Here is a 115,343-nt window from a genome sequence, read left to right as displayed (position 1 = left end):
ATCGTAAATAAAATGGCTTACTCAGAAAAGGTAATCGATCATTATACTAATCCAAGAAACGTTGGAACCTTGGATAAAAGCAGTTCTAAAGTTGGGACTGGCTTGGTGGGAGCGCCGGAATGTGGCGATGTAATGCGTCTGCAGATTGAAGTTGATGAAAATCATGTGATCACCGACGCAAAATTTAAAACTTTTGGATGCGGTTCTGCAATCGCTTCGTCATCATTAGCTACAGAATGGCTTAAAGGTAAAACGATAGATGATGCCGTAAAAATTGACAACATGGATATCGTAGAAGAGCTGGCTTTGCCGCCGGTAAAAATCCACTGCTCTGTTTTGGCAGAAGACGCTATAAAAGCAGCAATTAACGACTACCGTGTAAAAAACGGATTAGAAGCGTTAGTTGAAGAAAAAGCGCATCACTGATAGAAGATGTCAGATATGAGATTTGAGATATCAGGCAGATAGCGCCCATTTCAAATCTAAATTCTAAATCTCAAATCTAATTATGGTAACAGTTACAGATAAAGCGAAAAGTAAAATTGAAGACCTGATACAAAATGCAGGCCTGGATTCATCATACTTTTTACGCGTATCAGTTAAAGGCGGCGGTTGTTCAGGATTGTCTTACAATCTCGACTTCGACAACGAAGAAAAGCCCGGCGACCAGTTTTTTGATGATAAAGGTGTAAGGATGGCGCTAGATATGAAGTCATTTTTGTACCTCGCAGGAACCGAACTCGATTTTTCAGATGGATTGAACGGCAAGGGCTTTAACTTCCACAATCCAAATGCCTCACGCACGTGTGGCTGTGGTGAAAGCTTTTCGGTTTAATAAATTAAATTATTACAATGTGTTTTAAAAGGCTGTTATTTAACGGCCTTTTGTTTTATAACAGTATTGTTTAATATTGTTCAGAATTACTGGCTATAAAATGAACCTGATTAACGAATTCACAACGATCCCGAAACTATTAAGGAATGTTGTTGAAACCATTCACCCTGAATCTCATCCGTTTTTATTAGAAAAATCCGGGCAATCGTGGAAGGAAATTTCCTACAAAACGGCACTTGAAAATGCTGACGCCCTTTCTTCATATTTTCTTGAAATAGGCATTCAAAAGGGCGACCGGCTTGCGCTGCTTATTGAAAACTCGCCGGAGTATGTTTACTATGACCAGGGGCTACAACAAATAGGTGCAATTAACGTGTCTATCTACCCTACTCTTTCTGAATCAGAAATCGAATACATTTTAAATGATTCGGGCTCGCGATGTATCCTGGTAGGCAGTCCGTTTCTATTTAAAAAAATTCTGAAAATCGCTAATAATTGCCCGGAACTTGAACGTATCATTCCATCCTTTGACGATTATGAAAAGCATTGCAAAGGAATTTCAATAAACGCCGGAGTAATCAGTTTCAGCGATCTGTTAACGGAAGGCAAACGTACTGTTTCGGGTTATAAGGCACAGATCGATGCAACTCGCGAAGCAATTATGCGATCTGATGTATCGTCATTGATCTACACATCCGGCACAACAGGCATCCCGAAGGGTGTTATGCTTACGCACGCCAACTTTGTAGAAAATGTGAAAGTTTGCCTCGAGCAAATCCCGGTAATTGAAAAAACCGACTTGTTTTTATCCTTCCTGCCATTATCACACGTTTTCGAACGTACCGCAACTTATTACGTTTGCTGCGCACAGGGGTGTCAGATCGCTTTCGCGGAAAGCCTGGAACTTCTTGCCCGTAATATGGCTGAAGTACGGCCTACAGTGATGAATGTAGTTCCGCGTTTGCTGGAACGTATTCATGACAAAGCTATTAAAAACGCTACAGCGAACGGTGGCATCAAGGCCGATATCTTCAACTGGGCGATGCAAACCGGAAAAGCCTACAGGGAAAGTAAAGAGTCTGGAAAAAAACCGGGTATCCTTTTGAATATCAAGCATAACCTGGCCGACCGATTGGTTTTCAGCAAGATAAAAGAAAAAACCGGTGGCCGGTTGAAATTTATGATTTCAGGAGGTGCGGCTTTACCTAAGAACATCGGAGAGTTTTTCGGAAACCTGGGAATCATTATCCTCGAAGGATTCGGCTTGACTGAAACATCACCTGTTATGTCGGTAACTGAATTTGACCGGCAGGTTTATGGCACCGTTGGCCGCGTTATACCCGGTATTGAAGTTGGCATACAAGACGTAGAAACTAAAGAATTCGTTTCTATACAAACCCACCATACATTTGATCCCGAACTTATTACCGGAGAAGGAGAAATAATTGTCCGCGGACACTGTGTAATGAAAGGCTATTGGAACAAGCCGCAGGAAACAGAATTAGTGATTGACAAAGACGGTTGGTTCCATACCGGCGATATCGGAAGATTTTACCAGGGAAACCTTCAAATCACTGACCGGATAAAAAATATGCTTGTAAACGCGTTTGGGAAAAATATCTATCCAACGCCGGTTGAAAACACTTATCTCAAAAGTCAGCGCATTGAGCAGATCTTTTTGGTTGGAGATAAACGTGATTACATAACAGCGATTGTTGCGCCTTCAAAGGAAGCGCTTCAGGAAACTTTTGGCCTGAAAGAGGAATTTTTCCAGCGCTCTGAAATGTTTATTGACGAGCCGGAAATAATCGACTGGATTGGCCAGGACATTAAACGTCTATCCGCTGAGCTTGCAAAATTCGAGCGTATCAAACACTTTAAGGTAAAACGAAATCCATTTACGATTGAAGACGGAGAAATTACGCCAACACTTAAAGCCAAACGTAAAGTCATAGAAAACAAGTATTCCGACGTCATTAACGAAATGTACGAACAGGAAGAAGCTGTTGATTAATTAGACTTCTATCGAAAACCTTTATTAAAGCGCCCAACTTTGGGCGTTAAATTTTATTTTTGCAAAAATTTTTTAGATGAGTATAGCATTATCCGAACAGGAGTTATTACGCCGTAACGCTTTACAGGAATTAAGAAACCTGGGTATTGATCCGTATCCTGCAGAAGCATTTGAAGTGAATGTTACGGCTGACGACATTAAAGCAAACTACGAGCGCGATAAAACCTCCTATAAAAATATCAGTATCGCCGGACGTATTATGAGCCGACGAATTATGGGGAATGCTTCCTTTGCCGAATTACAGGATGGAACTGGCAGGATCCAGGTTTATATTAAACGCGACGAAATTTGTCCGGATGAAGATAAAACTCTCTATAATACAGTGTTTAAAAAACTGCTTGACATCGGCGACTTCGTTGGTATCAAAGGCTACGTGTTTACAACTCAAACCGGAGAAATTTCTATTCATGCCAGCCAGTTAACCGTTTTATCAAAATCTTTAAAACCGCTTCCCGTCGTAAAAGAAGCTGATGGAAAGGTTTACGATGCAGTTACTGATCCTGAATTCCGGTATCGACAACGATATGTCGACCTGGTAGTAAACCCTGGAGTAAAAGACACATTTAAAAAGATAACCATATTAAAAAACACCATCCGCGACTTTTTGAACGAGCGTGGCGCACTTGAGGTTGATACGCCCGTTTTACAAAGCATTCCGGGCGGCGCCACTGCGAGGCCATTTATTTCACATCATAATGCATTGGACATTCCTCTATATATGCGAATTGCCAACGAATTGTATTTGAAAAGGCTGATCGTGGGTGGTTTTGATTGGGTATATGAATTTAGCCGGAACTTCCGGAATGAAGGGATGGACCGCACACATAATCCCGAGTTTACCGTGCTTGAGTTTTACGTAGCTTACCAGGATTATATCTGGATGATGGAAACTACCGAGCAATTACTTGAACAAGTTGCCATTGCTACCAACGGCACAACTAAAGTAAAAGTTGGCGACAAGGAAATCGACTTTCAGGCTCCTTACAAACGTATCAGCATGTTCGATGCAATTAAGGAATATACAGGTTTTGATGTAAGCGAAATGGATGAAGCTGGCCTGCGTGATGTTTGCAAACAACTGAACATTCCAGTGAATGATACGATGGGTAAAGGCAAGCTGATCGACGAAATCTTTGGAGAAAAGTGCGAAGGGAACTACATCCAGCCTACTTTTATTATCGATTATCCGGTAGAGATGAGTCCGCTGACTAAAAAGCACCGAAGCAAAAAAGGCTTGGTTGAACGCTTCGAATTGATGGTGAACGGAAAAGAAATAGCAAACGCCTACAGCGAGTTAAACGATCCCCTCGATCAGCGTGAGCGGTTTGAGGAGCAGGTGAAATTAATGGAACGCGGAGATGATGAAGCGATGTTTATTGACTATGATTTCTTACGCTCATTAGAATACGGCATGCCTCCAACTGCCGGCATCGGCATCGGCATTGACCGCCTGGCTATGTTGATGACTAACCAGACAAGCATACAGGACGTATTGTTCTTTCCGCAAATGCGACCTGAAAAACAAGCCAAAGTGCCGGTTCCCGAAGATTTCGTGGAAGTAGGCGTACCACTCGAGTGGGTCCCGGTACTAAATAAGATGGGAATAAATACCGTCGATGATCTGAAAAATGCAAACCCTAATAAAGTTTTTAATGATTTAGGCGGAATGCGCAAAAAGCTCAAACTGGAAATCCCTTCTTTATCAAAAGACCTGGTGATGAGCTGGTTTAGCTAATAAAAACTTAACAAAAAGATAAAAGCCGGTAAACATTCATGTTACCGGCTTTTTCTATTTTAGAAGTCGCTAAAACTGTTTTATGAAAACATCAAGTCTTGAAATTACGGAACACGAATACCTGATTAAACTACGTAAAGACGATTTTGATCTGGGATTTATCAATCAACTGCTAAAGCGAATTCAAACAGAGCAAAGCTTTTTCAGCTTCAAAAGTCTCAACACCGAAGATGACTTGATCGCGAAAATATCTGAATCAGATAATTTCAGCAGGTTTGACCATCTGAACGACAAGTAAGAGACTTACCTGTAGCCGCCCTTTATTATCGTTCTATCCATCTGGGTCATCTGGCCCTGCATCATTTTTATCTGATCTGCCAGCAACTTATTTTTGTCAGCTTTCTTAGCTTCCTGTAAATACATTGTGGCTTCGCGTTTATTTCGTTTTGCCATCGCAATTCCAGCGAGGCTAAGCTTAGCAAGAGCTACGTTGTGATCCATTGTCATTCCAAGCGAAAGCGCGCGTTTGAAATATTTCTCAGATTGCATCGGAGCTTTACGCGATTCAATTAACCCAATAAGCAGGTTGTAGTATCCGTGTTGTGCACGAATTAATTGCTTCTCGTAATTTTTGATGTTATCGAGCCACTGCTGCGCTTTCTCCATATTTTCTTTTCTTAAAAAATACTGCGCAATAAGCATATTTTCATTAAAGAAAAACGTAACGAAAACAATAATCGCCAACAAAAATGCCGGGATTCCCCACCCCCAGTGTCCAAATATAAAAAGTGCGACACTCGCTCCGAGAAGCGCAAACGATATGATTAACCGAACAAAATTAGGCATGTGAATATTTGTTAAATAGTATAATTTTAGAGCGCAAATATCCGCATTTTAATCGTTAAATAAATAGCAATTATAAATTATGGCATCGCAATTAGAAGAGAGCTGGAAGAAGGTACTGGATCAGGAATTTGAAAAAGATTACATGCTGAAACTGAAGCTATTTCTTCAAAACGAAAAGGCTGAAGGCAAAACTATTTACCCTCCGAATAACCTTATTTTTAACGCGTTTAATCACACACCATTCGACAAAGTAAAAGTTGTCATCATCGGCCAGGATCCCTACCACGGGAAGAACCAGGCGCATGGTTTGTCGTTCTCGGTTCAAAAAGGAGTTACGATACCTCCCTCCCTAAGAAGTATTTACAAAGAGCTTAGCGAAGACATTACGGATTTCAAGCAACCGAAATCAGGTGATTTGACAAAGTGGGCCGATCAGGGCGTTTTACTTTTAAACGCAACGTTAACCGTTAATGCTGGTGAGCCTGGGTCACATCAAAAAAAGGGATGGGAAGAGTTTACCGACGAGGCGATCAAGCAACTATCGGAAAAGCGTGAAGGTATCGTCTTCCTTCTTTGGGGAAAGTTTGCTCAGTCGAAAGCCGAATTGATCGACGAGAAAAAACACTACATTTTAAAAGCCGCGCATCCCTCTCCATACTCAGCAAGTTTTGGTTTCTTTGGTTGCAAACACTTTTCAAAAACAAATAAAATCCTTCAGGAAAACGGCAAAGAGCCAATCGACTGGCAGGTAGAATAAGTTGTCTCATTCTTCTGATTTACCTGCCTCTTTTTAGGGTTCAATATTCCAAAGGCACCGCTGGTTCCTTCTTGCTGGTTGACATGATCATCATCGTCTGGAATGTTTTAACTACGCTGATCTTACTGATCTTATCCATAATCAAACGTTCGTACGCTTTAATGTCTTTTACATAAACTTTTAAAAGGAAGTCGCATTGCCCTGTAACGTGGTGGCATTCTGTAATCTCTTTTATGCTCTTCACCTCGTCTACAAAGGTTTGTATCGTGTTATTTTTATGAAAGTCCAGCTGGATCTGGATAAACGTTTTAATTCCTAAACCTAACAGTTCTTCGTCTACCAATGCGTGATAACTTTTAATAAAACCGGCGTTTTCCAGCTTCCTCACCCTTTCCAATGTTGGTGCCGGCGATAAGCCAATTTCGGTTGATAACTGGAGATTGGTGATACGTCCATTCTCCTGTAATATTTTCAGTATCTGGAAGTCGATTCTGTCTAGTTCTAATGCCATTTATAAGTTTATGATTGATTTTCCAAATATAATTCTTTGAATCATATTTTTATTTATTTAAAATTTTTAGACAAGTCTAAAAATTTTATTAGATTTGCTTAAATATGAACTCGCAGTCTGAAGAAAATTACTTAAAAGCCGTTTATCACCTGAGCGGAGAAACAGGTAAAGCTGTGTCAACCAACAGCATCGCCGAAGTAATTTGCACTAAAGCGTCGTCGGTTACAGACATGCTACGGAAGCTGGCAAAAAAGGGCCTGATTAATTACATCAAATACCAGGGAGTTACATTAACAGACAAGGGGCGTAACACTGCTGTCGATATTGTGAGACGACACCGGCTTTGGGAAGTCTTCCTGGTAGAGAAACTGGGCTTCAAATGGGACGAAGTACATGATATCGCCGAAGACCTCGAACACATAGAATCAGAAATCCTCGTGACCCGTCTCGATGAATTTCTTGGCTTCCCAAAAACCGACCCGCATGGAGATCCTATTCCGGATAAAAACGGGAAAGTTAAAGTCGCCGAACTGGTTAAAACTTCTATAATGAAAGTTGGACAAAGCGGTGTTATCTCAGGTGTCAGCGAACATTCGTCTGTCTTTCTACAATATTTGGATAAAGCGGGACTCACACTTGGAAGCAAAATTAAAATAAAAGAGATTCTGGAATATGACGGCTCGGTTTTGCTGATTTTAAACGACAAAAAAGATATCACTATTAGCCGTGAGGCTGCTAAAAGCATTTTAATAGCATTATGAGCACAGAATCATTAAGCGAAGTTCATGCAAGCGTTGGAACCAATACCCGAACTGGCTGGAGAAGAATCTTATCCTTTCTTGGGCCGGCTTACCTTGTAAGCGTAGGATATATGGATCCCGGAAATTGGGCTACAGACCTTGCTGGTGGAAGCCAGTTTGGCTATAAACTTATTTGGGTTTTACTGATGTCCAACCTGATCGCACTCTTACTGCAATCACTTAGCGCACGACTTGGCATTGTACGTGGGATGGATTTGGCTCAAGCATCAAGGCATTTTTATCCAAAATCAGTTAATATTCCACTGTACATTTTGGCGCAGATCGCAATTATAGCCTGCGATCTCGCAGAAGTAATAGGAATGGCTATCGGTTTGCAATTGTTGTTTAACCTGCCATTGATTTGGGGTATTTCTATAACCGTTTTTGATACGTTTTTACTGCTTTTTCTGATGAATCGCGGCATGCAAACTATGGAGCGCTTTATTGTGTCGATGGTTTTCGTAGTCGGCGTTTCTTTTCTGGTAGAAATGTTTATCATTAAACCAGACCTGATTGAGGTAGCTGCCGGATTTAAACCTACTGCCTTGTCCGGAAGCGCTTTATACATCGCCATCGGGATAATTGGTGCAACAGTTATGCCGCATAATTTGTATCTCCACTCGTCCCTTGTTCAAACCAGAAAAATAGAGCGGAACGAACCGAGCATTCGAGAAGCAATTAAATTCAATCTATTTGACACGACTATCGCGTTGAACTTGGCGTTCTTGGTCAACGCCGCAATTTTAGTATTAGCCGCTGGCGCATTTTTCAAAAATGGATATTATGAAGTTGCCGAGATAACCGACGCGCATAAACTGCTAACAAACATTTTCGGTTCACTGGCTCCTGCCCTCTTCGCTATCGCGCTGATAGCTTCAGGACAAAGTTCGACCATTACGGGCACGCTGGCCGGACAGATCATTATGGAAGGCCATCTCAATCTGCGAATCCAACCTTGGCTGAGAAGACTAATCACTCGTTTGCTTGCAATTTTCCCTGCGTTAATGACTATAATTTACTTTGGGGATGACGCGCTTGGCGAACTGCTTGTATTGAGCCAGGTTGTATTGAGCCTGCAGCTCGGATTTGCCATAATTCCACTGATCCATTTCGTGTCTAATAAATATGAAATGAAACAGTTCGCGATAAAAACATGGGCAAAGGTATTTGCATGGATAAGTGCGATAGTCATTATTTCGCTGAATGTAAAACTTGTGTATGAGGAATTACATACGTGGCTAACTACGACAGCACATGACTGGTGGATTTTTTTAGTAATTTTTCCAATGATCCTGGGAATCGTTTTCTTATTGCTGTATGTTTTTATTTTCCCATTAATCCGCACACCTAAAACGGAGGTTGTTCGTGTTCCGCATGGCAAAGCGTTGCAAATAACAGATATTGATCACTTTAAGCACGGAAGGATCGGAATTACAGTCGATTTTTCGAAAAACGATATAAACACGATCAGGAAAGCGCTCGCCCAGGGCGGCACAGATGCTGAATATTTTCTCATACACGTTGTAGAAACAGCCGGAGCAAATTATCATGGCGGCAATGTAATGGATTTAGAAACAGTGAATGACGAAGAAAATCTGGAAAAGTATCGCGAGAATCTGGTGGCGCTTGATTATAAAGCCAATGCATTAATTGGGTACGGGAAGCGGTCTAAATCAATCGCTAAACTGGTTATCGCTAACAACCTGGATTTACTGGTAATGGGGGCGCATGGGCACAAAGGGTTAAGCGACTGGATTTTTGGAACGACTCTTGACTCTGTACGTCACCAGGTAAACATACCTGTATTGATCATACGATGAAATATTTCTTGGTTATTACGCTTTCAATATTCGGGCTCGGCGCAAACTGCCAGGAAAACACGCATTACACCCTCTTCAATCCTGTTCCTAAACAGTTAATGGGTGATATGGAGACCGATCGGCCGGATGTGACAGAGAGCGCTTACAGTGTGCCGGCAGGCCATTTCCAGGTAGAAAGCGACCTTTTTAAATCAACCACCAATAAAGATGGTGACCTAAAATCGGTAGAGAACGACTTTAATAAAATGAATGTAAAGTTAGGTTTGACAAAAAGTGTAGATATACAGCTGGTCGTTTCACCTTTTAACGATTATAAAGTAAAATCGACGACAAGCGGACAGGTTTACGAATCAAGTTCTGGTTTCGGCGATATGACTTTCCGCGTGAAGAAAAACCTGTGGGGAAACGATGGCGGAAAAACCGCATTAAGTATGATGCCTTATGTGAATTTTCCGACATCAAAGACCAGCGAAGGAGTCGACGGAGGTATAGTTTTTCCTTTCGCGCTAAAATTACCTGACGACTGGAGCTTTGGCGCCCAAACACAATTCGACCTTGTTCGAAACGAAATGAACAAAAACTATCATGCTGAAATACTAAATTCATTTACCTTTGGAAAGGAATTTTCAAAAAGCTTTTCTTCGTTCGTCGAATCATTTTATACCTATGATTTTCTGAACAATAAAGCTGACTTGTACGTTGACGGAGGAATAATTTATTCCTTTTCAGATAACTTCAATATCGATGCCGGCCTTAATTATGGAATAACAAAAGCATCTGATAAAGTCTATTTTGTGGGATGTTCCTTCAGATATTAGAGAAAAAATGGCTAATGATTTAAACATTCGAAATAAAAAAGCGCATTTCGAATATCACATACTTGACACTTATACTGCCGGGATTAAGCTTTTAGGTACAGAAATAAAATCTATCCGCGAAAGTAAAGCAAACATAAACGACGCATTCTGTTCATTTATTGATGAGCAGTTATATGTAAGAAATATGCATATCGCTGAATACTCGCATGGTTCGTTTTATAATCATGAACAAAAACGCGACAGGATTTTACTGCTGAGTAAGAAAGAGCTCAAGAAACTTCGGGAAAAAGGTGAAGAGCGGGGCTACACGATCGTTCCATTACGACTATTTATCAGTGAGCGTGGGTTTGCAAAGCTTGAAATTGCACTGGCACAGGGAAAAAAATCTTTTGACAAGCGCGACACGATCAAAGAACGTGAGTCGAAAATTGAGCTTGACCGGGTAATGAAAAGATAAATACCGGGCCTGAAATAAGGCCCGGTATTCATTTATGCCAGTCCGAGCGTATCGGTAAATGTCTCGCCAAAACGATCGGTTGCATTAACCTTCAATGATTTTGTGCCGGCCGGAACCTTGATAAAAAACAAGTGGTCGGTTAAAAGTGGTTCAACCCAGCCGCGAGGTTTGGGTATATCCGCTCCTAATAATGTTTCAGCAGCCAATGGATCATAAGCAGTTTTTTGGATCGGCGCACCTATAGAATTTCCGTCTGCAAAGCATTCTATCTTCCAGTTCTTATCATAATTCCATACGTTAATACATGCTTCGTCCGGATATTCCTTGTGCTTCCCGGGACTATAAATTTTCAACTGATAATTTTTTGGATGGCCGGTCGCTTTGTAATACCATTTAACGTCGTTCCCGCTAACCTCGTAAACACCATAACCGTTAGGCGTTCCGTCGCCACAAATTTGTCCGGTCCACCAGGCGCCGCAAACGGTTCCGTGAACGTGCTCGGTTATATTACCATCTTCCCACTTTTCATTAAAATGGGTGTGCCCCGACATTAAGTGTACACGATACGGTTTTAAAAGATTATAAAGATGCTGACGGTTGATCACAGTGCCGCCCATTTGATCAACCTTCTCTTTATCCCTGCGCAGCTGACCTGTGTTCGTTGGTATGTGCAAACTTACAACGACTGTGGAGCCCTCCTTAACATTTTTCAAATCCTGCTCAAGCCACTGTAACTGGCTCTCTGTAAGATATCCGATATACTTTTTCGCCACTCCTAAAAAGAACACATCATCCAATACGACATAATGTATTTTACCGCGATTATACGAGTAATATGTTGGCCCAAAATGATCTTTGAATGTATCAGATGATCCCTCATCCGTCCGCGCCTCAAGGTCCATATCATGATTACCAATTACGTTGAAAAATGGCAGGCCGCTCATTGCAATCGCTTTTTGATAGTCGGGAAACAAATTAAAATTGTCCCACACCAGATCTCCGCATCCTATACCATGAAGAAGCTGCCCGCGGTAATTTTCAACCAGGGCCTTTAAATCGGGAGCCGAATTGGCCAGCAGCAGCTCGGCATCGTGTTTTGACTGGATTTGCGGATCGGCCCAAACCACGAATGTATGCTTCTCGTCGGATTGAGATAATTCTGTTAAATTAAAATTTGCGATGAATGTACTTTTTGACGGATCGATTTTTTGATAAAACTTCGCGACACTGTTCTCATGAGGAAACTCATATCCCGATGGCAGCGAGATGTAAACAAAACGACAGCTTTTATTGCTGGTTAACTCATAACTGCCATTGCTATTCGTCAAAACTACGTTGACGCCATCAGTAACGGCTACTCCGGAAATACCTTTGGCTCCGCTCGCCACGCGGCCTTTTATTAAAAGTTGTCCTAAGCCGTAAACAAATTGTGGCTCAGCGGCTTTAATTACTGTCGCGGGAATTGTTGTCGCCGCGCTTAACAAACCAAGGTTTCTTAAAAAATGTCTTCTTAACATGCTATAAAATTCAGTGTATCGTCTATGGAGGCGAAACTATAATGGCAATGTTAAGCTGATAATAAATCGTTGTTAAGAGATTTTTAAGAAACTGGCAATGTTAAATATTTTCGTCAATGTCAACAAATGCGTAGCATGCATGGTTGTTTTAAAAGCTAAAGAAGTTTATGGACCGATTTCATTTAAGTATCACTCATCAGGACAGCCGTACGGAGAATTTTGAGGTAGCAGAATATTTGCATCACTCTGACACGCACTGCAAATTTGAGATATTCCAAAACGGCAAACTGATTGCAAGTCTTGAACCTGACAAAAACGAATACCTCCACGTTTGTAAAAATCCGGGGGGCATTGACTATGAGACATTACATCTCATCATCCATAAACTTGAATCCTATAACCTTTAACCAAGGCGTTTAATCACTTCAATACAGGCTCTGCTGTTGTGATAAGGGCATTTCCAAATACCAACTTTATCCTGACAGGGCATTGTAGAATGGTCAGGAAGAATTCCCCACAGCCATTCGCCATGTTTATGATCTATAATGTAATTCCGGGTGAATTGCCAGACTTTCAAAAATCGACTAAAAAACTTGTCGTCATTGCTGATCTGGGAAGCGTTTAGAAATCCTACGATTGCCTCGGCCTGAACCCACCAATGTTTTTCCTGAATCAGGTGTTTGCTACCAAAATCCATTTCATAAAACATAGAACCATCTTTATCAAGCCCTTCTGCTGCAGCCTCCGCTACATTAATTGACAATTCTTGAAAATTTTGAATGATCACTTCATCTTCAAGAACTTCAGCGGCCTCCAATAATAGCCACGAAGCTTCGATGTCGTGTCCATAAGAAATAATATCAGACTTGATTGACCAGTTCTCATCAAAGAAAAGATTCAAATGATAATCTTCATTGAAAATATGTTTGCCAAAAACTTTAAGCAGTTCAACGATTTTAATTTTTAACGAGAGATCTGGCCAAACCCGAAAAAGATTTGTATAGGCTTCCAGAATATGCAAATGGGTATTCATGGTTTTCTTCTCATTTGCATCTTTTTCACTGAGCCTCAAATCATCGATTAAGCGCCAGTCGCGTGTGAACGCTTCAAAGTAACCTCCACGTTCGTTGTCAAAACTATATTTTTCGATGGTTTGATATAACTCAATAGCAGTATCTAGCACTGCCTCGTTCCGATCAGCTTTATAATATTCCGTGAGGCCGTATATAGCAAAAGCAAGTGCGTAAATTTGTTTTTTTGCATCAAGTGGATCGCCATTCGCCTTTATTGACCAGTAGACTCCACCATAAAGTTTATCCACAAAATTTTTCAGAAAGTAATCCGCGCTTCTTCTGGCAAAGAGTAAGTATTCATAATTGCTTGTCAGGTTATAAGCCGCAGAAAATGACCATAAAATACGAGCATTTAAAACCGAGCCCTTTGGCGCATCATCTATTACTTGATTATTTTCATCAATCTGCCCGTAGAATCCGCCATTTTCTTCATCTACTGTATTATCAATCCAATAACGAAGGATATTTTTTAGCTCGGAAGAAAATTCGTCTTTTAAATAACTGACATTCGCAGCAAAGTTCTCTGACATGATATGATAAAGCCTGATTAAAGGTGCCAAATCTATGGTTTAAGTTTAAAAGTCATAAATATATTTTATACATGTTATTATGAAGTTTTATCTTTTACTTTATCAGCATGAAAAACGAATTCCTAACTCTCCAGCTCATAAATAACGAAGCCGAAAGATCGTTTGAATTATATTTTAATGGTTATCGGGCATTTATGGATTATCTTATTAAAGACGGTAAATTTTATTTGATCCACACGGAGGTTCCTCGGGAGATTCAAAACCTGGGAGTAGCGAATGCCCTGGTCGAAAAAGTTTTCGACTATCTTGATAAAGAAAATGCCAAAATTATTCCCCGCTGTGCATTTGTACTGTCGTACCTGAAGCGTAACCCGCAATGGAATAAACTGGTTGATCATTATTAACTCGTTTTAGCGTCCCTAAAAAGATTGGGTCTAAAATGCATTTTCCTCGCCTTTAAACACGTTGATTATGGTCATAAATATAATTTGAACGTCAAGCATTGACGACCATGATTCCATATACCAAATATCGTGTTCTACCCTTTTTTGCATTTGATACCGTTCTTTCGTTTCGCCCCTGTACCCGTTTACCTGCGCCCATCCGGTAATTCCAGGCTTTAAAAACTGGCGCACCATATATTCTTTTATTACCTCGCTGTACTCTTTGGTATGAAGCAACATATGTGGACGGGGCCCGACGATACTCATGTTTCCCATCAGCACGTTGAAAAACTGTGGAAGTTCATCCAGACTGGTTTTTCTCATGATCTTACCGATAGCGGTTACCCTATCATCGTTAACACTTGCCTGCTTCTTATCGCTGTCTTTATTTACCTTCATGCTTCGGAACTTGTAACACCAGAAAGGCTTATTATCACGACCGCTTCTTAATTGCTTGAAAAGAACCGGGCCCGGGCTTTGCCATTTTATAAACAACGCGATAACGGGATACAGCCAGCTCAGTATGAATAAAATTACTGCAAGGCTGAACACGATGTCAAAAAGCCGTTTTTTGAAACGGTTATGCATGTATTCCAGGGGCTCGCGACGGACGCTGATCACGGGAAAAGTATCCATGTAGTTCAGGCTAAATGGCAATGAAAGGGTTCCGCTAAGATCAGGAACGAATTTTAAACGGACACATTGTTTTTCTGCTTCACCCAAAAGCTTCGGTGCTTCATGCATTCGGTCTGGTGTTAACGGCACATAAATTTCTTTTACGCCTTGTTCGGCAGCATAACGCAACTGATCGCTTATTGTGGAGAGAACTTCGCCCGACGCATCTGTATGAACGGAAGTAGAATCACCCAAGAACCCATGAAAATTGAAGTTTTTATCATCTCTTAGATATTCTGCAAGTCTTATCCCCGCTCCCGTTGCATCCATAATTGCAACTGGCTTCCTGATTTTGTAACGGTCAATCAGCACCTGCTCGAATACAGTTCCGATAAAACGGCTCAGCAAAAATCCACCACCCATTATATGGTAAAATATTACGAGGAATAGTGTGGATATCTGAGTATCGTTCGATAAAAGCTGATAAATGAGGAATACGAAACCGTGTAAAACTATACTCCGAAAAGTTGAACGGTATATTTTTTCGAGCTTTTGGATTGTCTGCTCTTTGTAAAGACCAAAGGTGCTGCTGCTAAAGAGCCACAACAAATTAGCGACAGCAAGATAACGCCTGTATAAAACGGGATCAAGTGGAGAATCATAGCTACTTACGACATAATAGGTTATTACGAAACAAATATTCACAAGCAGAATATCCGTGACGGCAAGAACAAATCGCAATAAGTAGACGTAGCGTGTTTTCATAGGTAAGATATGACGTAAACTTATTTTGTACTTATATTAAAATTAACTCGGTTTTGTTACATTTATTTTAAAATAAATAATTAATAATTTTAAATCCATTAATGAAATATACTAATATGTAATGTAGAACGTTGAAAATTAAACTGTTTAAATCATCTACCGTAAAAACGTACTGTGGAATTTAATCAAACCATCTTCTCACTTAAACGTAATTTTTTCACAAATAATTTGCTTCACATCGCCCGCGCCTATGAAAAATCACTTAAAGAAGCTCCTTTTTTCACTCAATATACTGACAGTCAGCTACTCGGTATCATTTGCCCAGAACCAAATAAAATTCAATGTTGGAACGGAAGCTGTCATCACCGGCGACCATGTTCCTTTCTGGATGCGTTCAAATAAATATGGCAGCGTTCCAATTGATGGACTCTCTGCTGGCTTCACCGGAAGCGCCATAAAAGATTACGACACAACCAAAACCAGCATTTTTGACTGGGGCGCGGGCTTCGAGGGCCGTGCAAACGTGGGTGGAAATTCCAATCTCACTTTAATTCAGGGGTACGCAAAAGCTAAACTCTGGATTTTTCAGTTAAAGGCCGGAAGAACAACCGATGTAATGGGTTTAAACGGTGACACTACGCTCAGTTCCGGCAATTTCTCAATGTCCGGCAATGCTTTGGGGATTCCAAAAGTCGAGATTTCGATCCCAGAGTATTACGCTATCCCTATTTTCGGGAAGCTTTTCTCAGTAAAAGGCAATCTTGCGCACGGCTGGTTTGGCCGTGTGAATATCCCTCGCGAAGTAAGCGGTGTTCCGATGGGGACCTCAGATCCGAAGACATACCTGAACCAGTTATCCTTTTATATGCGTCTCGGCAAGCCCAACTGGCGTTTACAGTTATACGGGGGTGTAAACCATCAAGCCATGTGGGGCAGTGAAGCTGAAACCTGGGGAAAAGCTTTCAAGCTTTCGCCGATAGAAACTTTTTATTATGCAACACTTGGGAAGTCATACGGCGGGCGCGGTGTTCCCAAATCTAAAATTGGCAACCAGTTAGGGTCTATCGACTTAGGTTTTGATTATAATTTTAATGCCGTTAAGCTTTCTGCTTATCGCCAGAGTATTTATGATGTTGGCGCACTTTCAAGACTGGCGAACATCGCAGATGGTTTAAATGGAATCGCTTTGCATAACAGGCGCTATGAGCAGGAAAATTCTTCGTTCCAATGGAAAAGCTTTTTATTCGAGTTATTATACACGAAAGACCAGGCGGGTGAGTTCGGCTCAAAACACACCTTATCCGGTGACGAGGATTACTATAATAATTTCTTTTACCAAGACGGATGGACATATAAGGGCGCCGGAATAGGGACTCCTCTTATTACCCGCAAAGAAGATGCACGCCAGGATTTACCTTCCGTTCCAGGCGACGCGTTTATTAACAATCGTGTAGTTGCTTTTCACACAGGATTCATCTGTTCGATAGCAGACTGGTCATTTTTAACAAAGTTATCTTATTCGATGAACTACGGAACATTCGGAACAAGTCCGGAAGGACATACAACCGGTGTAATTAAACCAAGGCCGCTTCCACCGGCTGATATTCTCTTTGGACAAGTTAACCAGTTTTCGGGTTACCTGGAGGCTAATAAATCGTTAAAAAACAATTTCAATGTGGGTGCAGCTCTTGCTGTCGACCAGGGAAAGCTTTTGTATAACTCGACGGGAATTATCCTGAAAGTTTCAAAATCATTTAGCTATAGCAGCAAGCCCGCGGGGTCGGCAACCAGAAATGACTAATCAAAATGTAATATCAATAGAGCTGTTTGTGCCCTATTGATATCCATATGAAATTGATTGATTAAATTTTGCTTTGTAGATTTCTTCGAAGTGATTCGCGTACTGATAGGTGATTATATCCCAATCATACAAATTTGATATTTTGTTCCTGTTGTTCGCGATCATTATCTCTGCCTTTTTATCTCCTTTTGAAAAGTTATCTAACACCATTGTGACATCGTCAGCGGTACTAAAATATAAGGAATCGTCTTCCAGGATATAATGATTAAAAGGATTTTCATTGGCACAAATAAAACTATCGGATGCCATAGCTTCTAGAAGTGAGGGATTCGTGCCGCCCACCGTGTGTCCGTGAAAATAAATATTTGAATAATACCTGAGATTATTTAATCTGCCCATACTATAAACACCCCCGATAAAACGAATATGAGCGTGTTTTGCAAACTTATTTTTCAAAAAGTCGCCATACTCTGTTTCATGCTTCCCAATGACTAAAAACTCTTTCTTTTTATCGGCCTTAGCTACTCCGTCCAGTATTATTTCGATGCTGTTTTCGGGTTCAAGCCTGGCGATGAGCATGTTATATTCAAATGGTTTTACTTTATAGTCTAGTAGCTGGCTCTCGTCCGGTTCATTAAACAAGTGAGCTCCGTAAGGGATAAAATCAGATTCGGCGTTGTATTTTTCCTTCAGGTAGTTTTTAATACCAACTGAATCTGCTATGAGATGCTTACTATATTTTACTCCCAGCTTCTCAGCATACAATAAAAATCGGCGTACGTTGTCAGAATATTTTGTTCGTTTCCACTCGAGACCATCCATATTTGTGGTCACGATTGAACTTTTGGGCATCAACCATCCCCATATAGAGCTGCTTGTATAACCCAGCTGCAAGATGATGTCGAAATTTCTGCGGCGCGCATCACGTACACAATTCAGATCGTAAATAAACTGGCCTGCCGTTCCAAGTTTGTCTTCCGGATCGTAACAATGAATAATTTCCGCACCTGACCAGGCTTTTTCCTGGTATGGATGATTGTGAGAATTATAAACTGCTACACGATAACCTTTTTCAACAAGACCTTTCGCCAGGTATTCCGCACATTGTTCAAAACCTCCATAATTGTTCGGAATACCACGGGTACCCAAAATGGCTATATACATAAAGACAATTTTTTCTTAGATGGACAAATAAATAACTAATAGAACGTACCCATGCAATTATTATTTCGAAAACTAAAAATGAAAATTTGCTAACGAAGAGATAGGTATATAACTATTATTTTAATGATACTTCTTTTTACAGAATAGAAAATCAAAATGTTACGCTTTTATTGAAAAATTGTCAGAAACGAAACTGACCTAAAAATCGGTTATTTACTAACTTTATCTTACTGACTTATTATTTAAAATATTAGAGCAATCAGCGGTCAATTAGCCGCGTATCTTAGCGTTAACTGAAAAAGATCAATCACATGGCAAAAGACGATGAAACTGACGAAAAAACGGTTGACGAATTTCTCGCTGGTAAAAGTGAACACACAAGAATGTTGTTCGATCATTTTGTAGCTGAATTTAAGAAGATTGGAAACATAACGTTACATCCTGCTAAAACTATGATCGGTGTTGCCGGGTCGCATAAACGCATAGCCTGGATAACTCAGCTGGGAAAAAATTTTGTTCACGTCGTTTTTCCGTTTAAAGAGCCTTATATCGATAATTTATGTTTTCAAAAAATAGCACAGGTTCCGGGTGATGATCAATACAATCATCATTTCAGGATGCTGTATATTGAAGACCTGAATGATGAAGTGAAAAAATTCATGCGGTTGGCTTATGATTCGTAAGGTTAAAACATTGTTGCTTCACTTTCCAAATTATAAACAAGCAAGCTTTTACGGTTTTATACTTGCGTTGCTATTGATTGTTTTAAGACAGCTAGAGTTACATTTTCTCCTGATAAATCATCTTTTTGAACTTTATACCGCCGGTATAGCCGTCATCTTTACTGGTTTAGGAATATGGCTTGCAGTTAAGTTGACAAAACCAGCTAAAGAGATAGTGACAATAGAAAAAGAGAGATTCGTCGATCCTGATCCTTTTGAAATAGACCAAAATGAACTCGCCCGACTAGGCATAAGCAAAAGAGAAATTGAAGTACTGCAACTTATCGCGCAAGGTTTGAGCAATGAGGAGATCGCCGACAAGCTATTTATCTCAGTTAGTACCGTAAAAACACATTCAGTCAAGCTATTTGACAAAATGGATGTGCGGCGCAGGACACAAGCTATCGAAAAAGCAAAACGACTTAAAATCATAGCCTAGTTATTTCCTCGACGCTGTTTTTTTTAAAAAATCAAACTAAAGTATGATGGAAAAATTAAACTGATCCGGCATTTTTGCTTGATAAAACGAATAAAATGAAAAAAATTGTAATTGTTTTTGGACTGATATCGGGACTAATTGTCTCTGCAATGGTGATCTATTCAACAACCATGTGTTACCTGCAAGGCAATTTTGAAGGCAGCATGCTTTTGGGCTATGCGTCCATGATCCTCGCATTCTCTCTCATTTTTGTCGCCGTTAAAAACTACCGTGATAAGTATAATAGCGGCGTTATCTCATTTGGAAAAGCTTTTAGAATCGGTCTCTACATTACGCTTATCTCTTCCACGGTATACGTATTGGTTTGGATGGTCGACTATTATGTCTTTATACCCGACTTTATGGAAAGATATACTTCGCACGTGCTTAATGAAGCCCGGGCCAAGGGTGCAACAAGTGCTGAGCTTGCGGCAAAAACGGCCGAGCTGAAGCAATATTCAGAAATGTATAAAAGTCCGCTTGGGGTGATGCTTATGACATACCTGGAAATTTTTCCGGTTGGCCTGATTGTTTCGGTTATATGCGCGCTGATTTTAAAACGCAAAAATCATTCAGCAACGACTGCGGTTCCGGTCTAATTACATAATTGTTATAAGGTCATCGTCTACGTCAGCAACTTCATCTTTGCTTCTGGTAATGGTATAGTTGATCTTGTTGGTGTCCAGAATAGCACGAATCATCGCGATATTGACCTGGTCGGTATGAATTACATCGTCTTTATCCAGGTTCTCTCTGATTGATTTTTGCTCGTCGAATAGAATTATGTGAGCTGTTTGATAAGTTGCCATAAAAATTAAGTATTGGGTGAGTATGTTTTTAAACCTTCCAAATTGCATTCCAGCGTCTCCCTGTCCCATTTCGCTGTGTTAGCTGCCGCCTCATAGGTTGAGTTTAGAAAATCGAGGAGCATCGATCGCGGGTTGTCCGATCGTTGTACGGCTTCATAGGTTAGCATAAATTCGCCCATTTCTTTACTAAAAAAGGCTTGATCTGGCTTTACAGGCTGTTGGCTGAAGTTTTCCGGAGTGGGATAACAATAGGAATAAAATACAGGATGAGGAAACTGGTCGCTTCCCGGCCAGAAGCCGGCAGAACTTACTTCCTGCGAATACGCCTCTTGCATAATTTCAACCGGAATGTTAGGCGCGCCTCCGGGATGTTTCGGGGCTTCTTTACCGGAGAAACGTGTTACCGCCAGATCAAATGCTCCCCAAAATAAATGAACAGGACTGCACTTTCCTCTGAATCCGGCTCTAAATTCCGTGAATACATTATTGATCTGCACCATCGCCTTCCATAACGTATGAATTGCTGGGGCATCGTATGACCGAACTTCCACATCGTTTTCAAAAGGGATTGCCGTTTCGAGTTCGTTAGGAACCGGGTAGATTATCGGTTCAATCCCCGACGACCTTAAAGCCGACATTATCTGTTCATAAAAGCCGGCAACAGACCCCGACTGCAATATGAGACTTTTGTTTTGCGCGGTACTTGTTATTATTTCAAGCCGATGACTAATAAAATTAAAGTCGATCTGGAAAATACCTTTATCGAATGGTATACCGGCTGTTGTAAATCCGGTCGCGCTAATATATAACGGAACATGCCATGAATGATTAATCCATGGCGTTTGCGTTAACCTGATCTTACCGACAATCTGGGTCAGCAAGTGTACAAGGCTTAGTGTTTCCTTTAACTTCTCGAATTCTAGCTCTGGCCAGTGGCGGTGCGGACGGTTATTGCTCATTTCAATACAATTAACATCTTAACGATGCAATTGATTGAAAAACGTTAAAACTTAATGACCTAGATTTGCGCCATCTGTTTTACCACGCTGCACCGCATATTCCCCAACCTTTTTTCCGGTTGCCAGCCCGGCTTCACAATCAACCCGATAGTGAATCCCGCCATATAAGCGTGACATAGCTGCTTCGTTAGCCAGATCAGTAAACTTCGAACCTCTGTCTGGCAAAAGATAACTTAAAACAGTGGCCGCAGCAGCGCTGAAGTTTGAGTGGCCGGATGTATAAGCGGGAAAGTTCGGAACGCCGGTTAATGTTTTAATTTTGGGATCGATCTGCGATGGCCTTGCATTGAAGTAAAAATATTTAGTATCCCAGCATACTATACCAGCATCCATCAGCGCCATATTTAACAGAGCAAAATTGCGTGCCCAACGAACTTCACTATATTTTTCTTTAACAAACTCATCAGCTGCGATTGCGTTCCAGTGTCCCGCCGGAGTGTAAGTCGCTACTCCGTCTGCCCAAAAAGCAACCTGGGCATTATGTTCGCGGGTTACATTTTTTGAATACTTTAACACTTCTTCAGTTTCTTTCCTGAACTCTTCTGAATTGACAGATGGTGGCGGAGAAGGACGCAATGCGATGACTGTAAGTGAATCGAATAAAAAAGGTTTAACCTTACTAAACATTGGTAACATGGGAGGCCGCTTAGGTGTTTCCAGGCTAAGCCATGCCGTCTCGCCCGTTGCAGTAGTCTTATCGTAAAGCTGCTGCCATATTGCTGGCGTTCCTATTGCAGCTCCAGCGCGATCACCCCTGGCACGAACCACAAATTTTGCGGCCACTTGTTTGCCTAAAGATTCTCCTGCCTCCCAGTCGCTGCGCGTATTGGCACCCGACATTAAACGGGCAAGCTTTTGTTCGTTCTCCTTTTCTTCGATATATGAAATTTCTGTAGGAAAGAGCAGTTTAATCATTTCCACAACAGTTCCCGCTACAACGGCATCCTCACTTGGGTAAGCCGGCAAATCAGTTTGAGGAACAAGCGACTGTACTGACACATCGTTTTTATAAGGTGCCTTCCGGGCAAACTTCTTCTTAAAGTACCATGCAGCTATCAAAGCGTCATACTGAGCAGCGCTTACATAAGCATAAGAGCGTGCAGCATATGGCGGATTAGAAAAAGGAAACTGCGGATAAGCAAATGGATTAGCTGCACTTGGCGCCGGATAAACACCATCTGGCCCCTGGTATGGCGGTAAATTATGTTTCGCAACAAGCCCCCGCATAATTTCGTTCCATCGTAATACGGCACCAGCGCTCCAATATTTAATTTTCTCACGTTGTTCACTCGTCAGATTGTTTTGGAATCCTTTTATCTCGTTTAAATCTGCGAGATAAGCATTGGAATTAATTGCATCGGGGTTTGCTACTGCCAAATCGGTAAATCCGTTTAACAAAACCGGCTTCCAGGTGTCGGCGTCTACGTCAAGGTTTGACGGAGCTAATGGTTCGTAATTTTCAACCCTCTCTTCTATTTTTTTACAGGCCGCCAGAGCTAAGCCACAAAATAGTAAACCAATATATTTAAAGTGTAAACGTTTTTTCATAATCAATTTTCGCTTTCTTCTTTTTTCGTCTCCTTAGTTTTCTTGCCGATGTCAAACAAATAGTAAACTCCGGCATGCACCATACTGCTTTGGCCGACGTTCCTTCCGGCAACAACATAGTTGGCTCCTCCCGTAAATTCCAAACCAAAATCCATGGAGTATTTAAAATTGACGCCGGCTGTAGTAGAATTCATTTTATTACTTGGGAATGGCATGTCATTCTTGCGGATATCAAATCCACCCAATGTAGTGCCGCTCTCTAAAATTGCTTCTGCAATAAGCTTTTGACTTCTGTAGCCTGTTCTGAAGTTAAATACAGCCCCGTCAGGCATAGCAACTTCATTACTATAAATAAGTCTTGTGGTGTAGTAAGTATTCCTGTCTATTGTAATGTTACTACGATTAATATACTGGCCAGAACCTGTGAAGAACAACGAATTTAATTGATAGTCAACCATAGCCCTTGCCATAAAACTTTTGCAATGCAGACCGATCGACATCGGTAAAAAATCTGCGACGTAATCATTTAAAGGCAATACGATCGATCCAATTCCATAGAAAGAAAAAAGTCCTTTGCCTAATTTCGTTTCTACCGGCATCCATTTTACTGAAGCGGTCAGATCCTGAAATCCATTCATACCAGCTAACGTCCCTGCCGTGGCGCGGGTTGTAACGTATGGCAATCCAGCTATGACATTAAGGCGATCGTTTATTCCATAATTTGCCATCACCCCAGCTGTTTGAACCGATAGCGTGCCGATGTTCTGGTTGTCACGCTTAAAAGTGCCCTCCCAGTATTCGTTCCAACTGCTGTAGCTGTACATACCGCCTACGCAGAAATAGTTTTTCGGTATCATGATGGCGTCGGCCTCTGTTTGAGCTTTTGCATTAATTGAAAATGCAGCAAAACAAATACATAAAAGACCCTTAAGTTTAATCCGCTTAGGTAAAATTTTACTCACAAATGAAATGGTTTTATTTTGGTTGCAACAATTGTGTTACGTGTCAAATGTATCTAAAAAAAATAAAAATGCAAATATGATTAATTGGCTATCGGCGGGCTGTCTATACTGCCTCTAAACATATCGAAAGACACTTTTAAGGCGGGTGAAGTCAAGTATAAGCAGATAAGCAACGCGTAACTTCCGCCGCGCTCTACCCATTCTACTGGCATAAAATGAGGATAAAAAAGTTCAGTACCAACTTTCCAAATTAGAATAATTATCAATAGCGGTTTAACCGGAAATAGTAACACAATAAATGAAAATAACAGCTCGGTTAAACCGGCTATTCGTGCAACATATTCGACATTGTTAAAGCCCAGGTAGTGATATTGAGCTAATAAGCCCGGTTTATCAATTAGATTTAGCCACGCGTGCCCTGCCAGTAATAAAAAGGCGCCTACCCGTAAACACAAATAAAACCGTTTATCGTATCTGTTCGTATCTGGTATTTTTATAGGCTTAAACCATTCTCCGGGCGAACGAAATATTTTCCCGCTCATTAATAGTAAGGCTAATGGGGCACCGTAATTTCCAGCACGTTCTATAAATTCAGCGAAGGGTTCACCGGATAAAGGCCGGAGTAAAGCAGTAAACAATCCCCATAAAATCAGCCAACCAGCAATTGCATTAACCGGATAAAACAACATTATGACGCCGAGTAGTATATCAAAAGAACCAATTATGGGCATCCAGATAGCAGCTGAATGGTGGCCGATATTAAATACCTCAAAGTAATTAAACCATATCGGCTTGGTTAAAAGGCCAAATATTCCGTGACCAATAAAACACATGGCAACAGCGACACGTAAAACATAATGTAGCGTTACTGAAGTTTTATTTTGCATTTTGAACAATTGGTTAAGAATCGCTAATGTCACAGATTAAATTATAAATATCAAATTTGCTATATTTATTCGACGGTATTTTTAACAGCTAGCTGATTAAAAATATTTTTCCTTTTTATTAAAATTTATTCAATCTTATAAAACAATTTATCATTAAATTCGCTTACACTTTTTTAGTCCCACAAAATGAACATTTTTATTGGAGGTTTGCCGTTTCAGATGACGCAAGCAGACCTGGAAGAAACATTCCGTGAATACGGATCAGTTGAAACTGCCAAATTAATTTTAGACAAGGAAACAGGCAAGAGTAAAGGTTATGGCTTTGTAGAAATGCCTAACGATGAAGAAGCTGAAAAAGCCATCCAGGAACTTGACGGAATTGAAATTTATGGCCGTAAAATAGGCGTGAAAAAATCAGATCCAAAAGCCGACAACCGCAGCAAACCGGGCGGCAGATTCGACAACAACAGACGTCCGTCAAGTGGAGGAGGTTATAACCGCCGCCCCGACAATGATGATTACAAAAAGCGCTATTAAGCCTTAGACCATCAAGAGGTATATGCTTTCATGACTTGTTCATAGGGCTCTTTACTAAAATATATTATCGGTTCCTCCTCGCTATGGGAAGCCTGTAAAATAATTTTAGTGCCATTAAACGACGGCTCGATAGCTATTACCCTGTTTTTTTCAAAAGTTACAGGTTCATCATCTATTAATAAGGAAAAATAGCCCGCCATTATTTCCAATCGTTTAGAAGCCTGCGTAAAATAATAATTTCACCAGTGTGATAAGCATTGTGGTCTGAAATCAGCATGGCTTCACGCAACAGATTTTGCCCGTTTCCATGATTAAAAGGCTTATAGAGATGGTTGTTCAGGTCAGCTAAGTACTCAAGAAAGTCGTTACGATCCTGGCGTATCGTATTTAAAGTATTATTCCACTGCTCATCTGTCGGTTCCAAATTATCGACCCAATACTCCTTTGGCCATTCCGGCGATTGATGGTCGGGATTTTTGCAGAATTCAATGATATCCCATTGGGCAATGCGAATATGTTCGATGAGCTGCCAGAGGGAATAAGGAAGTTTTTCAGGAACTTTTGTTCGGTTTTCTTTTGAAATGTTTTTTACGGCATCTTCAAACGTGGCGTGAGCATTGCCCTTATTGATCATGTCAGCTAATTCTTTACGGATTATTTGCTCGTTTTCCATGAATCGACAACATTATTCCGGCCTGCTGGTTTTAAACGATTTTGTTTATATTGATCCCAATATTTTTCAGCAATAACGACGCGTTAAAAGTTTTGCAGATTCCGTGCTTCAACTTGTAATCAAAATACATATCGTCATTATCAACCTGGATGTCGAAGTAATAGTTACGCACATAACCTTCATGCGTAGCCTCAAGTCTTGAAATTTCCAGGTCGTGAGTAGCCACCATCCCTATCCCCTGCATACTGATAAGTTTTTCAATTATAGCTTTTGAGCCCCTGTATTTATCCGCCGAGTTGGTGCCGCGCAGCATTTCATCTATCAAAAAATATACATGCTGATTTTCGCTTATGTATTGAAACAGATATTTCAAACGGTTGAGTTCTGCCTTAAACGTAGAAATGTCATCGTTTACCGAATCCTTAATTCGCATGTAAGTGAATACTTGGAATGAGCTAAGTTGCATCGAACGCGCACAAACGGGCGCACCAGCTAACGCCAAAACCGCATTAATTCCAATGGTTCGGAGAAATGTACTTTTACCCGCCATATTCGAGCCGGTAATGATGTCGATATGGCCAGTATCTCCAAGCGAAAAATCGTTATAAACACGTACATTATCTCTAATGAGCGGATGGCCTAACTGCACAGCAGTCATAGCGGGAGATTGAGACACCACCGTTGGAAAAACCCAATCGGGGTGGTTTCTATATAAAACACTAAGGCTTAACAATGCCTCTGTTTCCGCTAATACCGCGAAAGCTTCCGGAAGCAATCCCTTATTTTCTTCCACCCATTTTGCCAGTGTAGAAAAGTGGCGAACATTCCAGGCCATGAAAATATTAAGGAGCGGCCCGATTAAAGGAATAGCGCCAACATCAAGCCTCGCAGAAATGGCAGCAAGTCTTTTTACTTCTTTTGAAACTGTTACTGAGTCAGCACCGGAGCCTTCCAGCCCTTTTGCAAGCAATGCTGCGATAGCTGGATTTGATTCCATCAGCATAAAGGCGCCCGAATAGCGATACATATCCGAACTTATCTTGCCGGTAATTCTGGAAGCCTTTGCGATTCTCGGCAAAAAATAAACTACCAGAAAAATATTGGATAATCCTGTAATGAAAAGAACTATCAGGGCCTGGTAGAAGAAAAAAGAAAGTGCCGCAGAAATGAAAAATATTAATGGCGACAACTTTACAAAGATTGCGGTACAGGAGTCCAGTCCAGCCGGAAATGCTTTAAGAGAAGAAAATAAGCGGTTAAGATCAACCTCCGCTTCATCGGAAATCAGTGTAGCTTGAAATTTCTGAATCCATTCTCCGTCTGAAGCTAATACCTTGACGAGTTCTTGTCTTTTTTCAACCTCATTTACTTCAGCCGGATTCCTTAACCAGCTCGCCAATAAAAGATTAGCGCCCCTTGTAGAACACCGGTTTAACAGAGCGAATAACGATTTCTTACCAAAAATATCCAGATCAGATGTGTATGGATGCAAATCATTTGCAAACTCTGCACCGCATGAATAGCTGTTTGCTTTTCCCGCTAAACAGTTCAACTCATTTTCATTAACCTGTCTGAAAGTAGTGTGATAATCACGTAGTTTAATATGCGTAACCTGAACACGAACGACAATTGCAAACGCAATAAAAGTTGCAATTATTGCCAATTCGGTAAGCAAAATATTCTCATGCTTTATAGCCAAACCGGTTAACGCTATGCCGGCAAGGATCATAAAAAGCCTAAGGAATGAATAGCCGTTAACAAACTTCCGCTCCTTTTTAATTTTATCCTCCGCTAAGGCAATACGCTCCCGGTAGTATTTTTCAGTAGAAGCGTCCATTAATTACTAGTATGCCCGTGCAAACAACACGCGTTGCGATGAAGGTTTTCCCGAATAAATACACACTCCTTCTTCTTTTTTGTTATTTAACGGAATGCAGCGTATAGTGGCTTTTGTTTCCTCCTTTATTTTTTGTTCGGTTTCCGGTGTTCCGTCCCAGTGCGCGGAGATAAATCCAGGTGTTTCATCCAAAGCCTTTTTAAATTCCTCGTAAGAGTTTGCTTCACGGGTATTTTGGGTTCTGAACTCAAGCGCTTTGTTATATATGTTCTGTTGTATTTCTGTTAGTAGATTTTCGATATATAGATCGAGTCCCTCCTGTGATATCGTTTGTTTTTCGCGGGTATCCCGACGGGCGATTTCTACTGTATTGTTTTCCAGGTCGCGTGCACCCAAAGCTATGCGCACTGGCACACCTTTCATCTCGTATTCGGCAAACTTAAATCCCGGCCGCTGTGTGTCGCGGTCGTCATATTTTACAGAGATATTCTTCGATTTTAGTTTTGCAATCAGACCGTCAGCAAATTGACCGATACGCGCAAGATCGTCGTCTGTTTTATGAATTGGAACGATTACTACTTGTATAGGTGCCAGTTTAGGAGGCAAAACAAGGCCCTGGTCATCCGAATGCGACATAATCAACGCACCGACCAACCGGGTGGAAACGCCCCATGAAGTCGCCCAAACATGTTCAAGCTTTCCCTCTTTGCTCGTAAACTTTACATCAAACGCTTTTGCAAAATTTTGTCCGAGAAAGTGGGAGGTTCCAGCCTGGAGCGCTTTTCCATCCTGCATCAACGCTTCAATACAATATGTTTCAACAGCGCCTGCAAAACGTTCATTAGGCGTTTTTATTCCCCGTATTACAGGCACGGCAAGCCAGTTCTCAGCGAAATCGGCATAAACTTCCAGCATGCGCTCCGCTTCTTCAATAGCTTCCCCGGAGGTTGCATGAGCTGTGTGTCCTTCCTGCCAAAGAAATTCGGCAGTACGCAAAAACAGGCGCGTACGCATTTCCCATCTTACTACGTTAGCCCATTGATTGACCAAAATCGGCAGATCGCGATAAGATTGCACCCAACCCCGGTAAGTGTTCCAAATGATCGTTTCTGAAGTCGGCCTTACTATCAGTTCTTCTTCCAATTTGGCGTCTTCATCAACTATTATGTTGCCGTTTCCATCATTTTTAAGACGATAGTGTGTAACAACTGCACATTCTGTAGCAAAACCCTCAACATGTGAGGCTTCTTTAGTAAAGAATGATTTAGGTATAAACAGCGGAAAATAAGCATTGGTATGGCCTGTGTCCTTAAACATTTTGTCGAGAGCTGCCTGCATTTTCTCCCAGATTGAATAGCCGTATGGCTTAATTACCATACATCCCCGCACTGCCGAGTGTTCAGCCAGATCGGCCTTGGCTACCAGTTCATTATACCATTGTGAATAATCTTCGGCTCTGCTAGTTATACCTTTGCTCATATGATATTTTGGAATATTTTTTGTACTTTTATATGAAATTTGTTCAGGCGACAAAGTTATAAAACTAGCTGATGTATTCGAATTTATTAAAAGGTCGATGCAACCATTGCAACTTTCCGTCGTCTAACATTTAATTCTCTTAAACATACCCATCATGTTGAAAAAATTACTGATATATGAAGCCGCCGTTATCATATTAATGATGGCTTCCTGCTCAACCGGTAAATTAGCTCAAACAGCTACTTCTACACCGGATGACGACGTTTATTACACATCCACGAAAGCGAAAGAGCAAAAAGAGTACATCGCAAAACAAGAAAAAAGCTATCGTACAGACGAGCAGCTTTATGGTGATGACCGTAATGACGATGATTACTATTCGGAAGACGGAACTTACGCTCAGCGTTTCAGCCGTTTTTATGGAAACAGCTATTGGAGAACTCCTTATTATGGTTCTTATGCATACGATCCATGGCTGGGATTTAATGGCGGATATAATCCTTACTATTATGGATCGGGCTTGTCTTTAAGCTTCGGCATTGGTTTTGGCTCAGGCCTTGGTTACGGTTACAGCCCATATTACGGATATAATCCTTATTACGGTTACAATTCGTATGGTGCCGGCTTCTGGGGACCTTACTCTTATTATAACTATTATCCCGGCTATTATGGCGGTGGATATGGTTATGGCTACGGTGGCGGCGGATATTATCGCCCGATTTATGCGTCACCTAATTATCGGGCAAGGCCAAACACCGGTAACGGTACTCCATCTGGAAGTTATGGCAATTATGGTCGTCCAAGAGCCACCGGAACTACTGTTGACAGAAACGGAAACGCCGTTTCAGGAACCCGTCAACGGCCAACCCGCCAGGATGTAAATGATAATCAACCGAATAATTCCGGCAGACAGGGCGATCGTCCAAGCCGTGATATAGACAGACCGGTTAGCAGACCAGATGCTGGAGTTAGCAGACCGAGCCCTTCGTATGACAGCGGCAGAAGCAGCGGTGGTAGTAGCAGCGGCGGCGGAAGCAGTAGTGGTTCATCAAGACCAGCACGCGGAGGAAGATAATTATCAGTTCAACATCCTTTATGAAAGTTAAATTTTTGCCCATTGCAATCGCAATAGTTGCGTTTGCTCAAACTTCCTATGCTCAATACAGTCAGGATGCTTTTCGTTTCTCAACTTTTGAACCCGGTTCTTCAGCGCGTATAAAAGCCATTGGTAACGCAGGTACAGCTGTTGGCGGTGATGTCAGTTCTGTAGGATTTAATCCAGCTGGACTTGGATTTTTTACCAAATCTGAATTCAGTTTAACTCCTGAGGTAAACTCATCAAAAGTTAATTCAAATTATTTTAATGTTAATAATAGTGACACCAAAAATCAATTTAATCTAAATAACGTTTCGCTGGTATTTGCTGGAAAAGCTTCTAAAAGAAAAGGCTCAGACCTTACCAAAGGTTTTGTAGGTTTTAATTTCGGCGTTTCTTATGGCCGCACAAATGATTTTTATCAAAATACTTATTATAGTGGTGTTAATCCCAATAACAATCTGGCCGACTATCTGGTCGAGCAAGCCCGGAATTTCGGGGTTGACGGAGTACCTCAATCTTTTGGCTATAGTGAATATTTATTTGACAATATCGCCGCAGCCAATCAACCACCGGTTTACGAGGCAAACACAGATTTAAATTCTACGCAGATTAACCAGCGAACTACCACCGGTGGACAAAATGAATTTAATTTAGCGTTAGGTGCTAATTACAGCAATAAGCTTTATTTAGGTGTTGGCCTTTCCTTTAATAGTCTTCGTTACAGATCAACTAATGTTTTTTCAGAATCTGGCCATCAGTTCGTAGACGATGTTGATTATAACACCGACTACACTGTAGACCAGGACACAAGAGGATCAGGCTTTAGTGCAAAATTTGGCGTAATATACAAACCGGTTGAATTTGTCAGGATTGGCGCATCGATTAACACTCCTACCTGGTACAGCATTGATGACGTTACTTCTTACAGAATGCGTACCGCTTACGTTCAGAGCAACACTTACACCGACGGGCCGGAAGATTACGAATTTAACTATGATCTGACGACTCCATTTCGCGCAAGCGGAGGACTCGCTTTCTTCCTTGGAAATTACGGTTTTATTACCGGCGACATTGAGTATGTTGATTACGCTTCGATGAAAATCAGTGGCAACGGAGATGCCGGCTACGATGAATCGGCAGATAATCGCGATCTAAGAGATCTTTATAAATCGACTGTTAATACACGAGTAGGTATTGAAGGCAAGCTTGACGATTTTTTCATTCGCGGAGGTTATAATTATCGCCCGAATCCTGAAAAATTTAATGGCAGTGCAATCGAAACATACAGTGCAGGTTTAGGATATCGTAAAAATAATCTATCGTTAGACTTTACGTACACTAATGTGTTTTCTAAAAGAACCGATTATCCTTACACTTTAGATCCGACGTATGATATTTCGCCAGCGAATGCTATTAGTCCTGCAGCAGCCCTGGAGAATAAAACAAACAATTTTTATCTGACGCTTGGTGTCAGATTTTAATAATATTTAAATGAGTTGAAGGCCATTCTTGATCAAGAATGGCCTTTTTTATTCGAGCCTATAAGCTTCCACGCTCTTCCGGTTAAAAGTTGGCACATACAAAGTACCGGTTTCCTGGTTATAGCCAATATCTGCCGTATTCTTTTTCTCGTTGTGAGTGTCCAGCAGCAATTGGAATCTGCCATCTGCGTCGACATAATAAATGTAACCGCTCCAGGAGCTGAACAAGAAATCTCCATTTCCTATTGGCTCTATCCCATCACCGTCCTGTGGCAGCTTCGCCACCAAAGTCATTTGTTTTTCGCTGTTTACTTTCAATAAATTTTGTCCGGCCGCTATGTAAAGATAATTGCCAACTACCCTTACGCCATTCGCCTTATTGATATTTTCGAGATAGGTAGAAACAACGCCATTTTCAAGTTTGTGAATTTTATTTGTCCGTGTATCAGAAACATAAACAATACCATTGCCCGAAACAGTTACGTCATTCAAAAAAACCGCTCCCTCTACGGCGTGCTTCTTCAGTAGTTTCCCGGATTTAAGATCAATCTCAACGATTTGATCGAGATCAGCAACGTAAAATTTATTGCCGAATATCGCCTGTCCTTTTGGCGCGTTCAGGCCAGACACGAAATCTTTTTTAATGATCTGTCCTTTCGTATCCATTTTAATAACGCCTCCGATCCCGTCTTTCTCGGTAGCGCTATTTCCTAATTCGGAAACGTACAGGAACTTCCCGTAAGGCAAAACTGATTCCGGCATATTAATAATGCTGTCGGGCGTTTCCCAGATTTTAGTCAGCTTGTGTTGCGACCAGCCACTCACTGTAAACGCAAGGCTAAAACAGCTCAGCAATAAAAACTTCCTTTTCATAATAAGTTTATCATTTAGTTATTACCACTAATTTATCATTTGTTCCGTTACTGGTAATAAAATAAATTTTCCCATCGGGTGAGATGCATAGGTCACGCAGTCTGCCAAATTCATCTTTGAAGAACTCTTTTGTTTCCGTGATCTTATTTTTTGAATCATCGAGCTTTAGCTGAATTAACACGCGATTTTTAAGAACACACAATAACAGCGAATTTTTAAGCCGGGGAAGGTAATCACTATTGTAATAATCTAATCCAGATGGAGCGATGGTTGGCGACCAGGCATAAATCGGTTCTTTAACATTGTTAGATGTACAGAAACTTTGCTCGGCAGACGTATTACAAAAACCTTCTACATTTGGCCAGCCGAAATTCCTGTTCCTTTCAATAATATTGATTTCATCGTCGGTTGAGTTACCGTGTTCAGAGCTGAACAATTTATCGCCGACGAAAACCAAGCCTTGCGGATTTCTATGTCCGTATGACCATACCGGGCTTCCCGAAACGGGGTTATCTGCGGGAATGCTACCGTCTGGATTGATTCTGAATATTTTTCCCGATAAGGAATTTTTATCTTGCGCTCTTGCGGAATTCGATGCATCACCCGTACTGATATACAGCTTTTTATCCGGGGAAAACGCTAGCCGGCAACCGTCGTGAATGCTGGCTGCGGGAATATTATCCAACAGAATTAATGGATTATTCAACGAGCCGTTTGTGTAGTCATACCGGACAATCTTTTCCGTATACGTTCCATTTTTATCGTAATTATAAGCCAGGAATACCTGTGGACTTTTTGAAAAATCAGGGTGAAGAACCATGCCGAGCAGTCCACCCTCGCCCATTGATTTGACATCGGGAATTTGAAGCAAAGTTGTTTGTACACCGGTAACCGGGTCTACTCTGCTAACTTTGCCGCCTCGCTCTGTGAGCCAAAGCATATTATCGGGACCCCACAAAACTTCCCAGGGATAGCTGAGCTTCTCATTTAAAACTTTTGTTGACAGAGAATCGGAAGTATTGCCTTCACTGCTGGTACCTGAGCCGGATTTTCTGCAGGCGGTCGCGATAGCCAGCAACAGTACCAGTTTTATTAAAACTTTCATAATCGTAAGAATTAGGTGTACGATTGACCTAAATGATAACAATTTGAGGCAGATTTAGTTATAACGACCTTACAAACAGTTTTGCCGAAGTATTGTAGTAATTAAAGGAGATTATTATGAAGATCAGTTACATTACGTTGGTACTTATTGCGTTGAGCACAAGTGCCGCCTTCGCGCAAACCAAAAAGCCAAAAACTAATACGACCGAAGCAAACAGAAGAAAAAATGCGTTGAAAATTACCGACACCACTGGTATGACAGCAGACACTGCCAAAAAACTAATTGATCTTAAACCGGCCTCTCCGACTTCACCAAGCCCAAATAATCCTAACCCGCATGACCCGCGTCCAAATCCGGTTAATCCGACTGCCCCGGTAGACAACCGGCCGCAACAACCGGCAAAAGAAGGAACGCCACCTACGAAATAGGTTATTGCTCTTCCTTAAAGAAAACTTTATAATAATTCATTGAACGGTTGTCATCAAAACCTTTTTCAATGAGTTCCTTATTCCCGTGAATATAGATATGGAAGTTCTTGTCAAGTTTTAAGACACTTTTATAGACTCTGCTTTGCTTCTTCACAGCTGCTTCTGAAATTTGAAAACTATCTGGAATTTCCGTGTCAAACTCCTTTTCATAACTACTTTTAAAGTTTTTGAATGATTCAATTCCTTGTTCGTTACCGATAACCTCGTTGGAAAACTCATTCATATCGAAGGTTTCGTTCTCCTTGAAATACTTCATTGAACGGTTTAATAAATCGATCTTATCGGCTTTGGAAATCTCAAAATCCTCATCGAGCTTTTTCGTGACGAAATTTTTGTAGATACTTAATGTATTTTGTGTTTGATTGTACTGATCATTCCGTATTTTAAGTTTTAAAAAATCATCCTTCCAGTAAACTGCTTCTGAGCTTCGGTTCGTCTGATCGATTACGGAAATCTTGTACCCTTCTTCTTTTTCGATATTGAAGATCAAAGCGCCTTTATCAAGTTTCTGGATGTTTATCGCTTCCTGCTCATAGGAGATCTGGAAGCCTTCGTTTTCCGGGTAAATTTTAAGATAGGTCTCTTTCGTTTCTGATTTAAAAATTCCAAGCGCATCGGTCAGCTCGCCTTCAATCTGAATATTTTTAAAATAAGCAATATAAAGTTCGCCGCCTTTGATTTTAGGGTGCGATGATACGTCATACAGATATTTGGTGATCTGCTGGCTGGTTTCATGAAACCTGGCGGGATTAGAAAACACATCGCTGGCAAAATGATAGATTTCATTTAGTTCAAGATCGTCAGCACTATGAAAGAAACGGTAAATCTCGTTCTGCTTCTCAAAAGCCTGTAAAAAGTATTGTTTCAATAAACCGGGAAGTATTTCATCGCTTATCTGTAACGGCGAATCGGACAATACATAAAACTCATCCTGTAATTTATTGCCAACCCGGTGTACCGACAACTGCGTCAGTTCTGCTTCGAAAGAAAATATCATGGCCGGCAAAGATAAATTCTCCGGACTTAAAAAGCAGTATTCCGCCGCTGTTTTAATTCAGCAGCCATAACCAGTTTAATCATCCGGTTATAAGTTTTCAATCCTTCTTTCTGATTATTAGCTTTCAGAAAATGGTCGTAAAATATTCCCGAAAAACGTGTAACATCCCCCTGATAGCGTGTCCAGTAGTCGTAATCCGTTTTAAAATCCGCCATTACTGCCGGCGATATCCTGTTGCGTAAATCCTTGTATACCAGCGTATCGCGTCGCCTAATTTCAAACATAAATTCCTGCACGCCAACATAGTAAGATGAGTATTTGAGCAAACGATCATCCGAATGAATTCCGGCGACGAATCCTGCAAAATTCGCTTCGTCCTCCCGGTTAAAGCCTGACTGGTGCGACATTTCGTGGCAGGCTACAAAAGGTTTCAAAAACACGGGCATCTCGAAATTCAGCTGTGCCTCACCAGTGAAAGGGTTAAAATACCCGGAAGTCGCCATATAATTAAGCAGCGGCGTAAATAGTGACTTTTTTATTGCCGGGTGATAAATCTTATAAACCGGCGATTTCCTGGACAATTCGTTAACTGCCATTTTCGCGACCGAAAACATCTCCTCATCAGATTTATCAAAATCAGCCTTTTTTAACTTTGAACGATATAAGTTGGTACTGTCGATAAGTTTGCCTGTTACAAGTTCCAGGTCATTTTGTGTATAAGCTGTGTCAGTTAAATTTAGCCGCACTGACGCAGGTTCGCGGAAATAGTTAAAGCCCCAGGAAAAATAAAACAGCAAAATCAAGGTCTCGAATGTCAGCAGGCAATTAAGCAGTAGCTTTAACCCCCTCTTCCATTGCTTTTTAAAAAGCATTATGAGTAGACGGACCAATGTCAGAATGAAAGCCAAAACCAGCAAAGCGTAAAAAATATCGCCGATGCTGAATGGAATCCAGCCGAGAGCATACTGGAAAAAATAAGCTGGAACCAGGTAAATTATCTGCGAATAGATGTCTTCAACAATATCAGGTATAAAGCGAAGAAAAGGGATGACAATTATCAGTATTAAAAAAGTCAGTGCAAAGATTCCTTTTTTTTTGGTTGACATCATGCGAATATAACGTAATGCAGATAATTAATTACTCGAGCTATGGGTCCATAAAAAAAGCTGCTTCCGTGTAATGCAGAAGCAGCTTTCAGAATGTGAGTGTTAACTATTTCTTTGTGAAAGAATAAATCACATAACCTGTACTTCCGTTATTGTCAACAGGTGATTTAAGTGTCATTGAACTTCCATCGGCATTTGCGACAACCAGCTTATAACCGCTGGCTACGTCTGCCGCTTTATCACCTTCAAATATTTTTTTGAACTGAAACACAGGCGAACCCGTAGAGTTGTCAAACGACCAGTAAATTTTCTGGGTGGTTCCGTTAGCCAAAGCATAAGTTCCGTTACCGCTGTTTGTAAGTGTCCAGGTGCTGCCTTCAAAATCTTTCGGTTTAGCCTGATCAAACGCTGACTGAACAGCATTTTCTAACAGCCCGTCGAAAGTTACAGAACTTACCGTCCAGGTTCCCACGATTTTGCCCCGGCTTACGCTTGTGCCAGTGGCTGTTTTAGTTGATGAGCATGCCGAAAAAATAACGGCAATTGAACCTATTGCTAATAAGGAAAAAATTAATCTCTTCATGGTTTATTGTTTAATATACCGTTAAACACCAAACACGAATTTTTGATTTGAATACTTTAACAATTATCCCGCAAGCGCTTCTTGCCTCGTCTGCGGGCGGCCGTTTTTAAAAGCTTCGCGTGGCTTTAATCCCAGTAATTCAAACATCTGCATATCCTCGGTAAACGCCGGATTAGGTGTAGTCAGCAATTTATCACCGGCAAATATTGAATTCGCACCGGCCATAAAGCATAACGCCTGATCTGTTATGCTCATCTCTGTACGGCCAGCAGACAACCTGACAACGGTTTTCGGCATAATGATTCGTGCTGTAGCAATCATGCGCACCATATCCCAAACCGGAACACGCGGCTGATCTGCAAGCGGTGTTCCCTTCACCGGAACCAATGCGTTTATTGGGACCGACTCGGGATGCTTTGGCATATTTGAAAGTGTTTTAAGCATGGAGATGCGATCTTCCACTGTTTCACCCAAGCCAATGATACCACCACTGCAAACTGTCAGCTTTGCTTTTCGAGCATTTTCAATTGTTTTTAAACGATCGTCGTAAGTGCGCGTCGTGATAATTCGTTTATAATCATCTTCTGATGTGTCGAGATTATGATTATATGCATACAAACCTGCATCTGCCAGGCGTTGTGCCTGCGATTCTGTAAGCATGCCCAGCGTGCAGCACACTTCCATATCGAGTTCATTCACTGCCCTTACCATGTCTATCACCTTATCAAAATCACGGTTATCACGAACTTCCCGCCATGCGGCACCCATACATAAACGGGATGCACCGCCATTTTTAGCCTTAACCGCGGCATCGGTAACCTGCGCAACCGACATCATTCCATGAACATCGACACCTGTGTTATAACGAGCAGCCTGTGGGCAATACGCGCAATCTTCCGGACAGCCGCCTGTTTTAATTGAAATCAGGCTGCTGATCTGCACTTCCGAATAATCTGCGTTCTCGCGATGTACCGTGGCGGCGCGATAAATTAAGTCAAGTAAAGGGCCGTAATATATTTCTGAAATTTCTTCTTTTGTCCAATTTGTTCTTATTTCAGTCATGGTTTTGATTGCTGTTTGATCAGCAAATATAAACGTAACGAAGAAATTAGCGGCAATAGAAATAATCGGGCAAAATTATTTCACGTAATTACTGAACAATCTTCTTTATTCTCTTTCTTTTTCCTGATCGGCATCGTCGGCAAGTTCTTCCGTTTTAGAAGTTTCCTGTATTTGCAAAGGCTCTGCTTCGATAATTGAATCAGTATTTTTCCTGCCCCCAAAAAATCGTTTAACGGCACCAACAGCGGCTGCGATCCCTACCAGCAATAACTTCCAAAATTTAAGTAGCAAAACAAAAAAACCGGCTTTTGCTAAAACCTTGCCCGCAACCAGCCCACCAACCGTCCAGGCGGCCACATTATCAACTTCGGGAACAAAATCAGCATAACGGTGGCCTTTATCAAACTCCACACTTTGGATAACTTTGTCAATATTCTGTTTAACGAGAGGTAACTGATCCATACCGGCGACGGCGTTCAGCAAAAAAATTCCTTTTCTCCCTAAAATACGGATGTTGTAATTCAGGGTGTTCGTTGAATCTGTTCCAAACTTTATTTCCTTCGCCCAATGCAGTGTATTTGCATTTTTATCGTAAAAAGGTGCAGATGCCCAACCAACTAATTGAATTTTTTCGTACCCGTTAGCAATCCGATAGGAATTAGCATCCTCTGTGTTCTTCTGCTGTTCTTTTAACAGATCGTCATAATTAATGCTCTCAGCATCGTCATCTTTCACATAACCCATTTTGTCAAAGCTCAGGACAAATGCCCAACTATCAGGACTTGTAACGCCTGTTTTGGCAGGAACCAACAAACCTAGTATGGTACTGTCTGGTGGGTTATTCCATATATCTGACAAAACAACCATGCCTTCTTTTTTATTCAGGAATTTAAATCCCTGTGGCACGTTAAGTGTTGCATTGTTCGTTTCCAGCTTAACTGTTCCGGTTTGATAATGGAAGCTTTTTTCGATCTGGGTTCTTTTGATCTGGATAGAATCAACGTCTTTTGCGAGGGCTTGGCAAGCAACGCTAATTAACGTTGTTGCGAAAATCAGGCTAATTTTCATTTTGATAAGTAATTTAGGTTAGTCAATAATACTATTTTTACCATCAATTAAAAATTCAAATTTGAAAAGCAAAAAACGTCGTGGCCAGTTAACCAATGTTTTTAAAAATATCAGATCAGCAACATCTTAAAAACTTATTATCCAGGCTTAAATTTGACGCCACACCGCTATGGGGAAATATGACGGCGCAGCAAATGATTGAACATTTGATTGACCAGATTCAGTACTCAAACAGAAAAAAGGTGCCGTTTTGCGAACGATCCCCAGAACAAGCAGAAACAATGGGGAATTTATACGGATGAGGAAATCCCGAAAAATGTCAGTCTCGTGCCTTTGCTGAAGAACAATTTATACCCAGATCTGCAGACCGCGATAGTACAGTTATTACGGGATGAAGATTTCATTCATTTTTTAAAACGTCGGATGCGATGGTAATTCACGGTGGTTTCGGACCAATGAACTACCAGGAATGGCCTACCTGGCACGGCAAATATTTTACTCACCATTTTAAGCAATTCGGCCTTTATCACTATGAGCGATGCTAATTTTTCACAAAAGTATAAGGGTCATATTCCAGGAAATCATTTACTTTGATATCCGTCGAAACAACTTTATCATTCTGTATTTTAAATTTTAACGGAAAAATCCCGAAAGCAGGATTACTGTAAGATAAAAGCCATTCCCCGTTATCCATATATTGAAGGCTGGCAGTCAGATCTCTATGCCCCTTAAATTGAACAACAAGGTTTTTTCCTTTGGCTTCAACGGAGATAGCGCCATATAATGTATTTGAGTAATTTCCAATGTAAGCATTAAGCGGGAGCTCTGGTTTGTTTGCTTTAACTCTGGCTTTTAGTGACTTTACAGTGTTTAGCACTTCGTCATTTTCAGCAGTAAAAAATTTCAATTGCTCCTGGCTGCGGTCAATGAAAGGCCGGTTTAAATAAGCATCCAAAACCTGGTAACGCAATGCTTCGAAAAAATTCTGATTATCATTATTGGTAAGAATTGTAATTGCCAGCTTCTCTTCGGGAACAAAGCATGTATTGGTTACGAATCCATCGGCGCCGCCTGTATGCCAGAAGATCTGCCTTCCGCTATAGTCTGTTTCAAAAACTCCCAGTCCATAGGTTGTAAAGTGGCTCGGGTACAACCTGTTTTTGCGGGTACTTATCAGGGTATTGGCGTCTCTTGTCCGTTGTATCACACTCCATGGCAAAACCTGCCGGCCTTCAAATTTACCGCTGTCAAGTTGCATGCTCAGCCATTTAGCAACATCCTTAACACTACTTACGATACTTCCTGCCGGAGCCAGATTATCCACCTGATCATACGGAAGCTCTGTTAATGTACCGCTGAAAGCTGTTGTATAAGGTTTTGAGACATTTGTTCTTTGCGAAATGCCTGCGCTTAAAGGGTAAGTGTTTGTCATATTTAACGGCGAAAGAATGTTTTGTTGAATATACTCCTCCCAACTGATGCCGCTTACAACAGGAATAACCTCGCCAGCGGTTAAAAAGCAGCTGTTACAATAGCCGTAGCTCTGACGGAAGGAACCTGCCGGTTTAAGGAGTTTCATCTTTTCCATAATTTGCTGCCGCGATAAAGAAGCGTTCCAAAAAGTAAAATCTCCCTGGAAGGTTTTAGTACCCAGGTGATGTCCCAGCATATCCTTAATCGTAAGCAGGTTTGTCGTGGCAGAATCGTATACTGAATAGCCAGGAAAATATTTTGTGATCTTGTCGTCGAGCGATAGTTTTTTGTCAAATTCCAGTTTCGCTAAAGCCGTTCCTGTAAAAAGCTTGCTGTTGCTGGCAATCATAAACAAGGTATTTTCATCCACCGGCTGTTTAGTCTTTACATCGCGATATCCATACCCTTTCATAACAACCGTTTTGCCGTCTTTAATTATGGCAATAGCTAAGCCCGGAATGTTCCACTGTTTCAACCCTTCGTTGATATAGGCGTCAAGGCTGTCTTTAACAAATGCCGGCTGTGCGCTAGACTGCAGGACGACTGCAACCAGGAAAATAAGTAGCAACTTTTTCTTCATTACGATGGTATAAGCTGTAAATTTAATTGATACAAGCGGTATAAAAACCGTCAGTGTTTCCGAAATTAATATTACGAATAAAGATGAAAATAAAGATTCTTTTCGCTATCGCGATAATGACTATTTGCACAGGCAATTTGCGTGGACAAGGAAAAGTGCTAGCATATACGGAGGGTTCGGCAAAACTGAACGGCTTTTATGCAGCTCCAACCGGTAAAAGCAATTCGGCGGGAATTCTCATTTTGCCAGCATGGATGGGAATCACGGCTCATGAAAAAACAACGGCCCAACGTTTATCTAAATTAGGTTACCATGTGCTGGCTGCAGATATTTATGGTGATGGAAATCAACCTAAAAACCCACAGGAAGCCGGAAAGCTTGCTGGTTATTATAAAAGCAATATTGAAAAATATCATGAGCGAATTAAAGCCGCGCTGAACACACTTATAAAACAGGGTGCAAGTCCGAGCCAAATTGCCGTTATGGGCTACTGTTTCGGCGGAACCGGCGCTATCGAATGTGCCAGGGAGAACTTTCCGGTTAAAGCCGTTATTTCTTTTCATGGAGGGCTAGGCAGAGATTCTTCCAGGACAATTAATCCGATAAAACCAAAGCTCCTGATCCTTCATGGAGCTAACGACCCTTATGAATCAGAACAAGAAATCAAGGCCTTCCAGCAGGAAATGAAAACGGCTAAGGCTGACTGGCAGATGATTTATCTGCCAAACGCTGTTCACGCGTTTACAGATCCGGCCGCGGGAACTGATCCTTCAAAAGGCGCAGCTTATAACGAGCAGGCTGACAAACGATCATGGGAATATATGCTGGTTTTCTTGAAAGAAATATTCTAGCGATCTAAGTATTTATCATTCTGAAAGTCAAGTTAATCCGATGCTTCATAGGCCTGATTGATTTTGGCACACGGTGTTCCCAGTTTTTCTGCATATCCCCCTTCATTACCAGCAACGAGCCATTTTCCAGCTCAATTGAAAACTTGTGTTGATGATCACTCTTATTGCGGATATCAAATCGCCTTGGCTGACCAAAACTTACTGAAGCAATTACCGGATTCGTACCCAGCTCGGGTTCATCATCACTATGCCAGGAAACGGAATCGTTGCCATCGCGATAAAAGTTCAACAACACACTGTTGAATTTTTCACCGGCCTTTTGTTCTACTTTTTCTTTAAGTGACAATAAATCCGGAGTCCATTTTAAAGGGTGATATTTGTTACCTGAAAATTGGTAAATACTTTCCTCATCTCCGTACCAGGCTGTTAACCTGGGCGTCTTTAACATTTTGCCATACATATGAATAGTCTCCTGATTCCAGGGAGTGACCGTTGTAAGTCTGTCTAAGTAACCCATACTTTCCGCGGTGCTGAAGAACGCATTATGATAAGATGCAAGTTCGTCGGGGATCGACAAAGCTTTATTTTCAAAAAAAGTTAACTGGTTCATAAGGGTTAATCCTGCTTGATTGTATGATGATACAGGCCACGGCGAGCATCGCATTAAGCACGAAATTACCAATAAGGCGCCAGTAAACCGATTTAACCTTTGAAATCTTAAGACAAGCTTGATACTTTAATGACAGGATACTTTGCAGCAATCGCTTATCTTTCCCAAAGATTTAAAGTTCATGTATCAACATTTACAACGGCGCTTAGGTTTACTACAGGCTACCGCGATCAACATGACCGATATGGTTGGAATCGGGCCATTTATTACGTTACCGATGGTGATTGGAATGATGAACGGCCCCTACTTTTTATATGCCTGGGTAGCCGGAGCAATTCTGTCATTTGTTGATGCAATGATCTGGAGTGAGCTTGGTGCCGCTTTTCCCGAAGCCGGCGGAAGTTATAACTTTCTGAAAGCAGCTTACGGCGAAAAAGGTGCGGGCAAAATGATGAGTTTTCTGTTTGTATGGCAAACGATGATCCAGGCTCCCCTGGTTATCGCTTCAGCCGCCATCGGATTTGCAGCTTATTTCTCGTACCTGGTTCCACTGACAACCATTGAATCAAAAGCCGTAAGCGGCGCTGTCGTAGTTCTGATTGTCGTTCTACTTTACCGGAAAACTGAGGCTATCGGCAAAATAAGCGTCTTTCTCTGGGCCGGCGTATTGCTTACAATGGCGATCATAATTGGTTCGGGACTCGCTCATGGCAATTTTTCAAAACCGATAGAACATATCAATGACGGATTGCAGCTCAATTATGCGTTTGTTACTGCTCTGGGTTTCGCCAGCGTCAAATCGGTATACAGCTATCTGGGTTATTATAATGTGTGTCACTTAGGCGGCGAAATCAAAAATCCTTCTATAAATATTCCCAAAAGCATGTTTTTATCCATTGCTGGAATAGCCTTACTGTATCTCATGATGAACGTCAGCATCGTAAGTGTCATTCCCTGGGAGCACGCGAAGAATAGCCAGTTTGTAGTAAGCTTATTTATGAAAGAGCTCGCGGGAGAAAAGGCAGCCATTGTTATTACCTGCCTGATTTTGTGGGTGGCCTTCGCTTCAGTATTTTCAGCAACATTAGGGTATAGCCGTATCCCCTATGCCGCCGCTAAGGATGGCGCTTTTTTCAAAATGTTTGCAAAGGTGCACCCTACCAAAAATTTTCCGCATGTTTCCTTATTGGTATTGGGTGGTGTGGCTTTCGTATTCAGTCTGCTTTTTCGATTGGGCGATGTTATTAGTGCAATTCTCGCCATGCGCATTTTAGTGCAATTTATTGGTCAGGCTATAGGGTTGATTTTGTTGAGAAAGAAACGATCGGCGAATATGTTTCCGTACAAAATGCCCTTGTTCCCTATCTTCGTTTACATAGCAATCATTCTATGGATTTGCATTTTAATCTCAACAGGCTTTACACTTATGCTTTCCGGATTAACGGTAACAGCGATCGGGCTGACTGTCTATTTTATAAAAGCAAAAATTAACAGCGACTGGCCGTTTAAACGCCCGGAAACAAATAACGATCTAAAGCAAACGGCCTGAAGCAAAAATGGCATACTATGAAGCATCTATTAGACAATCCGATATGGAACGCATTGATTTCCGGAAACCAAAACCTCGCACATGGAAGTGAGCAGGCAAAATTTTTCGACGTCTCCGTTGCAGGCTTCGCCGGACTGAAAGATAACAGTGAAAACGACCTGCTTAATTTGCGCGATCAGGTTGCCGCACAACGAGTGGTTGTATTGTTCACCCCAGGCGAAATAAAAATCCCCGAAGGCTGGCTGGTAAAGGCAAAAAAAGATCTCGTACAAATGGTATTTAACGAGCAAGAACTGCCTGGAACTGAATTTAGCAAGGAAGTAGTTCCTTTAACGGATGTTCATATTCCTGCAATGCTTGATTTAACGGCGCTCACCAATCCAGGCCCGTTTTTTTCACGAACTATCGACTTCGGCAACTACGAAGGTATTTTTGAAGGATCACAATTAGTTGCTATGACCGGCCAACGAATGCAGCCTGACCCTTACACGGAAGTCAGCGCGGTATGTACCCATCCTGATCACCTGGGTAAAGGCTACGCGGGAATCCTCATTCAGCGCCAGATCCGGAATATAGTTGATAATTCACGCATACCTTTCTTACATACCTTCTCGACAAATACCCGTGCTATCGCTCTTTATGAAAGATTAGGATTTCGGCTAAGAAAAAATATGCTGGTTTACATCCTTGAAAAAGCCGACTTATAAACAAAAAGGGCCGGTTAAAACCAGCCCTTCGTTTATCAAAGAAAAAAGCTAACTATTTTGCCTGGGCAATTACCGACTCGTTCAAACGAACATATTCATCTGTTTTTGCATCTTTTGCCAGCTGAACACCTTCTTGCGCTGTAGCAATGGCGCCTTGTTTATCACCATTTTTCAGCAAGATCCTTGCCTTCCAGTATTTAATATAGAATTCTTTAGGATTGGCTTTATCCGCCTCGTTTACCCATTCAAGGGCCTTTTTCATATCCTTATTATTGTCGTAATAATACATCGCTGCCTGCATATAAGGTTTTTTCTCACCTTTCATCGCCTCTTCGATGTTTGCCATCACTTTTACGTCAATATCCGTTGAGAGAGGTACGCTTACTTTTGTTTTATCCCAGCAAATATCCATGTTCGCCGTTTTTTCCTTTACGTCTGAAAACTGGATAGTGAATGTCTCGACAGCAGGACTCACAGTTGAAGCCTTGACGGTAAAACGCAGTACATCGTCTTCCTTTTTGTATTCATAAGCGCCCCATTGTTTTGCTGTCTTGTTCAGTATAATTGTCCATTCGCTTTTTCCGGGAATAGTAAACAATCCATAAGTACCCGGAGCAACCGCATGGCCTGCCAGAGAAACGTTATCTGTAAACTCGATAGTGGTGGCCGAATTCGCACCTGTACGCCATACTTCTCCATAAGGAACCAGGCCGCCAAATACTGTTCTGCCCTTGACATTCGGTCGGGCATAAGTAATGTTAACTTTTCCTAATCCTAAATCCTGACTAATGGTTTGTCCTGAACTTGGTTGTGGAAGTTTGAGTTGCGCCAATGATGGCAAAGTCGCCGCTGCAAAGACCAGCGGCAGCATGTTTTTAATAAAAGTTTTCATGAGAATTTAGTTTGTTTTGGTTTAGAAGCCGTTTTCAGAATTCGGTGACAGTGTAATCGAATTTTGTAACGACGACCTAATCTGGTATTAACGCACTAAGATAAAGAAAGGATGGAATAAACTGTCAACATCAGTAACGAGAGCGCAGGTATTGAAACAAAACGAACATTACCAGTATTGTTTTTTTAAATATGAGCTATCATGAAACCTAATTTAACTGCTGAAACCAGCACAACAATCAATGCATCGCCACAAAAAGTATGGAAAGCATTAACTGATCCGGAACAGATTAAACAGTATCTTTTCGGAACAACTGCAACCAGCGACTGGAAGAAGAGAAGCAAAATTACTTATACCGGTGAATGGCAGGGAAAATCCTATGAAGACAAAGGAGAAATTGTTGACATCATTCCGGAAAAGAAGCTGCATACCACCTACTTAAGTGGAATGAGCGGCAAAGAAGATATTCCCGAAAATTATAACAACGTTATTTATACGCTAACGGCCGATGGCGCGCAAACCATCGTAACAATCCAGCAGGACAACATCGCCACCAAAAAGGAAATTGATCATATGAAAGAGAACTGGGCTTTAGTGCTGCAAAACATGAAGAAATTACTTGAGAGCTAGCACTCCGTTTGAATAAAGTTGTGTAGCGCGGTTAATCTTTTATTTATTATACTTGTCTAACTAACACATTATAACGATAATCTATCTTAAACGCTACTCTTATGCAGGACAGGCGCAATTTTTTAAAGTTGACAGGCGGATTGGCCCTTGGATCCCTGATACTTCCGTATATCGCTGAAAGCAAGACAAACGAAGACAAGCCCAATTTTAAAACCGGGATTCAACTTTATTCGGTTCGCGAAAACATGCTTAAGGACGCCGCAGGAACTTTGAAACAACTGGCGGCAATTGGTTATAAGGAAATTGAATCGGCGAGAAGTGATAAAGGGAATTATTACGGACTTACACCAAAAGAAATAAAAAAAATCTGCTCCGACCTGGGAATGACTCTGAGAAGCGGCCACGTCCAGATCGACGGGAAATGGCAGCAATCGATTGACATGGCTGCCGAGGCGGGACAAACCTACCTGGTATGCTCAGTCTTGCCAGTGGAAATTCAAGGAATTGATAATTATAAACGAGCGGCCGAGCGTTTCAACAAAGCAGGCGAAGAATGTAAAAAGGCCGGACTCATTTTCGGTTATCACAATCACGAATATGAGTTCGAAAAAGAAAACGGGCAAACGCTGTATGATATCTTATTAGACAATACTGATCCGAAGCTTGTACAAATGGAGCTTGACCTGGGCTGGCTCATTGTTACGGGAAATGATCCTGCAACCTATTTTAAAAAATATCCGGGACGTTTTCCGTTATGGCATCTCAAAGATATGAACAAAGCTAAAAAGCACAGTACTGAATTTGGCAAAGGTGACGTTGATATCAAAGGTTTACTTGACATGAAAGCAGCCTCGGGTATGAAATATTTTTTTGTGGAACAGGAAGAATACAGCACACAGCCGCTGGAAAGTCTCAAATACGATTACGATTATATTAACAAATAAAAAACCAATTATAACATTATGACTACAAGAAGATCTTTTATCAAGTCAACAGCGTTGTTCTCTGCAGGGATGCTGGTTGCACCTTCCCTCTTTGCCGAAAGCAAAAAAGGAAAACTGATCGGGCTGCAGCTTTATACAGTTCGTGATGCAATGGCGAAAGACCCGGCAGGAACATTGGCGAAAGTTGCGCAGATAGGCTATAATTCCGTTGAAGGAGCAACTTATACCGGCACTCAAACCTTTTATGGAATGACTCCTGTAAAATTTGCCGCTGAGCTGAAAAAAAACGGGTTGATCATACCGAGCAGCCACTACATTCTGGGGCAAGCAAAAATGAACGGCAACGATTTAAAAGGAACTTTGCTGCATGAATGGGATAAAGCCGTTGATGATGCAGCAGCGGTCGGCATCAAATACATGGTTTGCGCTTACCTGATGCCGGATGAGCGCGGCAACCTTGATAACTACAAAAAACTGGCAGAAAACTTTAACAAGGCGGGAGAAACCTGTAAAAAAGCAGGAATCCAATTCTGCTATCACAATCATGATTTTGAATTCCAGGCTGAAGATGGCAAGCTTCCTTATGACGTTTTGTTAAATAATACCGATGCAAACCTGGTAAAAATGGAGCTGGATTTATATTGGGCAACCAAAGCCGGCCATGATCCTGTCGAACTGTTTAACAAGCATCCGGGAAGATTCCCGCTATGGCATGTGAAGGACATGGATAAAACACCTGAACACAGTTTCGCGGAAGTAGGCAGCGGTTCGATCGACTTCAAAAAGATATTTGCTAATGCCGGTAAATCAGGAATGAAATACTTCTTCGTGGAGCAGGATAAAACTCCTGGATCACCGTTCGACAGTATTACCAAGAGTATTGGTTATATCAAGAGCAATCTGGTGTAATAACACGTATTGATTTGAAACCCGCTTAATTCAGGCGGGTTTTTTTATGACTTTATCCCAATATATTGATTCGCGGGTTACAAAAGCTTTTCCAGCACCGGCCAAACTTTTTCAGCGATCACCTTGTACCCGTTAGCGGAAGGATGAAAGCCATCCTGAAGATTCAAATGACGTATTCCTAAAACTCCATCCAAAAGAAAGGGTATAAATTCCATTCGGTTGTCTGTCGCTACTTTCTTAAACATCGAACGAAAAGCGTTGACCATGCCGCCGCCGATAAACGGAGGAAGGTCCATTCCAAGCAGCATGAGTTTTGCGCCGGGGTATTTAATCGTCACTTTTGCTATGATCTTTTGCAGGTTTGATTCAGTAACAAAGGGCTGGATACCACGTAGAATGTCGTTAGCGCCAAGTTCAAGAATAAATATTTCCACCGGCTGGTAGAGAAACAAGTCAACCCGGTTTAAACCGCCCGCCGATGTATCGCCGCTTACGCCGGCATTTATGATCTTGTAATCCAGTTTCTGCTCATTAATTTTTGATTGCAGCAGAGCGGGTAGCGATTCCAGCGAAGGATTGGATAAGCCATAACCTGCAGTCAGGCTGTCGCCAAAGAACAAAATATTTTTCATGAAAAGGGATTAGTCGTGCAGCCGAAGCCGTGTTTGCAGATTTTCAATTTCCCTTTGCAGCGATTTGATCTTATCGAGTAAGTTACTTACAGCTTCAATGCCTTCCACATTGATGTTCAGATCCTGGTGCAATCGCGTGTATTTTTCAATCAGGTAAAGTTCATCTTCGGCAATGAATTGCTGTTCGTCAACTCTGGTAATATGAATAAGTTCATAATCCGATAGTGCATTAACAAAACCACTATCCAACTGATAATGGCTGCAAAATTCTGTTATAGTGATCAATCTTCCACTCATCTTACTGTTTTTGCTAAGTCTCTGAATAATTGCTTTTGCTGTTCGTTCAATCCTGTTGGAATTTTAACGGTGAAGGTCACAAACATATCACCAAAGCTGTCTTCCTTTTTGTAAACCGGGAAACCTTTGCCTTTAAGCCGCACTTTCGTTCCGTTTTGTGTCTCAGGTTTTACCGGAAGTTTCACTTTTCCATCCATCGTTTCAATAGTGAGGTCGCCACCTAAAACCGCCGTAAATAAATCGATTTCCTTATTAACATACAGGTCGGCATCCAGGCGCTTGAACTGCGGATCGTCGGCGATAACAAACCTAATATATAAATCGCCTTTCGGGCCACCGTTTACCCCCTCACCTCCCTGTTCCTTCAGCTTAATTACCTGCCCGTTGGCGATACCGGCCGGCACGGTAATACGAATATTTTTTCCGTTCACAGACAGCGTTTGCTTATGGGTTTGATAAGCGTCAAGTAAGCTGATATGTAGTTCGGCGTTAAAATCCTGTCCGCGATACCTGGCAGCCCGGCCCGATCTGAAGCTACCGCCTCCGCCACCAAACATCGACTCAAAGAAATCTGAAAAATCAGACTCGTTAAACTGCTGGCCATAGTCCTGTGCCGAGCCTTGGTATCCGCGTCCGCCCTGCGACTGCCTGGCTTGCTCAAACTGATCCGCATTCTTCCAATTCTCTCCATACTCGTCGTACTTCTTTCTTTTATCGGGATCACTCAGCACTTCATTCGCCTCGTTGATTTGCTGAAATTGTTTGTGTGCTTCCTTGTCGTTTGGATTCAAATCCGGGTGATGCTTTCGCGCCAGTTTCCTATAAGCTTTTTTGATCTCATCGGAGCTGGCTTTCTTATCTACGCCGAGTATTTTATAGTAATCAACATATGCCATGTAAAATGTATTTGTTGGTTTAACATCTTATACGACAAGCGGTTTAGCTGAAGCCTTAAAAAAATGGAATTATCAAATTCGCAAAAGCAAACCAATGATTTCTTTTAAAGAAAATTAGTTTCTACCTTTAGATATAAAACCTTAATATTCTATTTGTTATTTAAATCATATAAACATTTAAATCATCAGACGCCGATCCTGATTTTGCGTCGTTCTAACCAGCCGGCTATCCATATTGTAATAAAAGAAATTGAAAATGACCGGATTATTCCGCCGGCCCCATTGTTTAGAAAAGCCGGATATTGAAAGTGAATCAGCATAAAAAAGCCAACCATAAGGTACGGAATCAGGTAACAGGTAAGCGTGCTTGTTCCAGCGGGTTTGATAATTTTAAACCAGTCCTTCTTCCCTTTTTTATCTACCAGAAAAGCGATTAATGTAAAAACCAAAATGCTTATTCCGCTGCAAATAAAAACCCAGGCAGGTGTTGAATGAATCTTGGATATCCCGCCGGCGAACGGACGTATATACCATCCGGCGAAGAAGAAGGCCATCGCAGCGGCTGGAAAATAAAGCCATACTTTTTGCCATTGATTTTTCCCAACCCACTGCAGATAAACAACCGTCAATACCATGCCGCCCATAGTTAGCGTTGCCGATGACGCATCGCCCAACACCCACAAATACGAGGCGTTGATATAACCCAGATGCGAGAAACAATTGATTGATGCAAGGATGGCATAGCATATGAACAAAGCCAGTAAGCGTCCTCCGGTAAACAGGAATATTAGCGCACAGATGAGATATGACCACCCGATAATACCTAAAATACCCCACCAGGAAGTATGCATCCAATGTATGTCATTACCCTCGCCGCCCTTGTACATCGCAGCCAATGCCAGCAGGATCAGGCAGCCTGATACGATCAATACATTCTTTAATTTCTTGGAAAAATCACGCGGATAATTCATCCAGATCATGAAAAAAGCGATCGTCATTAAAAGCATCCAGACGGATTTGGGTAGGACTGCTGAAGGATTATATTCCTCAAGATTGACATGATATAAACCCATTACAACTAATGCAAATGAGCGGGTTAAAATATAAAATGTTAATTCTTTCAGGCTATCCCCTTTTTTAATCCGGTTATTTATGGCTAAGGGCAGCGATAGGCCGACAATAAAAAGAAACGCGGGAAAGATCGTGTCTGCGAATCCCATTCCGTCATCGTCTGCACCAACATGATCGATCCATTTCGGAATTTGATGAACGCCGCCAACATCATTTACAAAGATCATGAAAAACATCGTCACGGCCCGAAAGACGTCAATTGAAGCGATCCTTATCGGGTCGGTTTTATGGTCATTTACTTGCATATTTATTGATTCATATTTGTTAAAGCAATTAAAAACCAGGCCGCATGCGGGAGCCATTGTTCCGTCCAGCGCCATTCATTTCCTTCGGCTTCTTTCTTAAAATCGATTCCGCTTCCGTCGGCGATGCCGTCCTTTCCGGTAATGCCATTTGATATACCGCCTTTTTCAGAGCCATGACCGAAGCTTGAATGCATATACGGCACATTGTTTTTACCAAAGCCATACATAAAACACATGGAATATGGATTACAGCCCAGGATCCAGGACAATTGCTGACATGCAAAAACCGATAATGAATCAGACAGGCCATTGTCCGCTTTTCTTCCGGTGATTAACTTTTGACCGGCCAGAGCTGCAGCAGCCAACGAACCCAATCTGGCATTTTCACCCTGCCACCACCAGCCGGTTTCGTTTTCATGCGGAATAAAAAATCCATCACTCAGCTTACCGCCTACGCTAATCGTCTGCCGGGCATAGCCAAAAGGATTAGCGGTATTCGACGTAACTGTTAACTGGTATTTTAAATTGGATGTAATCGCGTCAACAACTTTTTTGCGATAAACCGGATCCGTTTCCTTATCCAGGTAACGGACAAGCGCGATCACAGGCAGGCCCGCATCAGAGGCATGCCAAAACGGTCGACCAGAATTGTTAGCTATGAAAAACCCTCTATTGTCTAACCTTCGTAACAGTTGATTTGCTCGTTTCCGGGCCTCCTGGCGATACATGACGCCTCCCGTTGCAATCCAAAGCTCTGAGGCGGCTAAAAGCGCGCAATAATCGTCGATAATATTTTCCTTACCATCATCATCGTACCTGGTATTGTTTTTCTGCAAATGGTTAAAAGCTTTTTTTGCTCCTGCCAGGTATTGAGCAGAGGTATATTTTCCGTGTCTTTTAAGCCGCGATGCCCTGGCCAAAGCCGCGATAGCCATTCCTCCACCCTCTCTGAAAGCCGCCTGGTAATCCGCGGTGGTTACGCTATTAGCCAGTAAACCTACAACTCGCCGGGCATTCGGATCTTTATTGAAGTAGCTAAACACGATCATATAAAAATAGCCTTCATCTGAAAGCGAGCGCATGAGATAGTCAGCGCCGTAAAGCGCCTCGCTTTCGAGCGAATCCTGTATCGCCGACGATTTCAGCAAGGCCGGCATTTCCTGGGAGGCCTTTACCATGGCCCATGTTACCAATGGAATCTGCTGGGGGGACATGTAGTTAGCGTAAGCGAGGTGTGAAAAGTACTTACTTATATCACCTGAGGCATCGCACCAGCCGCCGCGCAGATCAACAGTTTTGTCGCTGCCGAATAACCGGACATGACTGTCGGCCTCCAGCTCTTCCTTTGTGTTAGCTCGCTGTTTGTGATAGTAGTTCAGAATAGCCGGAAGCGTTTGCCTGGCAAGGGCTTTCTCGCCAACCGAAAATGGCTCGGAAGTATAGCTTTTTCCGACTATTGAAATGCGGACTTTATAAGTACCTGGCTTTTGGAATGCTGAAAAATCTGCCGTGTAAAAATATCTTCCCGGAAACCAGTCGGCTACCTGGAACGGCCCGCTTGCGACAGCACCGAAAACCGGCTTGTCCGCAATTGCATCGATTATTTCAAACCTGGTTTTCGTATTCAAGGCTTCGTCCGTTCCGATAACAGCGATTTTTGGAAGTCTACTATCAAAAGCAACCTGGTTCACATAAATAACCGGTTGAGCAAAACAACAGAAAAACGATAAAAGGCATCCTGTCAAAATGATAAGCAACTTTAATTTCATAACTTATTTAGATTCAGATACTGTGGATGATGCCCATAAAACAGCATTTCTAAAAATCGTGCAATAGGTTTTATTTTTGAACAGCTCAGGCGAATGGCCCATAAAAATATAAACGTTCTTTGCTTTAACTCCGGGGTTTGTCCATACCACGGGATGATCTCCCATTTTAATTTTGGAGTCCGGACTATACGTGGTTTCGTCTACGCTTGCTAAAACATGAACATTTAGACGTGGACTTCTATCATACGTATACCATTCCTCATTCTCCACATAGAAAGATGACGGGACGCCTTTCATAACGGGATGATTCCGATCCTCTACCTTAACTGATGCTGAAGCAAAATCAGGAATGTAATTTTTGTATCGGATGCCTCCCATGAACCCGAAGAACCATTGCCACATCGGATAACCGTCGAATTCGCCTAACAGCGTCGCGTGATGAAAGCCGATCCAGCCTCCCTTTCCCTGGCTAATGTATTTCTCGAAAGCTTTAACAGCGTAATTTTTCCATGCGTACGGCGGATAATCAAGCTGAATAAATAACTTGTAATGAGAAAGATATTCATCAGTAATTGAATCTGTATTTTGAATATACCGAATGGATAAGTCGTGTTCGCCGGCTAACTTATCTAACCAGGGTTTAGCGGCAAGTGAATAGTTCAAATGATGGCCGCCATTTTCATACAATACCAAAATGGCTGTTTTAGAGGGTTGAGCGCTGGCATGATTCGTTGTCACCAGACTGAATATTATCCAAACCCAAAAGACTCTTAAGACGAGATACGCAAGCCGAAAAATCGCTTTCATTACCTGAGATTTTCGTTTATTTCAGTAAGTAAATAGCCCTTTGGATCAGAGCTATATTCCCAAAACATTACGCCGGCCATTTTATTTTTAGTTACGTAAAGGCATTTTTGCTTAACCGACCATTCGTCGTCGAACGTGATGAAATTCTTTGTTTCAGAATTGTATAGATAGGGTGCTTTGGCATTCTTATCTCTTAAGTACTTATAGCCTTCCTTGTTTTTCAGGCTATCTCTGATAGTTGTATAACCGCTTCCGTGAAGGCGCGTGGTCATCGTGTCACCCAAACCATTGACCGCTTTATCGCTAAGCTGATAATGCCTTCCGTAGAAGGCAATTCCCATAACCAGTTTATTCATCGGTACGCCAGCCTTGTTGAAGGCCTTAACCGCATTATCGGCGTTATCATTTTGCGGGTAAGCGGTTGAAGCGTATAAATTCGTGTGGTGGCTGGCCAGTCCGCTTGCGGAAAAATCATACGTCATCAGGTTCACGTAGTCCAGGTATTTTGCAGCCTGCCCCATTTCCGTCAGATCGACAAATTTCTGAAAGCCGGGAACAGCTGTCGTCAAAAGCTTCTTTTGTCCTGTTTGTTGCTGCAGCGTATCTAACTGCAGACGAAGGTCCCGAAACATCAGCGTGAAATTATGCCCATCTTCCGGGCGGAAGACGTTGCCATCTTCTCCGGCAATAGCTGGATATTCCCAATCGATATCAACCCCGTCGAGATTGTATTTACGTATGATATCAACAGCACTTTTAGCAAAAGCCATTCGAGCAGTGTCGGTTAAAACGGCATCAGAAAAGTTTTCACTCCATTCCCAGCCTCCTATAGAAATAAGGATTTTTAACGCCGGATTTTTAGACTTAAGCGCATTCAGATTTTTGAAATTTATTGTATCCGTCGCAATCTTCTCGAGTACGGCTCTGTTATTTCTGATATTGACAAACGCATAATTAATGTGCGTAAGCTTTGTTGGATCTATCATTTCAACCTTTGCCAAACCGCGGAAACCTCCTACATAGCCGATGATTACTTTTTGAGCGTCGTTAGAGCGATTAACTTTCATCGAAAAGAATAGGGCGGGAAGAATAAATAAAGCGAAAAAAAACAGGGCTTTTACTTTCATACGACGGGTTTTATATATTAAAGTTTTTAAGATACTGAACTTTCAGCTTACATCCATATTAGCGGGTTGCGGATTGGTAAATTGCGGATAACTTCTTCCGTTGTGGGAAAATGATCTAGCTTTTTCCATTTTTCCAACCACTTATTCTGATGAAATCTGTCTGCTCCGAAGATTAAAAACGGCTGAGCAACCGGCCATTTGTCCCAATACATTACATCAGGTTTCAGTTTCCACGATGATTTGTCTGCTATGAATGGATAAAGATAGTCGATGCCTTTTTTTACAGACTTTCCATCCGCTGTCTGAAATGTCCACAGATCATCATCGGCAGTTGAAAGTATCTGACAAAGCATCGCCATCGCATCAAGATTGAAAATCGAATAGCCATAAGGTTTTGTACGTTTAAGTTCGAGCGGAAAGCTGCCATCAACTCCCATTTGGTTAGGCAACAGGGTAGATTTAAACCGCTCTCTCATCGCGTTAAGCATAAACTGATCATCGCACAGCCTGGCAAACGAAGCAACCTGCATTGCCCAGCAGGTCGAGTGATTGTTTTTAACTCCTTTTTCTTTCCGCCCTGCTTCGCTAAAATTCAGCCACCAGATATAATTTGCAAACCATTTTTTTACACCGGCAAGGACATCCGGATCAAGCACGCCGGAATCTTCCATCACAAGTGTTCCCTGCGCAACTTCCATTAAGTGAATTGTGTCGATAATCCCGTAATTACGCCCGGTTGAACGGCCATGCACCGCTTGAGCGAATTGCAGGCTTGGGTTCATCCTGGTTTCGGATGACACAAACCAGGCCTCCAGGTGCTGTTGTGCTTCTTTTGCATATTTCGGATCGCCGGTTAACTTATATGCAGAAGCCAACGTGCCGATTATTTTACTTAAACGGATCATGAGCTTGCGGTGCTCAACAAAATTATCAGGATTAGAAACGCCGTCTCGTTCCTTATACGGTCCGCCGGGATTCTGCGGATCTGGCCAAAAATAATCTGCTTCAGAGAAAAAATCGTGCTTATCACCGGCACTTCTGGGACATGTGACAGACGTGATAGTCAATGGCTCCTGCTGCATAGCCCACTCGGCATTTTTCAGAACCTGGTTTCGTAAAACGGTCTCGGCCTCTTTTTCAACGTACCGGTCATTTACCTGTGCCAGCTGTTTTTGAAAACAGGAAGCCTGCATTAGAAGTATCAGCACAACAAATGACTTGTAACAGATTTTTCTCATACAAAACAGAACCTATAAACCGTCTTTACGACAGTTCAATATTAATTTGCTTGCAAAAAGGGCTTTCTCACATGGTTTAAAACCAACTGCCAATCTAGATACGCTTCACCTTTTATACTCGCTTTATAAATCGGGCGTAAATAAGTTTCATCGAAATAGGAAGCGAGAGATAAAACGACAATACCTTTAGACGGCACGAAATCAGCACCCGGCTGATAATCTTTTTCTTTATTATTTGCCCTGGCTTTATCAAACGCTACCTTGCTATTCAAAAATTCCTGATGCCGTTTTTCACCCGTAACAAACGGGACAAGAAAATCAACTGATTTTTTGACTGATGAACCTGACGTGGAAATGAAATCGAAGTAATTACTGTTGTTTGAACGGTTTAAAGCAATTATAGCTTTCAATAATGGTTCAAGCGTGTAAATGTGATAATGCAAAGCATCGCGTTCATAGAAGTCGAAGCTCGAGCCGTCGGCATTGAGATTAACCGCCAGTTGCTTTTCCAATTCTTCTTTAATATATACATCATAGTTTGAGGAATGAACGACCCGCGAAATAAGAGCGATCATCTTAATACGATGGGAATTCCAATTGTTTTTTGCCGTGCTTTTGCCGGGCTCCGCCGAAACACTGTTAACCTCGGAATCTGCGATTTTAATAAGCCAGTTGTCTATTTTGGCTTGTTGATCGGTAGTTAGTTCGGCACGTATAAGGTCATAACCGGTAACTGCATCCTCGAGTTTCGTTTCATCAATCGGGTCTCCGGTCGCCTGATTTAAGCCAGCCCAGGCGGTAAGATATTCTTCAGCTTTTTTTCTGAATTTTTTCTCTCCCGAAACCCGGGAAACCAATGCCAGCGCATAAATTTTAGACATATCTTCAACAGCCTTCAGACTGGCTGTTTTTATTGGATCGCCCTGCAGTAGGCCTTGCGAACGAACTTTTTCGATAGGATTTGGCGCTTGCATCAAAGCATCAGCCGCCGTAGCGTAAAACTCCTGGTAAAGCGCTTTTACCGGCGCTTTGGATTTGATTTCATTTTTTAGCGTTTTAATTTCCGGCTCGGTAAGGCTAATCTGCTGAGCCCTTCCAAGGGAAAAGCTCAGCAGCAGAGCACTTAAAACAATCGTTTTTTTCATTGAATTAATCCACAAGTTCGAATTTTTGTTCGAGCAGAATATGATCAGATGAGTTTCCTATCATCAAATCGAACTCGCCGGGTTCCGCAATCCAATTCATTTTCTGGTCGTAGAAAGATAGTTTTTCTTTCGTGATTGTGAAATTGATAGTTTTACTTTCACCAGCTTTTAAAAATACTTTCTGGAAATCTTTTAATTCCTTTACGGGACGGGTGACGCTTGCCACCATGTCGCGAAGGTATAATTGAACTACCTCTTCGCCATCGGATTTCCCTGTGTTCTTCAAAGTAAAGCTGACTTTTATCACGTCGTTTTGAGTAACTTTTGACTTATCGAGTTTAAGATCCGACATGTCAAATTTTGTATAGCTTAAACCGTAACCAAACGAATAGCGCGGACTGTTTGGAAGATCGAGATAGGTTGAACGGTATTGCTCATAATGATCCGATGACGCCGGACGGCCTGTGTTCTTGTGATTGTAAAAAACAGGTATCTGGCCTTCTGCCCGTGGAAATGACATTGGAAGTTTTCCTGCGGGATTGTAATCTCCGAACAACACATCGGCTATGGCATTGCCGGCTTCACTGCCCAGCCACCAGGTGTATAAAATAGCGTCCGCATGATCAGCTGTCCAGTTAAAAATGAGCGGCCGACCTGCCATAACCAACACAACCACCGGTTTACCTGTTGCTTTAACAGCCTGGATCAACTCTTCCTGAACTCCCGGTAAATGGATGTTCGCGCGACTCTTAGCCTCACCAGTCATATCGAACTTTTCGCCGACAGCCATTACGACGACGTCTGCGTTTCTAGCGGCATTTACTGCTTCCGCGAATCCGGCTTTGCTAGTGTCGGTAACATCGCATCCCTGCGCGTACGACAGTTTTACTATTCCTTTCAGCTTATTGTCTAAACCTTCATATAAGGAAACCAGGTGATCATTGTCCCAAGTTACTGACCAAAATCCCTTCATATCCTCGCTTGATTTCCCGAGAGGGCCGATCACTGCAATCGATCCGGCGTTTTTATTCAAAGGCAATAACTGGCTTTCATTTTTAAGCAGAACGATACTTTTCTTAGCGACCTCGAGCGCTGCTTTTTTATTTTCCGCACTGTTCAATACAGCGTCTTCACGCTTTTGATCACTGAACCGGTATGGGTCATCGAATAAGCCCATTTCGTATTTTTTCCGCAGAATACGCTTCACTGCGTCATTAATGAGAGATTCTGAAACTTTACCTTCTTTAACCAGCGCTGCAAGGTTGTCGATATAACAACGGCCTTCCATGTCCATATCACTGCCTGCGTTTAACGCGAGGCGGGCTGCGTCTTTGCCATCTTTTGCGAATCCATGTGGGATCATCTCACGTATCGAGCCCCAGTCACTCACCACAAACCCCTGGAAATTCCACTTGCCTTTTAGAATATCACGCTGTAAATAGGCATTTCCTGTGGCCGGCGTTCCATTCAGGTCGTTAAACGAGTTCATGAATGTAGCAGCGCCTGCATCCAAAGCAGCTTTAAAAGGCGGCAAATAAACCTCCCATAACAAACGGTCACTCATGTCAACCGTGTTGTAATCGCGACCAGCTATCGCAGCGCCATAAGCTGCAAAGTGTTTTACGCAAGCCATCACCGCATCCGTGTTTCCCAGGCCCTTGCCTTGAAATCCTTTCACCCTTGCCGCCGCAATAGAACTTCCCAGGTAAGTATCTTCTCCGGCACCTTCCATCACACGTCCCCACCGCGGATCACGTGAAATATCAACCATCGGCGCAAATGTCCAGTGCTGGCCGGCGGCGGCGGCTTCTTTTCCGGCAACACGTGCGGAAAGTTCGACCGTATTCATGTCCCAGCTTGCAGCTTCGGCCAATGGGATCGGGAAAGTTACACGATAGCCATGTATCACGTCCAGGCCGAAAAGTAACGGTATTTTCAGGCGCGACTGCATTGCCATATCCTGTAACATCCGTGTGTCTTTTGCGCCGCGAACATTTAACATCGACCCTACTTTCCCGTTCCTGATATCCTCATATTTTGAACTATTCGGGCTAAGCGGACCGGTAGCAAGCCTGTCACTTGTATATTGATTTAACTGTCCGATTTTTTCCTCCAAAGTCATTTTGGCCAGTAAGGCGTTTACTTTCGAGTCAATCGACTGATCTGTTTTCTTTGGTGTTTGCGCTGCAGCGATCGAACTAACGAATAGGCATACAACGCTGAAACCGGTTCTGAAAGACGTCATTTTGATTAATTTTTATGATGAAGATTTATTTGAAGCGGTTGTTTTTCTGATCACTGAATCAGGATAAACGGCAATGCGGTGCGTTCGTAAAAGATAAGGCACCGTTTTATTCTGACGATCAATTTGCACGTTAATCACTTTCGACGGGATCTGCGGCATGTGGCAATCGATACAGTTGGTATTTAAGGTAAAGGCTACCGCATCTTTTTGGGTGCAAAAATTATGTTGTGGCTGGTGACAGCTGCGACAATTATGGGAGTAAGCGACCAGGCCTTTTACATCACTGTGTGAATTATGGCAGGTAGTACAAGTTAAGGTCGAACTTTCCTGAAAACACTTACTCGACTGCAGCAATTGCATTTGTTTGCCGTGCACATCCGGCTGCGAACTACTTTCGCCAAAACTTGGGTAATAATAGTCCATAAGTTTATCTCCGGGTTTAAATGCGAAGGTACTGCTCTGCATGTCCATGTCGTTTCCGGAGTGGCAGACGCCGCACATATCGAGTTTTTGCTGCCGTGACAACTGTTTATAAACAGCAATAAATTCAGGTTTCTTTTCTTCCGGATGATTTGTGTGGAACTCTACGTGTTCGGCAGCGGGGCCATGGCAGCGTTCGCAATCAATACCAAATATGATCGAGCCTTTTATGAGCTTTTCCTGCTGTGCCAGTGTGCCTTTGCCGGTGAATTCTTTTGCGGTATATGAAGCGTGACATTCCAGGCAGCGGCTGGGAATTACCCGTTCAAATCGGGCGGTGGTTGCCGGATAACCCGGACTGTTTGCCCATCCATTCGCCGCTCTGAAATAAGTTAGCGGTAGCTGATGAAGGCCATCAACCGCCCAAAAGCCGAAAGTTTGCGCCTTTACGCCAGCGCCGAATGTCACATCTATTGCATGGGACTCTATAGCTGAACCGCCTCTGTATTTCGTTTGGTAAATACTGTCGCCTTTGGCATGCACAACGACTTTATCGTCATCGTTAAAAACAAACTGGCTGGTTTGATTCACCAGTGACAGGATATCATTTTTGTTTGTCGGCTGTGAAGTTTTAAAATGTGCTGTATGGCTTGCGGAATTATAAATATCCCGGTGGCAGTTCACACATTTTTCAGAACCGGCATATTGAGGTCCGCGAAAATCTTGCTTAGAAGATGATTTCAGGCATCGTGAGAAAATAAAAACGATGGCGAAAATGCAAATCGGAACAAGATAAACCGGTTTTATTCTCATAGTTTCAATTGACAGCTCCCTTATATTTTTCGGCGCGCACTCCTTTTATAGCCAGGCGGGCGGCAAACAAGCCACCACTCAACGGATGTTTATCATCCTGCGCCGTAGTAATATATAACGTTTTAAAGTCTTTATCACCGAAGGCACAGGACGAAACATTCGCGGCGGGCACACCGATTTTCTGTAATAATTTACCGGATGCAGGATCCCACCGGGCGACGGCCGAACCTCCCCACAACGCTGTCCATAATTTCCCTTCCGAATCAATGGTCATCCCATCAGGGGAACCCAGTTCCGATGGCACGTTAATAACTGTGCGCCTGTTACTTATTTCACCTGTTTTGTTGTCAAAGTCGAAAGCATCTACTTTGCCGGTAGGTGTATCGACGTAATACATAGTACGCTTATCGGGTGACCAAACAATCCCGTTAGATATCGTCACATCAGTCAACATTGTATGCACGGAATGATCCGGGTCGAAACGAAAAAGGACCGCGGCACCTTTTACATATTGGAGATGCATTGTCCCAACCCAAAAACGGCCGGACGGGTCGCATTTGCCATCGTTAAATCGGATGTTGGGATTCTTTATGGGATCGGTGATGAACGCCAAGGCCCCGGTTTTAACGTCAATACTGTGTATTCCGCTTTGTAAGGCGATCAGCGCTTTTCCTTTTCCGGCCGGAACAACCGTTCCTGGTCGCTCACCGACAGAAAAAGCTTTGTCTTGCCTGGTCGCAGGATCGTATATATGAAACTTCCGGCCTTCAATATCAATCCAGTACAACTTATTTGATTCATTGTCCCACACTGAACCTTCGCCAAGTTTTGCCTTGGCATCGACAATAAGCCGTACATCAGCCGTTTCATTTTGCAGGGAACCGATTGTCACTAGAAGGATTATTAATAACTGGTTAATCACTTTGACTTACTAAGTTCGATACTTTTTATATTGAATCCGCCCTTTTTAGCATAAATACGTATCTTATTTAACCCCTTATTCAGTGTTGCATTACCTGCGGAAGCCGTCTGCCAGCCGGTGTTATCTGCTGTCACAGGAACATTTATCGCCGCAAGCTTTTTACCATTTATAACAGCTGAAAAACTTGCACTGGAGCGATCAGCAGAAGCCAATACATTCACTTTATAAGTACCCGAAGTTACGGCGTTGACTGTGAATTGCAACCATTCGCCATCTTCCACAGAAGTTACAAAGTAACTTTCATATTTACCATCTTCTTTCTGGATATCAACACCATCATTCCGGTAAACACGGTTTCTGTTGCCTGCGCCGCGTTTGTTGGTAGATACATGATAATCAGCCGTATCCTGGTCGAAATACGCCGATCCGTTCCTGCCCAGATCATAATCTACTGCGTTTATAGTAAGCTTTGAAACCAGTTTGTTAGCTTTAAATGGCCTGGTTTCGCCGGTAAACGGCTGACGTATCATAGCGTCGATTACATCGTGATGAATGATCGCATTCTCGACTTTCAAATAAGATAACAGTTCAAACAAACCGCTGTACGCATTACTTTCCGTTGGTTTCCCTTTCGAAGGATCATTCCAATAATCAACAACCTGCTGATAATTCAGGTTCGAGCGGATTTGCTCCGGGTTGCTGTTTCCCAATTTTTTAAGCGGCCACCAGGACCAGCCGATGTTGTTTTTTTCAAATAACTGGATGGCCTGAGTGAACCACACATTCGAGTTCTCGCCTGTCTCACCTAACCAGGCGGGAATATTGTACTTGTTGCGAAAATCAACAATATGAACGATTGATGCCTGATCGTTGAAGTTCCAGTACTTGTGAAAGCTCATTACAAGATTATTATCCCAGGTTGGCGTTATACCGTTATAGTTATTTCCCCAGCCGTTGCCTTCAATAATGACGATATGCTTTTTATCAACTTCGCGGATCGCCTTTGTTATATCAACCATCAGTTTTTGCAATGGTTCGTTTTTCTGCTCTTTGGTGCCATGCTCGTCACCTTTGGGATCTTCAAAACCCCAGTTCGGTTCATTGATGATATCATATGCACCTATCCAGCTTTCATTTGCATAACGTTCGGCGAGTTTCCGCCAGAGCGCGATAGTTTTTTGTTTGTTCGCTTCGCTGTCCCATAACGAAGGTTTAGATGGATCCCGATCGGCAATGTTCAGGTCCGTTCCCTGCCCGCCAGGCGCCGCATGAAGATCAAGGATGAGATACATTTTATTCGCTTTGCACCATGCCAAAAGGCTGTCGGTCATCGTGAAGCCCTTATCAAGCCAGGTATTTTTCCCAGCCTCAGGCTCCTGCTCTACCGGCAGGGTATATAAATTGTAATGCATTGGCAGGCGAATTGAATTAAATCCCCACTTTTTAAGCGAGTCGACATCCGCTTTACGCGTGTGATTCGCCAGCCAGCCAGCATAAAATTCTTCAGTTTGTTTCTTGCCGATCAGGTCTTCAATCCGTTGCCGTATCTTATACTGCTGTCCGTCCTTGTTAATCCCGAGCATATAACCTTCCTGCAGCATCCAGCCGCCAAGGCCGATACCGCGAAACAATACGTTTTGACCTTTTTCGTTGACTATTTTCTGTCCGTCAGTTTTTAAGAATCCTTGTGCTTTTATATCAGATGTATAAAGAGCCGTGCAAAGTGCAGCAGCCGAAATCAGCTTAAATTTTGTACGATTCAATAATCTCATAGCTAAAAGATATAAGTGGCAACCGCGCCGGCGTTCAACGTTGCGGAATATTTATTTTTCGATAACTGTATGTTAAATGTTTGGGATGCTTTTGCTGTATTTAAAACGATCAGGACTGTTTTACCTGAAGCAGTTTTGAAAGCCACATTCGGCAATGAATCCGGTTCGTTTGAAGCGACGCGGACAGAACCGGGCCGCACAAATTTAGCGGAGTGAGCCACCACGTAATACGCAGGGTTTCTTTTTACCTCGTCTTTATCAATTGTGATTGCGCCCAAACAGCGGTCGCAGCCGCCGCGATCGGTATAAGGTTTGTTTTCCGGGTCAGCAGCCAGATTCCATTCAATTACATTATGACTCCAGTTACGGGTGGCTCCAATTACGAGATTTTTTATATGCTCACTTAGATCGCGTTCCAGATTCCCGGGAGCGCCAACCCATTGCTCGGTGAAATAAATGTTTTTGTTCGGAAAGGCGTTGTGAACATCGCTCAGAGCTTCGATCTTTCCGCCGTAAAGATGGAAAGCCGATCCATCAATGTATTTTGCAGCTTTCGGATCACTTAAGATCAATATCGGGTAATCCGGCCGGTCAGCATTATGGTCGTAGATGATAATTTTCGCATCGATGTGGTTTTTCTCAAACGCAGGACCCAAATGGTTTTTGATGAATTCAGCCTGGTCGGGCGCGGGCATCAACAAGCTCGGGTTATTTCCGGGGTGCAGCGGTTCGTTTTGAATGGTAATCGCATCGATCCTTATGCCGGCGGCTTTCATTTGCTGAATATATTTTACAAAGTACTGGGCGTATGTTTCATAATATTCCGGTTTCAGCATCCCTCCTCTTGAGTCATTATTTGTTTTCATCCAGGATGGCGGCGACCAGGGAGAACCAAGTATTTTGATAGACGGGTTAATAGCGAGTATTTCTTTTAATGCAGGGATGACATTCGTTTTGTCGGGCCCAAGATCAAAATGTTCCAGCTTCTCGTCAGTATTCCCATCCGGCATATCATCGTAAGTAAAAACATGGTCGGACAGGTCGGACGCGCCAATACTAATCCGCAAATAGCTGGTTCCGATATTGCTTCCATCGACGGAGAAAAGCTCATGTAGCAGTGCCGAGCGTTTCGCAGGACTCATGTTCATCAAATGCGTGGTGCTTCCACTGGTCAGTGCGAAGCCAAATCCGTCGATACTTTGATATTTCTGACTGACGTCAATTGTAATTGTAGGCGCTGATTTCGAGAGATCATTTGTTAACGTTTCTTTTTTAAAAAGAATGTTATTCGCCGGATCTGTCAGCCAATAGGTCAGTTTATTTTCCTGGGCGAAGGCTGGCCACGATAAAAGCGCCAGCCCTGCCAGGAGTAAATTTTTCTTAAACATCAGAATTAATTGATTATTAACGTAGAGATAGAATGCGGCATGCTCGTAGTTGCGGCAGCTTGTCCCTTTATCCACAGGTTATAATCCAATTTTTCATCCGATTTATTCATCACCACTACCGCGACAGAACCATCGGGATTGATATAGGCAGTACTCAGCAGTTTATCGCGACTTGATGAGCAAGCTACGCGTTTAGCTCCCGGATGAATAAACTTTGAAAAGTGTCCCAGGTAATAAAAAGCATTGGTATAGATAAGCTTACCGGTTCTGGTATCTGCATGGACCGGCGCAAAACAAAAATTGCCTACGTGGTTCGGGCCACCTTTTTCATCCAATAATACATTCCAGTCTGTCCATGCTACTGTTCCATCATTCAGGTCGTTAATAACCGACATGCCATAACGTTCTCCTAACGACCAGTCGTTCAATTTATCAAAATCAAATTGCTCCTTGCAGCCCTCCGTGAAGATCAGATTTTTATCAGGAAAAGCTTCATGCGTAAGTTTTACGTTATCAAACAACATCTGGCTTTTTGTCCATGTTTCGTACCAGTGAAACCCGATTCCCCAGATATATTTTGCGGCATCTTTATCTGCCAGGATGGTGCTGGCTTGCTGAAAAATAAGGTCACGGTTATGATCCCATACAATCAGTTTTTTATCGCTTAACCCGTTTTTCTTCAATGTGGGACCCAAAAAGTTTTTCACGAAGTCACGTTCATCTTCGGCTGTGTAAACGCAAGATTCCCATTTCTGAACAGCCATTGGCTCATTTTGAACGCTTAAACCCCAAACAGGAATGCCTTTTGCCTCATATGTTTTGATGAACTTTACGTAGTGATTCGCCCAGCTTTGCATGAATTCCGGCTTAAGTTTACCTCCTTTAACCAGGCTATTATTGTCCTTCATCCATGCCGGTGGTGTCCAGGGGCTTACAAACATATCGAGCTTTCCACCTGCCGCAGCAAAAGCCTGTTTAATAAATGGAATGCGATATTTTTCGTCGTGGGCTACGCTAAAAGTTTTCAGGTCTTTATCATTGTCGGCTACGTAAGTATAACTGCCGCTTGAAAAATCGCAGCTGCCGATACTCGTGCGGGCAAACGTGAATCCAATGCCTTTGTTTTTATCATAATAAGCTGTCAGAAATTCTTTTTGCACCTCCGGTGAAAGCTTCGCGAAGGTTTCTGCTGACGCATCAGTTAAGGCGCCTCCTATTCCAACCATTGATTGAAAGGTAATAGTTGGGTCAACAAATACACAAGGCTGTGTTTCCATTGGTTGCCGCAATTCTTTAAAAGATAATTTACCGTTTTCTGTGATCCGTAAATCAGAATTTTCAGCCGTTGTAAATTGTGTTACCTGTTTTCCGGAAGCAGAATAAACCTTCGTTTCCGATTTCTTTTGTGCATACAAGGTTGTAAAGGATGCCGCAATAAGCATAGGCACCAGCATTTTTTTCATGTTATTGTACAGTTAGGTTAATTGATTTTCAATCAAATTAAAGGTAATTTATTTGTAGTCGTAATGGATTTTTATCCAATCATGGAACTACTACCATACGAAAGTCGCCACTGCCCCCGCAGCCAGCGATGCAACGGCTTGTTTATTATTAAACCCAATATTAAATGATTGAGTGGACGTTCCTTTGTTCAAAACTATCAGCACCTTTTTTCCAGCCGGCGTTTTAAATGCTACGTTAGGCAATCCGGCAACGGTATTTGACGAAATACGGATTGATCCGGGCCTTACAAACTTGGATGCGTGAGCAATGATGTAGTAGGCAACATTGCGGCTAACAGAATTAGCTATCGTTAACGCGCCGAGGCAGTTATTGCAACCTCCTTGTGTATGCGGATTGTAGTTCGGATCGGAAGCAAGATTCCACTCCAATACATTTTTGCTCCAGTTTCTTGTTGCACCAATAATCAGGTTCTCTACGTGCCAGGAAAGATCGCCGCCAAAATTACCCGGGCCGCCCACCCATTGCTCGGTGAAATACACATTCTTAGCCGGAAACGCATCATGAACCTGTGAAAGTGCAGATATATCACCGCCGTACAGATGAAATGCTGAACCGTCAACATAGCTGTTAGCATCACTATTGTTTAAAACGGCTATCGGATAATCCGGACGATCGGCATTATGATCATAGGAAATAATCTTGGTTGCCAATCCGGCTCTACGAAAAGCAGGGCCAAGCGCTTTTCCAATGAAATCAGCTTGTTCCGCAGCCTGCATCACCATACTTGGATTGTTACCGCCATGAAGCGGTTCGTTTTGGGGTGTTATCGCGTCAATAATAATACCTTCGGCTTTCATCGCCTGGATATATTTTACCAGATAGTTTGCGTAAACGGCATAATATTCCGGTTTCAAACTTCCGCCCACAAAACTGTTTTTATCTTTCATCCAAAGCGGTGCCGACCATGGCGACCCGAGGATTTTTATATTAGGGTTTAATTGAATAATCTTTTTAAGAATAGGAATCATGTCTTTCCTTTCCCGTTCAATAGAGAAATTAGAGAGAATTAAATCCTGCTGTCCATAAGCGATATCATCATAGGTAAATGGTTCAGCGCTCAAGTCTGAAGCGCCGATGCTTATCCGTAGGTAACTTACGCCAATGCGGTTACTGTCGGAAAGGAATAGTTCTTTTAACAAATCGTCTTTAACCGGATCGTTAAGCGAATTTAATAAGGTGGCGCTTCCACCGGTTAAGGTATAACCAAAACCATCGATTGCCTGAAAATTTTGAGTAGTATCAACAGTAATCGTTGGCAAAGAATTCGTCGCATTATCAAATATTAGCGACAAATTCATTTTTTGTAACAGGGACGTTTGATCCGGTGAGGTCATCCAGGTTACGATATCTGTTTTAAGAGGTTGAGACGGGGAATTAACGGGTGGATCGATCGTTCCTTTTCCGCCGTCACTTTTTTTTCTGCAGCTACAAACACCTGCGGTTAGCAGAATAAGAACTATTTGTAAAGTTTTAGCGAATACGTTTTTCACAGTGTAGTTAGTTTTCGATCATCTTATATACTCTAACATAGTCTACATCCATCGCCGCTGGAAAAACAGATGGATCCACGCCTTGCGCACCGCCCCAATCGCCGCCTACTGCTACATTCAATAGTAGATGGAACTTCTTGTCAAATGGCCATGCTCTATATCCTGTGTATTCATTAGCAAAAGAAAATATCAACTGATCGTCTATAAATCCTTTTAAGGAATCGGGAGTCCAGTCCATGCGATATTTATGATATTCCGTACTCGCATTCTCGATTTTTTTAACGGCAGTTTTCTGGGTGTTTATTTTGAAATAGTAAGCTTCGCTGTGTGTGGAAATATGAATAACATCCTGGTCGTATCCAATATGCTCCATGATGTCGATCTCGCCGGATTTCGGCCAGTCCCCATACGCCCAGTCAGTCGGCAGCATCCAGATAGCGGGCCAGGTTCCTTTACCTGCGGGTAATTTGGCTTTAATTTCGAATCGGCCGTAGAGAAAATCGCCTTTCCCTTTTGTAATAAGCCTTGCAGATGTATAATCTCTGCCGCCAAAAGATTCCTTGCGGGCTGTAATAGTCAATTTACCATTGGCAACACCGGCATTTTTTTGGTCGTTTGTGTAATATTCTAATTCATTGTTTCCCCAGCCACTGCCGCCAATATCATAAGCCCACTTTTCCGGATTGGGAAGTCCATTGTAATCAAACTCATCCGACCAAACAGGTGTGGTTTCAAACGTGTATTGTTTTTTTTCGGGATAGGTTGGATTATATATTACGGAATCGTCCTTTTTTGACGAACAGCTTAGGAAGCTTATTCCAGAAACTGCAAGAATAAAATAAAGTGATCTCATTGAACAAAATAAAAAAACCTGCTGGTCTTGACCAGCAGGTTTTTAACCAACTATTAATAACCTGGGTTTTGAACCAGTTTAGTGTTATTCAATTCATTCAAAGGAATTGGCAATAACTCATGTTTTCCTGCCTTGAAACCATCCGGACCAAGTACAGTTGGTGCCTGACCAGTACGAACAAGGTCAAACCAACGGTGTCCCTCTGTTGCAAGTTCTAATCTGCGTTCGTTGTAGATATTATCCAACGTTGCCGGAATAGCTGTTAATCCAACACGAGCACGAACCGCATTTAACAAGTCTGCCGCACGGCCTGCTGCCTGTCCAAGTTGAACAAGTGCTTCCGCCTCCATCAGGTACGTATCAGCTAAACGGATCTCGATATAATCATTTGGGAAGTTTAATTCAGCGGTTCCTGTCGACGCTTTGTTTTTCAGCAACGGTGCATATTTCTGAATAAAATATCCGGAGTTCTGATAGCTTGCTTCGTACTTCGTTTTATTGACCGCAACCAGACTATCCATGTTGTAAACCGTGTATCCATAACGGGGATCGCCCTTTAATGCATTAACTAACGACATGGTTGCAGGATTGAAACCCCATCCACCCCAGTAAATCACGCCAGTATAGTTACGTGGACCGACCATTTGGACGTATACGTTTGATTTGAATGTATTCCATCCACCCCAGTCAAAGCTTTGCGTACCTGTTTTCTGGATTTCAAATATAGATTCGCTATTAAACTTGTATTTGGGATCAAAGATTTGCCCAAAGTTAGCCATCAGTTTGTAACCGTATTGACTGGTTCCCCCAGCTGTGCCGTTTACATCTTTAAACTGGTTAACCGCATCCTGCCATTTCTTTTCATACAAGTAAACCTTACCTAAAAGCGCTTTAGCGGCGCCTTGAGTGGCACGTCCGTTTTCTGCGACAGGTACTGTCACAGGTAAATTCGGGATTGCTTCGTTCAAATCCTTTTCAATCTGAGCCCAAACCGCGGCAGGGTCAGCCTGTGGCTGATTATAGGCATCTGCTAACAGAATTGGGGATGTAACCAGGGGAACATTTTTAAAAAGGCGTTCAAGATCGAAATAATAATGCGCCCTTAAAAACTTGCCCTCAGCTACATATCTTTTGCGCGTGGCATCATCGAGTCCGGGAACACCGTCCAACTTTGAAAGAATAATATTTGCACGGGTAACACCTTTAAAATTTATTCCCCAGAACTCGCCTTGCGGTCCCTGCGCAGGTGTTAGTGTATAATTATTCCACACCTGCCAGGTGGTCATATCTGTTGGGCCGCCACCACCTGCCACGCAATCATCTGAGGCCGCATTTAACGGACCAAGCGGGCTTGAATAGGTGTTGTCCATCCCTCCGGTTTCAGTTGATAAGGGATCGTAGGCCGCAACAAGTCCGGCAAATGCCTGGTCGGGACTTGAATAATATGTTGTCTCTAAATATAATCCCGCGGGAGTAGTCTCAAGCCAGGATTTTTTACAGGATGCGAAGAAGCCTAAGCTTAACAAAGCGAATGACGCACCGTAAGTAATATATTTTCTGTTCATGTGTCTTAAAATTTTAGAATTACAAAGTAAGATCTAATCCAAACAGGAACGAACGCGCCTGCGGATAAATACCGCGGTCGATTCCTCTTGCATTGTTATCACCGCCGATTTCAGGATCAAAACCATTGTACTTAGTGATCGTCGCCAGATTATTACTGCTGATATAAACACGGATACGGTTAACATCAATTTTATTTAAGAGATTTTTAGGCAGTGTATAACCGATCTGTGCAGTTTTAATGCGGAAATAAGCGCCGCTCTGTAAGTTGAAGTTTGATGGATTAGAAAAGTTATGGTTCGGATCAGACGCCGTTAAACGGGGATAGTTGCTTGATGCATTCTGTGTGGTCCATGAATTTAAAGCTTCGGCTGGATAGTTCGCAGCAGCGATATCTAAACGTCTGTACCCCTGGTACAGCAAATTATCCCATGCTCCCTGGCCGAATATTGTCGCGTCAAATCCTTTATATTCTGCATGCAGGTTGATTCCGTAGTTCCATTTTGGAAGCTGGCTTCCTAAAAACTGTCTGTCATCCTGACCGATTGATCCATCGCCATTAGTGTCTTCCCATTTCAAATCGCCCGGCCTTGCATTAGGTTGAATTTTTTGCCCGTTAGCACCAACATAGCTGTCAATTTCAGCCTGTGATTTAAAGGTACCAAGTTCATGGAACCCATAGAACGATGATACGGGTTGCCCTACCTGTGTTCTGAAAATCGAATACGAAGAGTTTTGGAAGCTGCCAGTATCATAATAAGCTGTTGAGCCTAGATAGGTCACTTCATTTTTGTTGTATGAGATGTTACCTGATCCGCTGAACCTTACTTGGCCAAATGTCTTGTTGTATCCAAGAGATACTTCGACACCTTTATTCTCGAGGTTCCCTACGTTATCGAAATACAAAGCATCCCAGCCGTTATATGATGGCAACGGCACCCCCTGAAGCATTCCTTTGGTTAGCTTCCTGTACAGGTCTACAGTCAGGTTGAAGTTTGACAACAACACCGCGTCGAAGCCGACATTACTTGTATGCACTTCTTCCCATTTCAAGTTAGGATTAGCTGGGGATGTAATGGAATTTCCAATAGTTATTTGATCGTTTCCGAAAACATAGTTCCGACCGCCTGCTACTATCGGGATATATTGGAAAGGAGTTAATGACTGCTCATTCCCGATTACACCGTACGATCCGCGAAGTTTTAAAAAGTTTATGAAATTAATTGACTTCATAAAGTTTTCCTGGCTGATAACCCATCCTAACTCAGCGCCCGGAAAATTACCCCATACATTGTTGGATCCAAATCTCGATGAACCATCCCGTCTGAAAATTCCTGTAAAAAGGTATTTTCCATCATAACTATAGTTCAAGCGGCTGAAATACGAAGCGGTGTGATACGGTTGGTCTTCTCCGGATGTAGCTATCCTATTAGCATTTGCCAGTGCATAATTAAACGACGCCTGCTCGTAGGTCATATTCGGTAAATTGTTATACTGACCGCTTAAGGTTACACCTTGTTGCTCCTGGGCCGTAAAACCAACTAATACCGAGTAACTGTGCTTATCTATCTTCTGTTCATAAAGAGCTGTGTTATCCCAGTTCCAGGTAAAGTTTCGGTTAGCTGAACGGTTTTCGTTAACGTTCGAGGTATTGTTACTCTGGCTGTTCAAGTAATACAACGGAGAAAAGGACTGTCCCCCGTAAAAAGCTTGTTTCCCGTTCGCTTGCGTTTTCAAAGTTAGGCCTTTCACAGGCATTATTTCCACAAATGCGTTCCCTAAGATGTTGTGCGACCAGCTGTAATTTCCCTGAACGGTTTGCAGCCATGCAACGGGATTTGTCATCTCCTGACCCACATATTGTGAAATTCCGTACGGACGGCCCTGCGGGTCACGCACGATGTAAGGATTTGTGTAACCTGTTGACGGCACTGTTCCTGTTATTACAACCGGAGTGATGGGATCCAGGTTTAATGCCGAGCTTAACGGACCGCCAAATTCGCTGTTCGTATTTACGCCACCCTGGTTTTTCGAATAAGCATACTGGAAGTTCTCGCCAATGTTAATCCATTTCTTAACCTTAAAATTTGTATTGGCAGCAAAATTGTACCGCTTATAATTGGATACAGATGGAAAGATGATGCCCTGCTGGTTTGTGTATCCGAACGATGTATAATAAGTGGACTTGTCGCTTCCGCCTGAAACCGCTAATCCATGATTCTGGATCATCGCATTTTTTTCAAAGATCTGATCCTGCCAGTCAGTACCCTCGCCGTATTGCGACGGGTTAGCGAACGGTGCGTTTCCTCCGTCATTAGTTACAGCAAGATTACGCAGCGTTGCATATTCGGTCGCGTTTGCCAGATCAAAATGTTTTACCGGATTTTGTGTGCCAATGTATCCATTGTAAGTAAGCTGTGGATCACCCGATCTTCCTTTTTTGGTTGTCACTAAAACAACCCCTGCAGAAGCACGTGAACCATAGATGGCAGCTGAAGCATCTTTTAAAACTTCGATGGACTGGATATCATTTGGATTGATATTTTCAATGCCGCCATTCAAAACAGTAATACCATCAATCACATACAGTGGGTCAGAGTTGTTAATTGATGTAATACCACGAACCCGGATGGTTGCTGCCGAACCGGGTGCTCCTGAAGTTTGTACCGCGGTCACGCCGGATACACGACCTTTAAGCACATCAGTGACGTTAAGTACTTGCTGATCCTGGAAATCCTTCGTTTTTACGCTTGAAATAGCACCAGTTACGTCGCTTTTCTTTTGCGTTCCATAACCCACAACCACTACCTCATCCAGGTTTTTCACATTGTCGGTAAGAATTACCGATAAAGGCGTGCTGTTTGATACAGTAACGCTTTGATCAGTCATACCAACCTGTCTAAACATTAATACAGCACCGGTTGGAGCTGTAATTCTAAAATTACCGGAAGCATCTGTACTGGTGCCCCGGGTCGTTCCTTTAACGGTAACACTTACGCCCGGCAGCGGTGCTCCGTCAGACTTGGCCGTTACCTTTCCGGTAACCTGAATGTCCTGTGCATACAGCAATACAGGAAAAATCAGCAACATACAGGCCATGAAGAAAACTTGAGTAATTCTTCCTCTCATAATGAATGAAATGATTTTTATTGTTAATAAATTGGTTAAAAGGTATTGCTGGTTACAATACACTGTCAAATGTATACGCCTTTTTAAGAGACCGTAAATTTGGTGCCTCTACACAACCACTACAGAAGGTCGGAAACAGATCAATCATAGCACTACAAAGCCACTACAACAATTTGTTAAAATATTGAAAATCAGTGTGAATTAATTACACATCCTGCGTCGCCAGGCTATAGCGTTTTTTGACCGAAAATGGTTAAATTTTATCCTAACTACTGCATTAAACCTTTTGGTCAGCTTTAATAGTCATTAGAAATTCGAACAGATTTACTTCCGGCTGCAGTTGTAGTTTTTTACGTAATCGGTAACGTCCGATCTCTACAGCTTTACTGGTGATGTTCATTAGCTGTGCTATTTCTTTGGTAGAAAGGTTCGACTTGATATAAGCGCACAATTTCAACTCGTTGGATGTAAGATCCGGAAATCTGCTTTTTAATATTTCGAACAGCCCAGTGTTCATCTGATTGAAATGCATAGCGAATTGTTCCCAATCCTCATCCTCTTTCTCGACTTCTTTTATAAGCTTAATAAGCTGCTTGAAAGTGAGTGAACTTTGCGGAATCTCGTGTTTCTTAATGAATGCAGAGATGTCATCTTTAATTTTACTAAGCACTTTTCCCCTTTGAACAAGGTGCATTGTGACATTTGACAGTTCCCTGTTTTTAAAATTCACCTCAGCCTCAAGCTTTTCGTTTTTCAGGCGCACAATTTCTTTTTCGGAGTGGTCAAGCTCAAGTTGATGCTCAACGCCAAGCTTCTCAATTTGCAGCAAACGCACTCTTTCACTGATAGCGAATGAAAGAAATATCATTTCGATAATAAAACAGAAGCTCAAGCTGTAGTAACTGATTACGTTAATATTAAACTTGCCGCCTGTAATCTCAATGATAAGTTTGAATAAAAATCCAACAAAAAGCGCCGTATAACCCAATGCAAAAAATTTTGCCGGTTGAAATCCTTTATAAAAAATGTAAATCCCCGCGTAAAAGGATAGTGACAGCGGCAAAAGTTCAAGCAGCCTGTAGGAAAAGAAACGCGGATAAATGAAACAGACTACCAGCCATAAACTACGGGCGATAACCAAATAGTTAATGGCTTTATATAATATGGGTGACTGTCGTTTTAAATAAAGGAGATCACGTGTGAAAACCAAGGAAGAAATACTTAAAACGTATAATGAAATACCGACAGAGTAATCATTAAGCCCCGGATAACCAGGCCATAAAAATTGAAAGCCAACGCCGTCTATACTCATCTGGTAACAGCCCACCGCAAGAATATAAACGATAAAATCCAGGTATTGCCGCTGCCTTACGGCTAAAAACATCAGCAGGTTATAAAAGCTGAAAACCAGGATCATGCCGTAAAAAATCCCGAAATAAAAGTACTCCCTGAGGGCATAATGAATAAAAAAGTCGACAGAACGAAGGACGATGATAATGTCGGCCCGCTGAACGGATTTTATCTTAAAATAATAAGTAGAAACCTGTCTTTTTGCAGGATATATTTCTATTTCGAAGTTTTTGTGATCATACGTCCTGTGATCGAATTGCAGATCGTCGCCAAAATTTTTAACAACGTAATGGCCTTCCTTATTCGGAACGTACGCGGTTATCTGGTCAATACTTTGATCAAAAAACTCAAGCAGGTATTTCTTTTTGGCCGTTGCCGGATAATTTATTCTTACACGATACCAGAATGTAGAATTTGAATTTCGTGATTGAGGGGTACTTACCAGGCTTGGTTTAAATTTACCTGATAAACTGTCGCTTGTTATCTGTTTAAACGTCAATAAACCCTTTGGATCTTCATAGCTGTAAATTTCGGCATGATGAAACATTCGGGAATTCACACTATCTCGTACATCGACAATTTCCTGCGCTCGCAAAAAGGAAGAAATAAACAGGAAAGGCAGAAGAAATAATAGTAAAGGTGTTTTCCGCATGCAGAGAGCTAAAATAACTAATTAAAAAAGATTGCAAAGGTAACGGTTTAATTTTGAGCAGACTCCAAAATACACCTGCGAAAATTTGGATTAAACGACCTCGCAATAAAGTCTTCCAAATTAAAACGGCCGGTAGTAAGGTCGGCTAGTTAAAGGTGAAAATTGCCAGGGAATAGATGTTAAAATAAGAAATAGAGCAATACTGTACCAGATTGATAAAGTTTTAAATTTCTCGATATCTGTCTTTTTTAATTTTGATTTTTCCGTGCCGATTGTAATCAGCGAAATGGCAATAAGCATCACTGTAATATGCTCCATCCCAAAAAAACGAATCTGTCGTATGTGAACGGCCTCTTTAAAATTATTCAGAAAATATCGAACAATCGGGCTGATAAAATATAGTGACAATCCTAAAAGGAACTGAATATGAGTAATCCGTAACACAACAATGCTTAATATCTCATCAAATTTGGTAAAGGTCTTTTTCCATATCCAGCCATGGTATACTTTCAATAACATGCAAAATATGCTTATCAAAACAAACCATCTTATAAGCGAATGTGCGGCTAACAGAAACTGATACATTTATTCGAACTGGAATGCTAAAATTAACAGCTTTTCTCTAATACCCATCGAAAAACGTTCCTTCTCATATTAAAGCGAAGTAGCTCAATGACTGGTTAAAATGGGCGGTTGTACTTTTATTCAATTTTTTACTAACTTAACATATTGAATTTCAGCACGCTGCCCGCATAGCTTGACCATTATAAATTTCATTTATGAAAGGAAAACTTAATGCGCTTGCGGCAGCAACGCTAACCGTGCTAACTCTTCTCTGCACCTCTAATTGTAAAAAAGAAGAATCATTCGAGCCTGCAGCATCAGTCGATAATCAACTGGCGCCAACAATGTCAATGAAAAACCATTCGGGCCATCATTTCCTGGTTAACACACTCGCAATAGTGGAAACAGATCCGGTAACGGCAGGAGTAACACGTGTATGCAGCGCAAAAGACGGCACACTTTACGCTACGTCGGCTAATACCGGAAAAGTTTATAAAATCAGTTCGTCGGGAACAGTAAGCCTGATAGCCGAGGGATTAAATACACCGATCGGGATAAAAGTCGGTCCCAAAGGCGAAGTTTATGTTGCTAATTTTAATAAAGGTGTGATAAAAATAACACCTGATGGGACGGTAAGTACCGTACCAATTAGCTTAGCTCTGTCATGGCCGGAAGACATCGCCGTGGCGGATGATGGAACGCTATATATCGCCGATACTTTTAATCACCGGATTATTAAGGTTACTCCTGGGGGTATTGCAACAGTATTTGCAGGAAACGCCAGTGTGCAGGGAACAAAAGATGGTATGGGCAGCAAAGCAAGCTTCAGCCTGCCTACCAGTATTAAGCTTGCGAAGGATGGATATTTATGGGTACTCGATGGCGGATCGATTGGAACAGCAGGTTATATAGAAGGCAGAAATGTTCGTAAGATCAGCTTGCAGGGAAAAGTAAGTACGGTCTTTAAAGTTTGCAGCATAACCTCCATAACCGATCTGGCAGTTGCAAAACGAGACAGATACTTTAACCCGTCTCCTGACGAAAATCTCTTTGTTACTTTTGATGACAATAGCATATCACATTTAACAGGAACCGGAAAACTAACACCTTTCGCGATCAATACTACTATTGGTAATGTTGACGGCCCACTAAAAGATGCGCTTTTCTTTCATCCGCAAGGCATTTCGATACGGGAAGACGCGATTTATATAGCTGATCATGGTAATGCCAGTATTCGCAAAATTGTCAAAAAATAATCCCTGACTGACAGGAAACAAATCAGGGAGTAACGATCCGGAATGTAAGATTAATCCGTGGCCGCATTGGTTTTGTTGATTTAGCTATACGGTGTTCCCACTGCTCCTGCAATCCGGACTTCATCAGTAAGTAAGATCCGTGTTCCAGCCGTATCGAATACTTCTCACTGTGATCTGCCTTGCTGCGAATATCAAAGCTGCGTACCTGCCCGAAACTTACAGATGCAATTACCGGTCGCTTGCCCAACAAATGTTCTTTATCGCTATGCCATGCAACGGAATCGCTGCCGTCACGATAATAATTAAGTAGTACACTGTTAAATTGTATTCCGGCCATTAACTCTACACGCTCACGGATCATTTGCAGCTCCTTTGTCCAGGGTAGCGGATCCGAAATTTTTCCCGATTCCGAATAATTGGTACCCAGCTCGCCAAACCATGCGGTAAGCCTCGGCGTTATCACTTCTTTATCGTATAATTTCTGCACACGCTGCTGCCAGGGAACGGTTTTAATGAATTTCTTCAAAAAAACATCACTTTCTTCAATGCTGAATAATCCAGCCCGGTAATCGAACAGTTCTTTCGGAATTCCCTTACTTTGTCCCGCTTCGGGGAAAAAACATAATTGCTCCATCTCTCTCCTATTAATTCAAAACTGATACCGGATCAAGTCCGGTATGACGACTACCGTCATCCTGAACTCGATTCAGTATCTACATGCGGATACAGGATCAAGTCCGGCAGGACGACTACACGCCCGGATCAAGTCCGGTATAACGGCATCGTTAAAATTTATTTTCAAAGATATAAAAATACTAAAATTTTTAGTATTATTTTTGTAGACCGAATCACCTAAACAGATGCTCATGACTTCAATCGCCAGAAAAAAAGAATTAGTCAGCCGGCTGCAAACGGATATTTTGCGCTGGCAGGGATTCAAGCTACCATCTGCTCAAACACAAGCGATTGGCTTAGGTGCGGTTGAAAAAGCTTTTCCAAACGGCGTTTTCCCAACAGGAACAGTTCATGAATTTGTGTGCGGAACTCCTGAGCAGGCAGCAGCATCGGGTGGCTTTTTAGGCGGCATATTAGCCTCCTTAATGCAAAATAACGGCGCTTGCCTGTGGATCAGCACTTCAAGAACTATTTTCCCTCCCGCCCTTAAAATATTTGGCATTGAGCCGGATAAAGTCATTTTTATCGATCTGCGCAGGGAGCGGGATGTTCTTTGGGTGACAGAAGAAGCACTTAAATGCGAAGGCCTCGCTGCCGTAATTGCAGAACTTCGCGAAATTGATTTTGCACAATCGCGACGCTTACAGCTGGCGGTTGAAAAAAGTAAAGTGACTGGTTTTGTGATACGTACCGATCCCCAAAAACTTACTGCCACAACCTGTGTTGCCCGCTGGCAAATCACATCCCTGCCAAGTCAGTTAGAAAATGGAATGCCCGGTGTAGGTTACCCCAGGTGGAATGTAGAATTAACAAAAGTTCGTAACGGGAATCCCGGTAACTGGAAAATGGAATGGTCTCCGGAAGGCTTTATTCCGGTCAAAGAACCGGTTGCCATTAAAGTGCCTATCGTAAGGAAACTGAAAGCAGTATAATTACCATGTCAAAACGTTATTGCGCCATATGGTTTCGTCATTTGACAACAGACTGGATAACTCTCCGGCAGCCTGACCTTAAAAGCACACCTTTTATTTTTGTCATGCCCGAACATAACCGGATGATGGTTGCTGCAGCCAGCCCACCGGCTCAATTGCAGGGAGTATTTGCAGGAATGGCCGCTGCCGATGCCAAAGCTTTCGTTCCAGGGCTGAAAGTTTTTGACAACCGGCCGCAGCTTGCCGCCAAACTGCTGAAGGCACTGGGTTTATGGTGCATCCGGTATACACCCATTGTTTCCATTGATCATCCCGACGGCCTCATGCTTGATATTAGTGGCTGTGCGCATCTCTGGGGCGGTGAACGAGCGTATCTTAAAGAAATTGTTAATCGACTGAGAAGTAAAGGCTATGATGCCCGGGCAGCTATCGCTGACACAATTGGCACTGCCTGGGCCGTTTCCCGTTTCGGAAAGTTGACTCCCATCATCAAAAGCGGCGATGAAGTGAATGCGTTGCTTTCTTTACCCGCCGCATCCCTGCGGTTGGAACCTGCTATTATTCAGCGGCTGCAGAAACTGGGTTTACATAAAATAAGCAGTTTTATCAATATGCCACGATCTGTTTTACGCAGGCGGTTTGGCGATAATTTAGTGCTGCGATTGAGCCAGGCTTTAGGCCAGGAACCGGAATTTATTCAGCCTTTACAGCCCGTTGAACCTTATGAGGAACGCCTGCCCTGCCTCGAGCCAATCCGGACAGCGTCAGGAATTGAATTTGCCATACATCGACTGCTCGAAATGTTGTGTAAACGACTTTCGGAAGAAGGCAAGGGATTAAGAACAGCAATTTTAAAATGCTACCGGGTAGATGGAAAAATTATACAGGCAGAGATCGGCACCAACCGCCCGACCTGTACGATACGGCACATCTTCAAACTATTCGAACTGAAAATACCTCAGCTTGAACCAGCCTTGGGAATCGAGTTATTTGTGTTAACAGCACCAAAAGTTGAGGACGCAGATATTGTTCAGGAAGTTTTGTGGGCCGGCAATCCCGGATTGGAAGATACGGCACTGGCAGAATTGCTTGATCGTATTTCCGGAAAAGTTGGCTCGGATACTATTCACCGGTATTTGCCAGCAGAACATTATTGGCCGGAACGATCTTTTAAAATTGCTTCTACGGTTGCGGAAAAGTCCACCATTAACTGGCGTACCAACAAGCCACGTCCGGTTCAGCTCCTGCCAAGGCCCGAACCAGTTGATGTAACAGCTCCGATACCAGATTATCCACCGATGGTGTTTCGCTATAAAAACGAGGTTCATCATATAAAAAAAGCTGATGGCCCGGAACGGATTGAACGTGAATGGTGGCTGGATAAAGGCGAGCACCGTGATTACTACTATGTAGAAGATGAACAGGGCCGGCGCTACTGGCTGTTTCGTTCGGGACATTATTCGGACGAAACATCCCGGTGGTTCATTCATGGATTTTTTGCGTGATAAGAGATGAAATACAGTGAGCTACAGGTAACCAGTAATTTCAGTTTTTTGCGGGGCGGATCACATCCCGAAGAACTGGTGGAACAAGCGGCAGCTCTTGGATATACCTCGATTGCGATCACCGACCGAAACAGTGTGGCCGGTGTGGTTCGTGCTCATCAGGCGGCAAAATCCGTGGGTATAAATTTTATTCCTGCCTGCCGGCTTGACTTACTGGACGGCCCAAGCCTGCTGGCTTACCCTACTGACATTACAGCCTGGGGAAGATTATGTGCTTTATTAAGCAAAGGGAATCTACGCACCGAAAAAGGTAAATGCGATTTATATAAAAATGATGTCTTTGACCATGCGGAAGATATAAAATTCATCGTTATACCGCCGGAATCGTTAAATGAATATTTTGATTTTGATGACTCATTTAAACAGGATTTACAAGAATACCGCCAGGTTTTAGGAAGTAATCTATATATCGCTGCCAGCCGCTCGTACAATGGAAATGACGCAAAACGGCTTTACAGGATTGCCTCATTCAATATTCCAATGGCAGCTACTAACGATGTTCATTATCACGAACCTCTCCGCCGCGAATTGCAGGATATCGTTACCTGTGTCCGCGAAAAATGTACTATCAGCAAGGTTGGCTTTAAGCTACATGCTAACGCCGAACGCTATCTGAAATCAATCGATGAGATGGAGCGCCTGTTTCTTCAATATCCTGAAGCTATTGAGAATACGCAAGAAATCGCAGAAGCCTGCCGGTTTTCATTGGATACATTAAAATACCTTGAACCGGAATGGGTTAGCCCCGATGGACGGACGGCGGATGAACACCTTGCAGAGCTTACCTGGGAAGGTGCTAAAAAGTTGATTGGCGAAGAAATTACCGAAAAGATTAACGAGCAGATTGATTTTGAGCTTGCCTTTTTTGCAGGACGTAAACTGGCGCCCTATTTTTTGCGTATCTACGAATACACCAGCAAAGCCAGAGAACTCGGCATCTTATACCAGGGCCGTGGCTCGGCGGCTAACTGCACCGTTTGTTTTTGCCTGGGTATTACGCCGGTCAATCCTACTAAATCGAGACTACTTTTCTCGCGATTCATGTCTGATGCCCGTGATGAATGGCCCGACGTAGACGTCGATTTCGAACATGAACGCCGTGAAGAGATTATCCAGTGGATCTATAAAACCTACGGCCGGGAACATGCAGGCATTGTTGCTACTGTAACTCAGGAAAGGCATAAAGGCGCGATACGGGATGTAGGAAAAGCGATGGGATTATCAGAGGATACGATCAAGCGCTTAGCCGGTGCCATCTGGGATTTTTCAGAAGAAGCATTCGATCGACAACGTATTATCGAACAGGGTTTAAATCCGGACGATCCGCATTTGCATAAAGTTTTGGAGCTAACTGAACAACTAATGGGCTTTCCACGGCAGCTTGGACAGCATACCGGCGGCTTTGTAATCACGCAATGCAAGCTTTCTGATATATGCCCGGTGATGAACGCCCGGATGGAGGATCGCACACAGCTCGAATGGAACAAGGACGACCTGGAAGCACTCGGAATTTTGAAAGTGGATGTGCTGGCGCTGGGAATGCTCACCTGCATCCGCAAAGGCTTTGATTTAGTCAAGCAACATTATGGTCGGCCCCTCACTTTAGAAAATGTTCCGCAGGACGATCCGGAAGTATATGAAATGATCTGTCATGCGGATACATTGGGTGTTTTCCAGATCGAAAGCCGGGCGCAAATGTCTATGCTTCCGCGACTCAGGCCAAGAGTGTTCTACGACCTGGTTATTGAAGTCGCCATTGTACGCCCCGGCCCTATTCAAGGTGATATGGTGCATCCTTATTTACGGCGGCGAGATAAAATTGATCCGGTAGACTATCCATCAGATGAGCTGAAAGAAATATTAGGCCGAACCTTGGGCGTGCCGCTGTTCCAGGAGCAGGCGATGGAGATTGCCATTGTAGCGGCCGGATTTACACCGGCAGAGGCGGATCAGTTGCGCCGAAGTATGGCCACTTTCAAGGCGAAAGGTTTAGTAAGCCAGTTTCAGCAAAAGCTGGTAGCGGGCATGACTGCCAAAGGATATACGGAAGATTTCGCCAAACGGATATTTAAGCAGCTGGAAGGTTTTGGAAGCTACGGTTTCCCCGAAAGTCACGCCACCAGTTTCGCCCACCTGGTTTATATTTCGAGCTGGCTGAAATATCATTATCCGGATGTATTTGCAGCGGCATTACTGAACAGTCAGCCAATGGGTTTTTACCAACCGGCACAGATCGTAATTGATGCCGAAAAGCATGGCGTGGTGATGCGGCCGGTTGACATTAATCATTCATCCTGGGATAATACCATGGAAGAAAAAGAAGGTAAATATCATACTGTACGCTTAGGCTTCCGCCAGGTTAAGGGTTTGAATGAAGCCGACATGCAGGTTTTGGTTGAAAAACGCGGATCAGGCTATAAAAGCATTGCCCAGCTCAGCGATGCCGGAGTTCCGCAGGCTGCCATTGAAAGGTTGACCGATGCGGACGCTTTTCGTTCGTTAAACCTGGACCGCCGTGAAGCATTATGGGAAGTGCCCGCGCTGAGCGATAAGCCTATTGGAATATTTACCGGGCAACCATCACAAAGCACACAGGAAATGCAGATTTCACTGCCGTTAATAACGAAGGCCGAACATGTGGTTCAGGATTATGCATTCACCGGCCTATCGCTAAAAGCTCATCCGGTAAGTTTTGTACGCGATCAACTTGAAATGCTGCGTGTAACGCCCACCGGCAATCTACCCACCTTAAAAAATGGCGATCCGGTAAAGCTAGCCGGGCTGATCACCGTACGGCAAAGGCCAGGCACAGCAAAGGGCGTTCTCTTTATAACGATTGAAGACGAAACCGGCTTCGCCAACCTGGTGGTTTGGGAGAAAGTTTTCGAGCAATACCGCAAAGAAATATTACAGGCCAGGCTGTTTATGGCAGAAGGAAAACTGCAGGTTGAAGGTGAAGTCATTCACGTGGTGGTAACACGTTGTTTCAATCTGACTAAACTATTAGCCGGCCTTACTCCTGCTGTAGACGAAGATTTACCTGTGATCAGGATGTCACGAAGTGATGAGACAACTTCACCGGGAACGATCGGTTCGAATAAAGGGCAACAGGAGGACGCTAAGATTAAGGGCGTGTTTCATAAGGGTAGGAATTTTATGTGAAGCAAATCCGCCAATGAATATATTCTTTGCGCTTTAGTGCGATCCTATGAAACACCGGCCCTGAGAATTAAACCCGGGCAAAGCGGATACCGGCCATTGCGGTTAAGGCCTTGTGAAGTATGAGCGAAGCACGGGACGAAAGTATCTATGGAACGCCAGCCCTGCTTTTCTAATAATTTAATAAAGATACTTTAAAGTACGCTTAAGCTAATATTTTAATAAAGAAGTTAACTCGATAAATTCTAATCTAATTCCATTTTGGATACAACAAAAAGGGATCCTGGCTACTTTATAAATTGTATGCCCGCCTAACTTTGTATCGTTAATTAAAACACTTATGGAAAGTATTAAAAAAGTAAAGTTAGGAAGCCAGGGTTTGGTAATACCCAATATCGGGTTGGGATGCATGGGAATGACCCAGATTGCCGGCGCTGATATTTACGGAAAGGCTGATGAAACTGAGTCTATTGCCACGATTCATCGCTCGCTTGAGCTGGGTGGTAATTTCCTGGACACTGCCGATCTGTACGGCCCTTTGCAAAATGAACAGTTGATTGCGAAAGCGATTAAAGGCAATCGAGATAAATACATCATCGCCAGTAAATTTGGTTTTGAGATTGACGATAACGAACAGCTTACCTGGAACATCAACGGTAAGAAAGATTACGTAAAGAAAGCAATACAACGTTCGCTTAAAAACCTTGGAACCGATCATATTGATTTATATTACTTGCATCGCCTTGATCCCAATACTCCTATTGAGGAAACGGTAGAAGCGATGTCACAACTGATTAAAGAAGGCAAAATCAGTTATATCGGACTTTCTGAAGTTTCATCTGCAACCATAAAAAAAGCTCACGAAGTTTATCCTCTCACTGCTGTCCAAACGGAGTACTCGCTGTTTGAAAGAAGTGTGGAAGAAGCCGGCATAACAAAAACCTTAAACGAACTGAACATTGGTTTCGTGGCTTATTCACCGCTTGGCCGGGGCTTCCTTTCGGGGGATATTAAAAGCCCGGATGATTTTGAGGAAAACGATTTCAGGCGCAGCATTCCACGGTTCCAGGGCGAAAACTTCAAAAAGAATATCGATCTTTTAAATGAAATAAAAAAGCTGGCCGACGAAAAAGGAATCACTCCGACACAACTGGCTATTGCCTGGACAATCTCGAAAGGCGCTGTTCCTATCCCGGGCACCAAAAGAGTAAAATATGTGGAGCAGAATATCGCCGCAGCCAGTATCGTATTAAGTTCCGAAGAGCTTGAACGGCTGGAAAACATCGTTCCGCCCGGTACGTCAACAGGAGAACGATATGATCCTAACAGTATGCAAATGATTGACCAGTAATTTGGTTTATTTATTAAAAGTAAACCCGGACCTGCTAATCTCATACAAAACATGTTTGCTGAGAATACTGTTTTTTTCAACTTTAGGGTGTTCGAATTCAGTTACGTATCTCATGCCGATTCGCTTCATTACTTTTTCTGAATTTATGTTTAACACCGAAGTAAAAGAAACAATTTTGTCGAGCCCTATAGTATTAAACCCATAATTTAAACAAGCCTTAGCAGCCTCGGTTGCGAAACCTTGTCCCCAGGCTTCTTTCTTTAACCGCCATCCGATTTCGACACAAGGAGTAAAAAATGCTTCAAACCGAGGAATAGCGAGTCCGGTAAAGCCAATAAATTTCCTTGTCTGTTTATTTTCTAAGGCGAATAGTCCAAATCCATTTTTGTCGAAATGCTCGTTGATCCGTTGCATCATTTCTGCGGTTTCAATATCCGTCAGCGTTTTTGGAAAAAACTGCATTACCGCTGGATCTTTATTCATTTTGACAAATGGCTCATTATCCGACTCAAGCCATTTTCTTAAACCAAGCCTTTCGGTCGACAGTATAAAGGGCGTCATAGTTAGCACATGTATTTGTCAAAAAACAGACGAGCCAATTTCTGCAAAAAAATAACCAACTCCTGATTTCTATTCATCTAGCAGGTAAATATACCTGTAATTACCCATCTACTTAACCAATACCAGATTCAGCGTGACAGGTATCTCACCCTCTATCATTTTATCTTTAATCGCGGCGTAAAAATCCCATGATTTAGCTTCCGGCTGGAGATTGATGTTCCACTTTAAACGGTTAATTGTGAGTTCTGCTGCAGCCTGGATGATTGTCCCTTTTTGAGTTATTTTTGACGTAAACTCAATGGGTTTTGTAATCCCTTTTATGATAAGGTCGTCCGTTACTTTATAAATATCGCCTCCGGTGCGAACAATTTGTGTGACGTTTATAGTTGCTGCCGGATATTTATCTATGTTTAAAAAACCGGGTGTCCTTAATTCGTTGTCAACCTCTTGATTGTCTGCCGCCTCAGCGTGATCGGTCGACCTGATACTGTTCATATTCATACTAAAAGAACCAGTAACCGGTTCATTCTTTTCCGAATAATTTAAGCTGCCAGAATTGAATAATAAATACCCTCGATGAGCTCCCATGGCATTACGGGTGTTCCATAAAATTTTACTTTTTTTGATGTCAAGGCGATATACTTGCTGTGAATAAGAAGAAAACTGAAGCAGAGCCAGCACCAGAACGATTACGGATTTCTTTATCATGACTTACGTGATGTTGATTTCTGCAAACGTAATTATCCCTTCAGAGCTGCTTAGGCTAAACTTTGTAAATAAAATTGTAAACTTTGTAAATTAATCACCAGGATATGAACCCTTCTCAAACAAGCGTCATTATGCGAACTAAATATTCGCTGGGGCTCATATGCCTGTTGTGCATTTCATTGTTTTGCGTGGCGTTCAGCTGGCAAAAAAATAATGATTTTGAACTGGCGAAACGTGAAATACTTTTCAGAGAAATAAGACACAAAATACTTTTACAGGCAAGAGACAGCACGTCCCGGGTTCTTCCTGTCAGGAAACTCGCTACGAACGAATACCAGATAAGGTTTGAAAATGAATTTAGCTTTCAACCAGCTTCGCTTGTTCAAATTATTGACAGCGAGTTGGCGAAAGACAATCTTTCCGATAAATACATTGTCAACGTTTTAAAATGCTCGGGCAATGACATCATTTTCGGCTATGCCATGCTTGGAAACAAAAGCGAAAACATTGTCCCCTGCGCCGGCAGGGAACAAGCCAAAAACTGTTACCTGGTCAATATAAAGTTTGAGAACGACGGAATCACCAGTTCGCAGAAAGGATATTTGATCGGCAGCTTGCCTTTACTCGCTTTTATCGGATTGATTGTTACCAGATCCGTCAAAACACGAAAAAACAAAACACATGTGGCGGAGAGTGAATTCGATGGCATCTACATCGGCAATATATTGTTCGAGCCAGGCAAGCGGCAAATTACAGCGGCCGGAATAAGAACCAGCCTTACTGTAAAAGAAAACAAACTGCTTCTGATCCTCGCAAATCCAGTTGATACCATTGTAGAACGAAACAGGCTTCAAAAAGAAATCTGGGAAGATGAAGGCGTAATTGTCGGCCGAAGCTTGGACGTGTTTATATCGAAACTGAGAAAGAAGCTGGGACCTGATTCATCTGTTCAATTAAGAAACATACATGGCATGGGCTATAAGCTGGAAACCGCTGTAAGAGTTTACGATGCAAACAGTTAAAAATATTTTTCTGTAGATGAGGCAAGTGTCAGCAGTTCAAGAACCGGCTCAGTCTCTAATTGGCCCGACCAAAGATCGGCGTCAAATTTTTTAAATGATTCGAGGGATGTAAGCATCCCATGGGCTTCCTCACTTTCCAGCTGATCAAAATGCATAAAGGTTTTGCCATCCGGTAGTAACCAGGCGCCATATTTAATTCCCGGGTTGTTTAGCTGTTTAAGTTCCGCAACGATGGCGGCAATGTTTTGCAGGTTTTTAGCAACGAAATCCTGTTTGACTGTGTATTGTACTCGTACTATTTTCATGATATTAAATTTCAGATTTTTTAGTCATCACCTGTTTTCTTAGCGTTCTTTTTTCCAATAAGCTTATTTCGCCCGGTAAATTCAGCATGCCGATACTTACTCGGAATTGGTTCTATAAGCTTTCTTTCAGGGTAATTGTCATCACGTTTGTGCAAGAAACGGAAGTTCGACTGGGTTAATCCGCCCCTCTTAGATATTTTTGAGGAAGTTTAAGCGTATCGTTTTCCCGGTCCCAGATTAACGACGCGATCAACCATTTCCCATCCTGTTTAATCAGCTGTATCGCATTTATTCCTCGTCTAACTACTTTTCCATCCTTACCTGTTATTGTCAGTTCATACGTGCTCAGCACTTGTGCGATCTTTCCAAAAACATCGGTTTTTCGTGCCAGCTCTGTTTCCGCGGATGTTTGTACCTGCCCGGATTTAACATTTCGCCGGACACTTTCAATATATTGGGACACCGTAAATACAAGCGGCTTTCTGCCGAAATTGGCAACAAGTTTGCCATCTTCTGTAAACACGTCGCTTAGCCGGTCAATCTGCCAGGAAGCCGTATCGGCAAATGATAGATAGCTCAAAAACCGGTCGATCGTTTTCCCGACATCCTGCTCCTCGCCCTGTTGTCCCACGCAAACGAAACTCAGCGAAGAAAAAAGGACAATAAACAGGTATCTTATTAATTTCATCAATTGCTGTGGTAGATTCTGCTAATAAAATTATAAAATAAGTAGCAATAGTTGAATATTAAGACTTTGCTGGCTTTTCATATCATTGATTTCAACGAATTCATTAGGCCGTTTCCCTGCGGGTCGGGCTATCCGCTCATACGGCTTCAGGCCTTAGGCGCTGGCCGGTATACGCTACTATCCCTAACGGAGGCGCTACGGGTCGTCAATTCAAAGCTTATTGCGATGGATATGCATTACCAATCCTTTAAATCATTGCCAAAACATCAATCTATCTGCAATACAAGCAATTTTCTAAACCCAATAGTTAGGCGTCTTAGTTTCTTCATTCATTGAATTTTATTGAAAAACCTAACCAAGTGCTGGCTAACGAAAAAACATACGGTGTAAAATGGACTTTTCAATGGGTTGATTTGGACAACACTAACCATTATATTTGAGTAAATTCATTTAGTATGAAGCACGTAACAATCGTTGTTCCGAAAGGAATCGCCACGAACCTAAGCAGCGTGACGGGTTCTTATGAAATACTTGTCACCGCCAATGAATATTGGCAACAGCTGGGCAACAAACCTAAAATTGATGTTCGAATAGCAGGTTTCATGTCAGAACTGCAGCTAAACCGGGGCTTTTTCTCGATCCATCCTTCAAGCATTCTGGACATTGAGAAAACCGATCTGGTGATCATTCCATCGCTGTCTTACGATCACGATAATGTGCTTAAAGAGAACAAAGAGCTGGTCGGCTGGATCAGCGAACAATATAAAAGCGGCGCGGAAATCGCAAGCATTTGTACCGGTGCGTTTTTACTGGCTGACGCCGGTATATTGGACGGAAAAACCTGTTCCACTCATTGGAACGCGGCAAGCGATTTCAGACGGTTATTTCCGAACGTTAACCTCCAAATCGATAAACTGATCACAGTTGAAAACGGTGTGTATACAAACGGAGGTGCATACTCATTTTTAAACCTGATACTTTTTTTGGTTGAAAGATATTTTGACCGGGATACCGCAATTTATTGTTCAAAAATTTTCCAGATTGATATTGAACGATCATCACAATCGCCATTTCTAGTTTTTCAAACGCAGAAAAACCATGGCGACGATTTGATCTGTAAAGCGCAAACCTATATCGAAGAAAATCTGAGTGAGAAAATTTCATTTGAGAGCCTTGCCTCAAAGCTGGCAACCAGCAGGCGCAACTTCGACCGGCGTTTTATTAAAGCTACCGGCAACACACCGGTGGAATATCTACAGCGGGTAAAAGTGGAAGTTGCAAAAAGAACCTTGGAAAAGGGCAGAAAAAGCGTTTTCGAAGTGATGAATGAAGTCGGCTATTCTGATGACAAAGCTTTTCGCGAAGTGTTCAAAAAAATAACCGGCTTGTCTCCGTTGGATTACAAGGCAAAGTATAACAGAGAAACCTCAGGTTGATTATCAGTAAATCCCAGGATCAAATAAATAATTTTGTAAAGGTCTATCTAGCTGCATCAAAACAGTTTTTTGGACCTTCGCCTTATTTAAGGAGAATTGTTTTAGCAAGCACTTCTATACGTTTGAAACGCTCTATATAGCCGTTCCATTTTTTATCGCCTGGCGGAAATTTGCTTTTAAGCTTCTCAAACATTCGGATCCATTAGACCCTTATCAGTTGTAACTAACCTCAAATATAGAAAGCTCACCGAAACCAGAATTCTCATTAGTCGGGAGTTCCCTTTCCTTCCGTCAGTAGTTTATACAAGCTTCCCTTGATGTAATAGTCCCACCCTTTGCTGCATCCGTCATAACATTCAAAACCGGGGACCAAACCATGATGAGTAAAATCGACTTGCGTTTTATTCTCGCGTTCAGAAATGTCAAAGCTGATTTTAGTATTCGTCCATTCGTCCATAGTGTCTACAAACGTAAGTTTACTGACTGTAACAAGCCAGACCACTTTTTTGTAGGGAATAAGCTCGGTTAGTTTTTGTTTTGACATGTGTATATCGTCAAATCTGACTGTAAATTCATCATTCAGATTTTGCGAATTTCCTTCCAGGTTCCTTGTCCACCATTTTGTTACGCTGTTAACACTGTTGAACACTTCCTCCGGTGAAAGATCAGCTAAAAAGCTCACTGAATAATCTTGTCTTTCCATTTTTTGGATTATGAGATTGCTATGTTTGAAGGCGGGCAACATGTAAAAACGTAAAAACGCTCGGTTAGCCTTGGTTAAGGCTCTTTTCGTATTCGGTTTGAGGTTTATTTGTCGCGTTAGGCTTGCCTTTCCCTGTAGTGATCAAGCTCTGTAAACTCTCCTGTATATAGTTAGTCCATCCTTGTCTGCATGCTTCGTAGCATTCATATTCTGGTACTAGACCGTAATGAGTGAATTTCAGCTGGGTTTTACCGTCCTTTTCGGTGATTTCAAAAACCACTTTTGTTCCTGTCCATTCCGTATCGTCTTTCGTGAAGCTGAAATAGTTTTCCAGGACAAGCCAAACGATTTTTTTGAACGGAACAACTTCTGTTAATCTCATTTTGCAGCGATGTACATCTTCATAATGATATTTAAATTCATCATTAAGATTTTTTGTATCGCCTTCAATTTCCTCCGACCACCATCCGCGAACATCGGTGATGGCTTTGAATACTTGTTCAGGACTTTGATCTACCTGAAAAGTGGTGGTAAAATCTGATGTAGTCATTTTTATTAGTTTGTTATTTTTATACCTCTATATCAAAACTACGGTGTTTTAATGGTATTGACAGGGTGCAAAGTGGACGTTCTAACTGGTTGATTTAGACATTTAAGTGCCCGTATTCCATTTCTCAACCTCGTCGAAATATTTGATCACTCTTTCTTCAACGCCGGTCCGTATTTCAACCCCTTGATCAAACAAATCTCTCCTTAACTGGCGGTAGAGAGCTATGCAATGTTTTAAACTGTCAAGCAATGATTGCCTCTGATAATTTGGAATAGTAATTTTAAGCATCTCTAAATCTTCTTCTGCCAAAGCAGTTTCTACTTTGCGAACTCCGCGGGGCAAGTTGCCGTTTTTAATATGCAGCAAGGGGCCAAAAACAACCATTCTCAGGAAGCCAAAAAAGTCATATGCTTCAAAGTACTCACCCCTTCCGATTTTGAGTAACGCATAATGGATCCAAATCCAAAAACGGTCTTCAATCCATTGGTAATCAGGATAAGGAAATTGAGCGGCTGATGAGTTTATCGCCTTCGCAAGTTGCCCGCTCTTGTCAAGAAGCAATGTTGGTGTTTCTATACGGATTTGAAATTCTTCAATCGTTAAAAATTTTATATCGACATGCAAAAGCGGATTGTCAAAAAGACATATTAACAGTCTTGGCTCGCCAACGTGTTCACCTGTAAAACCCGATAAGAAATTACCCAACCGCTTTGCATAAGCTTGCATTAAAACTTTATCGCCAGAAACCTTTTGCCTGGTGACAAGAATTAAGTCAAGATCCGAAAATTCGTCCAGTTCATTTGTTAACCAGGAACCCGCGACAGCCAAACCGACAACATCGTCGTCGTTCTCTAAAATATTTTTAGCCCTGCTTGCAAAGTCAAATTGTATCATTTATTAAAAACCCTCCCTAAGGCTAAGGCAACTGTCATCAATAATTTCATATTAGTCATTGTTTTGACTGGTTGTATGCAGCCTTGTATTCATTATCAGTAACTGGCTGCAACCATTCCACAAGTCCCTTTTCCGTATTCGGATTTACTGCGATATGCGTCATTGCATTTTCTTTCGATGCACCATGCCAATGCTCCACATTGGGTGAACATTTGACTACATCGCCCTTACGAATTACCCGGATCGGCCGTCCTCTTTCCTGGGTGTACCCTGTTCCATCAGTTATAAGCAGGATTTGTCCGGAAGGATGTCTATGCCAATTAGAGCGTGAACCCGGCTCGAAAGTCACGGTTCCAATTGTACAGTTGAACGTACTGTCATTCGAAACCAAGGGAGCAAACCAAACAGTTCCGGTAAAGTTGCTTGCAGGCGCCTTACTTCCTTTTGGAAATATGGCAGTTTGTCCAATGCTTCTTAAAGCACCAGCAATGAGGCAAAGGAATATTAGTGATATCGTTATTGCAACGTGTTTCATATCGATCTAACTACCTCCAATCAAATTATCATATATCTTTTTCAGCTGTGAATCACCAAAACCATAAATACCCTCCCTTTTGGAGAAAGCCTTAAATACAGAAGGAAAATCTTTTTCGGAGCCTTCCAACAATTCTTCGATAACTCTTTCCGGACGACCTTTCCTGCCGCCTTCTGCAAAACGGTCAATATGCGCCTGGCACACCTCTTTCAGGTACGGAAAGCAAGCAGACGGATATTTTGACAACTTCTCTAATGCAGAAAAGTCATTATACTTATAGGCGCTCCATAGTTCATTTCCCAACTGCAAATCTTTTTCGGTAAAAGCGATACGGTTGCTATAACATGTTTTTAGTTGTTCGAGACTGGCCATGCCAAAGTCAAGCCATACATCATCGCCTTTTAGATGCGAAGGATAGACAACAAACACTTGTTTATCTATGGGCAGGTCATTCAATAATGACAGAATAAACCACATATTTGCTCTGCAAAACAGATCATAACCGAACCAAAGGTTGAATTCCGAAGGACTGGGCGCCACTCTCAATTTCTCAAATTCGCCGGCAACATCTTTTAAATAATTATTGTTGACCTCCGTGTATGCCTCAGTGAGGTAGTTTGCCCTGGCGAGGTAAAAAGAATCTAATGTTTCGCCCGAAAGATCGCCTTCAATCAGGCACTCCCTTGCAACAATTATTTGACCGGGTAGTCCTGCGGCCAGAAACCTGTCAACTAATGCATCGCCGTTCAGTATTTGATAGGTCATATTATAGTTAGTGAGTTTTCACTTTAGTGATTCTTTGTTCAGGCCGACGATACAGATTGAATACCGGCCGAACATCATGTAACCGGATACAAGTTAAAAATAAGGATTTTATAATCAGCTCATTTTGTGATTGAGCTTTATTACCTGAGCCGCTAAGACAAGTAACCAGATATGATAACTCAAAAATAACAAACGCGGCGGATAGCCGATAGGAACATTTTCCCCTATTGCATTTTCTCCCAAAGGAATTACATAAAGATTTAGATGTATAATGGTTCTAATCGTTCAAACCCTTTCCGTTAAGGATCTGCGGCATATGTTTTTCAATCCTCGACTCCCTTGTTTTGGATTGTTTAGGTGTAGAAAAATGAAGCAGGTATGCTCTTTGCCGTCCGGGCGTTAATGCCCCAAAAGCAGCTTTCAGAGAGGGTATTGTATCTAACTTCTGTTGAAATTCCTCCGGAATTGCGAAGTCGGCCGTTTTTTTAAGCTCAACTTTTAAACCGGCTTTTTCTACTTCAATGGCTTCATAGATATAAGCTTTTACAATGGGAATCATCTCAACTATTTCATGGGCGCTGGTGAACCTGATCTGCCGCGCAGCTTGTACATGTTCCGTTTGCTGGATCAAAATATTTTCTGCATCATTTAGCAAGGCGCCTTTGAAAAATAAAAACGCACAGTATTCTTTAAATACGTGTATTAAAACGATGTTATTTTCCTGAAATGTATAACACGGACAGCCCCATTTCAATTCCTCCGTTAGCATGCAATCGAGAGCGATCCTCCTCATTTGCTCCAATTCTTTCTGCCACTGCTTCGCTTTAGCGAAATAAAAGTCAACTTTAGAATTCATTTCTATTGTGATCTGGTGTTTGTTATACCTTTAACAAGCCACGGAAACCCCTGGCTGCGTAATAGGATTCTGCACCATTGTGATACAAAAAAACAGTTTCGTAACGACGGTCGCAAAAAACGGCACCGCCAAGTTTTCTGATCTCAGGAGGCGTTATAACCCAGCTCGATGTCTTGGTATCAAACTTTCCAAGTTTTTGCAGCTCCCGGTATTGTTCTTCCGTCAAAACTTCAATCCCCATAAATGCCGCCATCTCGACGGCGTTATTTTCAGGCTTATACTCTTTCCGTGAATCTAATGCTTCGCGATCGTAACAAACGCTTCTGCGGCCTTTAGGGCTTTCTGCAGAACAATCAAAGAATAAGTATTCGCCGGTTTTTTTATCATAGCCGACAACGTCCGGTTCTCCGCCTGTTCTTTCCATCTCGTTAAGCGACCATAGCTTTCCGGTATCAGATGTCAGCTTTGCCGCTACGTCTTGCCAAGCAATACCCTCGTGGCGTTTCGTATTTTTTTCGAAACGGGCTTTCAATGTTTCGAGAAGCTCCTGGCTTTCCTTCAACGACAACTCTTTTTTATCACTATGCATATTGTTCATGTTTGTGGGTTATGGTTACCGAATTAACAGAACCGGTCCTCCGATCTGATGGTCGGAAATACCACGACAATACCGTTAAAATTAATAACAACGACGGCCCGAAAAGTTCTTTAGCAGCGTCATCAACGGCCAGATGAGAAAATATCGCTCCCGACATGGCAAAGAAAAAACCGGCATAAGCCCATTCCTTCAATAACGGAAATTTAGGCATAAGTACGGTTATTACTCCCAGTATTTTCCAAATACCCAATATGGTAAGAAAATAAACCGGGTAACCTAATCTGGATATCATAGCTACATCAGCCTTTAGTTTCAACAATTGCACAATCCCTGTTGACAGCATTCCTAATGCAAGCCAAAGTGTGGCAATCCAATAGATGATTTTATTTCTCTTTGTCATAACACATTATTTTAATTTACTTACCAGTTCCTGCAATCGATTATGTGCCATATTAATACCATGGGCAAATGGCAGCTGAAGCATTTGGTCGCGTTGTGCAACCGACTTGTAAACGATGTGCATAATGAGTTTACTGGTTTCATTACTAATCTTTTCAAATTCAAGAAATTCGAGCTGCACGCCAAACGGCGCATTTTCCATTTCAAAGGTTCGTGTGATTTTCCGCTCAGGAACAAACTCATGAATTACGCCGTTAGCCTGGAATACAACGTTCCCTTTCGCATCGCTTGTTTCAAACTGCCAGCCGCCGTGCTTTTTATTTTCAAGCTTCAGCACTTTTGTACCCATCCATTGCTCTACAATTTCGGGATCTGCATATGCTTTGAAAAGTAGCTCCAATGGTAAGTCAAACTCTCTTGTTATCACAAGGTCCTGTTTGCCGTCTTCGGCATTCACTTTTGTTTTTCGTTCCATAAGATTCTATTTTTTTGGTTTATAGTTTTTCATAATAGTTTCCAGTTTATTAAACCGGTCATCCCACATATTGCGAAATGGTTCAATAAAGTCGGCTACTTCTTTCATCTTTTTCGCATTAATGTGATAGTAAATTTCCCTGCCATTTTGCTGTTGTCCAAGTAATTCACACTCGGTAAGTATTTGCAAATGCTTTGATACTGTTGGCCTTGCGGTGTCAAAGTTTGAAGCTATCGCCCCTGCCGTCATCGATTGCGAGGCCACCAACATAAGTATAGCCCTTCTCGTCGGATCCGCTATAGCCTGGAATACATCCCTTCTCAAATTCATTATGTAGCTATTTGACTACAAATATATATGTAGCTATTCAACTACGCAAATTTTTCTTCTTTTTCTTTCAAATATTGGGAAGAAGTAAGCTAAAATTCAGTTCCTGGCATCGGAAAGTGGAAGCTGGCGGGTTTATTCTTTCAGTATCTCATACCATAGTTCCACCATCCCGCTTTTATAAGCTGTTACTTCTTTCAGGTGTAATGGAAACTCATGCCCGATTTGATCAAAAAACAACATTCCGTCACCCAGCATAACAGGCAGAATTGACAGCCTTATTTCATCAGCTAATTTTAACCGGATAAAATCCCGGGCAAGTAGGGCACCGCCCACAAGCCAAACGTTCTTATAACGTGGCTTAAGTTGTTCATTTATAAGCTTGTTCAGGTCACCTGAATAAGTTTCAATATTTGGCCTTTCAATTGGCAATTCCCGATGACTTATTACGATAGTTGGCACGTCCCCATAAACCCAGCCGTATGACTTTGAAAGTTCCAACGCATGCTCATATGTCCGGGAACCCATTACATAGCAGTCTATCGTTTTAAGGAATTCTTCTGCATTTGGCTCGGAAACTCCCTTTTCGTAATAATCAGATGTTTCAAACCATGAAACACTATTGTCCTTTTTGGCGATAAAGCCGTCAAGGCTCGAAACCATATGAATTGTAAGTGTAAATGCGTCTGCTGTCATTTAATACATGAGTTTTAAAATTGTTATGCATAAGAGTTACGGTATCAATCTTCGATCGCCTCAATTCCAAGTCGCTTAAGGTTCTCAAGGTGGTCCTTCATCGTTTTAAGCTGCTCCGGTGAGTGCCCCTGCCAATTCGTAATTTCCCCGGTAACCCTCAGCGGATCGCGGGAGCGGTAAGACTTTGTTGGATTGCCGGGAAACTTCTTGTCCGTCAGATTGGGATCATCTTCAATCGGACCCGTCGGCTCTACTATATAAATTCTTCCGGAGCCTTCGCCCAACGCAAGTTCGGCTCCCCAGGTAGCGGCTTCCATGGTAGCAGTGAGATAAATAAACGACGCCTTCTTCCTGGTGCCGTAATTCGAATTAAAGCCAGGTATGATCAGGTCTCCCGGCTTCAAATCGGCCCGGGTGCCATGATAGAATACCGGTGAACTCTGATCGCTCGCAGACTTTGATTGCTTATCCTCACTCCTGTTTGTATCCATTGCTCTCATACTATTGTGAATGCTCTTTGCTAGCGGCTTTGTTGTTCCCTCAATATTAAAGTGATTTTATATCAGACACTAGCTCTGGCAAACCATTTGAAAAAGTGTGTTCAGCGCCTTGTAATTTACGAACAACAGCAGTTTGAAACGCATTTTCATAAAACTCCAGGTGTTCAACAGGCACCACGGTGTCGTTCGTACTATGGTAAAGAAATACCTTGGAAATACCTTTCAGTGAAACCTGAAAATTTTCCTTAAGCTGAAATTCTTTCATATTGCTTTTCCAGTATGGCGTTGAAACCAGGAACAAGCCCAAAACTGCAACGCCTGGTTTTTCTTCGCTTAAATATTTCAACAACGTTGACCCTCCAAGTGAATGTCCGATTAAAATGACAGGCTCGTTTATTTTAGCGAATATTGACTTATACATTTCTTTAAATCTGCCGTATGTCGGAGAGTTGGGCTTTTCAATAACTGGAAAAAGCACCTGAAACCCTTCCGGCAATTTCGACTTAAGATAATTTACGAGATCATAACTTCCTTTTCCCGGTCCGTATTGCGGACCTCCACTATGCGCAAAAAACACTTTCGTTTTTTTATTTCTTTTGGTTGCCATTTTGCAAGTTCGCTTATCGTTTTACCCTGATAAGAACAACCAGCGCCTGCTGGATTCGAAATATCTAATCAAGTGATTTTTAATATCGTCAGCTGTAATTTTTTGACGGGAATTGGTTTAAAACCAACACAGATCTTTGCCCTAACTAGATCCGCACTTAAATATAGCGTCGGTTTAGCGTTATAGTTTTTCGTACCAATCTAAAATATAATCGGCTACTTCTTCCCAACCTGGTTCTCCGCATATAAAGTGACTTCTGTTCTCAAAAATCTTCAAATCAACCCGGCTGTTTTTGTCCTTGTACTTGCCTGCAATTCTTTCGGTGAGTGAATAAGGAAAGATATTGTCTTTTTCACCTCCAATAAATAATACGGGCTCGTGAGGTTTACTGAAATCAATATTAGAAAAAGAGTTCAGCACCAATTGTCTGCTCACTTTATAACTTTCGGGAACTGCAATACTATCAAACGCTTCGGCTCGTTTTTCCGCTGGCAGTGTATTGAAAAAGCATTTATCGTACCATGAACGGCTGCCCATAAAATAACTTTTGAAAGAAAAAAAGCCGAATGCCGGCAATACAGATTTCAATGTTGTAAAGGGAGGAAATACATTTTTTGGCGGCGCGCCGTCAATACTTACAGCTGCCGCTGCTTTACCCCTTTCCAACAATTTAATTGATGCCATTCCCGCCATGGAGTGTCCTATTACTAGTGGCTTTTCAGGCAAACTATCTATAAGCCTGGCAATGTTATCAACCACGTCAATAAACCCTGTTTTAGTAAGATCAGCATGGACATTCTTTCTCAGCTCGGCAGGGATGCCATCATGACCTGGATTTGCCGGCGTATAAACTGTATAGCCTTTTTGTTCATAACGAAGCTTCCATTGGACCCAGCTTGTATTGTTAACAAAATTTCCATGGATGAGGATAATGGATTTTGATTTTGACATATTAAGCAGTTTTAAGTTTGTTTAAACGGATGTTATCACTATCGGACATGACGTTCTAAACCTGCTGCAGCACGGGTCATTAGCACCCAAGTTTCAAAAACATAGTTTAAATTAATAAAAATAACAGACTTCCTATGCCGCCTCAGCCGGTATTTTGGTAATTGATGTTGTTTGTGATTTATCTTAACGCGGGATTTATTTATAGCTTTTGTCGAACGTCGTTTTATTTCTTACGCCTTTATCGATATCAATCCATCTTTGTTCGTTAAATAGTATTTTGAACGAAGGCTGCTTTTTCAATTTTGCTTTACTCAAATCCTCCCTTAGAAATAGCAGATTTAAAAAGTCTAATGCTATGCTTTTGTATTTATCTTCATTGCTTACCGAAGCGATTTTAGAAAAAATAATAGCTGCTTCAAAATTATCCGCATTGCTCATTCCACCTAAAAAAGTAGATGCAGCATTGTAAAAATCATACGTTCGCTGATACTGCCCTTTTGTGTAGTATACTTTTGCACTATCCATAAGATGCTGAACTTGTGCCTTGTACTCAGAATCTTTCTTATTTGATTGTTCAGGACTTATTTTATGATAAACAAACCCGTATGTAAGTGCATAAATTCGCAGGGTTTGTAATCCAATAACTTTCCTTATTTCATCCGTCTTATATTCTTCAAAAATAGGTCTGAAAGCAGAGGCTTCGCCACGATTAGTCCATTCTACCTGTGTTCCGTACAGTTGTTTATAATTGAGATTGCATTGAACCCTGTCATATAAGAAAGCATAGTTTTCCATATTGATTTCATTCGTTCCCTTTAACTTTTCCATAGCCTTCAGCGCCACTTGCTGAAATCGGACATCTTGATCGGCATGTTGAACAATAAGCCAGAAGTTGTTTTGACCATCCTTACCTATCTGTGATATTTTGGGCCAGCCATATTGTCGGATTATTTTTTTTGCATGGTTCACATTCCTTATATCCGATTTCATTATCTGCTCATTAATGCTTTCTCTCGCGCTATCGGTTTTTGCTTGAATCTTTTGGTATCTCAGCTTTTGATCATCGAGCGTTAAAGAATTGATTTCTTTACGCAAGGCAGGTAATTCTAAAGTACTTTCATATTGACTTTCTTTCATGAAAGCCTGTTCTGCTATTATCCTCCATTTAGCCGCGTAAGAAGTTCTTAAATAATCAAAGTATGGATCAAATGACTGCCAATCTGCTTCAGTCCATCCGGATGATAGTGCAAGATGCAGGTACTGAAAAGCTTCATTATGATTACTATCTAACGAGTACATACTCGCTGCTTTATAAGCAGTTAATGCATCAGGCTGTTGTATTTGAAAGGCCTTTTCATAGTAAGAGATAGCACTTTTGTAATCCTTCTGCAGATGGAACAAACCAGCCTTTGCTATTAAGGATTGATAAACGCTGTCTGATTGCGCATCTGAAACAGAATAAAAAAAGAGACTGCAACAAATAAGTATTATTGATCTCATCCTAACGGCGCTTAAGAAGTTTCTAATTTATACTCAAAATACTATTCAACAGACCTTTCCATTCACATAAATTATCATACCGCCCCGGAAATCATATCCGTCTTTATCAACCAGTCTTTCAGTCACAAAAACTATGAAGCAATTTAAATTTACGGCTTACGGAAAGCTACTTACAAGTCAATTATAAATTGATAGTACCCGGATTGATTCCGGTAATTCGACTAAGAGATCGAAATAGTCTTGCCATCGATTTATATCCTTTTAGCAGCTGCCAGAAACATGACCGTTGCGGTCGAATTTGCGGGGTACAACGACATCATAAACCGATACTTACAATCAGGCCAGAGGTAAACTGAAATAAAAAGTCGAGCCTTTTCCCGGCTCACTTTCCAGCCAAATGCGACCGTTATGATGTTTAATTATTTCAGCACTTAGATATAAGCCGATTCCAAAACCGGAAACATGTTTAGTATTATTATTTTCTACACGATAATATCTGTCAAAAATCTTATCCTTGTCAGAAGATTTAATGCCTATACCCTGATCTTTGATGCTGACCGTAACCTCATCGTCGCCTGATTCGCATAAGATCTCAATGGTTGTTCCTCCCATCGAATATTTTACTGCATTACTTATGAGATTGGATAACACAGAAAGGAGTTTTTCCCAATCAGCGAAAACCTGAGTGGAAGGACATGCGGTAAAATCAATCCGATGATTGTTGACGGTTGCCTTCATTTCATCAACCGTTTCGTTTACCAAGTCTACGATGTTAAACTTGGTTTTTTCAATCCGTATTTTTCCCGACTCCAGCCTGGAAATATTTAAGAACCCGTTAATCATTTCAGCCATGCGCTTAACTTGCACAGCTGCCTTTCTCATTGCACCGGAAAGGAATTCGTCTTCATTGTCTTTTAGCTTAGCATCCGCTACCTGGATAATCGCGCCAAGCGAAGTAAGCGGCGTTTTCAATTCATGACTCACCATACCGATAAAGTCGTTTTTTCGTATTTCATCCTGTTTCCGCTCGGTGATTTCGTGCAATACCCCAGTGAAGAAATCTTTACCGTCATAATGCTGCATCGTGCCAATTCCCCGCACCCATCGAATTCTTCCATCGTGGAAGCCCATTACGGGATATTCCAGATCGAACCGCTCACCTTTAATAAAAGCGGCCTCCACCATGTCAGCGACACGTTGGCGATAGTCAGGGTGTATTTGGTTGATGGCTGCCTCATACGGAACCTCTTCATGAGGCTTAAAACCAAAAAAATCTTTTAAACGAGGCGAAGGATTGAAGATACGATCAGTCGCATTAATGAAATAGGTACCTAATTCGGCTGCATCTACGGCCATACGCAAGCTTTCTTCTGCCCTTTCTACCTTTCTCCTGGCCAAGACCTTATCAGTAACGTCGATAGCTACGATCATGATTGCATAAGCCTTTCCCAGGAAGTCGATCATTGGCTCATAAACAAAATCAATGTAAACAATTTCAGGCAGCCCGTTGCGAACCAGCATGATCTCATGCTCATAGGCGCGATAGGTATTGCCTGTAGCAAGTACATTATCTGTGATCGGCTTATAAACTGCCTTAGCTTCAGGTATAACTTCCCAATAAGGCTTACTTTTTACCTCTTGCCGGGTGCGACCGATAATTTCCAGGAAGCTATCGTTCATTTCCGTCATATACATCGGGTCACCTTCTACTATACACATCCCAACTGGTGCCTGCCGTACCATGTTGCGGACATTCCGTTCGCTTGCATGCAAGCGGTCGATCGCCTCCTGCTTTTCAGCCGTGCGAAATTCCAGGTTCTTTTGCATTTGCAGCAGTTCCCGATTGCTAACCACTAAACGCTCGTTGGTTTCCTGCAGCAATTCTTCTGCGCGCTTACGTTCGGTTATATCACTTGCAGTTCCGAACCACTCGATAATGTTACCTTGCTCATTCAATAACGGAATTGCGCGCGAATACGTCCAACCTATAGTGTCATCAGCCCGTGAGACGCGGTGTTCAAGCTCAAATATTTTTTTATCCTTAATCGCTTCATCAATAGCAGCTCTAACCCTTACACGTTCTTGCTGAGGAATATTGATATTAAACCAGTCGGTTGTTGGCTGATGAGCATCTTTTAAAAAGCCACGGCCGTCCAGTTCCCGCATTATTGTCCAATCCGCATTCAGGCTATATACAACATCCGAAGTTGCTGTAACAAGAGCCATAAAACGCTCCTCACTGGCAGCGGTCATCAGTGCTTTAACACCAGGATTATCGTTTGATTGAGTCATAAAAAAACGAAAATTATAAAAAAAAGCTGAATTGTTATTTTATAGTCTTAATCAGCGACCTGCCCAATACGGCCGAATCAGGTCATTTTATCAATATTCAATTATCTGTAACAATCTGAATACTAGATTAACAAGGTGATCTGTATTCCTATAAATCTTAAAACAGGTGTACAGATTGGTATCATACTTTTTGAAAAATTTTGAAATATGTTAGTTTCAATGGGAAGGTTACAAAACACAAAACCCCGAAAATCGTCTGATTTACAGGGTTTTGATTCTTTTGATATCGCTATCTGTCGCCCTGCCTGTACAAATTTCGAACTTATTCTTAATGGATTTAAAGCGGCTCGCAAGCATTGCGGTTTAATAACCCGTGCTTGCAGCCGCTTTTCTATTGCATAACCCAATAAAGAAATAAGTATATGGAAAAGCTCACATGCAGCGGGGCAAAGCAGATTGATCTGGTCGATTATCTCGCCTCGTTAGGGCATCAGCCCCAAAAGTAACCAATCAGGATTACTGGTATCTCTCGCCATTAAGAGAGGAGAAAACACCTTCTTTTAAGGTAAACCGTAAACTAAACATGTGGTATGACCATGCTACAGGTAAAGGCGGCAACTTGATAGACTTCGGTACGCAGTATTTCAAATGTAGCGTTGCCGATTTATTGCGACGGTTATCAGGACGGGCAGTGCCTACTTTTTCTTTTCACCCGCAACAGCAAACAAGCCAGTCGCACAATATCCAAAATCTCTCTGCTGGTGAAAAGAAAGAAAACCCTGAAAGTAAAATCGTCATTTTGGGGAGCCGGGTACTGGCGGATAAATCATTACTGGACTACCTGCAAAAACGGAACATACCGCAGGACATTGCGAGCCGGTTCTGCCGGGAGGTGGACTTTCTTTTGTACGGCAAAAAGCAAACGGTCATCGGTTTTCAGAACAACGCCGGAGGTTATGAGCTAAGAAGCCAAAACTTCAAGGGCAGCAGTTCGCCAAAGGACACCACTTTTATAGATAACGGAAGTAAGTTATTAGATGTATTTGAAGGCTTTTTCAACTACCTGTCCTACCGGACTATGATCCATAAAGCGGGAGAACCCCTGACAAATTTTCTGGTGCTCAATTCCCTTTCCTTCTTTGAAAAGTCACGCAACATGATGGAAAATCATGAGCAGGTAAACCTTTATCTGGACAGGGACAAGGCAGGCATTAATTGCACTCAGGAAGCCTTAAAGTGGAACCAGTATCTGTACAAAGACCAGAGCCATTTATACAGCAATCATAAGGACTTAAACGATTGGTTTGTGAAAAAGCAGCCGGACATAAAGCAAAGTCAGAAGATTGGAAGGTCTTTTTGACGTTTTGGGTAGCCAGCTATGTTTTGGTAAAACCAAAACGCTGGCTCACCTCATGCTATCGCATTCGATGAGGGATTTTTTTCATGCTATCGCATTCAAAAAATAAAGAGGAGGAAGATTATGGAGGAGCAGAATGTTATTACAAAGAACAAAGGCGGCAGACCTAAAAAAGCCGTTAAAAAAGACCAGCTCATGGCAATTAAATGCACGCTCTACGAGCGCAAGGTAATTGAGGCCAGAGCCAAAAGTGCCAACCTTTCCGTTTCGGAATACCTGCGGGAAATCGGGCTGACCGGAAAAATTGACAGGCGGGATAAGGCATTACCAAAGGAAGTTTTAAACCTTACAGCTGCGCTCAACCACATGGGTGCCAACCTTAACCAGATCGCTAAAAAGCGGAATGGTACGGATGAATTAAGCCCGTTGGAGCGTGCAGAATTAAAGGTACAGTCAGGCCAGCTAAAAGAGATTGCAGTACAGATTAAAAGCTATTTACAATGATAGGGCATGTATCAATAGGGGCGTCTTTTTATCACTGTATCAGCTACTGTCTGGAAGATAAAAAGGAACTGTCCGAGCAGCAGAAACAGGAGCTTTCCATGCAGGATCATTTGCAGCACAGGGAACGTGCGGAAGTACTGGAATACAATAAGTGCTTTGGCAACAAGCATGAACTGACCCAGCAGTTTAAGGACGTTCAGAAATTAAGCAGGCGGGTCGAGAAACCTGTACTGCATTTATCCCTGCGGCTGGCTCCGGGCGAAACGCTGACCAAAGAGCAGCTTATGGAAATTGGCAGGGCTTGCGCCGCAGCGTTTGGCGTGGCAGAGAACCAGTATATCTGCGTGCTGCACAAGGACACCAAAGAGCAGCATATCCATATTGCAGCTAACCGTGTAGGGTTTGACGGTAAGGTTGCCAGCGACAGCAACAGTTATAAACGCATGGCCAGCCTTTGCCGGAGCTTGGAGAAGCAATACAACTTGCAAGAGGTATTAAGTCCCCGTGCGTTTCTTTCACCAAAGGACAGGCTATTGCCCCGCCACGACCAGCGCAAGAAACGGTTAAAGGAGGATATCCGGCAGACCTTAGAGAAAGTAAGCCTCTATTCCGCCTTTGAAAAGCAGATGCAGGCATTGGGCTATAAGGTTATCAAAGGCAGGGGTATTTCCTTTATCGACGATAAAAAAGTAAAGATTAAGGGCAGCGCGGTTGGTTTTTCGTTGTCAAAGATTGATAGGATTTTAAGTATCAAGCAGCAACTGGAAATAAACAAGGCCAAGCAGCAAAGACAGGCAGACGGTAATAAACCATCCATGACTTACTTAAAAGCATCGGTGCAGGAGCATAAACAGGAAGTACAAGAATCCTTTGGAATGATTGAAAAACAGCTTTCCAGCATCTTATACGAATTACTAAAACCTGAATACGGGGTGGATTATATCAATCCTGAACTTATCAAAGAGGCTAAGAAAAAAGGTAAAAGGCCAACAATACAAGTAAACAGATAATATTAAAACGCATTATTATGGACACTACAGGAAAAAATGAACAGATCGAAAAAGAAACATTGGGATTGGTGCTGGAAGAATTTACCCAGGAACAGAAAACCACCAATCAAACCATTAACAATCTCGTAGCTGCCGTTAATTCTATCGGTAGCAAGGTTGATAATTTTACGCAAGAACTGGATAATCCTAAATCCGTTTCGGTAACAACCGATACCAAGCCCATTCAACAGATTGTGCAAAAGGGCTTTGCTGATGTAAAGCTAATGATCGGCACACAACCGAAAAGTATTGTCAGGAAATTCCAGATACTCCTATTTCCTGAGCAGGATGCCAAGCTGTTTTACAAAGTGGTTTTCAGCCGTTGGTTTTTGTGGCTGACTATTATGCTCTTTCTCACCAATCTTTATAAGTGGGGTATCCATTACAGTGACAACCAGAAGGAGATCAAGCTGGAACAGATTGAAAACGACCGCATAAGGAAGTCGTGGAACTATATATATAATAATAATGGCAAAGAAGTAAAAAGGCTGATGGAGAAGGCTTATGTCGATTCAGAAAGTTCTGAAGGAGAATAATTGCAGAGAATTGCAAATACAGTGTATTCGCAATTAAAATTACGTTCCGTAGCTATTTAGTCAGCTTTATCCTGACTAAATAGCTACGTTTACAAAAAAAATAGCTCTATTTGTATATCAGTAAGATTATTTTTCATATCATTGTAGTCAGGTTTAACCTGACCATTCAACTATGAGAAATAAGTATATCTCTACGCAATCTAATGAACTTCTGTCATATTTTAATGAACAGGACAGGTTTTGCTTTGGTTATGCAGAGGCTTTTAAAGCTTTACCTGAATCAGGCGAAAGCGCAGTAAAGGAATTACTCAGTGATATGACCAAAAGGGGGCTTTTAATGCGCTTAAAAGAGGGAGTTTATTATATTATACCCTACGAACAGGATGCTGAAACATTTATGCCCGACTGGCACCTAATACCGGAATTTATTGTAAAAGATGCCCAATATTATATTGGCTACTATTCTGCGTTGCAAATTCATAATTTGATTACACAGCCATCACTAAAGGAGCAAATTGTAGTTTCCAAACAGCTTAGGCCTTCAGTAATTAAGATTAAAAACGTTCCCTTTCAGTTTATATACCATAATCCAGATCACTTCTTTGGTATGAAAAAGATTTGGATTGACAACTTTCATAAAGTGCAATGCTCAGATCTTGAAAAGACAGTAATCGACTGCCTTTTTAAGCCTGATTATGCAGGAGGCATCGTTGAAATTGCAAGAGCAATCGGTATTTCTGCAAATCAAATTAAATTTGACAAGCTGCTGGAATACGCTAAAAGGTTTAATTCACAGGCGGTTATTAAGCGGCTTGGCTTTCTCTTGGAGCTGTTAGAAATTAATAATCCGATTATAGAAAAATTATTAAAAGAAAAGACGGCCTCTTATGTTTTATTAGATACTGAACTACCTAAGTCAGGAAAAATGATAAGCAGGTGGGGCATTCAGCAAAATCTGGAAACAGAAACTATTAAATCAGCTATTTACACATGATTAAGCCCGGAGGAATACAGCAAAAAGCAAGAGAAGTCGGTGTTCGTGACCAGCAGATAGAGAAAGACTATATTCTTTCCTGGATATTAAAAGGTGTGTCTCAACATGACCAGCTTTCAAACATCATGGCATTCAAAGGTGGCACTGTATTAAAGAAAATCTATTTTCCCGACTACAGGTTTTCAGAAGACCTTGATTTCACATTGTTGAACAACGAAATTACCAATGAGCAAATATTTGCATGGTTTAAAGAAGCATTTGAATATATCCGGGACGAAGCAAATATTCCCCTTGACATAATCGATAATAATGAGCATGAAGATGGTGGAATAAACTTCTATATCAGTTATGTAGGGCCATTGGGTGGACAAGGCAATAATAAACGGGTAAAAGTAGATATTTCAAGAAGCGAAAAACTTGAATTTAAACCTGTCTTAAACGCTGCTTTTATTGATTATACTGATTTAGAAGAATATGATCTGCTATGTTATCCACTCGAAGAAGTATTGATCGAAAAGCTACGCTCTGTAATGCAGCGTATGGCAGCAAGGGATTTCTACGATATCTGGTATTTATTGGTCGAGCATGGAATGGAAGCTGATTTTTACTTAGATGAGTTCAAGAAGAAATGCGCAAGCAAAGGATTAAACGCCGCTGATTTTCCTAAGAAATTAGTGGAACGTCTGCCGCAATATAAAGGCCGTTGGAAAAGCTCCATGAGTGAACAGATAAAAGACTTACCTGAATTTGACAAAGTAGAAAGAGAGGCTCTGAGACAACTAAAACAAATTAAGCTGTGACGATATCATGAACAAAAAGACTTTATCGGAAAGAGATATTTGTACCAAGTTTATCACCCCTGCACTTGAAAAAGCAGGTTGGGACAAACACGTTCAGCTATTAGAGGAAGTGTCTTTCACTGATGGTAAAATCTTTGTTCGGGGTAAATTGACAGCAAGAGGAAAAGGGAAAAGAGCTGACTATATTCTTTATTACAAGCCGAATATTCCCATTGCCATTATTGAAGCGAAAGACAACAGTCATTCCATAAGATCAGGTATTCAGCAGGCGTTAGACTACGCTAAAATATTAGATATTCCTTGCGTATTCAGCAGTAATGGAGATGGGTTTTTATTTCACGATCGTACGGCAACGGACGGAAATATTGAAACTGACATTGGTTTAGACGAGTTTCCAACTCCCGAACACCTTTGGAAGAAATACAAAAAGTATAAAGGCATTGAAACACCTCAAGCAGAGAAAATTGTTTCACAAGACTATTACTTTGATGGTAGTAACCGCAAACCAAGATACTATCAACAAATTGCTGTAAACAGAACAGTTGAAGCCATTGCCAATGGGCAGAACAGGATTTTGCTGGTTATGGCAACAGGAACAGGAAAAACTTATACCGCTTTTCAAATCATCCATCGACTTTGGAAAAGCGGAGCAAAAAAACGCATTCTTTTTTTAGCAGACCGAAATGCCTTAATCGACCAAACACGCAGAGGAGACTTCAAACATTTCAAGGATAAAATGACTGTCGTAAAACATAGGCAGATCGATAAGAGTTTTGAAATTTACTTGGCACTTTATCAAGGACTTTCAGGAACAGATGAAGCGGCCAATGTTTACAAACAATTTTCAAGGGATTTCTTCGACCTGATTGTAATTGACGAATGCCATAGAGGAAGTGCAAAGGACGACAGCAGTTGGAGGGAGATTTTAACCTATTTTCAAAAGGCTACACATATAGGTTTGACCGCAACACCAAAGGAAACTAGCGAAGCGAGTAATTCAGAATATTTTGGCGATCCTGTTTATACCTATTCTTTGAGACAAGGGATTGATGACGGTTTCTTGGCCCCCTATCGTGTGGTGCGTATTGCATTGAATGTAGATACAGAAGGTTGGCGGCCAGAGCAAGGAAAAACCGACAAAGATGGAAACGAAATTGAAGACCGAATTTATAACCGGAGGGACTTTGATAAAAATTTAGTAATTGAAGAAAGAACAAATACCGTTGCAAAAAAACTAAGTGAGTTTTTGAAGGGTTACGACCGTTTTGCAAAAACCATTGTGTTTTGTGTGGACATTGACCACGCTGAACGTATGCGAACCGCATTATCAAGACATAACGCGGACTTGGTTGTCGAGAATTACAAATATGTAATGCAGATTACAGGTGACAATGACGAGGGGAAACGAGAGTTGGACAACTTCATCAATCCCGAAGAAAAATATCCTGTTATTGCAACTACTTCCGAGTTGATGACCACGGGTGTAGATGCTCAAACTTGTAAAGTGATTGTGTTGGATTCCAATATCAATTCAATGACCAAGTTCAAACAGATCATCGGTAGAGGTACAAGAATTAATGAGGAATATGGGAAACTGTATTTTACCATTTTAGATTTCAGAAATGCAACAGACCTTTTTGCTGACCCTCAATTTGATGGTGACCCAATAAGAATCAAACCTGTTACAGAGGCAACTGACTTAGGAGATATTATTGACGAAGAGGAAGAAAACGCAGAACCAATCATCGATATCGAAACAGGGGAAGAAATCGAAGTTACTCCACCAGAAATTCGTTATCCTGAACAAGAATTTCCGCCATCAACTGTAAATGAACCAAGGCGAAAGGTCTATGTAAATGGTGTTGATGTTTCGGTTTTGATTAGTCGGGAATTACATTTTGACCAACATGGAAAACCCATCACAACAAGTCTTAAAGACCACACCAAGGAAATCATCAAAGAGCAGTTTTCCTCCTTAGATGATTTTCTAAACAAGTGGAAAGGTTCAGATCGAAAAGAAGCAATCATTGCGGAATTGGTAGAACAAGGTGTAATGGTGGAAGCATTGTATGAAGCCGTTGACAAGCAAGTAGATTTATTTGATTTAATCTGCCACGTTGCGTATGACCAGCCACCAATGACAAGAAAGGAAAGAGCAAACGGAGTGAAAAAACGTAACTACTTTACCAAATATGGCGACCAAGCTCGAAAAGTATTAGAAGCGTTACTCGACAAATATGCTGATCAAGGCATCGAAAACATTGAGAATATTCAAATCTTAACTGTTCCACCCATAAATGAGTTTGGTTCGGTAACTGAAATCATCAAAGCGTTTGGTAGTCGTGAAGAGTACGAAAGAGCCATCAAAGAATTAGAAAACGAACTATATAATATAGCATAATTTATGAACGAAAGAGTAAGAACATATTTAGTTGAAATTGCTCGTAGTGGTAAAACAATTACATACCAGGAATTATCAGACCAATGTAAACTTGGTTTAGTAATGAGAGAATCTGAATATGCTAGAGCTGAAATCGGCAGAATATTAGGTGAGATTTCTGTTTACGAACATGAGAATGGCAGACCACTCATCAGTTCATTGGTAATTAGTAAAGGAGACAATTATCAAGGAGATGGTTTTTACAAATTAAGCGAGGAATTAGGATTTGGAAATTGGAAGAAATTAAAGGCTGACATATCTTTTGAAATTGGTCAAATGAATGCCTGTTATGATTTCTGGAAAGACAATACCAATTATTCAAAATATAAATTGAAATGAGCAACATAGGAGGAATAATAAAATCAATCAGAGATATTTTCCGAAAAGATCCGGGCTTGAGCGGTGATGCACAACGCATAGAACAGTTGGGCTGGATGATATTTCTAAAACTTTTTGATGATAAAGACAAGGAGAAGGAAATACTTGAACCTAATTACAAATCACCTATTCCTGCGGAATTGCAATGGCGAAATTGGGCGGAAAATGATGAAGGCATTACAGGAGATGAACTGATTGCTTTTGTGAACAACAAGTTATTTTCCCAACTGAAAAATCTAACTATTGGCTTAGATGATAAATTAGGGGTCATTATCCGCAATATTTTTGACGGAACTAACAACTACATGAAAAGCGGAACAACGTTTCGTCAGGCCATTAACAAACTCAATGAAATTGATTTTAATAGTAGTAAAGAGCATCATATTTTTAATGCCATTTACGAAGACATATTACAAGGACTTGCTACAAAAAAAGACACGGGCGAGTTTTATACCCCACGAGCAGTAACCCAGTTTATCGTGGATATGGTAAACCCTAAACTGGGCGAAAAGATTAGCGACCCAGCTTGTGGAACAGCAGGATTTTTGGTTTGTGCTATTGAACATTTGCGAAAACAAGTAAAAAATATTGGTGACCAAAAAACTTTACAGGAAACTGTAACAGGTACAGAGCTAAAGCCTTTACCATTTATGCTGAGTGTGGTAAACCTGATTACCCACGATATTGAAGTACCGCAAATTGTAAATACGGATGCACTCAGCAGGGAATATACTTCGATAAAACAAGCTGATCGTGTAGATATAATTGTGGCAAATCCACCCTTTGGTGGTGTGGTAGGTGATGGAATGGAAACCAATTTTCCTTTGAATTACCGTACAAAAGAAAGTGCCGACCTCTTTTTAATTCTGTTTATCCAAATGCTGAAAGATGGCGGACGAGCGGGAATTGTATTGCCCGATGGCAGTTTAACAGGCGATGGCGTAAAACAAAGGGTAAGACAGAAATTATTGGAAGACTGTAATGTTCATACCATTGTTCGATTACCCCAATCAGTGTTTGCCCCTTATGCCACCGTAAACACCAACCTGATTTTCTTTGAAAAGGGTAAGCCTACCAAAGAGATTTGGTATTACGAGCATACTTTGCCTGATGGCTATAAAGCATATAGCAAGACAAAACCCATACAGATTTCCGAATTTGATGAAACTAAGAAGTGGTGGAACAAAAGAACAGAACACGAATTTGCTTACAAGGTTTCAATTGACGCCATAATTGAAAGAGGTTACGATCTGGATGTAAAAAACCCTAACAAGATTGTTGAAGAAATAAGTTATGAGCGCCATGAAATAATTGAAACGATTAAGAAAAATCAAAACCGAATTACAGAACTGATAACCGAATTGGACAATGAGCCGCTTGAATTTTGACTATGTTCCTCTTACGTTTATCAATGACCAAGAGGAAATAAAAAAGCAAATACGAAACACTTTAATTCTCATTCACTTGTTTGAGAAATATAACAATCCTGTTCGATTAGAAAAGTTAATCGAAGGCACACAATACGGTTACAATGCCTCTGCTTTACAATCAGGTAAGAATAATTTTTTGCGAATAAGCGATATTCATGAAAGCAAGGTAAATTGGGAAACAGTTCCTTATTGTAATTGCGATGATGAAGAAACTTATCTGCTTAAAAAAGATGATATTTTAATTGCACGTACAGGCGGAACAACAGGAAAGAGTTTTAAAATAGATAATCCACCTGCGCATTCCATTTATGCGGGCTACTTGATAAGGATTAGAGCAAAGCAGAAAGTAAACCCTGATTACATCTATTTGTTTTTACACAGCTTCGCCTATTGGAGCCAAATTGTAAACCTTAACGAGAGAAACTTCAGACCAAAAGCAAATGCTGAAAATCTAAAATCATTGATTTTACCCGATTGCCCAACTGAAATTCAAAATGATGCTGTTAAAATTTCAAACGGTGAATTGGTAAAGGGTTATGAAGACCTTTATTCTGCAATAAAAAAGGCATTGATAGAATATGATAAAACACAGGAAGTTCAAAAATTGCTTTGCGACCAGCTCACCCAACTCGAAAACCTTAACCAAGCGATTTTACAAGAAGCGGTGCGGGGAAAATTGGTAAAACAAGACAAAGAAGACGAACTTGCAAGCGAATTGCTCAAACGCATCAAAGCAGAGAAAGCCAAATCAGGCAAGAAAGAAAAATTATTGCCACCTATTAAACCCGAAGAAATTCTGTTTGACATTCCTGAAAATTGGGTGTGGTGCAGATTAGGGGAAATTGCAGATTCTACTTCTGGCGGAACTCCAGACAGAAGTAATACTACTTATTGGAAGGGAAATATAAGTTGGCTTAAATCAGGAGAATTAACTGATAGCTTTATATTGAATGAGTCAGAGGAGAAAATAACAGAGGAAGGCTTTAAAAACTCTTCAACAAAACTATTTCCTAAAGGCACATTGTTGATAGCATTATACGGTGCAACAGCAGGTAAACTTGGTATTTTGAATTTTGAAAGTACAACGAACCAGGCAGTTTGTGGTATTTTTGAAAATATATTTTATGAAACCAAATACCTATTCTATTATTTGTGGGCATTCAGAAATAAAATAATCGAAGATTCTTGGGGACAAGCACAACCGAACATTAGCCAAACCTATTTAAAAAATTTCGCATTAGCATTACCCCCACTATCCCAACAAAAACGTATAGTGGCAGAAATTGAAAAGCAATTAGCCAAAACAAAACAATTAAAAGAACACATCATTGCCAACCAACAAGCCACCGAGCAATTGCTCAAAGCATTACTGCATCAGGCGTTTGAGGTTGAAAATAAAAATGCAGATAAAAAACCAGTAGAACAAACTAAAGGGAAAGTAATTGAACTAAAGCCAACTAACGTAGATTATTACCGCAGAACAGTTCTTGCAGCAGAAATAGTATGGCAATTACATAAAGAGCCAACGTTAGGCCATTTGAAATTACAAAAGCTAATCTATCTCTGTCAAAAATCAGCGGATATGCAATTGCCAACTAATTTTCTTCGTCAGGCAATGGGGCCTTATGATAACAGATTAATGCGTTCCATTGATAAGCAATTAAAGGAGAAGAAATGGTTTGAATATCAAAAAGACCAGGTTTTAAAATATCAGCCATTAGAAAAAGCAGGGCAACACCACAATGATTTCCTGAAATACTTTTCAGCAGAAAGCGATAGCATCCAGTTTATCATCGATAAGTTTAAAACTATAAAATCTGATATTGTGGAGATTGTGGCAACGCTTTACGCATGTATGGATAATATGCTGCAAGAAAACGTGATTTTTTCGGAAGCATTGCTTATTCAGCGGTTTTATGGCTGGTCGGAGGAAAAGAAGAAATTTAGTGAAGATCAGATAAAAAGGGTATTTTCTCGAATGAAAGAAACAGGCATCATCCCCAGAGGTTTCAATATATAAAATGGAAAAGGATAGCAATTTCATCTTAACAGGAAAAGCCGTCGAAAGATATTTCGACCTGAATGACGCATTGATGGAGTTCCATAATCTTTTTACTTATGAAAGTAAAGACGATAGAGCCATTGCCATATTGGGAGGTACTTTTTTGGAAATGATATTAGAACATATCCTTTACGCCTTTTTCCCCGAAGACGATAAAGAAGTGGGAGAAATGATGCAATTTAATCAGCCTTTAGGGAACTTTAGCAACAAAATCAAAATGTGCTATTGTTTAGGGTTGATTGATAAAATTATTAAAGACGATCTGAACTTGATAAGAAAAATACGCAACGAGTTTGCCCACGATTTATACGCCTCGTTTGAAAGTGATAGAATCAAAAGCTGGTGTTTACAGCTTAAGTGGCATAAAATAATTGTTACACCGTACCCACCATCAGATGCTACGCCAAAAGATTATTTCCAAGTTGGAGTTAATAGTCTCATAACGCATTTGAACGGGTGCGTGTCTATTGCAAGAAACGATAAACGCATCATAAAGGATAACTTTTAAATCAAATGGTATGGCTAACTTCTGGAAACAACATGGCATTCCGCACAAAGGTTGGACTTTGGTAGATGTTATTGATGTTAGGGAAGACGGTCATTCAGAATGGGAAACAGATTACGAAACTTGTATGATGTGTGGAAATGAGAAGATCCGCTATGTTCACATATTAGAACATCCAGAAGTTGATGAAGAATTTAGAGTTGGCTGCACTTGTGCGGAAAAAATGACCAATGATTATATAAATCCGGAAAGACGTGAAAGAGAATTACGGAACAGAGCAAGCAGAAGGGTAAGTTGGACAAAAAAGGATTGGAAAATAAGTAAAAGTGGCAACTTCTTTCTTACGGTGGATGGGCAGCATTTGCTTATATACAAGGATAAAAAAACCAATAAATACAAAGTGAAAATCGGAGAAACATTTGGCAAGAAAACATTTGACACTTTAGCAGAAGCAAAGATCGCAGCATTTAACGGCATGGAATATCTAAAAG

The 115,343-nt window shown here is 41.7% G+C and carries 112 protein-coding genes and 1 pseudogene (1 of these 113 only partly in view); 47 read left to right on the top strand and 66 right to left on the bottom strand.

The window, feature by feature from the left end:
- Positions 1–12: 12 nt before the first annotated feature.
- The 5 genes from iscU (at position 13) to GS399_RS04455 (ending at position 4,942) form a co-directional block, all read left to right on the top strand.
- Entirely contained in the window at positions 13–426 is a 414-nt protein-coding gene (gene iscU, locus GS399_RS04475; protein ID WP_160843398.1) for a Fe-S cluster assembly scaffold IscU, read from the top strand.
- An 82-nt stretch (positions 427–508) separates the two neighbouring features.
- Positions 509–835 carry a HesB/IscA family protein gene (locus GS399_RS04470; protein ID WP_160843397.1) on the top strand — a complete coding sequence of 109 codons (327 nt, stop codon included), beginning with the start codon at positions 509–511 and terminating at the stop codon, positions 833–835.
- Between the two features lie 100 nt (positions 836–935).
- Positions 936–2,849: an AMP-dependent synthetase/ligase gene (locus GS399_RS04465; RefSeq protein ID WP_160843396.1), complete on the top strand. Its 1,914-nt coding sequence runs from the start codon at positions 936–938 to the stop codon at positions 2,847–2,849.
- A gap of 76 nt (positions 2,850–2,925) precedes the next feature.
- Positions 2,926–4,644 carry a lysine--tRNA ligase gene (gene lysS, locus GS399_RS04460; RefSeq protein ID WP_160843395.1) on the top strand — a complete coding sequence of 573 codons (1,719 nt, stop codon included), beginning with the start codon at positions 2,926–2,928 and terminating at the stop codon, positions 4,642–4,644.
- An 82-nt stretch (positions 4,645–4,726) separates the two neighbouring features.
- A complete protein-coding gene (locus tag GS399_RS04455) occupies positions 4,727–4,942 on the top strand; it encodes a hypothetical protein (protein WP_160843394.1) in 216 nt (71 codons plus the stop codon).
- Between the two features lie 5 nt (positions 4,943–4,947).
- Here the strand turns inward: GS399_RS04455 and GS399_RS04450 are convergent, their stop codons facing one another.
- Entirely contained in the window at positions 4,948–5,490 is a 543-nt protein-coding gene (locus GS399_RS04450; protein ID WP_160843393.1) for a DUF2892 domain-containing protein, read from the bottom strand.
- 79 nt (positions 5,491–5,569) lie between these two features.
- Between GS399_RS04450 and ung the strand changes: the two genes are divergently transcribed.
- Complete coding sequence (gene ung, locus GS399_RS04445) at positions 5,570–6,247, top strand: uracil-DNA glycosylase (RefSeq protein ID WP_160843392.1); 678 nt, start codon at positions 5,570–5,572, stop codon at positions 6,245–6,247.
- A gap of 40 nt (positions 6,248–6,287) precedes the next feature.
- Here the strand turns inward: ung and GS399_RS04440 are convergent, their stop codons facing one another.
- A complete protein-coding gene (locus GS399_RS04440) occupies positions 6,288–6,758 on the bottom strand; it encodes an Lrp/AsnC family transcriptional regulator (RefSeq protein WP_160843391.1) in 471 nt (156 codons plus the stop codon).
- A gap of 104 nt (positions 6,759–6,862) precedes the next feature.
- On the opposite strand from GS399_RS04440, the gene GS399_RS04435 reads away from it, so the two are divergent.
- The 4 genes from GS399_RS04435 to smpB are packed head-to-tail and all read left to right on the top strand — an operon-like array spanning position 6,863 to position 10,653.
- On the top strand, positions 6,863–7,519 hold the full coding sequence (locus GS399_RS04435) for a metal-dependent transcriptional regulator (protein ID WP_160843390.1): 657 nt from the start codon (positions 6,863–6,865) through the stop codon (positions 7,517–7,519).
- Positions 7,516–9,378 carry an Nramp family divalent metal transporter gene (locus tag GS399_RS04430; RefSeq protein ID WP_160843389.1) on the top strand — a complete coding sequence of 621 codons (1,863 nt, stop codon included), beginning with the start codon at positions 7,516–7,518 and terminating at the stop codon, positions 9,376–9,378. The genes GS399_RS04435 and GS399_RS04430 overlap by 4 nt, the downstream gene beginning before the upstream one ends.
- Entirely contained in the window at positions 9,375–10,196 is an 822-nt protein-coding gene (locus GS399_RS04425; protein WP_160843388.1) for a transporter, read from the top strand. The genes GS399_RS04430 and GS399_RS04425 overlap by 4 nt, the downstream gene beginning before the upstream one ends.
- 7 nt (positions 10,197–10,203) lie before the next feature.
- The gene (gene smpB / locus GS399_RS04420; RefSeq protein ID WP_160843387.1) at positions 10,204–10,653 is read left to right on the top strand and encodes an SsrA-binding protein SmpB; all 450 of its coding nucleotides are present in this window, start codon (positions 10,204–10,206) and stop codon (positions 10,651–10,653) included.
- 32 nt (positions 10,654–10,685) lie between these two features.
- On the opposite strand, the gene GS399_RS04415 is transcribed toward smpB, so the two are convergent.
- Positions 10,686–12,170, bottom strand: coding sequence for a calcineurin-like phosphoesterase C-terminal domain-containing protein (locus GS399_RS04415; protein ID WP_160843386.1), 1,485 nt, complete (start codon positions 12,168–12,170; stop codon positions 10,686–10,688).
- Positions 12,171–12,337: 167 nt separating this feature from the next.
- On the opposite strand from GS399_RS04415, the gene GS399_RS04410 reads away from it, so the two are divergent.
- Positions 12,338–12,577 (top strand): hypothetical protein, encoded by a 240-nt coding sequence (locus GS399_RS04410; protein WP_160843385.1) that lies wholly within the window; start codon positions 12,338–12,340, stop codon positions 12,575–12,577.
- Here the strand turns inward: GS399_RS04410 and GS399_RS04405 are convergent.
- Complete coding sequence (locus tag GS399_RS04405; RefSeq protein WP_160843384.1) at positions 12,574–13,773, bottom strand: AGE family epimerase/isomerase; 1,200 nt, start codon at positions 13,771–13,773, stop codon at positions 12,574–12,576. The two genes, GS399_RS04410 and GS399_RS04405, sit on opposite strands and share 4 nt — an antisense overlap.
- Before the next feature lie 107 nt (positions 13,774–13,880).
- Between GS399_RS04405 and GS399_RS04400 the strand changes: the two genes are divergently transcribed.
- Positions 13,881–14,177: a GNAT family N-acetyltransferase gene (locus GS399_RS04400; protein ID WP_160843383.1), complete on the top strand. Its 297-nt coding sequence runs from the start codon at positions 13,881–13,883 to the stop codon at positions 14,175–14,177.
- 30 nt (positions 14,178–14,207) lie between these two features.
- Here GS399_RS04400 and GS399_RS04395 read toward each other — a convergent pair whose 3' ends face one another.
- Positions 14,208–15,596, bottom strand: a complete 1,389-nt coding sequence (locus GS399_RS04395) for an undecaprenyl-phosphate glucose phosphotransferase (protein ID WP_160843382.1) — start codon at positions 15,594–15,596, stop codon at positions 14,208–14,210.
- Positions 15,597–15,846: 250 nt separating this feature from the next.
- Here GS399_RS04395 and GS399_RS04390 point away from each other — a divergent pair, with 250 nt between their 5' ends.
- Positions 15,847–17,397, top strand: coding sequence for a capsule assembly Wzi family protein (locus GS399_RS04390; protein WP_160843381.1), 1,551 nt, complete (start codon positions 15,847–15,849; stop codon positions 17,395–17,397).
- A 33-nt stretch (positions 17,398–17,430) separates the two neighbouring features.
- Here GS399_RS04390 and GS399_RS04385 read toward each other — a convergent pair whose 3' ends face one another.
- Positions 17,431–18,561 carry a DUF1972 domain-containing protein gene (locus GS399_RS04385; RefSeq protein ID WP_160843380.1) on the bottom strand — a complete coding sequence of 377 codons (1,131 nt, stop codon included), beginning with the start codon at positions 18,559–18,561 and terminating at the stop codon, positions 17,431–17,433.
- 311 nt (positions 18,562–18,872) lie between these two features.
- On the opposite strand from GS399_RS04385, the gene GS399_RS04380 reads away from it, so the two are divergent.
- The 3 genes from GS399_RS04380 (at position 18,873) to GS399_RS04370 (ending at position 20,360) form a co-directional block, all read left to right on the top strand.
- A complete protein-coding gene (locus GS399_RS04380; RefSeq protein ID WP_160843379.1) occupies positions 18,873–19,244 on the top strand; it encodes a DUF5655 domain-containing protein in 372 nt (123 codons plus the stop codon).
- Positions 19,234–19,722, top strand: a complete 489-nt coding sequence (locus GS399_RS04375; protein ID WP_160843378.1) for a helix-turn-helix transcriptional regulator — start codon at positions 19,234–19,236, stop codon at positions 19,720–19,722. Before GS399_RS04380 ends, GS399_RS04375 begins: the two co-directional genes overlap by 11 nt.
- 95 nt (positions 19,723–19,817) lie before the next feature.
- Entirely contained in the window at positions 19,818–20,360 is a 543-nt protein-coding gene (locus tag GS399_RS04370) for a DUF4199 domain-containing protein (RefSeq protein ID WP_160843377.1), read from the top strand.
- Here the strand turns inward: GS399_RS04370 and GS399_RS04365 are convergent, their stop codons facing one another.
- The 5 genes from GS399_RS04365 to GS399_RS04345 all read right to left on the bottom strand — a co-directional run bounded on the left by GS399_RS04365 (position 20,361) and on the right by GS399_RS04345 (position 24,986).
- Positions 20,361–20,570, bottom strand: a complete 210-nt coding sequence (locus GS399_RS04365) for a hypothetical protein (RefSeq protein ID WP_160843376.1) — start codon at positions 20,568–20,570, stop codon at positions 20,361–20,363. It abuts the gene before it with no gap.
- Between the two features lie 5 nt (positions 20,571–20,575).
- A complete protein-coding gene (locus tag GS399_RS04360; RefSeq protein ID WP_160843375.1) occupies positions 20,576–21,529 on the bottom strand; it encodes a DUF5996 family protein in 954 nt (317 codons plus the stop codon).
- 51 nt (positions 21,530–21,580) lie between these two features.
- A complete protein-coding gene (locus tag GS399_RS04355; RefSeq protein ID WP_160843374.1) occupies positions 21,581–23,137 on the bottom strand; it encodes a vanadium-dependent haloperoxidase in 1,557 nt (518 codons plus the stop codon).
- Positions 23,138–23,139: 2 nt separating this feature from the next.
- Complete coding sequence (locus tag GS399_RS04350) at positions 23,140–24,099, bottom strand: transporter (RefSeq protein WP_160843373.1); 960 nt, start codon at positions 24,097–24,099, stop codon at positions 23,140–23,142.
- An 80-nt stretch (positions 24,100–24,179) separates the two neighbouring features.
- Positions 24,180–24,986, bottom strand: a complete 807-nt coding sequence (locus GS399_RS04345) for a hypothetical protein (RefSeq protein WP_160843372.1) — start codon at positions 24,984–24,986, stop codon at positions 24,180–24,182.
- A 186-nt stretch (positions 24,987–25,172) separates the two neighbouring features.
- Here GS399_RS04345 and rbp point away from each other — a divergent pair, with 186 nt between their 5' ends.
- Positions 25,173–25,523: an RNA-binding regulator gene (gene rbp, locus GS399_RS04340; RefSeq protein WP_160843371.1), complete on the top strand. Its 351-nt coding sequence runs from the start codon at positions 25,173–25,175 to the stop codon at positions 25,521–25,523.
- Between the two features lie 199 nt (positions 25,524–25,722).
- Here the strand turns inward: rbp and GS399_RS04335 are convergent, their stop codons facing one another.
- From GS399_RS04335 to proS, 3 genes are read right to left on the bottom strand one after another with little or no spacing between them, the layout of a single operon-like run.
- The gene (locus tag GS399_RS04335) at positions 25,723–26,196 is read right to left on the bottom strand and encodes a DinB family protein (RefSeq protein WP_160843370.1); all 474 of its coding nucleotides are present in this window, start codon (positions 26,194–26,196) and stop codon (positions 25,723–25,725) included.
- 31 nt (positions 26,197–26,227) lie between these two features.
- On the bottom strand, positions 26,228–28,033 hold the full coding sequence (locus GS399_RS04330) for a MutS-related protein (protein ID WP_160843369.1): 1,806 nt from the start codon (positions 28,031–28,033) through the stop codon (positions 26,228–26,230).
- 6 nt (positions 28,034–28,039) lie between these two features.
- Positions 28,040–29,512, bottom strand: a complete 1,473-nt coding sequence (proS, locus tag GS399_RS04325; protein ID WP_160843368.1) for a proline--tRNA ligase — start codon at positions 29,510–29,512, stop codon at positions 28,040–28,042.
- Between the two features lie 154 nt (positions 29,513–29,666).
- Between proS and GS399_RS04320 the strand changes: the two genes are divergently transcribed.
- Positions 29,667–30,587 carry a hypothetical protein gene (locus GS399_RS04320; protein ID WP_160843367.1) on the top strand — a complete coding sequence of 307 codons (921 nt, stop codon included), beginning with the start codon at positions 29,667–29,669 and terminating at the stop codon, positions 30,585–30,587.
- A 20-nt stretch (positions 30,588–30,607) separates the two neighbouring features.
- Complete coding sequence (locus tag GS399_RS04315; protein ID WP_160843366.1) at positions 30,608–32,092, top strand: OmpP1/FadL family transporter; 1,485 nt, start codon at positions 30,608–30,610, stop codon at positions 32,090–32,092.
- Between the two features lie 48 nt (positions 32,093–32,140).
- On the opposite strand, the gene GS399_RS04310 is transcribed toward GS399_RS04315, so the two are convergent.
- Positions 32,141–32,965: an ATP-binding protein gene (locus tag GS399_RS04310; protein WP_160843365.1), complete on the bottom strand. Its 825-nt coding sequence runs from the start codon at positions 32,963–32,965 to the stop codon at positions 32,141–32,143.
- Between the two features lie 10 nt (positions 32,966–32,975).
- Positions 32,976–34,070 carry a PQQ-dependent sugar dehydrogenase gene (locus GS399_RS04305; RefSeq protein WP_160843364.1) on the bottom strand — a complete coding sequence of 365 codons (1,095 nt, stop codon included), beginning with the start codon at positions 34,068–34,070 and terminating at the stop codon, positions 32,976–32,978.
- Between the two features lie 116 nt (positions 34,071–34,186).
- On the opposite strand from GS399_RS04305, the gene GS399_RS04300 reads away from it, so the two are divergent.
- A complete protein-coding gene (locus GS399_RS04300; protein ID WP_160843363.1) occupies positions 34,187–34,498 on the top strand; it encodes a hypothetical protein in 312 nt (103 codons plus the stop codon).
- Between the two features lies 1 nt (position 34,499).
- Here the strand turns inward: GS399_RS04300 and GS399_RS04295 are convergent, their stop codons facing one another.
- The 5 genes from GS399_RS04295 to GS399_RS04275 form a co-directional block, all read right to left on the bottom strand.
- On the bottom strand, positions 34,500–35,555 hold the full coding sequence (locus GS399_RS04295; RefSeq protein ID WP_160843362.1) for a nucleoid-associated protein: 1,056 nt from the start codon (positions 35,553–35,555) through the stop codon (positions 34,500–34,502).
- A gap of 26 nt (positions 35,556–35,581) precedes the next feature.
- Entirely contained in the window at positions 35,582–36,664 is a 1,083-nt protein-coding gene (locus GS399_RS04290; RefSeq protein WP_160843361.1) for a DUF3810 domain-containing protein, read from the bottom strand.
- Between the two features lie 103 nt (positions 36,665–36,767).
- Positions 36,768–37,244 carry a hypothetical protein gene (locus tag GS399_RS04285; RefSeq protein ID WP_160843360.1) on the bottom strand — a complete coding sequence of 159 codons (477 nt, stop codon included), beginning with the start codon at positions 37,242–37,244 and terminating at the stop codon, positions 36,768–36,770.
- A gap of 63 nt (positions 37,245–37,307) precedes the next feature.
- A complete protein-coding gene (gene bioB / locus GS399_RS04280; protein ID WP_160843359.1) occupies positions 37,308–38,306 on the bottom strand; it encodes a biotin synthase BioB in 999 nt (332 codons plus the stop codon).
- A gap of 105 nt (positions 38,307–38,411) precedes the next feature.
- Positions 38,412–39,374 carry a DUF2167 domain-containing protein gene (locus tag GS399_RS04275; protein ID WP_160843358.1) on the bottom strand — a complete coding sequence of 321 codons (963 nt, stop codon included), beginning with the start codon at positions 39,372–39,374 and terminating at the stop codon, positions 38,412–38,414.
- Between the two features lie 95 nt (positions 39,375–39,469).
- Here GS399_RS04275 and GS399_RS04270 point away from each other — a divergent pair, with 95 nt between their 5' ends.
- A complete protein-coding gene (locus GS399_RS04270; RefSeq protein ID WP_160843357.1) occupies positions 39,470–39,676 on the top strand; it encodes a hypothetical protein in 207 nt (68 codons plus the stop codon).
- A gap of 239 nt (positions 39,677–39,915) precedes the next feature.
- Here GS399_RS04270 and GS399_RS04265 read toward each other — a convergent pair whose 3' ends face one another.
- A complete protein-coding gene (locus GS399_RS04265; protein ID WP_160843356.1) occupies positions 39,916–41,427 on the bottom strand; it encodes a serine hydrolase in 1,512 nt (503 codons plus the stop codon).
- Between the two features lie 83 nt (positions 41,428–41,510).
- Here GS399_RS04265 and GS399_RS04260 point away from each other — a divergent pair, with 83 nt between their 5' ends.
- The gene (locus GS399_RS04260) at positions 41,511–42,278 is read left to right on the top strand and encodes a dienelactone hydrolase family protein (RefSeq protein WP_160843355.1); all 768 of its coding nucleotides are present in this window, start codon (positions 41,511–41,513) and stop codon (positions 42,276–42,278) included.
- Between the two features lie 4 nt (positions 42,279–42,282).
- On the opposite strand, the gene GS399_RS04255 is transcribed toward GS399_RS04260, so the two are convergent.
- Entirely contained in the window at positions 42,283–42,888 is a 606-nt protein-coding gene (locus tag GS399_RS04255; protein WP_160843354.1) for an alpha-ketoglutarate-dependent dioxygenase AlkB family protein, read from the bottom strand.
- Positions 42,889–43,069: 181 nt separating this feature from the next.
- Here GS399_RS04255 and GS399_RS04250 point away from each other — a divergent pair, with 181 nt between their 5' ends.
- The gene (locus tag GS399_RS04250) at positions 43,070–44,437 is read left to right on the top strand and encodes an APC family permease (RefSeq protein WP_160843353.1); all 1,368 of its coding nucleotides are present in this window, start codon (positions 43,070–43,072) and stop codon (positions 44,435–44,437) included.
- Between the two features lie 17 nt (positions 44,438–44,454).
- The gene (locus tag GS399_RS04245) at positions 44,455–45,144 is read left to right on the top strand and encodes a GNAT family N-acetyltransferase (protein WP_160843352.1); all 690 of its coding nucleotides are present in this window, start codon (positions 44,455–44,457) and stop codon (positions 45,142–45,144) included.
- A 52-nt stretch (positions 45,145–45,196) separates the two neighbouring features.
- On the opposite strand, the gene GS399_RS04240 is transcribed toward GS399_RS04245, so the two are convergent.
- The gene (locus GS399_RS04240) at positions 45,197–46,036 is read right to left on the bottom strand and encodes a DUF2911 domain-containing protein (protein WP_160843351.1); all 840 of its coding nucleotides are present in this window, start codon (positions 46,034–46,036) and stop codon (positions 45,197–45,199) included.
- A gap of 201 nt (positions 46,037–46,237) precedes the next feature.
- On the opposite strand from GS399_RS04240, the gene GS399_RS04235 reads away from it, so the two are divergent.
- From GS399_RS04235 to GS399_RS04225, 3 genes are all read left to right on the top strand, one after another.
- Complete coding sequence (locus GS399_RS04235) at positions 46,238–46,666, top strand: SRPBCC family protein (RefSeq protein WP_160843350.1); 429 nt, start codon at positions 46,238–46,240, stop codon at positions 46,664–46,666.
- 101 nt (positions 46,667–46,767) lie between these two features.
- Positions 46,768–47,610 carry a sugar phosphate isomerase/epimerase family protein gene (locus tag GS399_RS04230; protein WP_160843349.1) on the top strand — a complete coding sequence of 281 codons (843 nt, stop codon included), beginning with the start codon at positions 46,768–46,770 and terminating at the stop codon, positions 47,608–47,610.
- Between the two features lie 18 nt (positions 47,611–47,628).
- Positions 47,629–48,519, top strand: a complete 891-nt coding sequence (locus GS399_RS04225) for a sugar phosphate isomerase/epimerase family protein (protein WP_160843348.1) — start codon at positions 47,629–47,631, stop codon at positions 48,517–48,519.
- A gap of 77 nt (positions 48,520–48,596) precedes the next feature.
- Here GS399_RS04225 and GS399_RS04220 read toward each other — a convergent pair whose 3' ends face one another.
- The 21 genes from GS399_RS04220 to GS399_RS04120 form a co-directional block, all read right to left on the bottom strand.
- Complete coding sequence (locus tag GS399_RS04220; protein WP_160843347.1) at positions 48,597–49,151, bottom strand: arylesterase; 555 nt, start codon at positions 49,149–49,151, stop codon at positions 48,597–48,599.
- 9 nt (positions 49,152–49,160) lie between these two features.
- Positions 49,161–49,448 carry a chaperone modulator CbpM gene (locus GS399_RS04215; RefSeq protein WP_160843346.1) on the bottom strand — a complete coding sequence of 96 codons (288 nt, stop codon included), beginning with the start codon at positions 49,446–49,448 and terminating at the stop codon, positions 49,161–49,163.
- Complete coding sequence (locus GS399_RS04210; RefSeq protein ID WP_160843345.1) at positions 49,445–50,344, bottom strand: DnaJ C-terminal domain-containing protein; 900 nt, start codon at positions 50,342–50,344, stop codon at positions 49,445–49,447. Before GS399_RS04210 ends, GS399_RS04215 begins: the two co-directional genes overlap by 4 nt.
- A gap of 185 nt (positions 50,345–50,529) precedes the next feature.
- Entirely contained in the window at positions 50,530–51,720 is a 1,191-nt protein-coding gene (locus GS399_RS04205) for a DUF5009 domain-containing protein (protein WP_160843344.1), read from the bottom strand.
- A gap of 2 nt (positions 51,721–51,722) precedes the next feature.
- Positions 51,723–53,489 carry a glycoside hydrolase family 9 protein gene (locus tag GS399_RS04200; RefSeq protein ID WP_160843343.1) on the bottom strand — a complete coding sequence of 589 codons (1,767 nt, stop codon included), beginning with the start codon at positions 53,487–53,489 and terminating at the stop codon, positions 51,723–51,725.
- Between the two features lie 3 nt (positions 53,490–53,492).
- Positions 53,493–54,296, bottom strand: coding sequence for a ThuA domain-containing protein (locus GS399_RS04195; RefSeq protein ID WP_160843342.1), 804 nt, complete (start codon positions 54,294–54,296; stop codon positions 53,493–53,495).
- Entirely contained in the window at positions 54,296–55,423 is a 1,128-nt protein-coding gene (locus GS399_RS04190) for a glycoside hydrolase family 18 protein (RefSeq protein ID WP_160843341.1), read from the bottom strand. The genes GS399_RS04195 and GS399_RS04190 overlap by 1 nt, the downstream gene beginning before the upstream one ends.
- Positions 55,424–55,470: 47 nt before the next feature.
- Complete coding sequence (locus GS399_RS04185) at positions 55,471–56,661, bottom strand: alginate lyase family protein (RefSeq protein ID WP_160843340.1); 1,191 nt, start codon at positions 56,659–56,661, stop codon at positions 55,471–55,473.
- Between the two features lie 41 nt (positions 56,662–56,702).
- On the bottom strand, positions 56,703–57,806 hold the full coding sequence (locus GS399_RS04180) for an alginate lyase family protein (protein ID WP_160843339.1): 1,104 nt from the start codon (positions 57,804–57,806) through the stop codon (positions 56,703–56,705).
- 4 nt (positions 57,807–57,810) lie between these two features.
- Positions 57,811–60,051: a beta-glucosidase BglX gene (gene bglX / locus GS399_RS04175; protein ID WP_160843338.1), complete on the bottom strand. Its 2,241-nt coding sequence runs from the start codon at positions 60,049–60,051 to the stop codon at positions 57,811–57,813.
- Positions 60,052–60,063: 12 nt separating this feature from the next.
- Positions 60,064–61,284 carry a multiheme c-type cytochrome gene (locus GS399_RS04170; protein WP_160843337.1) on the bottom strand — a complete coding sequence of 407 codons (1,221 nt, stop codon included), beginning with the start codon at positions 61,282–61,284 and terminating at the stop codon, positions 60,064–60,066.
- Positions 61,285–61,288: 4 nt separating this feature from the next.
- On the bottom strand, positions 61,289–62,176 hold the full coding sequence (locus GS399_RS04165; RefSeq protein ID WP_202409375.1) for an SMP-30/gluconolactonase/LRE family protein: 888 nt from the start codon (positions 62,174–62,176) through the stop codon (positions 61,289–61,291).
- Between the two features lie 26 nt (positions 62,177–62,202).
- On the bottom strand, positions 62,203–63,978 hold the full coding sequence (locus tag GS399_RS04160; RefSeq protein WP_160843336.1) for a cellulase family glycosylhydrolase: 1,776 nt from the start codon (positions 63,976–63,978) through the stop codon (positions 62,203–62,205).
- Positions 63,979–63,980: 2 nt separating this feature from the next.
- Positions 63,981–65,366, bottom strand: a complete 1,386-nt coding sequence (locus tag GS399_RS04155) for a glycoside hydrolase family 30 protein (RefSeq protein WP_160843335.1) — start codon at positions 65,364–65,366, stop codon at positions 63,981–63,983.
- Positions 65,367–65,371: 5 nt separating this feature from the next.
- On the bottom strand, positions 65,372–66,829 hold the full coding sequence (locus GS399_RS04150; protein ID WP_160843334.1) for a glycoside hydrolase family 30 protein: 1,458 nt from the start codon (positions 66,827–66,829) through the stop codon (positions 65,372–65,374).
- A 90-nt stretch (positions 66,830–66,919) separates the two neighbouring features.
- Positions 66,920–68,380 carry a glycoside hydrolase family 30 protein gene (locus tag GS399_RS04145; protein WP_369410099.1) on the bottom strand — a complete coding sequence of 487 codons (1,461 nt, stop codon included), beginning with the start codon at positions 68,378–68,380 and terminating at the stop codon, positions 66,920–66,922.
- 7 nt (positions 68,381–68,387) lie between these two features.
- Positions 68,388–69,233, bottom strand: a complete 846-nt coding sequence (locus GS399_RS04140; protein WP_160843333.1) for a glycoside hydrolase family 16 protein — start codon at positions 69,231–69,233, stop codon at positions 68,388–68,390.
- Positions 69,234–69,286: 53 nt separating this feature from the next.
- A complete protein-coding gene (locus tag GS399_RS04135) occupies positions 69,287–70,798 on the bottom strand; it encodes a RagB/SusD family nutrient uptake outer membrane protein (RefSeq protein WP_160843332.1) in 1,512 nt (503 codons plus the stop codon).
- 19 nt (positions 70,799–70,817) lie between these two features.
- A complete protein-coding gene (locus GS399_RS04130) occupies positions 70,818–73,925 on the bottom strand; it encodes a SusC/RagA family TonB-linked outer membrane protein (RefSeq protein WP_160843331.1) in 3,108 nt (1,035 codons plus the stop codon).
- Positions 73,926–74,202: 277 nt separating this feature from the next.
- Positions 74,203–75,927, bottom strand: a complete 1,725-nt coding sequence (locus GS399_RS04125; RefSeq protein ID WP_160843330.1) for a 7TM diverse intracellular signaling domain-containing protein — start codon at positions 75,925–75,927, stop codon at positions 74,203–74,205.
- A gap of 120 nt (positions 75,928–76,047) precedes the next feature.
- Positions 76,048–76,446: a hypothetical protein gene (locus GS399_RS04120; protein ID WP_237487868.1), complete on the bottom strand. Its 399-nt coding sequence runs from the start codon at positions 76,444–76,446 to the stop codon at positions 76,048–76,050.
- Positions 76,447–76,706: 260 nt separating this feature from the next.
- Between GS399_RS04120 and GS399_RS04115 the strand changes: the two genes are divergently transcribed.
- Positions 76,707–77,747, top strand: coding sequence for a virginiamycin B lyase family protein (locus GS399_RS04115; RefSeq protein WP_160843328.1), 1,041 nt, complete (start codon positions 76,707–76,709; stop codon positions 77,745–77,747).
- A gap of 22 nt (positions 77,748–77,769) precedes the next feature.
- Here the strand turns inward: GS399_RS04115 and GS399_RS04110 are convergent, their stop codons facing one another.
- The gene (locus tag GS399_RS04110) at positions 77,770–78,381 is read right to left on the bottom strand and encodes an alpha-ketoglutarate-dependent dioxygenase AlkB family protein (protein ID WP_160843327.1); all 612 of its coding nucleotides are present in this window, start codon (positions 78,379–78,381) and stop codon (positions 77,770–77,772) included.
- 232 nt (positions 78,382–78,613) lie between these two features.
- Here GS399_RS04110 and GS399_RS04105 point away from each other — a divergent pair, with 232 nt between their 5' ends.
- From GS399_RS04105 to GS399_RS04090, 4 genes are all read left to right on the top strand, one after another.
- The gene (locus tag GS399_RS04105) at positions 78,614–79,354 is read left to right on the top strand and encodes an ImuA family protein (RefSeq protein WP_237487867.1); all 741 of its coding nucleotides are present in this window, start codon (positions 78,614–78,616) and stop codon (positions 79,352–79,354) included.
- Between the two features lie 5 nt (positions 79,355–79,359).
- Positions 79,360–80,859: a Y-family DNA polymerase gene (locus GS399_RS04100; RefSeq protein WP_160843325.1), complete on the top strand. Its 1,500-nt coding sequence runs from the start codon at positions 79,360–79,362 to the stop codon at positions 80,857–80,859.
- Positions 80,860–80,865: 6 nt separating this feature from the next.
- Positions 80,866–84,081 (top strand): error-prone DNA polymerase, encoded by a 3,216-nt coding sequence (locus tag GS399_RS04095; RefSeq protein ID WP_160843324.1) that lies wholly within the window; start codon positions 80,866–80,868, stop codon positions 84,079–84,081.
- 337 nt (positions 84,082–84,418) lie between these two features.
- The gene (locus GS399_RS04090) at positions 84,419–85,429 is read left to right on the top strand and encodes an aldo/keto reductase (RefSeq protein ID WP_160843323.1); all 1,011 of its coding nucleotides are present in this window, start codon (positions 84,419–84,421) and stop codon (positions 85,427–85,429) included.
- Positions 85,430–85,435: 6 nt separating this feature from the next.
- Here the strand turns inward: GS399_RS04090 and GS399_RS04085 are convergent, their stop codons facing one another.
- Both GS399_RS04085 and GS399_RS04080 read right to left on the bottom strand, forming a co-directional pair.
- The gene (locus tag GS399_RS04085) at positions 85,436–85,990 is read right to left on the bottom strand and encodes a GNAT family N-acetyltransferase (RefSeq protein ID WP_160843322.1); all 555 of its coding nucleotides are present in this window, start codon (positions 85,988–85,990) and stop codon (positions 85,436–85,438) included.
- 108 nt (positions 85,991–86,098) lie between these two features.
- Entirely contained in the window at positions 86,099–86,698 is a 600-nt protein-coding gene (locus GS399_RS04080) for a YceI family protein (RefSeq protein WP_160843321.1), read from the bottom strand.
- A gap of 131 nt (positions 86,699–86,829) precedes the next feature.
- On the opposite strand from GS399_RS04080, the gene GS399_RS04075 reads away from it, so the two are divergent.
- Positions 86,830–87,720: a winged helix-turn-helix domain-containing protein gene (locus GS399_RS04075; protein WP_160843320.1), complete on the top strand. Its 891-nt coding sequence runs from the start codon at positions 86,830–86,832 to the stop codon at positions 87,718–87,720.
- On the opposite strand, the gene GS399_RS04070 is transcribed toward GS399_RS04075, so the two are convergent.
- Positions 87,717–88,025, bottom strand: coding sequence for a hypothetical protein (locus GS399_RS04070; RefSeq protein ID WP_160843319.1), 309 nt, complete (start codon positions 88,023–88,025; stop codon positions 87,717–87,719). The genes GS399_RS04075 and GS399_RS04070 overlap by 4 nt on opposite strands.
- Positions 88,026–88,200: 175 nt before the next feature.
- Positions 88,201–88,713, bottom strand: coding sequence for a nuclear transport factor 2 family protein (locus tag GS399_RS04065; RefSeq protein ID WP_160843318.1), 513 nt, complete (start codon positions 88,711–88,713; stop codon positions 88,201–88,203).
- A gap of 455 nt (positions 88,714–89,168) precedes the next feature.
- Here GS399_RS04065 and GS399_RS04060 point away from each other — a divergent pair, with 455 nt between their 5' ends.
- Positions 89,169–90,149: a GlxA family transcriptional regulator gene (locus GS399_RS04060; protein WP_160843317.1), complete on the top strand. Its 981-nt coding sequence runs from the start codon at positions 89,169–89,171 to the stop codon at positions 90,147–90,149.
- A 265-nt stretch (positions 90,150–90,414) separates the two neighbouring features.
- Here the strand turns inward: GS399_RS04060 and GS399_RS04055 are convergent, their stop codons facing one another.
- The 16 genes from GS399_RS04055 to GS399_RS03980 form a co-directional block, all read right to left on the bottom strand.
- The gene (locus GS399_RS04055; protein WP_160843316.1) at positions 90,415–90,852 is read right to left on the bottom strand and encodes an SRPBCC family protein; all 438 of its coding nucleotides are present in this window, start codon (positions 90,850–90,852) and stop codon (positions 90,415–90,417) included.
- A gap of 64 nt (positions 90,853–90,916) precedes the next feature.
- Positions 90,917–91,402 (bottom strand): SRPBCC family protein, encoded by a 486-nt coding sequence (locus GS399_RS04050; RefSeq protein WP_160843315.1) that lies wholly within the window; start codon positions 91,400–91,402, stop codon positions 90,917–90,919.
- A 102-nt stretch (positions 91,403–91,504) separates the two neighbouring features.
- Entirely contained in the window at positions 91,505–92,296 is a 792-nt protein-coding gene (locus GS399_RS04045; protein WP_160843314.1) for a nucleotidyltransferase domain-containing protein, read from the bottom strand.
- 55 nt (positions 92,297–92,351) lie between these two features.
- The gene (locus tag GS399_RS04040; RefSeq protein WP_160843313.1) at positions 92,352–92,831 is read right to left on the bottom strand and encodes a (R)-mandelonitrile lyase; all 480 of its coding nucleotides are present in this window, start codon (positions 92,829–92,831) and stop codon (positions 92,352–92,354) included.
- A gap of 6 nt (positions 92,832–92,837) precedes the next feature.
- Positions 92,838–93,596, bottom strand: coding sequence for a DUF1835 domain-containing protein (locus GS399_RS04035; RefSeq protein WP_160843312.1), 759 nt, complete (start codon positions 93,594–93,596; stop codon positions 92,838–92,840).
- A gap of 277 nt (positions 93,597–93,873) precedes the next feature.
- The gene (locus tag GS399_RS04030) at positions 93,874–94,452 is read right to left on the bottom strand and encodes a YdeI/OmpD-associated family protein (protein ID WP_160843311.1); all 579 of its coding nucleotides are present in this window, start codon (positions 94,450–94,452) and stop codon (positions 93,874–93,876) included.
- Positions 94,453–94,474: 22 nt separating this feature from the next.
- Complete coding sequence (locus GS399_RS04025; protein WP_160843873.1) at positions 94,475–95,041, bottom strand: DUF4256 domain-containing protein; 567 nt, start codon at positions 95,039–95,041, stop codon at positions 94,475–94,477.
- Positions 95,034–95,450 carry a DoxX family protein gene (locus GS399_RS04020; protein WP_160843310.1) on the bottom strand — a complete coding sequence of 139 codons (417 nt, stop codon included), beginning with the start codon at positions 95,448–95,450 and terminating at the stop codon, positions 95,034–95,036. Before GS399_RS04020 ends, GS399_RS04025 begins: the two co-directional genes overlap by 8 nt.
- A 6-nt stretch (positions 95,451–95,456) precedes the next feature.
- On the bottom strand, positions 95,457–95,924 hold the full coding sequence (locus tag GS399_RS04015; RefSeq protein WP_160843309.1) for an SRPBCC domain-containing protein: 468 nt from the start codon (positions 95,922–95,924) through the stop codon (positions 95,457–95,459).
- A 6-nt stretch (positions 95,925–95,930) separates the two neighbouring features.
- Positions 95,931–96,254: an ArsR/SmtB family transcription factor gene (locus GS399_RS04010; RefSeq protein ID WP_160843308.1), complete on the bottom strand. Its 324-nt coding sequence runs from the start codon at positions 96,252–96,254 to the stop codon at positions 95,931–95,933.
- Positions 96,255–96,386: 132 nt separating this feature from the next.
- Positions 96,387–96,947 (bottom strand): dihydrofolate reductase family protein, encoded by a 561-nt coding sequence (locus GS399_RS04005; protein WP_202409374.1) that lies wholly within the window; start codon positions 96,945–96,947, stop codon positions 96,387–96,389.
- Positions 96,948–96,991: 44 nt separating this feature from the next.
- On the bottom strand, positions 96,992–97,438 hold the full coding sequence (gene arr / locus GS399_RS04000) for an NAD(+)--rifampin ADP-ribosyltransferase (RefSeq protein WP_160843871.1): 447 nt from the start codon (positions 97,436–97,438) through the stop codon (positions 96,992–96,994).
- Between the two features lie 55 nt (positions 97,439–97,493).
- Positions 97,494–98,054 carry an alpha/beta hydrolase gene (locus GS399_RS03995; RefSeq protein ID WP_160843307.1) on the bottom strand — a complete coding sequence of 187 codons (561 nt, stop codon included), beginning with the start codon at positions 98,052–98,054 and terminating at the stop codon, positions 97,494–97,496.
- Positions 98,055–98,234: 180 nt separating this feature from the next.
- A complete protein-coding gene (locus tag GS399_RS03990; RefSeq protein WP_160843306.1) occupies positions 98,235–99,005 on the bottom strand; it encodes an alpha/beta hydrolase in 771 nt (256 codons plus the stop codon).
- Between the two features lie 195 nt (positions 99,006–99,200).
- A complete protein-coding gene (locus tag GS399_RS03985) occupies positions 99,201–100,505 on the bottom strand; it encodes a DUF6624 domain-containing protein (RefSeq protein ID WP_160843305.1) in 1,305 nt (434 codons plus the stop codon).
- A gap of 336 nt (positions 100,506–100,841) precedes the next feature.
- Positions 100,842–102,797 (bottom strand): PAS domain-containing sensor histidine kinase, encoded by a 1,956-nt coding sequence (locus GS399_RS03980; protein ID WP_160843304.1) that lies wholly within the window; start codon positions 102,795–102,797, stop codon positions 100,842–100,844.
- A 565-nt stretch (positions 102,798–103,362) separates the two neighbouring features.
- On the opposite strand from GS399_RS03980, the pseudogene GS399_RS21180 reads away from it, so the two are divergent.
- The 13 genes and pseudogenes from GS399_RS21180 to GS399_RS03925 all read left to right on the top strand — a co-directional run.
- Positions 103,363–103,428 (top strand): annotated as a pseudogene (locus GS399_RS21180) (hypothetical protein); the annotation flags it as partial.
- Between the two features lie 60 nt (positions 103,429–103,488).
- Positions 103,489–104,157 (top strand): DUF8464 domain-containing protein, encoded by a 669-nt coding sequence (locus GS399_RS20930; RefSeq protein ID WP_369410104.1) that lies wholly within the window; start codon positions 103,489–103,491, stop codon positions 104,155–104,157.
- Between the two features lie 120 nt (positions 104,158–104,277).
- Complete coding sequence (locus GS399_RS03970) at positions 104,278–104,658, top strand: plasmid mobilization protein (protein ID WP_160843303.1); 381 nt, start codon at positions 104,278–104,280, stop codon at positions 104,656–104,658.
- Positions 104,655–105,668 (top strand): relaxase/mobilization nuclease domain-containing protein, encoded by a 1,014-nt coding sequence (locus GS399_RS03965; RefSeq protein WP_160843302.1) that lies wholly within the window; start codon positions 104,655–104,657, stop codon positions 105,666–105,668. The genes GS399_RS03970 and GS399_RS03965 overlap by 4 nt, the downstream gene beginning before the upstream one ends.
- Before the next feature lie 17 nt (positions 105,669–105,685).
- Complete coding sequence (locus GS399_RS03960; RefSeq protein WP_160843301.1) at positions 105,686–106,243, top strand: hypothetical protein; 558 nt, start codon at positions 105,686–105,688, stop codon at positions 106,241–106,243.
- Between the two features lie 172 nt (positions 106,244–106,415).
- Positions 106,416–107,237 (top strand): type IV toxin-antitoxin system AbiEi family antitoxin domain-containing protein, encoded by an 822-nt coding sequence (locus GS399_RS03955; RefSeq protein WP_160843300.1) that lies wholly within the window; start codon positions 106,416–106,418, stop codon positions 107,235–107,237.
- A complete protein-coding gene (locus tag GS399_RS03950) occupies positions 107,234–108,037 on the top strand; it encodes a nucleotidyl transferase AbiEii/AbiGii toxin family protein (RefSeq protein ID WP_160843299.1) in 804 nt (267 codons plus the stop codon). Before GS399_RS03955 ends, GS399_RS03950 begins: the two co-directional genes overlap by 4 nt.
- Positions 108,038–108,044: 7 nt before the next feature.
- Positions 108,045–110,438 (top strand): EcoAI/FtnUII family type I restriction enzme subunit R, encoded by a 2,394-nt coding sequence (hsdR, locus tag GS399_RS03945; protein WP_160843298.1) that lies wholly within the window; start codon positions 108,045–108,047, stop codon positions 110,436–110,438.
- Between the two features lie 3 nt (positions 110,439–110,441).
- Positions 110,442–110,816, top strand: a complete 375-nt coding sequence (locus tag GS399_RS20630) for a hypothetical protein (RefSeq protein WP_202409372.1) — start codon at positions 110,442–110,444, stop codon at positions 110,814–110,816.
- The gene (locus tag GS399_RS03940) at positions 110,813–112,243 is read left to right on the top strand and encodes a class I SAM-dependent DNA methyltransferase (protein ID WP_160843297.1); all 1,431 of its coding nucleotides are present in this window, start codon (positions 110,813–110,815) and stop codon (positions 112,241–112,243) included. Before GS399_RS20630 ends, GS399_RS03940 begins: the two co-directional genes overlap by 4 nt.
- On the top strand, positions 112,224–114,305 hold the full coding sequence (locus tag GS399_RS03935; RefSeq protein ID WP_160843296.1) for a restriction endonuclease subunit S: 2,082 nt from the start codon (positions 112,224–112,226) through the stop codon (positions 114,303–114,305). The genes GS399_RS03940 and GS399_RS03935 overlap by 20 nt, the downstream gene beginning before the upstream one ends.
- Position 114,306: 1 nt before the next feature.
- The gene (locus GS399_RS03930) at positions 114,307–114,855 is read left to right on the top strand and encodes a hypothetical protein (protein WP_160843295.1); all 549 of its coding nucleotides are present in this window, start codon (positions 114,307–114,309) and stop codon (positions 114,853–114,855) included.
- Positions 114,856–114,865: 10 nt separating this feature from the next.
- A protein-coding gene (locus GS399_RS03925) for a hypothetical protein (protein ID WP_160843294.1) crosses the window boundary here: on the top strand, positions 114,866–115,343 show its 5' portion. 17 nt of this gene lie beyond the right edge of the window; only the first 478 of its 495 coding nucleotides appear in the window; it begins with the start codon at positions 114,866–114,868; its stop codon lies beyond the right edge, outside the window.

Source organism: Hufsiella arboris (genome assembly GCF_009834875.1).
Classification (GTDB): Bacteria; Bacteroidota; Bacteroidia; order Sphingobacteriales; family Sphingobacteriaceae; genus Hufsiella_A; species Hufsiella_A arboris.
This window is presented reverse-complemented; position numbering and strand designations above follow the sequence as displayed.

Excerpts from the sequence above, each read along its gene's own strand:
- GS399_RS04380 (WP_160843379.1), top strand. The coding sequence starts at position 18,873 with ATGGCAAAAGACGATGAAACTGACGAAAAAACGGTTGACGAATTTCTC.
- GS399_RS03960 (WP_160843301.1), top strand. The coding sequence starts at position 105,686 with ATGGACACTACAGGAAAAAATGAACAGATCGAAAAAGAAACATTGGGA.
- GS399_RS04295 (WP_160843362.1), bottom strand. The coding sequence starts at position 35,555 with ATGATATTTTCTTTCGAAGCAGAACTGACGCAGTTGTCGGTACACCGG.
- GS399_RS04435 (WP_160843390.1), top strand. The coding sequence starts at position 6,863 with ATGAACTCGCAGTCTGAAGAAAATTACTTAAAAGCCGTTTATCACCTG.
- GS399_RS04225 (WP_160843348.1), top strand. The coding sequence starts at position 47,629 with ATGACTACAAGAAGATCTTTTATCAAGTCAACAGCGTTGTTCTCTGCA.
- GS399_RS04120 (WP_237487868.1), bottom strand. The coding sequence starts at position 76,446 with ATGTTATTGAAAGTATACCATGGCTGGATATGGAAAAAGACCTTTACC.
- GS399_RS03980 (WP_160843304.1), bottom strand. The coding sequence starts at position 102,797 with ATGACTCAATCAAACGATAATCCTGGTGTTAAAGCACTGATGACCGCT.
- GS399_RS04160 (WP_160843336.1), bottom strand. The coding sequence starts at position 63,978 with ATGAGATTATTGAATCGTACAAAATTTAAGCTGATTTCGGCTGCTGCA.
- GS399_RS04250 (WP_160843353.1), top strand. The coding sequence starts at position 43,070 with ATGTATCAACATTTACAACGGCGCTTAGGTTTACTACAGGCTACCGCG.
- GS399_RS04255 (WP_160843354.1), bottom strand. The coding sequence starts at position 42,888 with ATGAACCAGTTAACTTTTTTTGAAAATAAAGCTTTGTCGATCCCCGAC.
- GS399_RS04240 (WP_160843351.1), bottom strand. The coding sequence starts at position 46,036 with ATGAAAACTTTTATTAAAAACATGCTGCCGCTGGTCTTTGCAGCGGCG.
- GS399_RS03990 (WP_160843306.1), bottom strand. The coding sequence starts at position 99,005 with ATGTCAAAATCAAAATCCATTATCCTCATCCATGGAAATTTTGTTAAC.
- GS399_RS04230 (WP_160843349.1), top strand. The coding sequence starts at position 46,768 with ATGCAGGACAGGCGCAATTTTTTAAAGTTGACAGGCGGATTGGCCCTT.
- GS399_RS03955 (WP_160843300.1), top strand. The coding sequence starts at position 106,416 with ATGAGAAATAAGTATATCTCTACGCAATCTAATGAACTTCTGTCATAT.
- GS399_RS04170 (WP_160843337.1), bottom strand. The coding sequence starts at position 61,284 with ATGAGAATAAAACCGGTTTATCTTGTTCCGATTTGCATTTTCGCCATC.
- GS399_RS04385 (WP_160843380.1), bottom strand. The coding sequence starts at position 18,561 with ATGTATATAGCCATTTTGGGTACCCGTGGTATTCCGAACAATTATGGA.
- GS399_RS04370 (WP_160843377.1), top strand. The coding sequence starts at position 19,818 with ATGAAAAAAATTGTAATTGTTTTTGGACTGATATCGGGACTAATTGTC.
- GS399_RS04015 (WP_160843309.1), bottom strand. The coding sequence starts at position 95,924 with ATGGAACGAAAAACAAAAGTGAATGCCGAAGACGGCAAACAGGACCTT.
- GS399_RS04210 (WP_160843345.1), bottom strand. The coding sequence starts at position 50,344 with ATGGCATATGTTGATTACTATAAAATACTCGGCGTAGATAAGAAAGCC.
- GS399_RS04235 (WP_160843350.1), top strand. The coding sequence starts at position 46,238 with ATGAAACCTAATTTAACTGCTGAAACCAGCACAACAATCAATGCATCG.
- GS399_RS04270 (WP_160843357.1), top strand. The coding sequence starts at position 39,470 with ATGTTTTTAAAAATATCAGATCAGCAACATCTTAAAAACTTATTATCC.
- GS399_RS04335 (WP_160843370.1), bottom strand. The coding sequence starts at position 26,196 with ATGGAAAACGAGCAAATAATCCGTAAAGAATTAGCTGACATGATCAAT.
- arr (WP_160843871.1), bottom strand. The coding sequence starts at position 97,438 with ATGGATACAAACAGGAGTGAGGATAAGCAATCAAAGTCTGCGAGCGAT.
- GS399_RS04075 (WP_160843320.1), top strand. The coding sequence starts at position 86,830 with ATGCGAACTAAATATTCGCTGGGGCTCATATGCCTGTTGTGCATTTCA.
- GS399_RS04055 (WP_160843316.1), bottom strand. The coding sequence starts at position 90,852 with ATGGAAAGACAAGATTATTCAGTGAGCTTTTTAGCTGATCTTTCACCG.
- GS399_RS04150 (WP_160843334.1), bottom strand. The coding sequence starts at position 66,829 with ATGAAAAAAATGCTGGTGCCTATGCTTATTGCGGCATCCTTTACAACC.
- GS399_RS03970 (WP_160843303.1), top strand. The coding sequence starts at position 104,278 with ATGGAGGAGCAGAATGTTATTACAAAGAACAAAGGCGGCAGACCTAAA.
- GS399_RS03930 (WP_160843295.1), top strand. The coding sequence starts at position 114,307 with ATGGAAAAGGATAGCAATTTCATCTTAACAGGAAAAGCCGTCGAAAGA.
- GS399_RS04345 (WP_160843372.1), bottom strand. The coding sequence starts at position 24,986 with ATGCAAAATAAAACTTCAGTAACGCTACATTATGTTTTACGTGTCGCT.
- GS399_RS04115 (WP_160843328.1), top strand. The coding sequence starts at position 76,707 with ATGAAAGGAAAACTTAATGCGCTTGCGGCAGCAACGCTAACCGTGCTA.
- GS399_RS04080 (WP_160843321.1), bottom strand. The coding sequence starts at position 86,698 with ATGATAAAGAAATCCGTAATCGTTCTGGTGCTGGCTCTGCTTCAGTTT.
- hsdR (WP_160843298.1), top strand. The coding sequence starts at position 108,045 with ATGAACAAAAAGACTTTATCGGAAAGAGATATTTGTACCAAGTTTATC.
- GS399_RS04285 (WP_160843360.1), bottom strand. The coding sequence starts at position 37,244 with ATGAAGAGATTAATTTTTTCCTTATTAGCAATAGGTTCAATTGCCGTT.
- GS399_RS04260 (WP_160843355.1), top strand. The coding sequence starts at position 41,511 with ATGAAAATAAAGATTCTTTTCGCTATCGCGATAATGACTATTTGCACA.
- GS399_RS04085 (WP_160843322.1), bottom strand. The coding sequence starts at position 85,990 with ATGACGCCCTTTATACTGTCGACCGAAAGGCTTGGTTTAAGAAAATGG.
- lysS (WP_160843395.1), top strand. The coding sequence starts at position 2,926 with ATGAGTATAGCATTATCCGAACAGGAGTTATTACGCCGTAACGCTTTA.
- GS399_RS04135 (WP_160843332.1), bottom strand. The coding sequence starts at position 70,798 with ATGAACAGAAAATATATTACTTACGGTGCGTCATTCGCTTTGTTAAGC.
- GS399_RS03935 (WP_160843296.1), top strand. The coding sequence starts at position 112,224 with ATGAGCCGCTTGAATTTTGACTATGTTCCTCTTACGTTTATCAATGAC.
- GS399_RS04365 (WP_160843376.1), bottom strand. The coding sequence starts at position 20,570 with ATGGCAACTTATCAAACAGCTCACATAATTCTATTCGACGAGCAAAAA.
- GS399_RS04405 (WP_160843384.1), bottom strand. The coding sequence starts at position 13,773 with ATGTCAGAGAACTTTGCTGCGAATGTCAGTTATTTAAAAGACGAATTT.
- GS399_RS04065 (WP_160843318.1), bottom strand. The coding sequence starts at position 88,713 with ATGAAATTAATAAGATACCTGTTTATTGTCCTTTTTTCTTCGCTGAGT.
- GS399_RS04300 (WP_160843363.1), top strand. The coding sequence starts at position 34,187 with ATGAAGATCAGTTACATTACGTTGGTACTTATTGCGTTGAGCACAAGT.
- bglX (WP_160843338.1), bottom strand. The coding sequence starts at position 60,051 with ATGACGTCTTTCAGAACCGGTTTCAGCGTTGTATGCCTATTCGTTAGT.
- GS399_RS04245 (WP_160843352.1), top strand. The coding sequence starts at position 44,455 with ATGAAGCATCTATTAGACAATCCGATATGGAACGCATTGATTTCCGGA.
- GS399_RS04400 (WP_160843383.1), top strand. The coding sequence starts at position 13,881 with ATGAAAAACGAATTCCTAACTCTCCAGCTCATAAATAACGAAGCCGAA.
- GS399_RS03995 (WP_160843307.1), bottom strand. The coding sequence starts at position 98,054 with ATGGCAACCAAAAGAAATAAAAAAACGAAAGTGTTTTTTGCGCATAGT.
- GS399_RS04090 (WP_160843323.1), top strand. The coding sequence starts at position 84,419 with ATGGAAAGTATTAAAAAAGTAAAGTTAGGAAGCCAGGGTTTGGTAATA.
- GS399_RS04450 (WP_160843393.1), bottom strand. The coding sequence starts at position 5,490 with ATGCCTAATTTTGTTCGGTTAATCATATCGTTTGCGCTTCTCGGAGCG.
- bioB (WP_160843359.1), bottom strand. The coding sequence starts at position 38,306 with ATGACTGAAATAAGAACAAATTGGACAAAAGAAGAAATTTCAGAAATA.
- GS399_RS04125 (WP_160843330.1), bottom strand. The coding sequence starts at position 75,927 with ATGCGGAAAACACCTTTACTATTATTTCTTCTGCCTTTCCTGTTTATT.
- GS399_RS04360 (WP_160843375.1), bottom strand. The coding sequence starts at position 21,529 with ATGAGCAATAACCGTCCGCACCGCCACTGGCCAGAGCTAGAATTCGAG.
- GS399_RS04315 (WP_160843366.1), top strand. The coding sequence starts at position 30,608 with ATGAAAGTTAAATTTTTGCCCATTGCAATCGCAATAGTTGCGTTTGCT.
- GS399_RS04050 (WP_160843315.1), bottom strand. The coding sequence starts at position 91,402 with ATGACTACATCAGATTTTACCACCACTTTTCAGGTAGATCAAAGTCCT.
- GS399_RS04390 (WP_160843381.1), top strand. The coding sequence starts at position 15,847 with ATGAAAAATCACTTAAAGAAGCTCCTTTTTTCACTCAATATACTGACA.
- GS399_RS04205 (WP_160843344.1), bottom strand. The coding sequence starts at position 51,720 with ATGCAAGTAAATGACCATAAAACCGACCCGATAAGGATCGCTTCAATT.
- GS399_RS04430 (WP_160843389.1), top strand. The coding sequence starts at position 7,516 with ATGAGCACAGAATCATTAAGCGAAGTTCATGCAAGCGTTGGAACCAAT.
- smpB (WP_160843387.1), top strand. The coding sequence starts at position 10,204 with ATGGCTAATGATTTAAACATTCGAAATAAAAAAGCGCATTTCGAATAT.
- GS399_RS04410 (WP_160843385.1), top strand. The coding sequence starts at position 12,338 with ATGGACCGATTTCATTTAAGTATCACTCATCAGGACAGCCGTACGGAG.
- GS399_RS04275 (WP_160843358.1), bottom strand. The coding sequence starts at position 39,374 with ATGAAAATTAGCCTGATTTTCGCAACAACGTTAATTAGCGTTGCTTGC.
- GS399_RS04185 (WP_160843340.1), bottom strand. The coding sequence starts at position 56,661 with ATGAGAAAAATCTGTTACAAGTCATTTGTTGTGCTGATACTTCTAATG.
- GS399_RS20630 (WP_202409372.1), top strand. The coding sequence starts at position 110,442 with ATGAACGAAAGAGTAAGAACATATTTAGTTGAAATTGCTCGTAGTGGT.
- GS399_RS04320 (WP_160843367.1), top strand. The coding sequence starts at position 29,667 with ATGTTGAAAAAATTACTGATATATGAAGCCGCCGTTATCATATTAATG.
- GS399_RS03940 (WP_160843297.1), top strand. The coding sequence starts at position 110,813 with ATGAGCAACATAGGAGGAATAATAAAATCAATCAGAGATATTTTCCGA.
- GS399_RS04215 (WP_160843346.1), bottom strand. The coding sequence starts at position 49,448 with ATGAGTGGAAGATTGATCACTATAACAGAATTTTGCAGCCATTATCAG.
- GS399_RS04100 (WP_160843325.1), top strand. The coding sequence starts at position 79,360 with ATGTCAAAACGTTATTGCGCCATATGGTTTCGTCATTTGACAACAGAC.
- GS399_RS04305 (WP_160843364.1), bottom strand. The coding sequence starts at position 34,070 with ATGAAAGTTTTAATAAAACTGGTACTGTTGCTGGCTATCGCGACCGCC.
- GS399_RS04455 (WP_160843394.1), top strand. The coding sequence starts at position 4,727 with ATGAAAACATCAAGTCTTGAAATTACGGAACACGAATACCTGATTAAA.
- GS399_RS04005 (WP_202409374.1), bottom strand. The coding sequence starts at position 96,947 with ATGACAGCAGACGCATTTACACTTACAATTCATATGGTTTCGAGCCTT.
- GS399_RS04395 (WP_160843382.1), bottom strand. The coding sequence starts at position 15,596 with ATGAAAACACGCTACGTCTACTTATTGCGATTTGTTCTTGCCGTCACG.
- GS399_RS04025 (WP_160843873.1), bottom strand. The coding sequence starts at position 95,041 with ATGCATAGTGATAAAAAAGAGTTGTCGTTGAAGGAAAGCCAGGAGCTT.
- GS399_RS04045 (WP_160843314.1), bottom strand. The coding sequence starts at position 92,296 with ATGATACAATTTGACTTTGCAAGCAGGGCTAAAAATATTTTAGAGAAC.
- GS399_RS04220 (WP_160843347.1), bottom strand. The coding sequence starts at position 49,151 with ATGAAAAATATTTTGTTCTTTGGCGACAGCCTGACTGCAGGTTATGGC.
- GS399_RS04010 (WP_160843308.1), bottom strand. The coding sequence starts at position 96,254 with ATGAATTTGAGAAGGGATGTATTCCAGGCTATAGCGGATCCGACGAGA.
- GS399_RS04440 (WP_160843391.1), bottom strand. The coding sequence starts at position 6,758 with ATGGCATTAGAACTAGACAGAATCGACTTCCAGATACTGAAAATATTA.
- iscU (WP_160843398.1), top strand. The coding sequence starts at position 13 with ATGGCTTACTCAGAAAAGGTAATCGATCATTATACTAATCCAAGAAAC.
- GS399_RS04310 (WP_160843365.1), bottom strand. The coding sequence starts at position 32,965 with ATGAAAAGGAAGTTTTTATTGCTGAGCTGTTTTAGCCTTGCGTTTACA.
- GS399_RS04105 (WP_237487867.1), top strand. The coding sequence starts at position 78,614 with ATGACTTCAATCGCCAGAAAAAAAGAATTAGTCAGCCGGCTGCAAACG.
- GS399_RS04290 (WP_160843361.1), bottom strand. The coding sequence starts at position 36,664 with ATGATGTCAACCAAAAAAAAAGGAATCTTTGCACTGACTTTTTTAATA.
- GS399_RS04060 (WP_160843317.1), top strand. The coding sequence starts at position 89,169 with ATGAAGCACGTAACAATCGTTGTTCCGAAAGGAATCGCCACGAACCTA.
- GS399_RS04020 (WP_160843310.1), bottom strand. The coding sequence starts at position 95,450 with ATGACAAAGAGAAATAAAATCATCTATTGGATTGCCACACTTTGGCTT.
- GS399_RS04155 (WP_160843335.1), bottom strand. The coding sequence starts at position 65,366 with ATGTTTAAGAAAAATTTACTCCTGGCAGGGCTGGCGCTTTTATCGTGG.
- GS399_RS03985 (WP_160843305.1), bottom strand. The coding sequence starts at position 100,505 with ATGAGATCAATAATACTTATTTGTTGCAGTCTCTTTTTTTATTCTGTT.
- GS399_RS04375 (WP_160843378.1), top strand. The coding sequence starts at position 19,234 with ATGATTCGTAAGGTTAAAACATTGTTGCTTCACTTTCCAAATTATAAA.
- GS399_RS04330 (WP_160843369.1), bottom strand. The coding sequence starts at position 28,033 with ATGGACGCTTCTACTGAAAAATACTACCGGGAGCGTATTGCCTTAGCG.
- ung (WP_160843392.1), top strand. The coding sequence starts at position 5,570 with ATGGCATCGCAATTAGAAGAGAGCTGGAAGAAGGTACTGGATCAGGAA.
- GS399_RS04180 (WP_160843339.1), bottom strand. The coding sequence starts at position 57,806 with ATGAAAAAAACGATTGTTTTAAGTGCTCTGCTGCTGAGCTTTTCCCTT.
- GS399_RS04130 (WP_160843331.1), bottom strand. The coding sequence starts at position 73,925 with ATGAGAGGAAGAATTACTCAAGTTTTCTTCATGGCCTGTATGTTGCTG.
- GS399_RS04140 (WP_160843333.1), bottom strand. The coding sequence starts at position 69,233 with ATGAGATCACTTTATTTTATTCTTGCAGTTTCTGGAATAAGCTTCCTA.
- GS399_RS04470 (WP_160843397.1), top strand. The coding sequence starts at position 509 with ATGGTAACAGTTACAGATAAAGCGAAAAGTAAAATTGAAGACCTGATA.
- GS399_RS04110 (WP_160843327.1), bottom strand. The coding sequence starts at position 78,381 with ATGGAGCAATTATGTTTTTTCCCCGAAGCGGGACAAAGTAAGGGAATT.
- GS399_RS03965 (WP_160843302.1), top strand. The coding sequence starts at position 104,655 with ATGATAGGGCATGTATCAATAGGGGCGTCTTTTTATCACTGTATCAGC.
- GS399_RS04200 (WP_160843343.1), bottom strand. The coding sequence starts at position 53,489 with ATGAAATTAAAGTTGCTTATCATTTTGACAGGATGCCTTTTATCGTTT.
- GS399_RS04030 (WP_160843311.1), bottom strand. The coding sequence starts at position 94,452 with ATGAATTCTAAAGTTGACTTTTATTTCGCTAAAGCGAAGCAGTGGCAG.
- GS399_RS04095 (WP_160843324.1), top strand. The coding sequence starts at position 80,866 with ATGAAATACAGTGAGCTACAGGTAACCAGTAATTTCAGTTTTTTGCGG.
- GS399_RS04040 (WP_160843313.1), bottom strand. The coding sequence starts at position 92,831 with ATGAAACACGTTGCAATAACGATATCACTAATATTCCTTTGCCTCATT.
- GS399_RS04415 (WP_160843386.1), bottom strand. The coding sequence starts at position 12,170 with ATGTTAAGAAGACATTTTTTAAGAAACCTTGGTTTGTTAAGCGCGGCG.
- GS399_RS04190 (WP_160843341.1), bottom strand. The coding sequence starts at position 55,423 with ATGAAAGTAAAAGCCCTGTTTTTTTTCGCTTTATTTATTCTTCCCGCC.
- GS399_RS04195 (WP_160843342.1), bottom strand. The coding sequence starts at position 54,296 with ATGAAAGCGATTTTTCGGCTTGCGTATCTCGTCTTAAGAGTCTTTTGG.
- GS399_RS04035 (WP_160843312.1), bottom strand. The coding sequence starts at position 93,596 with ATGACCTATCAAATACTGAACGGCGATGCATTAGTTGACAGGTTTCTG.
- GS399_RS04425 (WP_160843388.1), top strand. The coding sequence starts at position 9,375 with ATGAAATATTTCTTGGTTATTACGCTTTCAATATTCGGGCTCGGCGCA.
- GS399_RS04465 (WP_160843396.1), top strand. The coding sequence starts at position 936 with ATGAACCTGATTAACGAATTCACAACGATCCCGAAACTATTAAGGAAT.
- GS399_RS04265 (WP_160843356.1), bottom strand. The coding sequence starts at position 41,427 with ATGAAGAAAAAGTTGCTACTTATTTTCCTGGTTGCAGTCGTCCTGCAG.
- GS399_RS04355 (WP_160843374.1), bottom strand. The coding sequence starts at position 23,137 with ATGAAAAAACGTTTACACTTTAAATATATTGGTTTACTATTTTGTGGC.
- rbp (WP_160843371.1), top strand. The coding sequence starts at position 25,173 with ATGAACATTTTTATTGGAGGTTTGCCGTTTCAGATGACGCAAGCAGAC.
- GS399_RS03950 (WP_160843299.1), top strand. The coding sequence starts at position 107,234 with ATGATTAAGCCCGGAGGAATACAGCAAAAAGCAAGAGAAGTCGGTGTT.
- proS (WP_160843368.1), bottom strand. The coding sequence starts at position 29,512 with ATGAGCAAAGGTATAACTAGCAGAGCCGAAGATTATTCACAATGGTAT.
- GS399_RS04070 (WP_160843319.1), bottom strand. The coding sequence starts at position 88,025 with ATGAAAATAGTACGAGTACAATACACAGTCAAACAGGATTTCGTTGCT.